Origin of the sequence: Filomicrobium insigne, assembly GCF_900104305.1 — a bacterium.
GTDB classification, from domain to species: domain Bacteria; phylum Pseudomonadota; class Alphaproteobacteria; order Rhizobiales; family Hyphomicrobiaceae; genus Filomicrobium; species Filomicrobium insigne.
In genome coordinates this window covers 837,473-952,815 of record NZ_FNJC01000001.1, presented here as the reverse complement: position 1 = coordinate 952,815, position 115,343 = coordinate 837,473, and the positions used below count along the sequence as shown (strand labels likewise).

The following is a 115,343-nucleotide window of genomic DNA, read 5'->3' as shown; positions in this document are numbered from 1 at the left end:
CATATACCGTCGCGCACGAGCATGCCTTCGAACTGCGGAGCTTCCCGTAAGAAATCGGCGAGTTCGTCTTCTGTGCAAAACCCCATGACGCGCTCAACGCCGGCGCGATTGTACCAGGAGCGGTCGAACAGTACGATGTCGCCACGCGTTGGCATGTGTTTGGCGTAGCGCTGAAAATACCATTGACCACGTTCTGTCTCATTCGGTTTTGACAAAGCGACGACCCGGGCGTGCCGAGGATTGAGGTGCCGCGTAAATCGCCGAATGCAGCCGCCCTTGCCCGCTGTGTCACGCCCTTCGAAGACAATGACGAGCCGCATCCCTGTTTTTCGGACGTGCGTTTGCAGTTTGACCAACTCATAATGCAACGCGTCGAGTTCAGCGTCGTAGACTTTGCGTTTAAGCGGCGTGTCGTAAGGATATCCGCCGGACTTGAGTGCGATCTCGTTAAAGCCGTCCGGAAGGTTGGGTTGTTCGATATCGATCGCCACCGCCGGTTTATTCATTTCATCTTTTCCAGTCTTGGCTCGCGCGACGATCTTTTTTCCTGTCATCTTAAGTTTACCACTTCTGTAATCCGACGTTCGCCTGTCATGTTGGTACTTCACAATGGTCGCTTCGGTCTGTGTTCGCGGCCAAGACCTTGATTGGAAACGAGGTTAGCTAGGACTTTAAGCCATCCAAAGTTGAACTATGTCTTGGAATGAGATGAAACGATATCGAAATACAAGCCAACCGCGAGAGCGGGTTAACGGTTTGCGACCCAACGAAAGTTTAAAAAATGCTGTCGCCACGTAATCTTGCACTATTGCTGGCTACCGTTGTGGCCACCCTATGGTGCATCTTGTCGACCGGCACCGGTTTGGAGGGCATAGCTTTCGCAGCAGCTATTTTCCCGCCCGCACCGAAAAGTCTCGAAAGCGGGGAAGAAGAAACCTCAAACGACTCAGGAAACTACCAGTCCTGGCGCGCAGTCATCGATGCGCTGCCCGTTGCCGCTCTCGCACTGGACGCGGACAACATCATCGTTCACCACAATGCACTAATGACGGACTTGTTTCCAAGGACGCGCGATGGTCTCGCCCTGTCGCAAGTCTGTCGCAATCCCGAATTGATGGACGCGGTCGGCGAATACGGCAATGCGCCGACGGCCAGTCCAGAGCCTGTCGTTGTGCATCTCGTAGATCGTGTTCCGGTAAATCGCCGCATCCAGGCAACCGTTTCGGTACTGTCGCGCGCCAGCCGCGACCCGACTTTGCCAGCATTGCTCGTAACGTTTCGGGATCTGACGCAACAGGACAAGATCGAGCAAATGCGCGTCGATTTTGTTGCCAACGCGAGCCATGAATTGCGCACACCTCTCGCGTCATTGCTCGGGTACGTCGAGACCCTTCAAGGAGCTGCACGCGACGATGCTAAGGCGCGGGAGCGCTTCCTCGGCATCATGTGGAAGCAAGCGCAGCGCATGACGCGCTTGATAGATGATCTGCTGTCATTGAGCCGCATTGAGATGCGCTTGCACTTGCCTCCCAAGGATGTTGTCGACCTCAACGAAGTCGCGACCTACATCGTGCAAACATTCGAACCTTTGGCGACGCCCCAAAAAATAGCCATTGAGCTGAACAAGCTCGAAGGTCCCGCCCGCATACAGGGCGAAAGAGACGAAATTGTTCAAGTTCTTCAAAATCTTGTCCAGAATGGTGTCAGATACGGCCGCGAAGGCGGGTATGTGCGGGTGTCCGTTACGCGTGAAAAAAGCCAAGGGAACCGTGCGGCACGCCTCAAAGTTGATGTCGCTGACAACGGCGTGGGAATCGCGCCCGAACACCTGCCGCGTCTAACCGAACGCTTCTACCGGGCTAACGTCACGTCGAGCCGGGAAAAAGGCGGGACCGGCTTAGGCCTTGCAATTGTTAAGAATATTGTGCTTCGCCACCGTGGCCAATTGCGCATCGCTTCCAACGTTGGTGAGGGTTCGACCTTCACGGTGATCTTTAATGAACTAGGTCCGCAAGAAACTTGAAAACATCGGGTTTTCAAGCGCCTGAAAAACGCAAAATAAAACAACTATTTATGCTGTCATAAAACCTAAGTACCCCTGGAGTACGACTCGCCCTGCCGGCGCAGAGGGCGCTGGGCGAGATCGGCGGTTCGCCGGTTCCGCAGTTACCCCGGATACTCAGGGAGATCAGCGTGAACAATAAGTTCTTCGCCATGACGGCAGCAGTTGCTGTCGCTGGCTCATTCGCGTTTGCCAATGCGGCTTCGGCACGCGACCAGGTTCAGATTGCGGGTTCGTCGACGGTTCTGCCTTATGCGAACATCGTTGCCGAGCAATTCGGCAAGACCTACGACAAATTCAAGACGCCGGTTGTCGAATCCGGTGGTTCCTCAGCTGGTCTCAAGCAGTTCTGCCAGGGCCTTGGCGAGAAGACGATCGACATCGCGAACGCTTCGCGCAAGATCAAAGACGCCGAAGTGAAGGCCTGCGCCGAAGCTGGCGTTAAGGACATCATGGAAATCCGCTTCGGTTATGACGGCATCGTTTTCGCGACGGACGCGAAGGGCGACGCCTGGGCGCTTGAGCCTAAGGACGTTTATCTGGCTCTTGCTGACAAGATTCCCGTTGACGGCAAGCTCGTAGACAACCCGAACAAGAAGTGGAAGCAGGTCAACGCAAAGCTCCCTGATTGGGACATCGTTGCTTATATTCCAGGCGAAAAGCACGGCACGCGCGAAGTCTTCGAAGTGAAAGTTATGGAAGAAGGCTGCAAGGCTTCTGGCGCTTACGACCTGCACAAGGCTGCCGCTGGCGACGACGAGAAGAAGGCCAAAAAGGCAGCTGAGAAAGCTTGCTTCAAGGTCCGTAAGGATGGCGGCACGGTCGACATCGACGGTGACTATACCGAAACGCTCGCACGTCTTCAGTCGAACCCGACCGGCGTTGGCGTGTTCGGTCTGTCGTTCTACGAGAACAACACCGACAAGCTGAAGGTCGCTACGATGAGCGGCATTGAGCCAAACGTTGAGACGATCTCGACCGGCAAGTATCCGGTTTCGCGCCCGCTCTTCTTCTACGTTAAGAAAGCGCACATCGGCACGATCCCTGGTCTCAAGGAATACGTCGAATTCTTCACGTCGACGAAGATGATCGGTCCTGACGGCCCGCTCGCTGAGTACGGTCTCGTTCCAATGCCGAAGAATGAACTTGATGAGCTGCAGAAGGCCGTCAAGTCAGAAGAGATCATGTAATTCGCCGGGAGGTGGGGCAGGGCTGCCCTGAGTAGCTTGGCCCCGCCTCTGGCGATGTCTGACATGGCATTTCGATCCGGGTCGCTGGCTGGTTAAGTCGCGGCCCGGGTTGACCCGGGTAAGAGACCCGAATGGGAAAAGTGAAAACGATGGCGAAGGCATATTTTGCACAGGGGGTCGTGTGTCTACCTCGATGATCCTACTCGGATTGCTGATAGCAGCAGCCCTTGCTTACATCGTCGGTATCGTCCGGTGCCGCGCTTCTACAGGCGGTGATGTCGCGAAATTGCATTCGCGGACCGGCTATTATGGTTCCTACCTTGCGATCTGGACCGTTCTTCCCGCACTTTTCTTAACGATCATATGGGCTGCCGCAGAGCAGCCAGTCATCCGCCACTTGGTCGAGACCTCATTGCCGGCGCACGCTGCCGGGGTAGAGAACGATGCACTGATGTCGCTGACATTGGGCCGCATTAATTCCGTCGCCGAAGGCCTGCCAAAACTGTCTCAGAGTGAATTCAAAACCATAGAAAATGCCCGCCTCGGGTTTACGCCCATGTTAGAGGCGCAACGCCTACTGCAGGAAAAAGGCGTGATTCTGGGGGCGGAGCCTGAACCCTACATAATCTCTGCGGCCTACGACGAGGTCATCTACAGACATACGAGCAGCTGGTTGATCACTGGCCTCGCCGCACTCGCCGCATTGGCTGGATTTGTCTACGGCTTCACGCAAATTAGGCCACGCCTGCGGGCCCGAAACACAGTTGAAAGGGTGGTTCTCGCGGCCCTTATCGGAGCCTCGACGGTCGCGATTCTGACGACTGTTGGGATCGTGTTCTCGGTGCTCTTTGAAACGATCCACTTCTTCCAATCTGTCCCCACTTTCGACTTCTTCTTCGGAACTGTCTGGGACCCACGCTTTACGTCCGCAGGTCGCGAAGGTGGTGCCAGCGGTCAATTCGGCCTTCTGCCCTTGCTGTGGGGCACGCTCTTCATCTCCTTTGTGGCTCTGGCCGTGGCGGTTCCCATTGGGCTGTATTCGGCGATCTACATGTCGGAATACGCCGGACCGAAGTTCCGTGGCTTTGCCAAACCGCTGCTTGAGATCCTCGCTGGCATCCCCACCATCGTCTATGGCCTGTTCGCATTGATCACGTTCGGACCGTTCCTACGCGACACAGGCGCCATGGTGGGTCTGGATATTGCCGCTTCGAGTGTGCTGACGGCGGGCATCGTGATGGGGATCATGATCATCCCCTTCGTCTCGTCGCTGTCCGACGATATTATTTCCGCAGTGCCACAGTCGCTGCGCGAAGGATCATACGGCCTTGGCGCGACGAAATCGGAAACGATCCGCAAGGTCGTCCTGCCTGCTGCTTTGCCAGGTATTGTGGGTGCGGTCCTCTTGGCGGCGTCCCGCGCCATCGGCGAGACGATGATCGTCGTGCTTGCCGCTGGTATCGCGGCGAACCTCACGCTCAACCCGTTCGAGTCGGTGACCACAATCACCGTCAAGATCGTCAGTCAGTTGACCGGTGACCTTGAGTTCAACAGCCCGCAAACGCTGGTTGCGTTCGCACTCGGCCTGACGTTGTTCGTGATCACGCTCGCCCTTAACGTCTACGCGCTCTATATCGTGCGCAAATATCGGGAGCAGTACGAATAATGGCGACGACACAGGATACCCTGCACGCGGCCGCCGACGGTCGTAAGCTCAATGATCCGGCTATGCTCAAGCGCCGCTACGCAGCGGAATGGCGGTTCAAGGCATACGGGCTCGGTGCTTTGGGCATAGCGCTCTTCTTTCTCGTGGTGCTCTTCTACTCGATTATCTCTCAAGGCTGGACGGCATTCCTGCAAACGAACATTAAGCTGGATGTCGCGCTCAACGAGGCGGACTTTCAGGACGCAGATGGCCAAATTACTGAACAGTCGATCCGTGTAGCCGACTACACGAAGATGGCGCGCGACGCCCTTCAGAGTACGCTCGGTCTGGAAAGTCCCACACGCCCAGAGAAGCGAGATTTGCGCGGTCTGCTGTCTCGCGGCGTTGATGTGCAGATCCGCAACAAGATCGAATCGGATCGCAGCGTGATCGGTCAGACCGTGCCCGTCTGGGTTCTCGCCAACGGTGAGGTGGATGCCCTTATCAAGGGCTCGATCGATCGCAACACCCCCGAGGAGCGTCGCCAGCTCAACAACAAGCAGTTGGCGTGGATCGACAAGCTTATAGCCGAAGGGCGCCTGGAGAAGCAGTTCAATACAGGCCTCTTCACTTATGGCGCATCTAGCCAGCCGGAAACCGCCGGCCTCGCCGTCGCGCTTATCGGCTCATTCTTCATGATGCTGATTGTGGCACTCGTTGCGGTTCCCATCGGTGTAGCGGCCGCAGCCTACCTGGAAGAATTCGCGCCAAAGAACACGTTTACCGACATCATCGAGGTTAATATCAACAACCTCGCTGCGGTCCCGTCCATCGTGTTTGGCCTGCTCGGATTGGCGGTTTTTATTAACTTTATGGGCCTGCCACGATCAGCTTCCCTGGTCGGAGGTCTCGTGCTATCGCTCATGACACTGCCGACCGTGATCATTGCGACGCGCGCCGCTATTCGCGCTGTGCCGCCATCAATCCGGGAGGCTGCGCTGGGTGTTGGCGCGTCGAAGATGCAGACCTTGTTCCACCACGTACTGCCGTTGGCGCTGCCCGGTATTCTAACGGGAACCATCATCGGTCTTGTTCAAGCGCTTGGTGAGACTGCACCGCTTCTGATGATCGGCCTCGTGGCGTTCGTTGTCGACTATCCGACAACGCCCTTGGACCCGGCGACGGCTTTGCCGGTGCAGATTTACATGTGGGCGAGTTCCGCCGAGCGCGGGTTCGTCGAGCGAACGATGGGCGCGACGATTGTCCTGCTGATGTTCCTCTTCGTGATGAACGCAGCGGCCGTCTACCTGCGGCGCAAATTCGAACGGAAATGGTAATTGAGATTGGCGGCTGATATGGAACAGATTGCAACCAGCGCAACGGCGGAAACCGCACCTATGAGCGGCGTCGCCAACGGCGAAGCTCCAAAGGTCACGGCGCGTGATGTTTGCGTTTTCTACGGTGCCAAGCAGGCTCTGTTTGATGTAAACCTCGACGTTCCGCGCAACTCCGTGACGGCGCTGATTGGCCCCTCGGGCTGCGGTAAGTCAACGTTCCTGCGCTGCTTAAACCGCATGAACGACACGATCCCGATCTGCCGGGTAACTGGTAAGATCGAACTCGATGAGCAGGACATCTACGATCGCGATCTCGACGTCGTGGAGTTGCGCGCCCGCGTTGGCATGGTCTTCCAGAAACCGAATCCATTCCCCAAGTCGATCTTCGACAACATTGCGTATGGGCCGCGCATTCACGGCCTCGTTCGCGACAAAACCCACCTCGAAGAGATCGTTGAAACGAGCCTTGAAAAGGCGGGTCTCTGGAAAGAAGTCAAAGATCGCGTCCATGAGCCCGGTACGGGTCTCTCGGGCGGCCAGCAGCAGCGTCTCTGCATTGCTCGCGCCATCGCCACGACCCCAGACGTTATCCTCATGGACGAACCCTGTTCGGCACTCGACCCGATCGCAACAGCGAAGGTTGAAGAACTGATCCATGAACTGCGCCAGAACTACACGATCGTAATCGTGACGCACTCCATGCAGCAGGCGCGTCGCGTCTCGCAGAAGACGGCGTTCTTCCACATCGGTTATCTCGTGGAAGTGGGCGATACAGAGCAGATCTTTGAAAACCCGCAGGACAAGCGGACTCAGGATTATATCATGGGACGCTTCGGCTAAGCCTAAACTGGCCGGGAACTGACCCGCGATATTGGCGGCGAGACCCCAGGGGGGTGGTTTGCCAAAAGGAGAAGAGCGATCATGGTCGGCGATTCATCGCAAACCGTGAAATCTTACGAAGAGGAGCTTGCCCTCCTCGACAAATCGATAGCCCAGATGGGTGGCTTGGCTGAGCACGTCCTCGGCCTTGCCTTCGATGCGTTGGAGCGGCGTGACCCGCATCTCGCCGAGAAGGTGGTCGAAACCGATCGGCAGATCGACGCCCTCGAGCGGGGCATCGAGGCGAAAGTCGTCGCGATGATCTCCCGGCGTCAACCGAGCGCTGGGGAACTCCGCCATATCCTCGGGGCCATGCGTATCGCGAGCGATCTCGAACGCATTGGCGATCTCGGGAAGAACATTGCAAAGCGCGCGCACGCCATCGCCAGTCAGCCCCATCCCAAGCCGTTGATCACGGGGCTGCGTCATATGGTGGAACTCGCGCTCAGCCAGCTTAACGACGTTCTCGATGCCTACGCGGAGCGCGATGCCGAGCGCGCGCTTGCGGTCTGGCGCGATGATGAGAAACTCGATGCTGTCTACAACTCTTTGTTCCGCGAACTCCTCACCTACATGATGGAGGATCCGCGCAACATCGGGATTTCCACGCATCTTCTGTTTGGCGCTAAGAACATTGAGCGCGTTGGAGATCACACAACCAATATCGCTGAGACCATCCAATTCTTGGTCAGCGGCGAGGCCATATCCGACGATAGGCCGAAGAGTGACGACACCAGTACGACGCTGATCACGAGTCAGGGTGCAGTAAACGGGTCGCATACCTAATCGCTCAATGACCGGAAAATTGGATCATGTCAGCTAAGGTCTTGATCATAGAAGACGAACTTCCGCTTGCTGAACTCCTCCGTTACAATTTGGAAGCCGAGGGCTATCGGGTCAGCCACGCCGAAACCGGTGAGGAAGCAGAGATTATGGTCTCTGAGGAACTGCCCGATCTCATGGTTCTGGATTGGATGCTACCGTCAGTGTCAGGCATTGAGCTGTGCCGTCGGATGCGGTCCAAAGCCGAGACGCGTAACGTCCCCATCGTCATGCTGACCGCGCGCGGCGAGGAAGCTGACCGCATTCGTGGTCTCTCTACCGGCGCCGACGACTACGTGGTCAAGCCCTTCTCGCTTCCTGAACTGATGGCACGCGTGAAGGCCATTCTGCGGCGAGCTGCACCGGAACGGACGGCCGAGGTTCTTCGCGTAGCCGAGGTCGAACTCGACCGTGCCGCCCACAAGGTGTCTCGCGGTCTTCGGGAAGTTCGCTTGGGGCCGACGGAATTTCGCCTCCTCGAATTTCTTATGGAAAGTCCCGGGCGCGTCCTCTCCCGTTCGCAATTGCTGGATGGCGTCTGGGGGCGCAACGCCTTCGTCGATGAGCGGACCGTTGACGTCCACATCGGAAGATTGCGCAAAGCGTTAATCCGCGGCAAAGAGCGCGACCCTATTCGCACGGTGCGCGGCGCTGGATACGTGTTCGGTGAGCGCACAACCAATCGCCAGTTTCACTTTTGACGAAAGATTGCAACGCGGGACCAACATCAGGATGATGCGGGCTCCCGTGTGGCACATTATTGATTGCTTTTTAATTTCAATGCCCAGGGCAGGTGCGCCCGGCGTCTAAAGCCGTTTATTAGCGGCAATCAGCAAGCTTCTTTTCCGCCTGAATGCCCAATGAACACCATATTGCACGCGGGTTCAGTCGATCTCTGCCATTTTTCTCCTCCATGATCGTCGCCGGTAACCATGAGGCGCACTTTTTGTTCGTTCGGGACGCTGGTCATCAGTCGGAAATTCTGCGCCAGCGACGGAAATCACCATACCTCTGACGTTAAGCAGAGCGAAAGTGATGGAGGGGAAGGAAATGCGGCTGATAACCCGCGCAATTTCGGGGCTTATGATCGTCGCCGTTACCTTGGGACTATTGGGGGTCGCGGGGTGGCGTGTGCATTCAGTGATGACGGCCGAGAAGTCAGGCCGCAAAATGCAAGCCCGAGAGCGCGAGTTTTCCGTGCAAGGCGGTCAATTCGAAGCGCAAGATTTAACGCCAGTCATTACTGCATACGGCCAGATTCACGCGTGGGAGACGCTGGAAATCCGGGCCGCTGCGTCCGGGCCAATCACTGAGATCGCTGACAATTTCCGCGACGGTCGCGCAGTCGAGGCTGGTGAATTGTTGTTCCACATTGACCCCGATACGGCGCAACGGCGCGTCACCGACGCCGAGGCTGCCCTTATGCAGGCGCGCTCCGAACTCGCCGAAGCCGAGGCCGCTTTAAGCTACCTGCGAGCCGACGAAAATCTCGCCCGCACTCAACTTGACGTTCGGAAAGCGGATTTAGAGCGCAAGCAGCAACTCCATAAGAAAGATATCGTAACAGCCGCCACGCTGGACGAGTCGACAATGGCGGTCTCATCCGCTGAACAGTCGCTCGCGGCGAAGACGCAGGCAATTGTAGCGGGTGAAGCTCTCAATGATCGCGCACAAAAGAACCTCGAGCGCGCTGGCATCGCATTGAAGGATGCCGAACGCGCGCTGCGTGACACAAGCTACCGCGCACCCTTTGCCGGCCGTTTGACATCGGTCGCAGCCACCCTCGGCCGCCGCGTCTCGCAAAACGAAAAGCTAGCCGACCTTATTGATCCCACCGCTCTGGAGGTTTCTTTCCGCGTGCGCAACAGCGAATTTGCGCGCTTAATTGATCCGAACGCGCCAGATAGGATCCTCCGCCAGCCCATCAAGGCACGTCTGGATCTGCAAGGCTATACGGTCGAAGTTGAGGGCGTTCTCGATCGGCCTGCTGCCGTCGTTGACATCAATCAGGGCGGGAGGACTGTGTTTGCGCGCTTGAAGGGCGTCGCATTGTCGGCGTTGCGTCCAGGTGACTTCGTCACCGTCGAGGTTTTTGAGCCAAGGCTACAGAACGTTGCTCTGGTTCCTCACTCCGCTGCCACTGAAGATGGGCGCATGCTTATTATCGAGGGTGATCGCCTCGCAGAGGTCAAGGTCGACATTAAACGCCGTCAATCGGACGGTCTCATCATCAGCGGCTTTCCAGCGGATAAGAGCTACGTGATCACACGCATGCCCTATCTTGGTCCCGGCATCAAAGTGAAGCCACCAAGACGGCAACCGAAGGACGGCAGCTCAGATCCGATCGCGGCCCTACCTCAGCCCGACAACCTGGTCGCACTGAGCGAAGAGCAACGCGTCGCCCTGATCAAGCATGTCCGCAGCTCCACGCGCATGTCGGAACAGCGTCGCAAGGAAACAATTGAGGCACTGTCCAACGCCACCGCGCCGAAGGACCTGGTTGATCGCCTGCAGCGGCAACTCCAGCGTCGGGAGAGCCGCTCATGAGCGCGCACAATGCACCTCACGATCGCGGCGGCATGAGCAACACCGGCTTTATTGGATACTTCGTACGGCACCGCACAGCGGCGAACCTTCTCCTGACGCTTATTGTTGTCTGTGGCGTCGTGGCTGGGCTCCGTATCCGTGCGCAGTTCTTCCCCGATATCGCCATTGAGACCGCGACCGTAAGCATCGTTTGGCGCGGCGTCGGTCCCAAGGAAATGGATGACGCGATTGTCGCGCGCGTCGAGCCGAAATTGCGGGCCATTGAAGGCGTCAAAACTGCAAAGGCCGTCGCGCGAGAAGGCGCAGCATCATTCACGCTCGAATTCCAGCCCGGTTGGGACATGGCAACCGCCATGGACGAGGTGAAAGCGGCTGTCGACGAAGTGCGCGACCTGCCTGAAGACGCCGAAGAACCGGTCATCAAGCGCAAGCGTTGGCATGACACGGTCACCGACGTCGTAATTTCTGGCGACGTTGGCATCGGATTGCTTGAGCGTTACGCCGAACAGCTCAAGACGCGATTGTTCCAACTGGGAATTACCAACACGGAGATCGACGGGATATCGGACCCTGAAATCCGTATCGACGTTCGCCCGGAAGCGCTCGAGCGTTATGGCATCACCCTTCAAACGGTTGCGAACGCCATCAAATCTGAGACCGGGACGCAGCCCGTTGGAGAAATCCACAAAGGTGCTGCACGGATACGCACAGCCGCACAGGAATTGACGGCCTCTGCGGTCGGCGCCGTCGCGGTGCGGTCGTTGCCCGATGGAACGAAACTCCGCGTTGCCGACATTGCGAACATTATCGAAGAAGGTCTTGATCGCGAAATCGCCATGTATCACCAGGGTGTCCCTGCCGTGGTGCTGGACATCAGTCGCGATGCCAACGGCGATGCCATCCGCATGCAGCGTCAAGTGGAAGCCGCGATCGCAGAATTTCAACCGACGCTTCCGGAGGGCGTAAAGGTCTTCCTCGCACATCCGCGGGCGCAACAAATCATCGACCGTCTTGACCTGCTGATTGACAACGGCATCACCGGCCTGGCCATCGTTGTCGTATTGCTATTCCTGTTCCTCAACGCCCGCACGGCGGTGTGGGTGGCCGCGGGCATCCCCGTCGCGATGGCGGCAACCGTGGGCCTGATGTACGCCTTCGGCTTCACCTTCAACATGATCTCGCTGTTTGCGTTGATCATCTGCCTCGGCATCGTTGTCGACGACGCCATCATTATCGGCGAGCACTCCGACCACCTCGCACGTAAGGGGCTCTCGCCTGCGGTGGCTGCCACAACGGCGGCAGAACGCATGCTCGCGCCGGTGTTCTCAGCTGCGATCACGACCGTCATCGCTTTCGGTGTGCTCTCCCTGATCGGGGGACGCTTTGGCCGCATGCTCTCGGATATGCCGTTCACCGTTGCGGTCGTTCTGCTGGCAAGCCTGATGGAGTCGTTCCTGATCCTGCCAGCCCACATGCGGCACGCCTTGATGCATACAGGTCAGCGCTCTTTCATCGACCTGCCGAGCGAATACGTAAACCGGGGCTTTGCATGGTTTCTCGAACGCGTATTCCGGCCATTGATGCGTATCGTGATGACGTTGCGTTATCCCGTCGTCGCCGCTGCCGTCCTTCTGCTGGCTTTCTCGGTGACGGCGCTGATGGATCGTACAGTGACCTGGCGCTTTTTCTCATCGCCGGAGCGCCCGACCGTGCGGGCCAACCTCGCGATGACGGAAGGGGCCACCCGCGCCGACACCCGGGCGATGATTGCCGAACTGGACCGAGCGTTGAAGGCGGTGAATGACCGCTATGAGAAGGAGTACGGCACGGCTCCCGTGAAAATGGCGCTCGCTAAACTCGGCGGGAATACCGGGCGCGGCTTGAAGGGGGCGGACACGAAGGAACCCGATCAGTTGGCCGGCTACGATATCGAGCTGATTGATCCGGATCTGCGTCCTTATTCCGCCGCTCAGTTTATTGCCGACTGGGAAGCGGAAGTCCGCCCGACACCATTCTTGGAGACACTCGCTTTACGCGGGGACCGATCCGGGCCGGGCGGCGATGACATCAGCGTCCTTCTCGCTGGATCTGATGAAAACGTCTTGAAATCAGCCGCAGAAGCGCTGAAGGCCAGCCTCGCGAGATTCCCTGCAGCCACCGGCGTCGAAGACGATCTGGCATATGATAAGCCAGAACTCGTCGTGACCTTGACGCCGAAAGGCGAAGCATTGGGCTTCACCACAGAGACGGTGGCCCGGGCATTGCGCGAACGCCTCGACGGTATCGAGGCCGTCACGCTGGCACGCGGATCGCGCGAGATTATAGCCAGGGTTCGGCTGTCCGACGCCGACACAGGCCGAGATTTCTTGCATCAAGCCTTTTTGCCCATCCCCGATGGCGGTTTTGCTCCGATCAATGAGATCGCCACGATCACGGAATTGCATGGCTTCTCATCAATCCGCCGCGAGAACGGTTTGCGTCGCGTAACCGTCTCCGGTGATCTCCCTGATGATGCCGTCGCCGCGGAAGAAGTCATGAGAGCTTTGCGGGATGAAATCCTTCCCGGGATCGCGGGCCAGTTCGGTGTGGAGTGGTCCATGGGAGGGCTAGCCGAGCAGGAGGGAGAGTTCTTCACCGAGGCTTTGACCGGTTTCCTCCTGGCGATGGTGGGAATTTACGCCGTGTTGGCCTGGGTGAACGGGTCCTGGACACGTCCCGCTACCATAATGCTCGTTATTCCGTTCGGCCTTATTGGCGCGATTTGGGGGCACTGGCTGCACGATGTCCCGATGAGCATGTTTTCGGTCGTTGGCTTGATCGGGATGGCGGGTATCATCATCAATGACTCCATCGTACTCGTAACGACTGTTGATGAGCGTGCCACGCGCCAGGACATGACGAGTGCAATCGTCGACGGCACGTGCGACCGCTTGCGGGCGATCTTCCTGACAACGGCAACAACTGTTGGCGGTTTGGCTCCGCTGGCGTTTGAAACAAGCCGGCAAGCCTTGTTCTTGAAGCCGACGGTGCTGTCACTCGGCTATGGGCTTGGCTTCGGCATGTTGCTCGTGCTGCTCGTCACGCCGTCCATGCTGGCGATACAGCATGATATCGGCATGAGCCTCAAGAGCTTCCGGCGCTATGCAAAGGTTCGCCGCCGGGCGCGCAGCGGAGCACGCTTGGCGCGGGTCGCCAGCTGAGCGATGCGGCCGATCCTTGAATAAAAAAGGTTGGTTGCCCGTAGGCAACCAACCTTCCCCCGCTGCCTAGCGCCCACTGAGAGGTGCTGGCAAAATTCCCTCTAAACAAAATCAGGCGTCAGTCGTTTCCGTTTCATTGCGGGCTTCATTGCGCGCCAAGGCAACACGAACTGTTTCGACCTGCTCGCGCTCGCGACGCCGCGGTTGCGGCGGCTGGAACGCACGCCGGGCGTGGTGTTCGCAGTACGGAAGACCAGGAACTTTATCCTTCCCGCAGAAATGGAACTCAGCCGTTTGCGGATCGCCGATTGGCCAACGGCAGCACGATCCAGTCAGTGTCTGGATGCTTTTGCGTTCAGCCATCGGAATTACAAGTTCTTCGACGGTTGGGGTGAATGGCTCGGCGTCCGGAGAATAAAGTGCACGGACAGCAGGATTGCCATTGGTCGGAAAACGGGCCGGACGGGTCTGCCGCTTGGCAGCGTTTGCCAGGCGGGGTCGCGGGCGGTGCGACTTTATCCGCGAAGTCGTTGCCCGACCGGACAATCCCAGCCGATGCACTTTGCCGATGACTGCGTTGCGCGTTACGCCGCCGAGACGTCCGGCGATCTGGCTCGCGCTCAACCCCTCCGACCAGAGCCTCTTAAGAAGCTCAACTCTTTCGTCGGTCCAGGCCATGCTTGTCGCTCCCTTGAGAATCACATCACAATCGCGCTCCACCCGAAGGGGGCGCGGAAAAAGACCGACCGGCCGAAATGGCGCTCGAAAACGCGCTATAAGGCGCGCAATGAGCGGAACTCATGCCGACGCAATCGGATTACGAACGCTACTTGGAAGTACGCTTGACAAACTCACGCGAAACAAAAGGGGCGCTACTCAGCCACCAAACGCGTGCGGGACGAAAACTCTGTGGCGTCGCCAACTCAGCGACATCTCGTGCCCGGACCCCTTCACAGTACAACATCCAGATTTCGCGCTACAAGCATTGAGGTTCGGGTAAGACACCCGTTGACAACGCCACGTGGCGTCTTCGCAACACAAATGATTCGTACGGCAGTGTTTTGGCGAGCACCGAACACTGCTATAGAGCTAACCCCGGAAAGTACGCGGAGCCATAACGGTCTGCGTTGACAGGTGCTAATATGCCGCTTATCTCATGGGCTTCCGTGGGCCGCCGGCAAAGGCGGCCATTTTTATTTGGTACAGGAGGGATCAGTTCGCATGACTGAGCCCCTGACAGCTGCGCCGGCAGCAGGAGCGAATAGCCAAAACTCCCCGGTATTAATGTCCACCTATGCGCGCCAGGATGTTGCCTTTGTGCGCGGCGAAGGGGCTTGGCTGTTTGCCGCTGACGGCGAGCGCTATCTCGACTTCGGTTCCGGCGTTGCTGTCAACGTGCTGGGGCATGCGCACCCTCATCTTGTCGAGGCCCTGACCGAGCAGGCAACGCAGCTCTGGCACACGTCTAATCTCTACCGGAGCCCCGGTCAGGAACGGTTGGCGCAGCGTTTGTGTGCGACGACCTTCGCCGACAGGGTCTTTTTCTGCAATTCCGGCACTGAAGCGTGCGAGGGCGCGATCAAGGCTGCCCGCCGCTACCACTATGTTAATGGGCATCCGGAACGCTGGCGGGTCATTACCTTTGAAGGCGCCTTCCACGGCCGCACGCTGACGGCGTTGGCCGCAGCAGCCAATCCGAAATATCTGGAAGGTTGCGGCATCGCAGCAGACGGCTTCGACAACATACCCGTATCGGAGCCCGAAGCGCTGCAAGCGGCTATCGGTCCCGAGACGGCCGCCATCATGGTCGAGCCGGTCATGGGAGAAGGCGGCGTCAGAGTGGTCCCGGCAGAAGACCTGCAGCTGATGCGGGCGCTCTGTGACGAGCACGGTCTGCTTTTGATTTTTGATGAGGTGCAAACGGGTGTTGGGCGTACCGGGCGGCTGTTTGCCCACGAGCACGCAGGCATAGAGCCCGATATTATGGCCATAGCCAAAGGGATCGGCGGCGGCTTTCCGCTTGGCGCGATCCTGGCCACCGAAAAGGCGGCATCAGGCATGACCGCAGGATCCCATGGGTCCACATTCGGGGGCAATCCTCTGGCAATGGCTGTCGGCAACGCCGTCTTGGACGTTGTCTTGGAACCTGGGTTCTTGGAAGAGGTGTCCCGCAAGGCCGCGCGCTTGCGTCAATCCCTCGCTGAAATCAAAGACCGCTTTTCTGACCTGGTTCTAGAGGTTCGGGGCGAAGGCTTGTTGATGGGCCTGAAGCTCAATCCCGATGTTCCCGTAGCCGATTGCGTCAAGGCGGCGCTCGCTGAGCACCTTCTTCTAATCACCGCGAGCGACAACGTCGTTCGGATTCTCCCACCGTTGAACATCAGCGAAGACGACATCGTAGAAGGCACAGCTCGCATAGCCCGTGCCCTTTCGAAGCTTACTGTACCTGCCCGCTAGCAACCCTAATCTTTTCCGCACTTGGAGATCGACTCCGAGCCATGGCCGTTCGCAATTTTATTGATCTAGATAACATCGACGCAGCTATTCTGCGCACGATCCTCGATTCCGCCCACGCTATGAAGCGCGCCGGTAAGCGTGTTCCAGACAAATTGCGTCCGGCCGGCATTGAAGACGACGTGCTCGTCATGATCTTCGAAAAGCCCTCGACGCGCACACGTGTCTCATTCGATGTCGCCATGCGTCAGCTCGGCGGGCAGACAATCGCGCTCAACCACACGGACCTGCAGTTGGGGCGCGGGGAAACGATCGCGGATACGGCGCGTGTTTTGTCGCGATACATCGACGCCATCATGATCCGCGCGAACAGTCATGACACCGTGATGGAGCTGACGCGTTACGCAACCGTTCCCGTGATCAATGGTCTGACCGACCGTAGCCATCCCTGTCAGGTCATGGCGGATCTGATGACATTCGAAGAGGCCAAGGGCCCGTTGAAGGGGCGGTCTGTAGCGTGGGTGGGTGACGGAAACAACGTCGCGGCCTCCTGGATGCATGCAGCTGTGAAGTTCGATTTCGAGCTGCGCATTGCGTGTCCCGAAGAGCTGCGGCCCGATCCTGATGTCACCGCCTGGGTCAAGCGCGAGAAGGGCCGTGTTCTGATCACAGATAGCGCAGAGGAGGCTGTCGACGGCGTCGATTGCGTCGTGACGGATACCTGGGTTTCAATGGGCCAGAGCGATGCGCCGCGTCGCAAAACGCTGTTGGCGCCATACGTGGTGGACGACGCATTGATGAGCAAATCAGCAAGCGACGCGATATTCATGCACTGCTTGCCGGCGTATCGCGGGCATGAAGTCACTGAAGAGGTCCTCGAAGGACCTCGTTCAGTGGTCTTTGACGAGGCCGAAAATCGATTGCACGCGCAAAAGGCCATTCTGGCCTGGTGTCTTGGAGGATAGAGGGATTGGCTGCTGGGCAGGATGCAGAGCGCATCGCCGGGATTAACGGATCGGCAATCCCAGATGATCTGGTCATCCCGTTTCGGACCGTCCGTTCCGGCGTAGCCGGGCGGCTTGTGCGCCTGGGCAAGAGCGTAGACCGTATTCTGCAACGTCACAGCTATCCCGCGGCTGTCGGACAGGCGCTTGGTGAGGCTTTGGCGCTGACGGCGCTTTTGGGAACGGGATTGAAGATCGAAGGACGACTGATCCTGCAAACGAAGAGCGATGGAGCTCTCGGATTGCTCGTCGTGAACTACGATACGCCCGGACATTTACGCGGTTACGCCAGTTTCGATGCAGAGCGCAGTGCGGAGATTTCAAACGGCAATGGTGTCGTTGATCCAGAGGCCCTCTATGGCACGGGCCATCTCGCTATGACGATTGACCCTGGCGGTGACATGGATAGATACCAGGGGATCGTTGCGCTGGAGGGCCAGCCGCTGACCGATGCCGCGCTCACCTACTTCCGTCAGTCTGAACAGCTGCCGACGTTCCTGCGGCTGGCCGTTGCTCGTGTTTATGTCCCGGGCGAGAACGAAGGTGCCGATGATTGGCATTGGCGGGCGGGCGGCCTACTTCTGCAAAATCTCGCGCGAGAGGGCGGCCAGGGCCTGGATCAGAACTTCAGCGAGAGCGAAGCCGAGCCCTATGGAGAGGCACTACCGCTCGAAGATGACGATGATGACGGCTGGCAGCGCACGCGCATTTTGGCAGCCACCGTCGAGGATCATGAGTTGATCGACCCGATGTTGGCGCCCGACCGGTTATTGTACCGGCTCTTCCACGAGGAGGGTGTGCGGGTTCACGACGCCCACGCGATCGAGGAACGGTGCCGCTGCTCGCGCGAACGCGTCGAGTCCTTCCTGCGTAGGTTTGAGGGCGCTCAACTTGATGAGATGCGCGAGCCTGACGGAGCAATTTCTGTAACCTGCGAATTCTGCAGCACAACCTATCGCTTCGAGCCGGGTGAAATCGGCTAAAGCGGGTTCGTCCTCAGTTGACCTTCGCGATTAAGGGACCCGGCTGTGCGTCTGCACTATTGTGCGGCAGGCGGGAATCTTAGGCCGATAGCCGATCAGCGAGCCGCCCCAAAAATTCCATACACCGGTCAAGCTCGCTGGCTTCGATCCATTCGTTCGCAGTGTGCGCCTGCGCGATATCGCCGGGACCGCAAACAACGGATGGCGTGCCTGCATCTTGGAACAGACCGGCTTCCGTCGCATAGGAAACCGCGTGGGTATGGTTGCTCTCGGCTAATTCCAGCGCCAATGACACCACCGGTGAATCGGCATCGACTGCAAACGGCGGAACACAGTTGGTTTGCTGGATACTGATTCCGGCTTCTTTGGCAACAGCGTGCATTGGCGCAAGCAGGCGGCTGGCGTAGTCCTTGACGCGTTGTTCGATGGCATTCGTGTGCAATCCGGGAAGCGCGCGCACTTCGAACCCAAAATTGCATGAGACGGGCACGATGTTCGTAGCAGTACCGCCCTTGATCAGCGTAACCTGCAATGTGGAATAAGGAGGATCGAAACGCGTGTCCCGACTGGTGTTTGCGAGATGCTCTTCAATCGCCGCGAGTTCTCCCAAAAGTCGGCCGGCATAGGAAATCGCGTTGACGCCCAATGGGGCCATGCTGGAATGGACAGCCCGGCCGTGCACGTCCACGTCCCATCTCACCGGACCTTTGTGCGCGGTTACAACACGCATTCCCGTTGGTTCGCCGACGATGACCATTTCAGGTTTGATGAGATCATTGCCCAAACGAGCAATCATTGGACGGACGCCTGTGCACCCGATTTCCTCATCGTAGGAAAACAGGATATGGACCGGTTTGCTGAGGCGCCGGCTTTGCAGCATCGGAACAGCCGCCAGCACACACGCAAGAAACCCCTTCATGTCCGTCGTGCCGCGTCCATAGATGCGGCCGTCACGCTCTGTCATCCGGAACGGATCGGTGTCCCAATTCTGGCCGGCTACCGGAACGACGTCGGTGTGCCCCGAAAGACCAATCCCGCCAATGTCCTGCGGCCCAATCGTCGCGTAGAGGTTTGCCTTGTCGCGCTCCTCATTAAAGGTGAGCGAGCTCGCCAGCCCATGCTGAGCCAGATAATCTTCGACAAAGCGTATCAGGGGCAGGTTCGTCTTATGGCTGGTGGTGTCGAAGCTGATGAGCCGGTCAAGCAGCTCCTTTGCCGAATATGTTGGGCCGGGCATGAGCGCGTTGTTTCTCGCGTATAGTTGATCAAGTAAGGACGAGCGTCGGCAGGGGCATTGCGCAGTTCAGCAAACCCCGGGCGCGCTCAGTTCACCGAGTGAGTCTCGTAGGGGCAGTCGAGCGAAAAGGCTGGGATAGCAACGTCGAACAAGATGCCATCCTGATCGGCCATTTGATAGCTGCCCACCATGATGCCCGAAGGCGTTCCGAGCGGACATCCAGATGTGTAGGTGAAGGTTTCGCCGGGCCCGATAACGGGCGTTTGGCCGACAACGCCCGGCCCGCGCACCTCTTCGGTGACGCCGCGCGCGTCCGTAATTTGCCAGAACCGCGAACGAAGCTGCACGCGGTGTTCACTCTCGTTGGTTATTTCAACGGTATAGGCCCAGAAGAAATAACCCTCATCAGGCGAAGACTGGTCTTGGACGAACGCTGGCTCGACGCGAATCCGAATGCCGCGAGTGACTTTCTCATACATGTTAGTGCTGTTTTCCATGTGACGCGATCGTGTGACCGGACGGCGCCCCGCTTGCCCGAGAGGGGATTGTCCGCCACCCTTGCCTTCCGGTCAACACCGGCATCGGAAACCCGATGCGCGTTTTAGCTTCGTGCCGCGCGCACAGCCCGTTCGAGGTCAGCAGCCAAGTCATCTGGATCTTCAAGCCCGATCGAGAGCCGCACCATACCATCTGTGATCCCCAACTCGGCCCGAGCGTCAGGCGTAAGCCGCTGGTGGGTTGTGGTCGCGGGGTGCGTAACGAGGCTCTTGGCATCCCCAAGATTATTGGAGATCTTTATGATTTTCAGGCCGTTGAGGAATTTGAAGGCAGCCTCCTTGCCGCCATCCAGATAGACCGGAACGACCTGCCCGCCGCCCTTCATTTGCTTTTTAGCAACCTCGGCCTGCGGGAAGTCGGCCCGCGTCGGGTAGAGCACCCGCTGAACGCCGGAGAGTCCGACCAGATGATCTGCGAGCCGCGCCGCGGTGTCGCACTGCGCCCGAACGCGAAGCGCGAGCGTTTCGAGGCTTTTCAGCATAACCCAGGCGTTGAACGGGCTGATCGATGGGCCCGTCTGGCGGATGAAGGTGTGCAGATGGTCGTTGATATACTCCTTTGAGCCGAGAACGACACCGCCGAGGCAGCGGCCCTGACCGTCGATGTGCTTTGTCGCCGAATAGACGACAACGTCGGCGCCATGTTCAATCGGCCGCTGCAGCATTGGAGTTGCGAAAACGTTGTCGACGACCGTGACGGCGCCAATCCGCTTCGCGATGGCCGAAACCGCAGCGATATCGACTAGGGCAAGAGTTGGGTTTGCCGGCGTTTCAAAGAAGAACAGCTTGGTATTCGGCCGAACGGCTTCTTCCCAGGCATCAACGTTCGATCCGTCGACCAGAGTGGCTGAGATCCCGAAGCGTGGACAAAGATCCTCCACGACGTAGCGGCAGGAGCCGAACATTGCTGCCGACGCCACCACGTGATCCCCGGCCTTAAGGTAGCAAAGAAGCGCGGACGTAACCGCGGCCATACCCGTGGCCGTAGCCCGGGATTCTTCAGCGCCTTCCAGAAGCCGCATCCGCTCTTCAAACATCGTCACGGTCGGATTAGAAAAGCGGCTGTACTGATAGCCCGGTTCTTCGTTCTTGAAGCGACGCTCTGCCTGCTCGGCACTGTCGTAAACGTACCCCTGCGTTAAAAACAGGGCTTCCGATGTCTCGTTGAATTGAGAACGGAGCGTTCCGCCATGCACCAGCCGCGTCGCCATGGCAAAGTCTTCGCAATCAGCTTCTGGATCGATCGATTTCGGATTGGTCACGCGCTTCTCCCTTCGCATCAGTCAAGCTCTGCACCGCAATCGCGCGCAGAAATCGCCATGGACCGCCCAACGAGCGGACGTAACGGGCCCGCTGAGCGTCGCAACTAAGTGGGCCGGGCGCTTGATAACGGGGGACTGCACCAGAAATGCGCGCGGCCTTTTAGCAAGTTGTTTTTACGTGGCTGCAAGCCGGCCGGCCAAATCACCACGGTAGTAGGAACGGGGATTAGCGCCGATTGCCGCTTGGCGTCAAGCATCACGTGTTCTATGGCACTGAGATCGAAGGAGGGCGCGACGTGAGCAATCCAGCCCGGATCGAGGATAAAGACGTGAACGCGCAGAGCGGCATAGAGCCTGCGGGCGTACTGCCCGTGCAGGCAATAGAAAAACTGCTGGCGGAAGGCGCTATCTCTGTGGCTGAGCCGCTGATTGATGGCCAAATCCAGCCGGCGAGCCTTGATCTGCGTTTGGGCCCGAAGGCCTATCGCGTCCGTGCAAGCTTCCTGCCGGGGCGAGCAGTATCCGTAGAAGCGCGTCTTGCGGACCTCAAACTTCACGAAGTAGACCTCAGCCAAGGCGCCGTGTTGGAAACCGGATGCGTCTACGTCGTCCCGCTGCTGGAAAGTTTAAACCTACCTGAGACTTTGTCGGCATCGGCCAATCCAAAAAGTTCGACCGGACGTCTTGATGTCTTCACACGCGTAATTGCCGATCGTGTGACGGCCTTCGATCAGATCCCTGCTGGATACCAAGGCCCGCTCTATGCGGAAATCTGCCCTCAGACGTTCCCGATCCTCGCGCGCACGGGCAGCCGCTTGACTCAGATTCGGTTCCGTCGCGGCAGGCCGCAGGATACCGATGCCGAGTTGGCCGCCCTCCATGAACGCGAACGACTCGTCAACACGGCGAATCCCGATATCTCCGGCGGTATTGCGCTTTCCGTTGATCTGACCGGATCTGAAACGGGCCTTATCGGCTATCGCGCGAAGCGCCATTCCGGTCTGGTTGACGTGGATGCGCCGGGCTCCTGCGCCATTGCGGAGTATTGGGAGCCGATCAACGTCGGCAAGCAACGACGGCTCATACTCGATCCCGATCAATTCTACATATTGGCCTCGAAAGAAGCAGTTCATGTCCCCCCGACACACGCGGCCGAAATGATGCCCTTCAACCCGCTCGTCGGCGAATTTCGCGTGCACTATGCAGGCTTCATGGACCCTGGCTTCGGTCATGCGCCAGCTGGCGGTGAGGGCTCGCGGGTTGTGCTCGAAGTCAGAAGCCACAAGGTCCCCTTCATCCTCGAAGACGGTCAGATCGTCGGGCGCCTTATATACGAACGCCTGACAGAGATTCCCCGCCTACTCTATGGTCGCGATTTGGGATCGAACTATCAGGCCCAAGGCTTGAAGCTTTCCAAGCACTTTCGCTGAACAGACAAAGAAAACGGCTGGCCCCAGAGGACCAGCCGCCAAAACTTTCGACACTCAAAGCCTGATCAATCGCACGCAAAGTCGAGCTTGACCCACGGCAGATCGAGTTTGCAGCGTCCGTCCGCGGTCTTGTTGAAATATTTGTCGATCGGCAGGTCACCCAAACTCGGGCCGTCTTCCACATCGGGAGGTGGGGCTGCGTTCGCCATTTCTTTTTTCTGGGGAGCAGCAGGTTTCTGTGCCGGGGGGGAGGCCGCGTCTCCGGTATCCTTTTGCGGCTCAGTCATTGGTGCTTCTGCAGTGTCCGCAGCGGACGGCGAGGCAGCGTCAGGTTTGGCTGCTGTCGTCGCAGGCGGAGCGTCTGATGTTACGTCGGGCGGTGTCGCAGGTTGCAGCGCCGGAGCCGATTCAGCGGCAGGCTCCGTCTTTTTGGCATACACGGCATCGTCGCAACGAGTGAGAGTGTCCGGAGCCTTCGTCCAAACCATGGTCTTGGAAAAGAACTTCGTACCCGCATACCCTTTCACGCGAAGCTGATTATCGCTGAGCAATTTCAGTTCGACGCTGTATTTCTTTTTACGCTCGGGACTGTAAATCCAGCCGTTGTCCCAAATGCCTGAACCCGTGGCGCTGACATTGCCAATGATCTGCTTGCCGCAACCGCGCGTGTCGTTCGTGTCTTTGACCCAAACCACGTAGCCGCAGTAGTCGTCGCCACACGGTTTAATTTCAATCGCACCGCGGCCCTTGTCGTCGAGCCAGACACCGGATGGGTCTGTCGCCGCCTGCGCGATGCTTGGCAGCGTCATTGCTGCAAGGATGAACGCGCCGGCAGTAGTTAGATAAGATCGCATGATCTACGCCCTTCTCTGTCCTGTTTCGCGGCATAAGCTGAAGCATTAGCCGTCGCAGTGCTGTTCTCTGGGGAACATGCAACCTAAGAATATGGCGAACGCCCGGCGCCCATATGGGTTTCATCACATGGTGTGGCAAGCCGAGCCCTTAAATGATCACACGATAACAGGAAAGGGCGGCACCGCCCGGGATGCCGCCCTTATTTGTAAAAACCTGCTGAAACCGGCTTGCAGCGCTATAAGCTATTGATTTGCCGGGCCATAATTATTGGCGTCGGCAGGCATACTAGGCGCTTCAGGCAGAGCGGAAGGCTCCTCGTAGTAGAGCTCGCCGTCCTCGATTGACACGATGTCGCCTGCGGCAATTTCGTAGGCATCCGGGTCATCATCAAAGAACAGGCTGCACGAAGACGAGCACAATTCATCCAGCTGCTGAGAAGGTTCAGCCGTGACGACACGCTCCTGATCCCCTTCGACGATGCGCAGGTTGTGCGCCGAAGGGTCGCGGTTGATGATCGTCGTGGCTTGCGCCGCGGAAAGCCAAAATGCGCTTGCGGCGACTGTACCCAGCACCAGTTTCAACGCGGTCATGCAGATCTCCGAGGTCGTCTTACTTAGCCCGCTTGGCTGCCGGCTTTTTCGCAGCCTTAGCGGCCTTTGCCGGCGGAGCTGCAGCGGCTGCTGCAGGGGCTGCTTTTTTTGCGGCGGGTTTGCTTGATTGAGTTTTTTTCATCTCAATAGGTTCCAAGGTTTTCTGTTTTGAGTGCGATTTCTACTCAACACATTCGAGATATGAGTGAGTTGGTAAATTCGTACAAACGAATTAATGTGAATGTTTGAATGAAGATCTTTGAACTAAGAACCTGCCTATTCACGCCATAACCCTTTTTTGGGCCGCATGGACATCACGCTCGCGAAAACATTTCTGGCTATCGTGGAGGCGGGAAGTTTCAAGGACGCAGCCGAAAAGCTGTGCGTAACTCAGTCTACGGTGTCTATGCGGGTCAAGGCGCTGGAGGAGGCACTCGCTCGAACTCTGTTTGAGCGCGCCAAGAGCGGCACGCGTCTGACCCCGGCCGGAGAGCAATTCCAGCGTCACGCCAGCGCGCTCTTGCGCGTATGGAACCACGCTCAGCTTGAGGTCGCGCTCGCCGACCATCATACGGATCATCTGGCTGTCGGTGGTCAGATCAGTCTGTGGGAAGGGTATCTGCTCAAATGGGTGGCGTGGCTGCGCGGTGCGCGCGGCGATATTGCGGTAACGGCAAGAATGGGAACGTCACGCGCGCTTATCGAGCAACTTCTCGAAGGCTCGTTGGATCTTGCCGTCGTTTACCGCGCAGAGTCGCGTCCGGGTTTGATCGTCGAGCACATTTTCGACGATGAACTTGTGCTCGTAACGAGCTCCACGTCGTCGGCACGGAGCCGCCGTAAAGGCTACGTGTTCGTCAATTGGGGCCCCGAATTTGCGGCAGATCATGCCGACACGTACCCTAATCAGACGCACACCAGTCTGCACTTTGATCTTGGCGCGGTTGCCTTAAGCTACCTCTTTGATACCGAAGCGTCGGGATATTTTCCGAGGCGTCTGGTCCAAAGTTATCTGGAAGACGAGCGCCTAAAGCTCGTCGAGCGCGCCCGCCGCTTCGTGTACCCCGTCTACGCAGTATACCCGGAAGATCACAACACAGATGCTTATCCAGAATTTCTGGCAGGGCTGCGGCGTATCTCCGATGAGCTGTCGGAATGAGGCGAGCGGGTGAATTAGGAGGATGAGCTCAGCACGGCCGTGAGAAGACCCGGAAACCTTTGGTCAATGTCGCTCCGTCGCAGAACATTGACGACTTCGGTCCCGCGCCGCTCCGACGTAATCAGACCCGCTTCCCGCAGCACTTGATAGTGATGCGACTGCGTCGACTTCGGAAGCTGTGCCGGTGCAGCAGTGGAACAGTTCATTGGACATCCACCATTCGCGAGCGTGCGCACGATCGCTAGACGCGCGGGATCAGCCAGCGCGTAAAGAACATTCTCTAATCTGACGTCCGCAATGGACGGATGTATGAACGGTCGTTGCATGACGACAATATGCGACCTAACGGGCGATTGTTCAATGATCCCAAAGAGCCGAACAAGACCGTCCAATAGGGAGTTGGGTGAAAGCGGTTAGGCGGCCGCGAAAAATCGCTCCAAGAAGCGCGTGTAGATGGCGGTAAGAGCCGAGAGGTCGCTGACCGGAACGTGCTCGTCGACTTTGTGGATCGTGGCGTTGACGAGGCCGAATTCGATCACTGGGCACGCGTTCTTGATGAAGCGCGCATCGGACGTACCGCCGCCGGTAGTAAGCGCAGGCGTTACCCCACTGACGTCGCGAACCGCGGCAACCAGCGTGTCGAGTAACGGTCCCGGCTCAGTGCAGAAGGCGTCGCCTGAAAAGGAGAACGTAAGCCGCATATCGGCCTCGACCTCTGCCGCGCTTGCTTCGCAACAGCTACGAATAGCGTCTTCCAGACGTTCGCGTGTCCAATTGTCGTTGAAACGCACATTGAAGGCCGCGCGCGCCTGCCCCGGTATGACGTTCGTCACGGTATTGGGGACCGAAATGATGGTGACCTCGAGATTGGAGCGCTCAAACCGCTCACTGCCTTCGTCGAGCGGAAGCACCGACAGCCGGTCGATGATGCGCGCGAGCTTGGGAACGGGATTGTCGGCCAACGCAGGATAAGCGCTGTGTCCTTGCCGGCCGTTGACAATGATTTCGCCATTGAGTGATCCACGCCGTCCGACTTTGATCTCATCGCCAATGCGGCGCGGATTGGACGGCTCCCCGACGATGCAGGCATCGATCTGCTCGCCCTGCTGCTTGAGCCAGTCGAGCACTTTGACCGTGCCGTTGATCGCCGGTCCTTCTTCGTCTCCCGTGATGAGGAGCGAAATGGCCCCCCGACGTTGGGTGTCCGATTGCGCAAGGTAGGCCGCCGCCGCAGAAACGAAGCAGGCGATTGCACCCTTCATGTCGACGGCGCCGCGACCGAAAAGAATGCCGTCACGAATTTCGCCTGCAAAGGGTGGAACGCTCCAGGCATCTTCTTCGCCGGGAGGTACGACATCCGTGTGCCCGGCAAAGCAGAGGTTCGGTCCGCTGGTTCCGATCCGTGCATAGAGGTTTTCAATATCCGGCGTGCCGGGCTCCGAAAACGTGAGACGGTGGCAGACGAATCCAAGTTCGGTGAGAACGTTCTCCAATAGCGTCAGCGCACCGCCCTCAGCCGGGGTTACGCTCGGGCAACGGATCAACGCCTGAGTAAGACGGGTAACGTCAGTCGGCAGATCGGCGGACATGCAAGCAAGCCTCTATGGCGACGGAGGGAGCCATTGGCCTCGAGAGGCAATGACACGGCTGAACGGGTACGACGATGCGTTTAGATCGATTCCCACCTGCGGTCTTAGCCGTCAAGTCGCCGGAGTTGAGACAGTCGTCGCGCCATCCAGTTGCGTCACGCCTTCGGAAAGAGCTGAGGGCCCCGCAGCTGGGCTGTCGATCTGCGCCTGCACAAGGGTAATCTTCTGCCAGATTTTGCTGGAGAGATAGGACGTTGTCTGGCCCAGATCGCTGGCGGTTTCGATAACGATGGGATCTCGCGTGCCCTGCGCATAAAGCGCGGCAATTTTGGCGGCGAGAGACAGCATCTCGGAGCAGTAGTCGAGGTAGCGAACGAGTTCGAATGGTGTCATCACCCGTTGCGGCGACGAGGGCGTTGCAGTGCCGACCGTCGAAACCCTGCCGGGATCTTTAGTCAATTGGTGCATGTCGATAACATGCACGATGGACCGCAATTCGTGGAGATCATCGAGCGCTTTTTGCCGGTGCCAGCGCCCTTCAAGCGTCGATAAGAAGAATACGCCCGCGCCCATAACAACCAGCGTATTGACCGCGGCATCGATGCCCTCCAACACGCCGAACAGGTTTTCGTCTCCGTGTTTGAGTTCGATGATCGAACCGACATAGATGAGCAAGGCCACACCGAGGCCCAGGACGAGGGCGATACCAAAGCGTAGCGGCAGATTGGGCTCGGAAACCGCTGCGGCCTTTTTCTGGCTGGTCTTGGCGATATCGAGAAGCTCTGAACAGACCTTACGCAGTCCGCAGCCAGGGAAACGCTCACTAATGCGACGATCAAGCGTCGCAACTGTCTCGATAATTTTGTCTGGGTCCAGCGTTCTGTATGGCATGGCGTCGTGGATGGCATGCGATCACGGCGCTTATTCGCCGTAAATGCGCTGGCGACGAGGTCGGATCATGTCCGGCGCGCATGTCGTAAAACACGCGCACCGGAATGCAGGTTAGTCGCGCAAAAGCTCGTTGATCGACGTCTTCGAGCGTGTTTTCTCGTCCACGCGTTTCACGATCACGGCGCAATAAAGCCCAGGTCCAGGCGAGCCATCCGGAAGAGGCTTGCCTGGCATAGTACCCGAGACGACGACGGAGTATGGGGGGACGCGGCCCATGAAAACTTCACCCGTTGCCCGGTCGACGATTTTTGTCGAAGCGCCGAGATAGACGCCCATGGACAACACCGATCCCTCACCGACGACAACACCTTCCGCGACTTCGGCACGTGCGCCGATAAAGCAATTGTCTTCGATAATCACGGGGCCGGCTTGCAACGGCTCGAGTACGCCACCGATTCCGGCGCCACCCGAGATATGGCAATTCCGGCCGATTTGCGCGCAACTGCCGACCGTTGCCCAGGTGTCTACCATCGTACCGCTGGCAACATAAGCGCCGAGATTTACGAACGAAGGCATCAGAACGACGCCCGGAGCGATATACGCGGACCGGCGCACGATACAGTTGGGCACGGCACGGAAGCCGGCCTTCTTGAAATCGGCTTCGGTCATCCCGGCGAATTTGGATGGAACCTTATCCCACCAGGCAGCGCCGCCAGGACCGCCAGAAATTGTCGTCATGTCATTGAGACGGAATGACAATAGGACAGCTTTCTTGAGCCACTGGTTGACCTGCCAATCTCCGCCCGGAGTCGGCTCGGCAACACGGGCTTTTCCGCTGTCGAGCAGATTGAGCGCTTCCTCGACGGCTTCCCGCACGGGGCCCACGGTTTGGGGTGTAACGTCGTCGCGGGCCTCGAATGCGGCCTCAATCGTCTTCTGCAAGTCGTCGTGCGACATTGCGCGCTCCCTCGTTATTCTTAAGAGTCACTTGAGTGAAACGCGTTGTGGCGGGAAGCCGCGAAGGTGTCAATCGCCGGTCCCGTTGTTCCTGCGGGCAGATGTGATCAGTCCTAACGGCTCAAGCGCTCGTTGCCGTCTTATTGTTGACGGTCCGCCGTGCTAGCGGGCGTCAAGCCGAAGAAATTAAGACCCAAGAGAGCATAAGGATCATTAGCCATGAGTCAGGATCGATCGCTGACCGCGAGTTTCTTTCTGGGAATCGTGACGACAATCATGGCGATTGCGGGCTTCGCTGTATTGCTCGTCATCGAACTTGTCGCAGCTATGTTGGCCTATATCTACTTGGCCATCTACAACACCGAACTGTTTGGATATCTCGTGCGAGAAGCGAGACAGGTTCTTGATGTCTTCAGCACCCAGTTCGAGACGTTTTTCCCAGATTCAGCGAATGCCGCTTATGCGACGCTACTCGGTGAGCTAGGGCCTAAATCCATCCTTCTGTTGCTCATTGGGCTCGCTGTTGGGGCGCTCATTCGGCTGGCTATCTGGATGATAACCCGCATTTTTCGGGCATTCGCTGCGTAACCTTAGCGCCGGCCGCTAGGGTAGGTGCGCCTTGATGAGGCGCACGGCGTCAGCACTGTCCCATTCCGCCGGGCCGACAAGCCGCCCAATCTCGCGGCCGTCCGCATCAATGAGCAAGGTCGTCGGCATGCCGATAACCTTCAGAACAGACGAAGATCCAGCCTTCTCGTCCACGTAGAGGGTCAAACTCTGAACGTTGATTTTGTCGAGAAACTGCTGGGATTTCTCCGCGCCTCCGCGATCAACGCTCAAAGCCACGACCTCGAATTTATCACTACCCAGTTGATTTTGCAGACGATCGAGCGCCGGCGTCTCTTCCCGGCACGGTGCACACCAAGTCGCCCACAGATTGAGAAGGATAGTTTTGCCCTTAAAATCAGCCAGGGTTAGCGACTGGCCAGTGCCGTCCTTGAACGAGACATCCCCTAGCGGTTCAGGCTCCGGCTTGAAAATAAAGGCCGCCATGTGCCCGGAATTGAGTTTTCCTCCCTCATTAGGCATGGCATTTGGGGTTGGAGCGGCCGTCTCGCCCGTATTTGTCGGAGCCGCCATAGGCTTTACTTCGGCGGCCGTCGGAGAATTGGCGATGCCCTCGCCGTTGTCAGACGGTGCCATCGTCCAGTATACCGCCGCAAACCCGATGACGGCTGCGATCGCCGCAATCCAAAGGTAGCTGGCTGGTGATGTTCGTTTCACCGCAGTCGAACTATCTTTGCTCATGGTCCTCAGTCTTCTTGTCTCATCCGCTTTTCTAGCCGGAGCTAAAACGTGACCGATACTAACGCCAACCGCATGTGGGGTGGCCGCTTCCAGATGTCACCCTCTGAGATCATGGAGGACATCAACGTCTCCATTGAGTTCGACAAGCGCATGGCCTTTGAGGATATTGCCGGATCCAAGGCACATGCCGCGATGTTGGCGGCGCAAGGCATCATCGGTGCTGAGGATGCGAAAGCCATCAGCGAGGGGCTAGATCGCATTCTCGGTGAGATCGAGCGTGGCGAGTTCGAATATTCTCGCGCGCTGGAAGATGTTCACATGAACATAGAGTCACGCCTGAAGGAGATGATTGGAGAGCCTGCGGGGCGCCTTCACACGGCGCGCTCGCGCAACGATCAGGTTGCGACGGATTTCCGCCTCTACATTCGGGCCTGCATTGATGCCTTCGACGTGGCTCTGCGTAACCTCCAGCATGCATTGGCGACGAAGGCCGCAGCACACGCAGGCACCATCATGCCCGGTTTTACGCATTTGCAGCCCGCCCAGCCCGTCACCTTTGGCCATCATTTGCTGGCGTATGTCGAGATGTTGGCGCGCGACCGGGGTCGCTTTGCTGACGCTCGCAAACGTTTGAATGAATGTCCGCTCGGCGCCGCTGCGCTTGCCGGCACCTCGTTCCCGATCGACCGTCACGCGACGGCAGAGACGCTAGGCTTCGATCGGCCGACGGCGAATTCGCTCGACAGTGTTTCCGACCGCGATTTCGCCCTTGAGACGCTCTCCGCGGCCACGATCTGCGCGTTGCACCTGTCGCGCTTCGCTGAGGAAATCGTGATCTGGTCAACGCCGCAGTTCGGCTTCATCAAACTGAGCGACCGTTTCACGACGGGCTCGTCAATCATGCCGCAGAAGCGGAATCCGGACGCCGCTGAGCTTTGCCGCGCGAAGGTCGGTCGTATCGCTGCCGCTCTGCAAAGCCTGGCAATGGTGATGAAGGGGCTGCCGCTCGCTTACTCAAAGGACATGCAGGAAGACAAGGAAGTCACCTTCGACGCGCTTGACAGCTTCCGCCTCGTCGTCGCGGCAATGGCTGGCATGGTCGAGGATATGGAGCCAGTCCCGGCGACAATGCATGCGGCTGCCGGGGCGGGTTATTCCACTGCGACCGATCTGGCCGATTGGCTTGTCCGCGAACTCAATCTGCCCTTCCGGCAAGCGCACCACGTCACAGGGGCGATTGTGGCCACTGCTGAACGCCGTGGCGTAGCGTTGGAAAACCTTACGCTCGACGAGATGCAGGCGGTGGAAAACCGCATCACGAAAGCTGTGTTTTCGGTGCTCAGCGTGGAAAATTCGGTGAAAAGCCGCTCCAGTTATGGTGGAACTGCGCCACAGAACGTAGCAAAAACAGCTGCGGATTGGGTCGCGAGGTTGGAAACGGAAGCCAACTCGGGCTAGAAAAGCCCAACATGGGCATGGCTTCCCAAGCTATGCTTTAGCATGCCTTGCCGTTTCGTGGGCATTGGGGAAGCGGCGGGCATCAAGGCTGAACGGCAAATGAGGGACAGCGTCAACATGTTGAGCGCGTTTCGAAAAGGCCTCCTGCTTGCAGCTGTTTCGTTAGCTGTTGCGGGATGCGGCATACGCGGCTCGCTAGAGGCGCCTGCGGAAGCTAAGGCGGCCGGCACCGCAACCTCACCCGAAGCCCAGGATCCGGGCAAGAACTCCGCTGCACCGGAAAAGGAGCATCGGCCCTTCATTCTCGACGGTCTGTTGCGCTAGGATCGCTCACCGGGGGCCGGGTCCGGTGTCAGATCGCACTGGCTCACATTCCAAAAAACGGCCTGATCTGCGATAAAATTCACCATGCATCATTTTGCCTATAGGGACGGCGTCCTCACCGCCGAAGGCGTCAGCCTCGTCGATATCGCGGAAGCCGTTGGCACGCCTTTCTATTGCTATTCGACCGCGACGTTGACGCGCCACTACGAGGTTCTGTCCCAGGCCTTTGATGGTCAGAACGCGTTGATTTGCTACGCGGTCAAGGCGAACTCCAACCAAGCTGTCCTGGCCACGATGGCGCGCCTCGGTGCGGGCATGGATGTCGTGTCTGAAGGCGAATTGCGGCGGGCGCGGGCAGCAGGTGTCCCCGCAAGTAAAATCATTTTCGCCGGAGTCGGAAAGACGCGGTCCGAAATGGCCTACGCGCTCTCGGAGGGCATTCTCGGGTTCAACGTCGAAAGTGAACCGGAGTTGTCGGCTCTAAGCGATGTCGCTGCGGAAATGGGGCTGCGAGCCCCCGTAGCGATCCGCGTAAACCCGGACGTAGACGCTGGAACTCACGCTAAGATTTCTACGGGCAAGGCCGAGAACAAATTCGGCGTGCCTTTTGCTGCGGCACCCGAACTTTACGCCAAGGCCGCAAAACTGCCGGGCATCGAGATCACCGGCGTACACATGCATATCGGCAGCCAGATCACCGATTTAGCGCCATTTCGAGCGGCGTTCGCCCGCATGCATGAACTCGTCGTCATGCTGCGCGCCGCGGGGCATAATCTGCGCCACCTGGATATTGGGGGCGGTCTCGGAATCCCCTACCGCGGGACGAACGATACACCACCCCATCCCGACGAATATGCGCGCGTCGTGCGGGAGGCTCTCGGAGATCTTGGTCTGAAGGTCGTTCTTGAGCCGGGACGAATGATTGTCGGCAACGCTGGTGTGCTCGTAACGCGCGTAATCTACGTCAAGGAAGGATCTGACAAGACCTTCACGATCGTAGATGGCGCGATGAACGATTTGATCCGGCCGACGCTTTACGAGGCGTATCACGATATCTGGCCGGTCCTTGAAGCGCGCGCCCAGAATCCCGCTGTCATGCAGGATGTCGTTGGCCCGGTATGCGAAACCGGCGACTTTCTGGCCGAAGATCGCAAATTACCGCTCTTGCAGCCGGACGATCTGATCGCCGTTATGAGCGCCGGTGCGTACGGTGCCGTGATGTCATCGACCTACAACTCTAGATTGCTGATCCCTGAGGTTATGGTCTCAGGAGATGCGTATGCTGTGATCCGGAGCCGGCCGACATATGATGACTTGATTGCGATGGACACGCTTCCGCCCTGGCTGTCGAAAGGCTGAAGAGCTACGGGAAATGCGTGAAAAGAAGCCTCTGGTGCCTGCGCCTCGCCTCTATTACATGCAATAGATTGTGACATCCGCAAGCGTATTTGCCGGATGCGCTGATCGTTTGCCATGATAGGCTGGCCGCATGACAGATGGAATTCGTTCTCAGCAAGGGGCTGGAACAGGACCCGCGACGACCCATCCGACGCAGAACAGCATCAACGTGATGCTGGAGCGCAAAATCCGTCGTAGCCGGTGGGCGTTGTTCTTTGAACGGCTTTGGCCGCGTCTTTGGATGATTGCGGCTGTCGTAGCCGTGTTCATCATCGCTTCCCTGTTAGGTCTTTGGCCGCTTTTGGGGAGCACTGCTCATCTCATCGTATTGGCGCTGAGCGCGGTTGCGCTTGTTGCTGCGATAGGCTGGGCCGTCCGTACGCCATGGCCGACGCGCGATGCCGCGATCCGGCGTTTGGATCTTGAATCCACGGTTCCCCACAGACCCGCCACGTCCTACGAAGATACGCTCACAGCGGGCGAAACAAATGCCACAACGCTCGCGATCTGGCAGGCGCACCGCAAGCGCTTGGCAAATGCGCTCGAAAAGTTGCGCGTTGCGCCGCCTCACCCCGATACCCCCCGGCAGGACCCTTGGGCGTTGCGCATTCTCTTGTTGTTTGGCGTCGTGGCTGCAACGGCGCTGGTGGGCAGCGAATTTTCAGACAGACTGCAAAGTGCGTTTCGCTTCCGCTCGGAAACATCCGTGCTTCCGGCACGCGTAGACGCGTGGATCACGCCACCGGCCTACACGTCGAAGCCGCCCATTATGCTTGCCGATGGCGGAAAATCTCCGCAACAGCAAGCCGACGCGAACCGCCCCGGGCTTTTGGAAATTCCAGACAATAGTCAATTGATCGTCCGCGCCAGCGGCGTTGATCTCGGGGCGATAAGCCTGGAGATCCAGTCGGAAGATGAGCAGCCGATCCTCGTCAAGGCCGACAACGTCGAAGCGCCCGGCCGGACCATTGCCAACGTTGTGGAGCTGCGCCATGAGCTGACGCAACCCGCCCGCGTGCGCTTATTGATCGATGGCAGTGAAACTGCGGCATGGACCTTTGCGGTCATTGCCGATCAACCTCCCGAGATCGCATTGACCGAAGAGCCGAAAGCGACGCCGCGCGGCTCTATGAAGTTGGCCTATAAAATTTCCGATGACTACGGCGTGGCGTCTGCCCGGGCCAAGGTCGTGCGCGCCCCGCAGTCTGAAGAAGATCCCGCAACGGCGTGGGCTCGCCCGGAAACTTTGACCGGCCCGCGTCTGCCTCTGCAGCGTCCGCCCGAACTTGATCTGCGTTTGCCGCGGGCGAATGCTAAGGAAGGCGAAGCGATCACGCATCTTGAGCTCGGATCACATCCTTGGGCCGGCCTGCGCGTGATCATGACGTTGCAGGCAACTGATGTTGCCGGGCAACTTGGCGAAGCCAAGCCCATCGAGATGGTGTTGCCGCAGCGCATTTTCCGCAACCCTTTGGCACGCGCTGTCATCGAGCAGCGTCGCAAATTGGTCGAAGATTCGCGGCATCGGGTGTCCGTAGAGCGTGCGCTCAGTGCGTTGACCTTGGAGCCCGAAGGCTTCATCGATGACGTTCAGGTCTATCTCGGATTGCGCACCGCGTATTATCGCCTGAAGCGCGACGACACACGCCCGGGACTGGACAGCGTGATTGATCAGCTCTGGGACGTCGCTCTGCGCATCGAAGATGGAGACTTGAGCGATGCGGAACGGCGCCTGCGCGAAGCGCAGGACAAGCTGTCTCAAGCGCTTCAGGATGGCAGTTCCGACGAGGAAATTCAGCAGGCAATGCAGGAGTTGCGTCAGGCACTCAACGAATATCTCCAGCAGCTTCAGAAAGATGCCCAAAACAATCCGACCCAACAGGGCACGGATCAGCAGAACCAGATGCTGACCCAGCAGGACCTCGAGCGCATGATGAAGCAGATCGAGGAAATGGCTAAGTCTGGTTCGCGCGATCAGGCTCAGCAGATGCTGAGTGAACTACGCGATTTGCTTGACCGCCTGCAGTCGGGTCAAAATTCGCAGGCTCAGGGCGAAGCCAACAAGCAAATGATGGAAATGATGAGCGAGCTGGGTGACATCGTCGGCCAGCAGCAACGGCTCATGGATGACACATTTGGCGAACAACGGCGCGAGGGCGAAAACGGGCAGCGCGGTCAACAGGGGCAAATGGGCCAAGGTGGCCGCCAACAAGGCCAGCAGCGGCGCGGCCCGCAAGGCGAACAGGGCCAGATGGGACAAGGCCAGCCCGGTCAGCAGGGTCAACCAGGGCAGCTCGGCGACCGGCAGACCGAGCTTCGCAACCGATTAAGCCAGCTTCAGCGCGACATGCAGGAGCGTGGTATGGGCGGAACACCCAATCAATTCGACAGTGCGCGCGAAGCCATGGAGGCCGCAGAAGAATCCCTGAAGAATGGGGACTATGCCGGAGCTACTCAGGAGCAGGCGCGTGCGCTAGATCAGATGCGGCAGGGCGCGCAGGAGATGGCGCGGCAGATGATGCAGAATATGCCGCAGCGCTACGGCCAGAATGGCGATGCACCGCGTGACCCTCTGGGACGGCCGCAACGTTCGCAGGGTCCCGATCAGGGGACGTCTGTAAAAGTACCTGACGAGATCGACATGCAGCGGGCACGGCAAATTCTTGAAGAATTACGCCGCCGTTTGGGTGAAGCCCAACGCCCACCTTCTGAGCTCGATTATATCGAGCGATTGCTCCAGCGCTTCTGATCAAAGCAAGCATATTGATTCTCAGATCGCAGGCTGGTTCTGAAGCTCCTGTCAAGAGCTTCAAAACCGCCTGTGGCGATCGCGACATGCTTCACAATTCTTGCGCAGCAGTGAACGGATCGACGTTTGCCCATCCCAGCCATCACCATTAGAACCAAAAAAGGGGAGACCAGGACAATTGAGGTGCGGCGGCGCAGGGAGCGTCCGCCGATGGTGGTGCACGGGAGTGATGATTCTCATGACGTCGGTTATTGGCACGCGGCACGTGGCCGTCAGCCAATCGATGCGCAGCGATACCGCTGCGTTACAACGGGACTCGTTTTCGGGCACCGCGCCTGACCTTGGGGCATAGGTCGGCGGGGAAGGCTGATGGACATTCAGGATCTGCGCATCTTTACGCGCGTTGCGGCGATGCAGAATCTTTCTGCGGTGGGCACAGAGATGTCGCTCACGCCGGGCACAATCTCAAAGCGGCTACAGGCTCTCGAAGATGAACTCAGCGTTCGTCTTTTCGATCGCACGACACGCTCAATCCGGATCACAGAAGAAGGTGCTCTCTTTTTAGAGCATGTCGATCGCATCCTGGCGGAGCTTGAGCTGGCCCGTGCGAGCGTCGACGGCAACGTCAAAAGTCCGCGAGGAAAGCTGAAGATCAGCGCGCCCGTGCACATAGGCGGCCGCGAAGTCGGCGAAGGTATTTCGTCCTTCATGCGCCAGCACCCAGAAATAGAAATTCACGCTGAATTAACGGACCGCAACGTCAGCCTCCAGGAAGAGGGCTTCGACGTTGCGATCAAGACGGGAGTCCTTGCGGACAGCGCTTTGATCGCGAAACGTTTGGCGACCAACCCGCATGTTATCGCAGCCTCACAAGTTTACCTCGATAAGCATGGCGTGCCAAAGACACCCAACGAGCTGGAGCGCCACTGTTGTCTGGTTCACGGTGAAGACTGGGCATGGCCGTTCGCCCGGCGCAATGCACAGCGTAGTGTGCGTGTCACAGGAAGGTTGCGCACGAACGACGATCGCCTCCTGATGCGAGCTGCCCTCGATGGACATGGGCTGATCCGCGTATCGAGCGGGCGCGTTCGCTCGGCTCTCGCGGACGGTCGCCTCAGGACGGTGCTTGAGGATTACGATACGACCGGAGACAGTGCCGTTTGGGCAGTCTATCCGCGGAACCGTCACATGCTGCCGCGTTTACGTTCGTTCGTCGATTTCTTCGCGGCCTGGACGCGTGCCGCCGTCGATGAGGATCATCAGTGCAAGGACGTCCCCGTATCTAGCGACGGCGGGCGCATTCGGTCGGCAAAGGAAAACCAGCAGGCCGCTGCCCCTCAGCCGACCCGTTCCAAAACGCCAGCGCCCGCACGCAAGCGCGCCCCGCGTCCCCGGAAAAAGACTGCGAAGCGCGCGTAATATGTCATGAGTGACACCATTTAAGGGGTAGCTGCTGCGGCAGGCCGCACCGCGAACCGTACGCCGAGGCCACCGATGACCTGATGGCTGGCAAGCTCAGTTGTTAAGCGGCCCTGCGCCGGCTCTTCGCCTGAGAACCACCGCATGGCTTGCCGGTATAGATCTGCAAACAACCCGATCTTAGTGCCATCAAGCCCCGTCAGAGGCACGTCATAGCTCGCGAATGAGAACTTATACTCTAGAAAATAGCTCATCCTCGGCAGCCGGAATTCGAGTCCGACGAGTGCCTGAACCACGGGACCTGTGAACTGATATTCGTAGGTGCGACGCTTGTCTGACTGCAACTGAATTTCAGTGTGCGGCAGATTGATACCGGCGCCGAGGCCGACGTAGGGCGACAGACGCGGGTGCAAGTTCGCCAGCCGAAGCAGGCCATTCAGCGTCAACATGTTGTGGCCGTGGCTGAACTCCAGCCGCTTGAAGACGTCGTTCAATTTCGCGACTTCTGGTGCTTGGCTACCGTTCAGAAGCCCTTTGAATTTTGCATCGTTCTGGAGTTCCGCGATTGTCTTCGAGTGCGTGAAGTCCAGCATGGTGCCCGTCCGCCCTTCGCCGAACCAACGCAGCACGCGAACACCGTAGTAGATCGGGTCGATGAACGGTTCGCCGCGCCATGCGACAGGCTCGGCGCTGAAGTCGTGCCGGCCAGCTTTCTTGAGATTTACCTGACTGTCGTAGGTGTATGGCATCCCGCCATAGGCGGCGACCATGTATTCCGCTGTCGGTGCGGAGCTTTTGGTCTTTGGCGTGGCAGCTTGCGGAGTATCGCTTGCGACGCGCTCAGGTTCGCCCGCATCTGATTGCCAGACACCCGCGCCGACCCATACCGCGAGAGCCAGGATCGCCAGAGCGCGTGACCCCGTCTCAAACCAGCCGCTTGCTGCGCTGGGGGCCGCAGGCCGAGGCCACACCAACTCGGAAAGGCGGTAGGTATTCGGCAAAGCGTGTATCCCCCAAATCGAGCCCATCCGTCACGCCACGACGATGCCAGAGAAATGGCCGGCAGATGACGGTTGTCTTCTTCTAGTGCCCGTGGGCACAAAACCGTAACCACGCCGTTCGTCGCATTGATCTGCGTCAACTACAAAGACGCACTTGCTGCAGGCCCGGCCAGCCGGTCTAGCATGGCTCGAACAGCACGGATCTGGGCGGCGTCCCGGGTCAGGTATTGACGACCGGTATAGCCCCACCAATCCCAACAGCCCTGGGGATTAAGCGCACCGGTACTGACTTCAGGAAACAGAACGATAAGCCGGTTGGACGCGGCCCAACGTGCAAGGCCGCTCTCCTTTATGAAGGCATCGCCGACAGCAGCTCTATTTTGCAGGCAGCCGTGAAAAGCGACATGCAACCGGCATCCGGCCTCGTCGCGGCACGAGTCCGGAATGAACACGACACCGGATGGCCCCATACCATGATCATAAATATTCTCGGTAAAGGGGTCCTGATCGAATTCGAGGAACCGACCTGCAAGCTGCTCCTGCGGCGGGGCCAGCTGACCGAGAAGCTGTTTGAGCATGACCCCGGCTTGGTCGTAGTCGCAATCCGTGATGTACGGAGAGCGCGACACCGAACATTCGCCGCCGGAATCGGTAGTGACGAACGCATGCCCCGCAGGCACATCACTGACATAAAGAATGTTCCCGTCAGGAACGCCAAGATTTCGATAGAAGGCCACCGCAGCCGCTACGATGGGCGGCTTCACCACTGTGTCCTCCTGGCCTGAAAAGAGGTAGAGGCGATCCGTTGTGACGTCTGCAATCGCGCCGATTTTGTTTTCGTTAGAGAAGGTGCGCGCCTTGCCGGCAAGAAGAGCCGGATCAGGGATGCCCCACATAGCGAGCGCATTGAGCATGCAGCCATTCACTGCGCGGGAAGCATTTAGAAAAACGGTTCCGCTATCGGGTACAACGCCTGCGAAGGCACTTTCAGCACAAGCATAGGGCCCGCCGGCTATAATGCCGGCCCCACTGACGATATCCGCGTGGGCGAGCTGAAACTGTCCCGCCATATAGGCGCCGGATGATATCCCGGACACGGTTGTACCATGAAGTTGCGCCGCTAAGGCAGGCAACGCTGCAGGTTTGCGACTTGGCGCATCCCAACCCATTGGCCCGGCCAGGAAGAGTAGGCCGAGAAGCATTATCCCGACCGCCATCATCCACCACCGAGCCCACAGATTTAAGAGTACGCTCATCGTTCCCCCGCCTGCTATTCCGCCTGCCCACGCATGAATTTTTTCTACGCGTCTATCGCGGGCGGGATTTATCGTGACAATAAGCCCGCTGACCAAGCAGTGCCACACCGAGCCGATCAGAGCGGCAGGCATGGCGTGGGGTAGGATTTAGGGTTTTATTGTAAGCGGACCGTGACACGATCGACACGACCCTCCGCGTCAATCACGGAAACCTTTGCGAAACCAGGACCATTAGGCTGCCACAGGACCTCGCGCCGGTGTGGCGAAGAATCCAGAGGGCGTCCATCCACAAGCCAGGTGAGCGGCAATTGGCCGCCCTCCGCTTTCAGAAGTAGAGGCTCAGCGGGCTGTTGACCTGCTCCGACTTCGAGTTCGGAGCGGTCGGGTGGAAACGCGATAACGACGGGCTGCTGCAGGAATCCCCCTGAGCTGGCTTCTGTCGCTTCGCGACCGAAACGCTTTAGGGGAGGCGGCAACTCGGCGCCCGAAACCCTGAGTACGCCGGCAGGTGCTGGAGCGAGCGGCACGCGCTGTTCTTCCAGACGTGAGAAGGCATCAAAAAGGATGGGTGCCGCGGCTGTGCGTCCGGTCAAGCCCGGCGTTGAGGTCGCATCAGGTCGTCCAACCCAGACCGCGATGACATAGCGGCCGTCATAGCCAATCGCCAACGCGTCACGGTAGCCATAAGACGTCCCCGTTTTATAGGCGATACGTCCGCCGCGCGTATTGGCCGGCGGCGGCGCATCTTTTAGGATGTCCCCCACATACCATGCCGCCACTGGCGACATGAGGCGGCGCTTTCCATCATCTGCGACGGCGCCGGTGAGGTGGCGCTGTTGTGCGTCTCCGCGCAAATGGGTGAGCGCGACGTAACGGCCACCGTTGGCCAACCCCGTATAAAGACCCGCCAGATCCTCAAGCGTCAGTCCGAGGCCGCCGAGGGCAATAGCGAGGCTTGGGTGCGCGTCATCAGGCAGAACCGGGGTGAGTCCGAACCTTTTAAGACGGCCGACGAGCCGATCAGGTCCCACAGCATCGAGCATCGCGACAGCCGGTACGTTGAGGGAGTGCCCTAGCGCTTCCCGAATCGTGACGGTGCCATGGTATGAATCGTCGAAGTTTTCTGGCCGGTAGGAACCGAACCGCGTGGGACGGTCCTCAATCAACGTCTCAGGATGCGCGAGTCCGGCCTCGAACCCGAGACCGTAAACGAGCGGCTTCAGTGTCGATCCTGGTGATCGGATAGCGCGCGTCATGTCGACCGCACCAAATCGCTCACCGTCGAAGTAACTCGCTGACCCGACCTGTGCGAGGATCTCACCCGTTGTGTGATCTACGGCAATCACGGCCGTTGAAAGTTTAGGGCCGAGCGCGCCTGCGTGCTGCGTGGCCAACGTCTGAAGAGCGGCCTGGACGTTTCGGTCAATGGTCAGATGATGAACGGTGCGATCCGGATGAGCGACCAGTTCGGCTTCAGCCAGATGCGGCGCCAGCATAGGAAACGAACGACGCAAGTGCGGCACCACATCGGCCATGGCGTATTCGGCTTCCGCACGCGAAATGACGCCAGCCGCGACGCCGCGTTGAAGCACCCGGTTTCGTGCAATGCGTGCCGCCTTCCAGTTCCGGTCAGGTCGTCGCGTCTCCGGCGATTGTGGAAGCGCCACGAGCAGCGCAGCTTGCGACAGCGACAGGCGATTTGGCTCACGTCCGAAATAGGCGAGGGAAGCCGCACGCACACCCTCGATGTTTCCGCCGAAGGGGGCCAACCTTAGATAGATGTCGAGGATTTGCCCTTTGCTGAGCTGACGCTCTAGCTGAACCGCGCGCAGGATTTGCGAGAACTTTCCCGCGGCGGTGCGTTCATGACGTCGGTCGAGAAGTCGCGCGACTTGCATGGTGAGCGTTGAAGCCCCGGACACAATCCGTTGATTGTGGACGAGCTGTAACGCAGCCCGCCCGGCGGCATACATATCGACACCGCCATGCGTCCAGAACCGACGGTCCTCGAAGGCGAACAGAAGTTTCAGATAACGCTGGTCCACCTGGGTATGTGTGATGGGGAGACGCCAGCGGTGATCTTCAGTGGTGAACGCGCGAAGCAGTCGATCTTCCCGGTCAAGCACCGTGACCGAGAGTTGATCGGCAACCTGAAGCGGCGGTGGATCGAGCCGAGCAATCGCGATCTCGAATGCCGCCACGGCGGAAAGTCCGGCAAGGATGATCGCGGCAGCTCCTGCTGCCGCGATCTTTAGGAAGGGTCGAGCCCGGCTCATAGACGTATCCTCAGGCTCTCACTTAGTTCTTTGAGGTCACGGTCAAGGTGCCTGCTTCCGTCCGCGCATGCCGTTCAGGGACGTACATGTCCTCGACGGTTGCGGCCGGGTGAACGAACTCTCCCGGCGTCACAGCGCGGACGATGTAGGCAACTGTAGCTGTCGTCCCAGCAGCTTTCAGATCGCTGCGGCTCTGTCCGAAGAGGTTAAAGGCGGCGACGACGCGGTCATCCCGGAACTCGGTGTGTTCTGGCGAGACGTCGCTTTTCAACCAGCTCAGGCTCGAAAGATTACCCGACGCGACAAGCCGGGGGTTCTCGACCTCGAAACCTGCTGGCAGGCGATCGACAACAAGAACTCGTCCGCCGGCATTGTCGGCCGTCATCTTCACCACCGCGACCAGACGCTCATTCTGAGCGATGGATGCTTTACCACCGTTGGCGCTGGCAAGATCGACTGCGGTTCCGTCAAGTTTGAAGTAGCTGCGTTCGATGGAGAACCCGTTGCTGACGGCCGGTTCCGCGTTGAGCGATGCGCCGACGACCGAGATCACGGCATCAAGATCAGCGTCGCTCTCGTTTGTGACCTTGAAAGATCCCGTGTTGAGTTCTTCCGCCGTCAGCTTGCGTGCAAGAGGACCGCTGTGAGCAGTGCCCCCGATCGTCAGCGAAGCCGAAGCGGACTCGTCGCCGAGGGCTTTCACCGCAAGAAGCAACCAAGCCTGTTCTTGTGTCGAGGTATACCGCCTGTTGGTGTAGCCCGACGCGACGACGTCGATCAGGTGTGGGATACGCTCATTCTCCATACCTGTTTCCGCAGACAGCGCGACGAGTGCTGCCCCATCCCGCAACCGCGAGCCATAGTCATCGCGCAGTGAAATCACCTGCGCCTCCGACCCGGTTAGGTCTGCATACGCCGCTTTAAAGGCAATGCCGCTGCGTTCCTTGTCCCCCATCATCGCGAGGGCTGCGCCGAGCTGCGCTTTGGCGAGCGGTGTTGAGAACCGGTCGAGGCGCGTATCGACGTAGTAGCGCAGTTCACCGATAGGTGCGCGGGCGTTCCGCGCCAGCACGTAGAGCGCATAGGCACGATCTTCACCGCCTGATTCAAAGTCTTGCGCATAGGCGATGAAGTTTTGGAGACGATCGAGGGCCTGTGTGAAGCCAGGTTCGCGGACTTTGTGTCCGGCCTCCTTGGCGCGCGTCAGGAAGTCTGTGACGAAGCTCGTCAGCCACATGTTCGTGTTGCCCGGTCCCCATGCGCCGAACGCGCCTGAAGCGTCCTGCATTTCAAACACGCGATCGATAGCCTTCTGCACTCGGTCGGAAAGATCTGCTTCGATCTTCACGCCGCTGCGCTGGGCCACTGCACTGGCATAGACCAGCGGCAATGCGCGGCTCACCGTTTGCTCGGCGCACCCATAGGGATACCGGTCAAGCTGTGCCAAAAGGCCGGGGACGTCGAACCGGGCCGCGGGGCCAACCGAGAGGTTGATCTCGCTACGATCGGGAATGAGATCGTGTAGCAAGTCGGCCGATAGAGAAAGGCTTCCGCCGTTGGCCTTGATGCTGGCGATCGTAGTCCGTTTGATATCACCTGCAGGGGCCTTAACGTCGAACGTCAGAGTTCTGGCCACGTCGATACCGTCGGGCCCTGTGATGTTCACATGGTAGGTCTGGAGTCCCACGGACTTTGGCTCAAGCGACAACCTTTCGCTTCGCCGTTCCTCGGTCTTCAACGCCACATCGCGTTGAATAAGAGAAACCTGGGCACCGGCCGTCACCTCATGCGCAACGTTTACGACATAGGTGGCCTCCGGTCCCTCGACGTTGTGGACGTCCAGAGCGAGCTGGGCCTTGTCGCCGAGTGTCAAGAAACGCGGGCCTGCCACGGTCAGGGCCACTGGATCACGTACAATTACATCCATCGTCGCCGAACCGACACTGCTGTCACTCCACGCGACGGCCATGAGACGAACGCTGCCGTTGAACTCAGGAAGGTCGAATTCTACTTCCGCTGAACCATCGCTGGAGACTTCCACAATGCCGGAGAACTTTGCGACAGTGGCTTCAACCGGGGGACTGCCCTGCATCTGCATGCCGGCATCCGCATCGCCGCCCGAACGCAGCGTGCCACGCTCTGCCCGCATGCCGTCGATCAACCGCCCATAGTAGTCCCGGATGTCGTGGCCAAGCTGCGTTTGTGCATAGAACCACGTTTGCGGCTTAGGCGCTTTGTAGTTCGTGAGATTGAGGATGCCGACGTCGACAGCCGCCAAAGTCAGGCGCGCGGTCTCTCCCGCGGAAAATCCTGACACCTTAATGGGGACACGCAGTGTCGCGCCGGATTCAATCTTGTCCGGAGCGTTGAGCGCGATATTGAGCGTGCGCTTGGTCTGATCCAGAGCAAGCCACTGCAACCCAAGAGACCGCTGTGGCATGCGCTTGAGAGCTTCGTCCATCGGCCGGTAAAGAATGGCCGTGACGTAGGCGCCGGGCCCCCAGTTGTCGCCAACCGGTATGCTGACATCGCCGCCGCCTGTGGGCACATCAACTTCCTGCATCGCATAAAGACGGTTGCCGAGGACTGCGACCAAGGCCTTGCCGCCCTGCTTTGCCGCGATCCTGAGCTTTGCTGTATCGCCGGGTTGATAGGTTTCCTTGTCCAGTGCGATGTCGAGCTGTTCAGGACTGTCAGGCCGGTCGCTTCCGGAATACCAGCCGGCCGTGAAGGCGACGGAACTTACGACCTCGGCCGAACCGGCGGATTGAACTTCGAGGACATAGCGGCCGTACTTGACCGGCATCTCAAGCCGGCTCGGCTTTTCGGCAGCCACTTCAAGTTTTCCGTCCGCGACTTTGCGCGTCAATGTCACGGGTTCGAACGTCCAATAACCGCCGCGGCTATACCATTGCCAGTTCGTTTCCAGCTTATTGAGTTGCCATACGAGCCCCGAAGCAGCTTCAGGCTTGCCGTCGGTTCCAAGCATGAGCACGTCAAATTGCGCCGTTTCGCTTTCTCCGAGCCGGTCTCCGTTAAACAACGGCTTGATGCCGATGCGCTCCAATCCGAGATCGACCGGCAACGTAACCTGCCGTTCGATCGTGCGTCCGCCGGGTTCGGCAAGCCGCACGAGGACCTTGGCTTCCAGAGGTTTTGCCGTCTTCACGACCTTCGGCAGGGAAATGCTGAGGTCGGCTTCGCCCTTCTGCGAGGTCGTGGCAATTTCGTTCAGGGACTCGCGTACCGGCGTAATCTCTTCATCAGACTGGCCAAAGCGATATCCGGAATAGCCCGGCACGCCTGAGCTGGAGGTTCTGACAATGACATCGCCTTCCATTTTGAGACCCGCAGCAGGCGGCCCATAGAGGTACCGTCCGGTGACTGCAATCGTTGCCGGATCGTTGACGCCGATCGAAGCGGACTTTGGACTGAGCGTCATGTCCAGTCGTTCAGGGACGAAATCTTCGACCAGGAACGCGGCCTGCGCGATCGGGGCGGCCTTCGGGTCGACATGGACTTGCGCACGCCAAGTACCCGTCATCGCGCCGTGCGACAACGGAAGCAATGCAGCGCGACCGCCGGAACCTTCATCGACGAGCGTGAGCCTCTGATGTTCGACACCGTCCGGCCGCGTCACGATCAGCGTGACAGGAAGGTTGGAAGATTTGCCCTCGTCGTCTCGCACAAGCGCAGCGACGTGTACGTCTTCACCGGGGCGGTAGACACCACGTTCCGTATAGACGAATGCGTCGATGGGGCCGGATGGCTCCCGACCCTTGACGCCGCGATCGGAAAGATCAAATGCCGCCGTCGTCATATCGAGGAAGGCATAGTCGGACAGTCCATTCTGCGCGACCAGGATAGCCGGCTGCAGGCCGCCTTCTCCGCGTGCAAGCGCGCCGTCGAACTTCACATAGCCATTCGCATCGGTCTTGGCGGTGGCGAGCACCTCGTTGTTGCGCGCGATCAACCGGACTTCGACTTCTCTGACCGCGTGTGCCTCGCTCAGTGAGCGAACAAAGGCATGCACTCCATCGCGGCCTGAAAACGCCGTCAGTCCGAGGTCGGACACGATGAACCACTGCGTGGCGATAGTATTCTGATAGTCCGAGGTTGGCGTTGCCGCCTGTGCCGTCATGACATAGGCACCGGGCTTAAGCGTGCCGATGGCTTCATTGACCGGGAAGGCCGTTGTAACTTCCTTGTTGAGGTCGCGCTTGACGGTCAGATTCCCGGTGTAAACGCTTTCGCCCGATTGCGACTTGATCGTTTCGAGATCCCAGCTCGAAAGCTGCCTTTGCAGGTCGCCGTTGATCACAGCGCCAGCCAGAGCACGGTCGCCGAATCGGAAAACCTCCACCTGAACGGTGTCGGTGTTGACGGAGACAACGGGGATACCCTGCTGACCGCGCGCCGGGAGAACATAGGCACGTCCCGTGAAGCGCACAGTCGGTTTGCGATCCGGCAGATACGCTGCGATTTCGATCGTCTTTTCGAGCGTCTCTCCAATCTCTGAGGGAAGCCCCGCACGCAGCTGCACTTCGTAGCGCTGACCGTGTGCAAGCCCCTCGATGCACAATTGGCTGCCTTCCGGCGTCACGGCCTGTGCGTCCTTGCCGTTGACAGAAATAAAGTCTGCGAACTCGACCGGACCACGCGCTAGGCTTTCGGAAAACTGCAGGCAGAGACGAGGCGAATTCGTTTCCGTCTGTGTCGAGTAGTCCGTCATGCGGAAGCCGTGCGCGCTGTGCAGCTTGTCATAGGTTGCGCGCACCTTTGGGTTGTCCGCAAGCGCGAGACTGACCTTCAAGGCCTCCAGTGCCGGCCGCCAGAATTCGCGGCGTTGCAAAGTGTCAGCAAGTACGCTCAGCGCTTCCGCCTTCTGCGCATTTCCGCTGGCATGTTGATAGGCGCGATATGCGGCGCCGGAGGCGTTGACCGGAATATCGTAGCGCTCCGAACCATTGAGCTGATTGGGATTGATGGCGATTAATGAACGCGCGAGTCCAAGCCAAGCTGCGCTGTTGCTTCGCGCGCTGCCGGCCGCTGCGGCAAACGAGCGAGATGCTGCGCGTGGATCCTTTCCGAGGTCCTGTCCGCCCTTCGCCAACAGTGTTTTGATATTCGCGTTTCTGTCCGCCCAGTTTTCTACGAGATAGGACTCGTAGCGCTTCGCATCCTCCTCCAACTGCTGATGAGCGAACTTCGCCTCCTGAGCGGCAGCTGGAAGAAAGGTGATTAGGAATGCGGCCGTAACCGTCGCTAGCAGCAACGCGGCCTCGACAAAACGCCTCGGCGAAAATGAGTGCATGGGGGGCAACCTCGAAATAAAGCCAGGGAGCACAATCACAATTTGCGATCCTGCACGACTAGATCACCAAGCCGTGCGAAGTTGAAGCCCATCAGACCCGCATGGCCGAAGCTTGACAGTAAACTGACTTATCCGGTGTTGCCGGGATTTGCGTGAATTTTCCAAGCGGTGCCATTGTGATGCGCGACGTGGATCGACCGCAAGAACACGCGAGGAATATTGGCAAGATACCGCGACTACGCTGGCGTAAAAATGCGGCGCTGCCCTTCCGTGAGAAGGGAGGGCTTGTTTCTGGAAAATAGAGAGGCCGCCGGGCGGACGTGGGCTGGACGCAGATGCGCCAAAGACCTTGATCCGGCCTATTTAAACGCCAGGGTCCAACGGGACGTGCGCATCTGCGCAAGAAAGATCACGCCATGAATCGGCGCTCGGCGCCACGTGCGTGGTTCCATCCCTTCTCCGGCGGCCTCGCCACCGCAGCGTTGCGCTGCAGCGGCAATCCACTGTCTCACTAAGGTTAGTGGCGCGTAGCGGAGTTCAGCAGAACTTCCTTGACGCTCTGGCCGGGTACAGCAATGGCCTTAAGTGCGTCTGTCATCGCGGCGATACCAACGTTCGGCGTCGCGTCAAACTTTGCGGGTTGGCCGGCACGCCATAGGCTATTGAAGGCCTGCTGGCTCCACTTCGTCGAAACGGCGCAGTTCTCCGCGAAGCGTTCGAAGGCATCGGTTTTTGAAGGCTCGCGCCGCATGCAATCGCCGACCCATGTCGTAGCATCGTCGAGGATGAGCTGTTCGTGGGCATCATACAGTCGGGCATCATGCACGACGCGGGTACTTTCAGCGGTAAACGGAGCGCAAAGTTTAACAGTGCTGTCGCCGCCGAATTCGTTGCTGTCGATGGCCGTGATGACAGCGCGAACGTTAATGCGAAGTGCTGCGATCTCGTCGGCCAATGAGGCCAATACGCGTGCAGCCGGGCTCTCGAGGGAACGCGCAACGAGGCAGATAGAGCTGCAGTCGGCGCCACTCAGTCGGCGCGACTCTAGGCTGCGCAATACAAAGGCTCTTAGGACTGCGCACTTCTGATCTTTCTTGACGACCTGGCAACCCGATGGAGACTTGGCGCGCATAGAAGCTTTTCCTTTATTCAGTGCGATGTCCGGTCTGCCGGTTGATAGGGTTCGGCAGGCCCCGAAGTTCTGAAGCCCATTAATCGCTGAAGACGGTTAAGCAACCGTTGCGGATTGCATCGAATGAGGCACGCTTCGCGCATATCAAGCGTATTCAAAGCACTTCTCCCCCCGGAGCGGGCCGAAGTCGGCTGACGAGCGTGACAAGTCGGGCTTCATCATCGTCTTGAGTCTCAGTGTTTGCGTCCTCCACGACCTCTACATCCGTTACAATTTGTTGCGCGGATGAAGACAGCGGAGGTGGGACGAGCGAAACAACCGTCTCTTCAGAGATTTCAGTTTCGACCGAATCGTGCGGAACGCGCTCGGCGGACATAATCGGCAAACGCGCTTCGGTTACGGGGATGCTGAACGTCGCCGTTTCACGCGTCATCGTAACGGTTGTCTCGCGCGCCTCCGACGGCATGACCTCACGGACTTTCTCCACGAGCGAAGTGGCGGCTTGTTTGATGGTGTCGTTGGACGCGGACGCCGGTGGTTTGAAAGGAAGAACATCGGCAGCGTTTCGCTTTTCCATGGCCTCGTCGTCAGCAGTGGTGCGGATGGTCTCGGTCTCTACCCTGACATCCTGTTTGTTCGAATGAGTTTCGGGTTGTTCGTCGAGGGTATTTTCCAGGTCCGCATAGAACGCGTCATTGTTGTTGAGTTCAAAGGCGGCGGTTGCGGCATAGCGGCCGAAGGCAGAACGCAAAGTGGCTTCGCGCTCTGCATCGGCGTTGATGCGCGCGCCGCTACGTGCGGCCCCGTTCGCAATCTTTGCCGCGTGGCCGTTCCCGTTTGCCGCCAGACCTGAACCGTTCGCGTATTCGGTGGCACTGCCATTCAGTTCGGCAGAGGCGACTGGAATACGGTGGCCGTTGAAATGGCCATTGGCCTTGCGCGTCTTACGTCGACCGGAAATAGCATACGCCTTCGCGCGTTCAGCGCCGCTATCGCGCAGATCCGGCGCCGGTATATCGAGATGCGGCCAGCGGTCCTTCCTGTCTTGCGGCTCACGTGTTCGGCCGTTTTCAGCTTTTTGCTCAGAGGTGCCCATCGCTAATTCCGGACCGCGCTGTACTGCGGCTTCGTCTTCCAATCTCTGTCTGCGACGCTTCTCCTCTTCCACGCGCCGCGCAGCGCCCATGACCGCCTGAAGGATCATGTCCGACCAGGCACCGTCCCGGAAACGATAGACGCGAAATGCATGACAACCGGCAAATTTGCTGCCTTGCCGCCAAAGCTTGCGCTGGATCACACGGGTCGACAAAAACGGATTGTAGACGCGCGAGAAAATGCGCTGCTGCTCGAAACCGGAAAACAGGTTTGCCAGCAAGTGAGCTTCATGCTGGAGGTCCTGCGCATCGCTCGCACCGAAGCCGAACCCATTTGCGCCGTTGCGCTCATGTGGTTTGTAAGGTGCGTCAAGCGGCACGGCGACATAGTACGCGCCATACATATCAAACACGACATGCCGGAAGACCTCGAAGTTCTGCCGGATTTCTGGGTCGCGATGGATCTCATTGAAGCGCGACAAGATCTTGATCATGGGACCGCGCTCGGCCTCACGCATGATCGGTACCAGATTATTGAGCCGGTTCATCGGACGCCCCATGGAGACGAGCAAGAGGCAGAGGTCGACGAACGCAGCGATTGCGAGCGGAATGTAATCACGCGGCGAAAGGCCTGCCGAAATGCGAGCGCCAGGTGGGGCTTGCCCGTTGGTGCTCGCTTCCGAAACGGATTGCACCGCTTTCTTCTGCAACTCCCGTAGCTCTTCAGCGGAGGGCGGCAGGTCAAGAACGAGTGCGCCTTGAAGCGTTGCGGTCAGACGGCGAAACGCTTCGATGGTGGCCTCCGAACCTTCAACGGCCGCAATGCGCGGCTTGGTAAGTTGCGGCAACTGATCGATGGCACGAACCACACCACGCAATGCTGTCTGTAGCTGTGGATCGGGGCAAGTGAAGGTGCCTCCACTCGACGTTGGAAATATCGTCTTTCCGGCTCGGTCATCGAGATCAGCACGGATTTGGCGCAGCTGAGGATCGCCCCGGAACGCGTTGAAACCCGTCACGGTCATATCGAGCCTCCGGTTGAGGCCGTTTAGAAAATCATTGCGCGTTCCTGTCTCGGCATCGATCGTTGAGGGATCGCCTTTCACCACCTTCGCGAGATCGCCATCCAATGACGATAGCTCCGCTTTGACCGTCGCAATGCGGCCTTTGACGAATTCAGATGCAAAGAGGAAACGCTGCGCATCATCATCGCGCAGCTTACGGCGGGGGCCGTCGCCGGGGCGGCTATTGGGACACGTCGTGCCCTTCTCCCTCTCCTCGATCGCCTTCGCAGAGGAAAGTTCGGTCAATTGCACGAGCGTCGCGTTGAGTTGTTCCAGGCGCGTTGAGCCAGCGTGCAACGAGTTTTGAACTTGCGCGACCGCAGCTTCTGCCGATCGCGTCGACTCCTGACGACTTTCCAAAACTTTCCAGTAGAAGCCAAAGCCGAAGCCGATCGAGATAAGGCTTAAGAACAGGTAGCCGGCAATGTAGACGATCTTGGTTGAGGTATTGATTGGGCTGAAAATCTGGTCAAGCAGCCAGATGATCATTGTCATCAGCATAGCGACTGAAAAGCCAATGATAATGCGGTGCCCGATTGGCAGCGAACCGAGGTTCGACTCAATGAGTTCGAGCATGCCGACATACGTCGCCACCCACGACAACGCGCCGAGCCCGATAACCAGAATTACTTTCTTCCAATCACGTGGCGTAGCGTCTGGGTCGACCCAGTCGCCGTCACTCGTACTGAAGCGGCCATGCTGCGGACGAGCCAAATCCTGCTGCCGCCGCGCGTCATCTGAAAACGCCATCGGATAGACCTGTCAAACTCTGTCGCGATAGGCACGTTCTCGTTTTTCGGAAACAGCGCCGGATTCCCGCCGCAGCCGTTCCGCGATGCCTTGTACGCGGCGTGTTGCCTCGAAATATCGTGTGCGCCCGGCCTTCCTGGCGTGCGTGATCGGTTACAAGGAGTACGGAGGGTTTTAGGCTTGAGCGCGGCGCGAATGTGACGTCAAAATGCAACTGTCAATAACGTGAACGCCAAGTGCCGAGTGCGGCTTGCACGTTAGTTCAGATTGAACACGCGCTGACGTTCGGCTTCGCTCATCGGTTGCGGAGCGTGGCTTGACAGTTTCGGCTCTGTGACCGGCCTTCTGTCGAGCGTCCGATTTGATGCCGGGAGCAAATGCGATTGTGGATGTTGGCGCGCGTGTGCTTCCAGGTCACCAAGTAATGTCGCGACCAATGGAGCAGCGATCTGGGAGGAATGAAGCGACCGTGCCCACGGCTCGGAGGCAGTCCCAGTTCCAACGAGTACGACGTAGGAGTACGCAGCGCCATTGTCGAACTGCAATCCGCCCGTTACCCAGCCATCAACCGTCGCGTTGGGGTCTTCCGAGACCTGCGTGCCGGTCTTCGCAAAATGCAAACGCAGGCCGTTGCGGCGGGAAGCGCACCATGCATTAAGGCTCTTGAGCGTTCCATGGGACGTCCTATTGGATTCATAGCAAAGCGGTGCTTCGAGGAGCGATTTGAGAAGGGGTCGGGCGTCACGCGCGATCACGTCGCGGGGGACGATAATGCCTTTAGGGCGGCTCGTTTCCGACTGGTCCTCTGCGATGTTGGTGTAGTCGTAATCTCTAATGAGAGACGGGGGCCGAACTCCAGCACGGTCTCGGCCTAAGAGCGAAGCCAGGACGACGCCGGACATCTGATGCACGCGCCGTGGCGACCCCGCAATCTGCCCTAGGACAACTGCGGTTGATGGAGGTGTCCCCGCCCCGCTCACATCAGTAGGCGGCATGTTGAAACCGAACGCGTCGATGAGTTTTTTAACCCGCGCCTGCCCAATCTGCGCCGTGCGGATCATAAGCGGCTCGTTGAGAGAACAGGCAAATACGACGCGCGCCTGCCGGCCACGTCTCAGGTTTCCATGATGACTGCAGGTTTCTAGGCCACGAGCCGGAGCGTTCGTATCGAGGTACAACGAATCCGCCCCATCCTTGCCTTCGTTTGCGATTGCAATTGCGGCCAGAACCTTGCCGGTGGAGGCCAGCATGCGGCCTTCGCGGCTGGCGACGTAAGACCCGTTTTCCGTATCGCGCGCAAACGGTGATCCGAAATAGGCTGCTGTTTCCCCACTCTCGTAGTACCGCACGATATTCCCGGCAGCATCCGCGGCGACAACGGTAACGTCAGGGATCTTGAGATCGGGTCCGGTCTTTTGCGGGTCCAACGTGTAACCGGGGTTGAGCCGGTTGCCCCACTTGTGGTTTAGCCGCATGAGCGTCTGTTCGATTTTACCGTGAAACGCCAGATTTTCAGCTGCATCAAACGTGGTCGTCACCCCTCGTACGTGGTTACGCCAGTCGAAGCCATAGATCTGTTTCATCTCTTCGCGAATACCGAACCGCGCTGATGGCATCAGCGTATTGGCGCGAATAACGGGGTTTGCCCGCGCCCGCGCGGCACGGTCGGGCGCGTTGAGTTCTAGTGCCGCCTCCAGCTTAGGTTTGACCTGCGGATCGGGCGGCCCACCCGCGAGGCCAACGAGATCGAAAACGACGCGCGCCTGCTCGGCCGGGTCGTCTATCAAGGCTTCTGCGCAGGTGCGGGCGCGGACTTCCGCGATATAGCGCCAGCGATCAAGCCGCACGGCGTTCAGTCGTTCGCTGCCTTCCAGCAGGATGATCGGCTTGTTGACTGCCGAAGCCAAAATGAACTGTTCAGCAACCGAAAGATCTTTCGCTTCCTTCCCGAAAACGATCTGGCTTGCAACCTCGACACCGTGGAGGGACTGGCCACCGGTGCGCTGGGCCAGCCAAAGATGATTGGCAGCCCATTGTTTCAGCGCGGTTTCATCGCCATCCCGCGTCAGTTCGAAGTAGATGACGGGCGCCAGCCACCATTCCGCGAGCTTTCGCCGGATCTTCTCACCGGTGCTTTCCTTCAGATGCGGTGGGGTTTTGTAGATCACGCGGGCCAGCTGCATCGGCAACGTCGAACCGCCTACGCCGAGGCTAAGGCGCTTGAGCGCGATGGAGCGTCGGATCGTCGAATAGGGGATCTTGAGCACACCCAGAAGGTCGATGCCGAAAGGATTGAGCGGCGTACCGATGTAGCGATCCTCGTGATAGGTGAGGCACTTCCAGTAGTTCTCTGGTACATCGCGGACCGGTATAGATTTGTGATCCGGATTGGCGACGTAGTGCCCGACCTCGATGGCTTGGCCCGTCCAGTTCACGTCTTGTCGGCTGTCGAGGCGGGGATCAAACGTGCCAACAAAATTGCCTTCCGCATCGTAGATCGCAGTCGCGAGCCAACGTTCGGCATCGTAGCGCAGCCTTTCGGACAGATACGCTTGGCCCGCATAGCCGCGGATCGGCGCGATGATGTAAACAAGGGTGAGCGCGAAAAAGAGATACGCAAACGCGGCCCATGCCACATAACGCAACGGACCAATCCGTGGATTGAAGAAGATCCAGTCCGTTGCGAAACGCACCATCCTCACCGGCAGCGCTACCGCCAGCTCGAGAAGCAGCATCAGCAATTTCGCGATAGTGATCATTGAAAAATGGCTCGCCAACGGGCGCGTGGCGAAATGAAAACGCCGCACGTCTCATTGCGCGTTTAGGCGCTCTTTGTGGCGACCGCACGACGTCTGAGCGTTTGAGAGAATGAGGTTGAGGCCTTACTCGGGCGCGCTGAAACGCGAAACGCAATCACCGGGAGGGAATGCCGTACTCGGAAAAAGGAATAAACTGAACCATGTCGCCGGGCTGAACGTGTGGCACGTCCTCTGCAACTTCGATGATGCCGTCGGCCGCCCGCAATCCCGAGATGAGCCCAGATCCGTCGCGCTTGAATTTACCTGCGCGAAGGCCAGTGTCGGATGGCACCATCATGCCCCGCCAGAATTCGCGGCGTCCGATTTTGCGTTTGGCAACCTCGAAGTCAGCGGGAAGACGTATACGGTGAGGCTCGAACCATTGAGCACCGCTCAGTTTCCGCAACAAAGGAAACACGTACATCAGGAAGCACACGAAAACGGCGACGGGATTGCCCGGGAGCCCGACGACAACCGTGTTTCCAATCTGGCCGAACATCATGGGACGGCCAGGCTTGACGTCGAGCTGCCAGAAATGTCGTGTGCCCAAACGCTCAAGTACGCGGGATATATGATCTTCCTCCCCGCGGCTGGCGCCACCGGTCGTGAGGATGACGTCGAAACGTTCGGCTGCTGCTTTCAGCCGCTGTTCGACCTCTTCGGGCTTGTCCGGCCAGATACCAAGGTATTCGGTCTCTGTACCCGCGAGACGCGTGAGTTCAGACAACATCGGCGAATTGGCATCATAAACTTCGCCATGGTCGAGCGCACGGCTCCCGACAGCAATAACCTCGTCACCCGTGGAAACAATCCCGAGGCGAAGGCGCTTAAAGCAGAGAGGCGCCGCAATGCCGGCTGAGGCGAGTGCGGCCAAATCTTGCGGTCTCAAAATGTGGCCGGCCTCGAACAGCGTCTCGCTGGTCTTTACATCTTCGCCAGCGCGGCGAACATTCGCTCCTGCTTTGAGACCGCCGGGGATTCGAACCCGTATGACATCAGCTTCGGTGCGTAAGACATCTTCCTGCATCGCAATTGTGTCGACGCCGCCGGGAAGCACAGCACCGGTCAAAATGCGCACCGCGGTACCGGATTTCACTGTGTCCTCAAACGGACGTCCTGCGGCGGCTCGACCTACCACGGGCAGATCGACGCCTTTCTCCGCGTCGTAATCGGAAAACGCGAAAGCATAGCCATCAACGGCTGCATTCGTGTGCGCGGGTATTTCGAAACTCGCGACGGCATTCCTCGCAAGAACGCGTCCGCCAGCAGTCGTGAGATTAACTTCCTCGGTGTCTACGACGGGCACAATGCGCTCTTTGAGAAGCGCAATGGCTTTGTCGTGCTTCATTCGAGGTTCAAGGGGGCGGAAGCAGTCGTCGATAGGCCGTTGTGACATGAGGGGTGTCACGCTCGCGTGTGTTTCAAGAGGGTTGAAGAAGGTTGGCGCAGCTACGTTCCAGATTGCCACGACTTGAATTCAAGCGCAGCGCCAACACGATGAACCAGATGGTCATACCATACAGTCATCGTACACGCCCCCACGTCGTGGGCAAGATCTAACGCACCGCTATGGCGTCAGATCAGACCTTCATTCGCATGACATATCGACAGGCGATAAGATTGCCACTTGCGTCCGAGGCTAACCCCGTTACAAAGTGTTTAACAGGACGAACAGTCCGATCCCGATCGCTGGTCCAGCTAAGGTGACAAGCACCACAACAAAAAAAGATTTGGCAGCCATCATAACAAACCCCGCTTACAAAACGCGCTAGCCAAAGCTTGCAGCGGACAGTCCGACCCCTCATCTGCCCTACGCATTACTTTGCACACCGCATAATCATGTTATCGCGGAAGCTTTATCTTGACACGAACTTTCTTGCCCATGCGACACATCGAGCTGTGCAACTGCACAACTTGGGGAAAAAAGCGTCACGGCTTAAAGTGTCACCGAAAACAGCAGATCCTAATCTACTTGCAAATCATGGGCTTGGTCTAGTGCTGCGGCGCAACAACTGACGCGCCATGGACTATCTTTGAGGCTGTGGGAAAACGAGGCAACTCAGCCGAAATTTTCACCAGTTTGGCAATTTTGTTGCAAATTTACATCGTTGCCTTCGCGCTTGCGAAAGCCCGAAACACAGATTTTTCTCCGTGATGAGCATTAGCAAGAACATGCGGGAGGCTGCATCGCCCCCCATCATGATGCGATCTGTGAAGGGTTTACTTCACGTCGAATAGACGCAGCTGCCCCTCGTCCAACCCCTTCGTTTCCCGCGACAGCTGTTCGATGCGGTCGAAGGGGACCTGTTCGGCGGTGATAAGCGATCGTTGAGCCTTCATCGGGCGTACAAGCCCTTCCTGAACGAGGTGGAATTCGCCCACCGTTTGACCAGGAAGAACGGCAGCGGGATCAAGCCCACTTTCGCTCTGGAAAGCGGCTTTGAGTTTGCGAAGGGCCGTATCTTCGCGAACGCGACCGATGAACCAACTCGTGATCTGATCGCGGCTCTTGTAGTCAAGGTCGCCCGGTGACTGAGTTGCGAGCATCAAGCCGAGACCGGCCGAACGGGCGCGTTTCAAAAGGCTCTGCAGTGGCTCGGCGGTCGCCGGCTTTGCGTTGGCAGGGATATACAGGTCGGCTTCGTCGAACATCACGACAGCCTGCAGTTCGTCGTTCGGGTTGCGCTGGCAAAAACGTAGCGCTTCCGACAAAAACTGCGAAACCCAGAACAGGATGTTCTCGTTGTCGCCCAGGAAGCCAGTATAGATGATCGACAGGCGCGTGCGGTTAGGCCGCGCGAACGCACCCAGACCAAGGAAGGACTCCATACTCATCGGCTCGCCGCCTCCGTCAAACAGCGAGGAGTTGCGATGGCGGAGGCTATCGAGCTGAGCTACGAGATCGCGGCGGATCTTGCCGGACGGATCCATACGCTGCGTCAGGTCCGTTAATTCTGGATCTTCTTCTTCGAGCAGCGAAATGAGATCGCTTAGCGTCACTTCTTTCGCGGACCGGCTGCCGAGAATTTTAAGTGCAACCGAAAGCGTCCCGGACTGCTTCTGGTGAGTTGCCGAGTTCTTCAGGTGCAGCATCTCGCCAAGTGCCGCGGACGATAGGTTCGCGAGCAACTGTTGCTCATGTTCGGGAAGTTCGCTGATCCCGTTGGGGAGAAGCGTGATCGAGATCGGCCGGCCAGACGCACGCCCCGGTGTGTAAACCGCGACGTCAATCGCATCCGCAAGCTTTTCACGGTCCGATTGTCGTTCTGTGCATTCATCAACCAAAGAGCGCCAGACATCTGGGTTCGCATAAGAACAGAGGTCACCCTTCCGGTCGATCAATACAGCGGGGATGCCGCGTAGCAGAAGCTGCTCGATCAGCGTGAGCGCGAGAGTCGTTTTACCGGAGCCCGAACCGCCGAGCACCGCCGAGTGGCGCTTCATCACATTGAGATTAAGTGTAATCGGCCTGCCTTGTGCCGTAAGTTCGCGGCCTGAATAGATACTTCCTGTCTCAAAGCCGTTTTCGTCGAGAATCTGCGACATCGGCAGATCGTCATCATTGGCCGGGACTGGCGGCGCGTCGAGGCTCTCGGCCGGCCCCCAAGGTGCTTCGCTGCCACCGGCGAGCGCAAGAGCCTCAGGCTCGGTAACACTCTCATAGCCATCGATGAGTGCGGGCTCATTTGACGTCACCGCGCGCAGGTTAGGCTTGGTGCGCGCCTTCACGCCGCCAGTCGTAGCTGGCAACGGGCGACCGAGAAGGTCGAGACGCAAAAGCTGAATGATTGCGATCAGATTTGACAGGAGCTTCGCGTTTTCAAACCATTTCGTGAAGCCAGGATCTGCGCGATGGTGCGCATAAAACTCGCGGACCATGATCATGCGCTCCCATTCGGGGATGGGAACCAGAATCGACCGGCCGCCCGCATCCCGGAATTTGCGGAACGCCTGGGCAGTTTGGTTCTTCTTGTTCGGAGGGAAGTCCGAGGCGCGCAGCATGAAGCATGTCTTCGCGTGCATCGCGCCAAGCACCTTGTCGAGCTGTCGCTTCAGGCCGCCACCTTGCGTCGGCCGGTTGCACAAGAAGACCCGAGTTTCAGATTCCAATCCTGACGCATGCCGCAGCGAAAGATCAATGGCCGGGAGATCGTCAGCCACTTCGACACGCTCGACATTAAGCGTGATTGCGCCACCCCACTCTTCGCGTGCCAATTGAAGCGCCGCGACCATCGCATCCATCATCTCGCCATCGTCGGACGGGATCTCGGCTTCGGATTGGCTTTGGAAGCGCTCCCAGATCTCGCGATAGTCGATCTTCGAAAATGGGTGAGGTGCGCGCTCGGCCGGTCCGGAGCCAAAGCCGAGAGCTTCCGCAAGGGTGGAGATGAAGCTTGTGGTTTCACGCTCCTCCACTTCTTCCGCGGAGTCCCCGTCATTTGTCTGAGCGCTCAACCGATTCTGTGCATGCTCTAACAAACGCCGCGTCGAAAGCCCGGCGAACTCCTCGAAGAAAGAGGGGCCAAAAAATGCGCTCGCATCTGGAAACGAAAGGCCACCCCCCTGGGTTTCGGCTTGATGCTCGAGCCGCTTGGCGATGATGAGTCGCGCTTCTTCCGCCGAGCGGCTTTCATAAAGCGCGACAGGGCCAGACTTCTCGATACGATCCCTAAAGGATTGCGCCAACGGCTCACGCACGCGGTCATAGAAATCATCGAGACATGAAATGATGATGATGGCGCTGCCGACCCGGTTCGTGATCTGCATGAGATCGCCGATCGCCTTTTGGAAGCGCACTTCCGGATCCGGGAAGTTGATCAAATCTTCGACCTGATCGATGCAGAAGACGAGCGCCGCATCGTCGACGATCTTCATAAGCTGACCGAGCGCCGCGATAATCTCGAAGGCGCGCCCCTCTCCCTCGTTCGGGTCAAGGGCCGCGACCGCTTCGTGAGCGAGGGGCGTCAATTGTCGGCCGTAGAGATATTGGCGAACGCGCTGATCGATGCGCGGGTCACGTCGCTGCAAATAAAGCAATGCGCGAACGATATTGACGTCCGGCTCTTCCGCACTGAACTCCGGTGAAGCAACGATTTCGTCAGAAAGTTTCAGGACGAGCCGTGCAAGGTCCGCGCTGTCCAGATCTTTTTCGCGCAGCGCTGTGAGGTCGGTTTGGGCCAACGACGTACATGTCGCCAGCAAGCGATCCGTCAGGCGTGTCAGTCCGCTATCGCTACTTTCATCCGGGTTATAGGACTTTTCCAGTGAATGAATCAGCCGGCGCAGAAAGTAGTCGGCGTAGTTGCTCACGTCCGGCGTCATCTGGGCGTAGCCGAAGTACGCCTTCTGTTGCCGGTGTGCGCTCGTACGTAGCGCGCGGATCAAGTGCGTTTTACCGGCGCCAGATTGTCCGTGAAACAAAAGGATACGCGCCTGCGTGGTGCCGTCCTTCGTGACAGCCTCGATGACGTCGGCGAACTTTTTGCGCGCTTTCGCGTGCACCTGTTCGACATCGACTGGGTCAGCCCGCCAGATATCGTCTTCCCAGGTGATCGAATGCTCGAAAGCCTCGGCCATCCGGTCCGGTGCGATAGCTTCTTGCGCCCGCTGCTGCATCAAACAATGATTCCTTGAATGGCCAATTTGCGTCGCTGTCACGAGTCCACGTCTTCGACGCGGACAAGATGCCAGACCGTATTTTTGTAGGTTACGGCAGAGGCATTGAGCTCGTCGGCATTGCGCTTGTCTTTAAGGTCCGCGCTGGCGAGAGCAAGGTGCCCCGCCCGATGGGCTTCCCCAAGCATGCATTTAAACTCGATTTCAGATAGCCCCCACTCGGGATGTTGTGCGGCTATTGCGTTCCAAACCCGCATGATGAGGGCCTTACGGTTCCCCGACCAGCCTTCTGCACATCCCTGCGCTGCGATCTGAACGTGGCGCGCAAAGCTTGCCGGATCAGGGCGCCTGTTTGCGGGCATCGCCGCGCCAGGCAATCCGGCATCATTTGCCGCCTGTCGCAATACCGGCGCGGGCACGTCGGTGTCTACGCGTTCGCTCAGGGCAGACTGCGCGAGACGGCGTAAAATCGCGCCGCGCAGTGATTCTAAGTCGGTTTGGCGCGCGTCAACGGCCTCTGCCGCCAGCGCCGCGACGAGCTTGGCATCAGAGCCGAAGTCGCGGGGACGTATCGAAAGTTGACCGGCGAGCATGCGCCCCGCTTGCGCCGAAAAACCAGAGCCTGCGCCGAGCCCTGTCTTGATCTTGTTTCCGAAAGCGCGTTCCAGCGCCACGACCGCCAACTGAGCACGCAGTTTGCTTACGGTTTGAGAGCCATTGAGCGGCAAACCGAAAGCCTTCTGGATAATCAAGGCACGAAGGCCATCTGGTCGCTGCAACTCCTTGATGCGCTTGGGACCGAGGTCATTGAGCCCAAGCGCTTTGGCGACCAGCCGCCCGTCGCGAACGTCCTGCCACGAGCCCGATGTCGATCCTTTGCGCCCGAGGAAGGTGTCTGCGGCTTCGCGACCGATCGAGCTTACCGTCATTCGCCCGCGCGACTGCACGGCAAGACCTTGCGCGAGGAGTTCAGCATTGGCGTCTGTAACGAGTTGCCGCCATTCGCCAGGAGAAAGCTTGTGTGTGAAGATTGGCCCGAGGTCGCGCATAATTTCCGCGCGGGTTGCGCCACCGCTGCAGGCAATCCGCACGAGCATGAGTGCGCGCTTGAACGGCACCGCCGGTGCGTTCTTGTCGCTATTGCGAAATGTGCTGCTGGCAGCTGTCATTCGCGTGGATCCCCGTCGACTCCTCAAGCTTTTTTCGCGACTGCTTCGAGGGCAGTTCAGGCGCAATCGGATCGGGCCGGACGCGCGAATCACCGGACGATTCGCCTGCATTGTCGTCGATTGACGCGGCTGTTCCAACCCCCCTGGGTTGCATGCCCTGTTTATTGTTGAGCTGTGCATCTTTCCTGTAGGGCCAGATGGCTGGGGTACGGCACCGAAATAGGTTGATCCTATTTTATGCTCGGTACCCAGGAAGTTAACGCGAGTTATCACGGGTTCAGTGCTTAGCTTCGTCGGCCTTTTGCCCGCTCTTCGCCCAATTCGCGACAACTTGTTACGGGTAAATACGCTGCCGAGAGGGGATTTGATCGCACGTGTATTGAGCTGCTCGCCAAGGTGGAGCCGGTAACGGTGCGGGTAACGACAGTAAACGTTGCATAGAACCTGAATTAGATTCCCTTCTATTTGAAATTATTAGCGTTAACGCGGCGTTAACAGCTAGCTGCAATGGTTGGCGGGTGTCACCGCGCGTACCAATGCGGGAGTTAGATAGATGGTTCGAGTAGCAGTACTGGTTCTTGTGAGCGTGCTGACCGCTAGCTGCGGCATCGGCCCTAGCGCCGTGTCTACGAGTTTCGCCGATACCGGCGACACTTCCTCCCTCACACCCATGTCGCCGTCCTTAGGCCTTGGCGGCAAATCAGCGACGGGCCGTCCCGCGCCGGGCACGCAGGTCGCCGCACACGATGACCGCATGCCGCCTGGTTCCTATGAAACGGCACCGAAAGGCGCTCTTGCTGACCGGGATTATTCCCACACGAGCCTGGATCCAGCAAAAGCGCTGGCGCTTATCAATCAGTATCGCGCTGACAAAGGCCTAAAGCCGCTGAAGCTCAACGCACAATTAACAGCAGCTGCTAAGGCTCATGCGCGCGATCTCGCGAAGTGGGACCGCATTTCGCACTTTGGTTCCGACGGTTCGAACCCCTGGGATCGCGTTAAGCGGGCAGGGTACAAGGCGAGCTTGGCGGCCGAGAATGTCGGCACGGGCCAGTCGACGTTTGACGAAGTTCTACGCGGCTGGAAGGAAAGCGCAGGCCACAATAAGAATCTTCTGCTGGCCGATGCGCGCCACGCAGGCGTGGCCCTCGTTCAAGATCCGCGCACGGAATTCAAGTCCTTCTGGACGTTGGTCATCGGCGCGTCCATGTGATTTCGGTCGGATAGGGCGCGCATCTGGCGCCCTGTGGGTCGGTCTGCCCAACACAAAAGCCAAACTCCACCTTTGAGAAAACGGCAACTTTCCCAAGTTGCGGATTGGGGATTGGCTTTGTTTCCCAAGTCGTAGCCGCGTCGTGTGCGCTCGGCGTCCGGCCAATTCCGCTAACGCGTCCCCAGACGCCAGATGGCAATATCCAATCCAAGCCGTTTGCGGACGATCATGTATTGCAACACAGACAGAAGGACGAGCGAGGTAGACGTTCCGATGGCCGCGCCTATCAATCCATAGCGTGGCACCAGGATCAGATTGAGCCCGACACTGAACGCTGCGGTCACCACCATCGCAGCCGCACAACGCGTCTGCTCCCCCAGCATATTGAGAAGAAACTCCGCTGGTCCCAGGGCCGAGCGGAAGAGAAAGCCGACGACGAGGATAAGCATCACAGGAAAACCGCTCGTGAACTGCGGCCCGAACAGCCACAAGAGCGGGTGTCCAAGCGCCAGGATGACGCCAGCAGCGGCAAGTGAAGGCCAGAAGGTCCAATGCACGGCATCGCGGGCGCAAGCAACAAGCGCGGATCGATCACCGCGTGCATTAAGGGCTGAAAACTGGTTCGCGACCGCGCTGCCCACCGCGTAGTGAACGAACATGATCAAGCTCATGGTCTTGGCGGCGGCAAAATAAATTCCAACCTCCGTCGGGCTCAGATACGTCGAGACGATAAGTACGTCAGCGTTCTGAAGCATCAACTCGCAGGCTGCGATCACAAAAAGAGGCGCGGAGGTCTTTAGCCAGCGCCGGAAGTCATACGCTCTGGGAGCAGAATGGTCGGCCGGGATCTCAGCGGCAACGCGCCGCCCGATCAGCACGGTTTGAAGGATTGCGGAAAACCAGGTCGCGAGAATGGCAGCACCTGCCGCGGTCGCGGCAGACATCTCAAGCCCGATATCATGCGCTACGACCATTGCGATGAGCAGCATCAGCGGGCGGATGATGTAGGGCGGGACCAACGCTGAACTCATCCAGCCGCGGCCACGGCCAAGCCCATCCTGAAGATCGCCGAGCGCGTAAAGAGGCACGCAGATCAGGGCCAGATAGCCAGGAAGCAAATAGTAGCTGGCGACGAAATCCTGTAAGAGCCAGAGCCCGGCGATACCCACGAGGGCCACGGTACTTCCGACCGTGAGTACGAAAAGACTGCAGCCGTGCGTGAGGCCGCGTAGTCGCGCCAAATCACCGGTCTCGCGATATTCAGGCACCATTCGTATGACGACCATATTGAGTCCGAGCGGCGATAGTCCGCCAAGCACGAGAACCCACGTCCACACGAACACGTAGATGCCGTACTCGTACCCGCCCATCCAGCGGGCGAGCAGGATCTGTGTGATATAAAGCAGGCCCGCGCTGATGACACGGATCGCAAAAGCGGTCACAGCGTTGCGTTGAGAACGCGCACGCTCATCCGTACCAGAGGCAACGCTCGCAACGAATGATTTACCACGCGCCACGATAGCGGCGACCGGATGCCTGTGCGAGATCGTATTGGCCGTGCCAACAAGCTTGCCGTCAGAGGCGAGTGCCGCTGACTGTGTGTCACGTGAAGTCATACAAGGTGTCTCGAATTAGGACGCGAGCAGGGCCGTTGTTTGGATATCCTGCCCCGTACGTTCCCTCGCCCGACGCCGGACAAGGTTGGCGACTCCAGCCCATGCCCAAGCCCGAACGGCATTTCCTTGCCGATGGTGGAGGCTGGAGAAAAAGTCTGCGACTTCAGCGGCATAGATGCCGTGCTGGGCTTCAAGAGTGGCCGCCATGCATTCATGTTCGCATGCGGACTCGTCGGCAGCTTCGCCTGATTTCCAGTTGGTCTCCATCCTGTGCTTCTTTCTGTTTGCTGTTCTGAGCAACGAAAAAGCAAGTTCGGAGCCAAAGGATCGCGGCGTACCGTGAATTGAGCGTAGTACGCGCGATGACATATTTTGATGTGATGATTCAAAGAAGTGCCCGCCGCCTAACGAATGCGCGTTCACCTGTTTAGCGTGCTAAGATTACGATTGGATTGCTTTGCTGCGCAGACAGCGTTGGACGGCGCATGCAGTGAGCTTTACAACTTGACATGTAGAGCCGGGCGTACCCTCGTGAGGAGGCGCCGTATGGAGGGCGAAAGCGTGGCCAGTGTCTTGAACAGAGTAAGAGCAGGGCACGTCATTTGTGCGGTGGTTGCAGCCGTGCAGATCAGTATTGCGGCAAGTCCCGCTCTAGCGGCGGATGCAAAGGCGATAACACAGATCGTTACGGTTCAATCGGTCGACGTGCCGCCGTCCGCAAAGAAAGATGACCCTGCTCCATCCACAAAAGTCAGCCCCGATGCTGACAGCGGCTTAGCCGGCCCCAACGGTGGCAGTGAGGCAGGCCGCTCCGACCAGCCATGGGAGTTCCCGGCGCCCGGTTGTCCCTATGAGGAAGGCCCGTTGGATCTTATTGTCTGAAGAGCAAATCCCGTCTCTGTCTCGGCAACCAGTAAGTTCTTCTCAATTGGCGACGGATGCAGCTTTTGCGGGAGGAGGAACGGAGGCCTGCACGGGTTTAGCCCTCTGTGCCGCCCTGGCCTGCTTGACTTTGACCTTCGCAGCCCGAAGCTTCTTCGCCTGCGCACGGTTGCCACACGTCCAGGCCGTCACGGTGTGACGCACGCTGTGCACCCCCTCCGCGTCTGCGGCGATAGGCATATTGTCGATGCTTGTGGTGTTGAAAAGTTCTTTCCAGCCGTAGTGGCGAAAGCCGTGCTCCAGGAGACTGGCCGCGCGGATCGTGCGGTCCTTTCCAGAAGGCTCACCTAGAACAACGGCCATTAATTTGCGCCCGTCACGCGTCGCACTCGCCACGACATTGAAGCCGGAGTCGCAGATGAAGCCGGTCTTCAAGCCATCCGCGCCTTCAAAGGTGTTGAGCAGCCCGTTGTGCGACCCGAGCCGTTGCTTGCCGAGCTGAAAGGCCGACATCGACCAATAAGCCGAATATTCCGGGAACTCTGTGACAATGGCGCGCGAGAGCTTAGCTAAGTCCCGCGCCGTGGTGACCTGCGCATCATCAGGCAGTCCATTCGGATTGTTGAAATGCGTCCGCGTCATGCCGAGCCGCTTGGCCGTGGTGTTCATGCGATTGATGAATTGATCGTACGTAGGCCCGAGCTCTTCAGCGAGCATCACCGCAACGTCATTGGCGGATTTGACGATGAGAGATTTAAGCGCAGTGTCGATCGTTAGTTCAGCGCCAACGGGAAGACCAACCTTGCTGGGAGGCTCCTGATAAGCGCGCTCGGTACAGGTGATCTTAGTGTCGAGCTTGATTTTACCAGCCTTGAGATCCTCGAAGACGAGATAGGCCGTCATAATCTTCGTCAGTGATGCCGGATGCCACTGGTTATCCATGCTCTCGGAATAGAGAATTTTGCCGGTGCTGGCTTCAAACAGCAGAGCAGGGCCGGCCGTCGCCGTCTCGTTCATCAGCGCTGCACTGACGAACGGCACCAATGCCGCGATGAGATAGCGCATAATCGAAATCCCAGAGCTTGCCAGACGTCGCAAGAGTGTTCCCATAAAATCGGAAGTAACACAGGTTCCAAAGGCCGGGCAATGCGTGCGCGGCGAACACTTTTACCCTTGTGGACATGAAGCCGCACTTCAAAACGGACGCAAACCTTCCGTGCGGCCCCAAAACTCAGGCTTTTTCTGACGCTGTTGGCCGAGCTGAGGCGATTAACGACAAGAGATTATCGCTCAACAGCCGCGCCGTCCGGTGAAAGCCCCGAAGTTGCGCTTCAACGTCAGTCGAGAGGCGGGCGGCCTTCTCAGGTCCGAGAGCCTCATTAAGACTAGCTTTATATTCCGGAATTTGTTCCCAGTCGCTGACGGTGCTGCCGGTTATTTCCATGTGGTACTGAAAGCCGTAAGCCCATTTGCCGCATCGGATCGCTTGCGTCGGGCATGCTGCATTGGCGGCAAGGACTTCGCACCCCGCCGGCAACTTCGAGACCTCTGCGCTGTGCCATTGGAAGGTTTCAAGCTCAGGCGGAACGCCAGCCAGAGCAGGATCGGCACGCCCCGCCTCGGTAAGGGCGACTGGGGCAAGACCGACTTCGGATGCTTTCATCAACGAGACCTCACCGCCAAGTGCATCGGCGAGAAGCTGATGACCAAGACAGATGCCGAGGTAAGGGCGCCCCATATCACGGACCCAACGGCGGATTGCAGCCTTCTCAGGAACGAGCCAGGGATGGGCGTCTTCCTGCCAGACATCCATCGGGCCGCCCATGACGGTCAAGAGATCGAAGTCTTCAAGCGCCGGGATCGTTTCTCCTTCGCCGAGTTCAACGACATGCTCCTCGTGTCCGGCTTGACGCCAGAAGTCACCGAGGACTCCCGTGTGCTCCACAGCGAGATGTTGAAACACCAAGATACGCATTTTCCCTCACTTACTCGTCTCCATCGCCGCAACATTGGCTCCAACCAAATGGCGGAAACTACCAAACGATCGCGGGTCTCGAGATCATCAGCCACAGGATTGTCAGCACCGCACCGAAGGCTGGAAACCCGAAAATGAACCATAGCCGAAACAGCGCGTGATAACGCGATGGCAATTCTTCACTACGCAAGGCCGCAGCACAGGCGAGGTCGCGCATCTCGATCTGCATCCAGACGACAGGCAGCCAGAAAGCACCCGTCACCACATACAGGAGCAAGGATACGACAATCCATCCTTCCAAGAGTGAGTACCCCGCCTGCCACGCGAGCGCAGCGCCGCTGATAGGCTGTGCAACGACAGCCGTTGCTGTGAACACAAAATCCGCAATGACGACGATACGCGCGACCGCAGCAATGGTCGCGGCGTTGCCGGTGCGATGTGCGGCGAGCATGAAGAACGCGATCCCCGCGCCCGTTCCGAGAAGTACGGCAGCACCGATGATGTGCAGGAACTTCAGGAGAAAGTAATCCATCAACGCTCCTCTAGGATCGCGAGCGCGACCCAGTGCAGCACGAAGATCGGCACGACTTTCACGAACGGCCCGAGCGGATCGCTCCATAAGTCCGGCAGTAGGACCGTTCCTGCTACGAGATAGACCGCAGCCAGTCCCATTGCCGCATAGAGCCCGCGTCGCGCCGTTGGACGATAGACAATGGCAAGTCCTACGCAGATATCGGCGAGAGCTCCCGCAATTGCACCGACCTCGGCGAGCGCTCCTGCACCGGCTCGGTACATCGTTTCCACGGAAGCAGCGAAACCCGTAGTCAGCGTTATGAGGCCTGTTGCAACCCAAAACATTGCCAACGCAACGAGTACAGCAACGCGTGGAAGATAGAGCCGTGCGAACCAGCGTTCCTGCACCGTCGACGGATACTTCGCGAGAGCGGCGGGGAGGGACGCTGGCTTGATGCCCGTCAGGTCACTCCACGCTTGCGCTTCACCCGCGACGCCGCGCGCCAACTCGCGCCGAGCGGTTGTGCGCAGGGGAGGCCGCCACCCAAGCCAACCGGCAAGATCGCCCAGCCAATAAAGCGGTGTCATCGTCCAGTCGGGTAACGCGATGGTTCGCGCCGGTGGCCATCCGAGCCATTTCCGATATAAGCCCACGACGTCTTCAAGCGATTGCCGCTCCGGACCAACAAGATCCAGTTCCACGCGAGACGGCGCAGAGGGATCGAGAAAGAATGATACGGTAGCGGCCACGTCTTCCAGTTGAACGGATTGTAGCGCGCCGGTTTGCGGCATCAGAGGTAGCAACGGCAAAGATGCGAGACCGCGCATCAGCGCGCTGGCGCCATACACTTGCCGCCCCAATACGACGGAGGGCCGCAAGACCACCCAGTCAAGGTCGCGATCCATCAACGCTCGGTCGCCGGTCATTTTACTTTCCGAGAAGGCCGACACTTGCTGGCGGTCGGCGCCGATCGCTGAAATCTGGATGACCTTGCGGAGTCCAAGTCTTTCGCACGCAGCGAACATCGCAATCGCACCGGTGACGTGAACATCGTGCGTGCTGTCGCGGATACTGTCTTGTAGGACGCCCGCGCAGTTGACGATGGCATCGATACCAGCCAGCGGCTCCAGCCAATCCTCCGGCGTGATCGCTTTTGCGACGTTCAACTCGCGATGCTGTTGGGCACTGGCCGGAACAATCTTGGTTCCCGGCCGGACAAGCGCGGTGACCTCGTGTCCGTCCGCTGCCAAGCGGGCACAAATTCCAGAACCGATCAGGCCCGCTGCACCGGTAACGAGAACCCTCATATGCCCCCCTGAGATATCGCGGCCCGTCGATAGAAGTCTAAGCGGCGATCTAAAACGTCAAACCTAATCGCTCGCTGTTCTATCCGGAAGAAATGCAACGCGATCACGAACAGGATTGCGGAGACGCATCGGTTGGCGGCCAACGCTCGGCGCAACGTGCCAATAAGCTGCATGAATTCCGTTATGATGAAAATGTGTGGGAGCAAAGCAACACTATACAGCATTCCGCCAATGCACGATTGCGGCGTCATAGGGGCACTGCATATCATGTCGAAAATTACATAAAAAATAAGGGTAGTGCGTACCATGCGTAAGTACGGCGTAACTGTCGCAACGCTCGCGGCTAATGTTTGTGTCCTGTCCCCGGCAGTTGCCCAAGAGCAATACGAACTCCCCGCGATCATAATCAGCAAGCCGACGGCCCCAGCGGCGGCGAGTTCTTCTGGCTCTTCTACCGCCGCTTCCGCCCAGCCCGACCAAGGTTCGTTCCCAGCCGCTCCCGCCACGGCAAGCAGCACAGAGCAAATTGGCCAAACGGGCTTTCGCCGCACGCAATCTGATCGAGTCGTCGAGCAGGTGACTACGGTCCAGGAAGTCACGGCTGAGGAAATCAAACGCTCCAATGCGCAGACTCTGGATCAGGCCATCGGCTTGGTCCCGGGCCTCTACGTCCGCAACGGTGGCGATGGTGTCCCCCGCATCGATGTGCGCGGTCTCCGCACGCGAAATGTTTTGTTGCTGATTGACGGCGTGCCGCTGAACTCAACCTTCGACGGTCAGTTCGACCCAAGGTCCATTCCCGTAGAAAACATCGCGCGCATCAAGATAACGCGCGGCGGCAGTTCAGTCTTATACGGTCCCGGCGGCAACGCGGCCGTTATCGACATCATCACAAAGAGCGCCGCGCCAGGCCTGCATGCCACGACCGACATCGGAGCGGGCTTCGGTCACGAGAAACATGCCCGCGCGACGTCGAGCTATGGGTCAGACTCCTTCCAGGCATTTATCTCAGCATCGGCCTATGACCAGAAGGCTTTTCATCTTTCTGACGACTTCGATTTCACGAGCCTGCAAACAACCGATCGCCGGGTGAACAGCGACCGCGAAGATCGCGCCCTTTACGGTAACTTTGTCTGGAAGCCATCGGATAACGTCCAATGGGGTGTCAGCCTCAACTACCGCGGCGGCGAATATGGCAAACCGCCAAACACGCAACTGCAGGGCAGTACGGGGCTGGGCCGTTTTGCGAATAGGACACGGTTCGAACGCGTCGACGACTACGATAATTTCAGCGCACAAACGTCTGGGCTCGTCAACCTCGGCAACGGGCTGACCATTCGCCCGACGGCCTACATCAACCAGCTCCGCGAACTCACCAACAACTACGACGATGCCGGGTTTAATACCCAGGCAAAGGCCAGAGCCTTCAGCGAAGATGCGACGACCACCATTGCAGGTGGCGGGGTTCAGACAGCGTATCGTTTTGGGGAAAACCTCCTCACTCTCGCGTTGGAGGCGCGCAATGAGTCTTGGCGTTCGACGGGCTTCTCCGTTGAATCTTCCGGCGGCGGCGGCGGCGGCGGCGGCGGCGGCGGCGGCGGCGGCGGCGGCGGCGGCGGAGGAGGAGGAGGTGGAGGTGGTGGCGGCGGAGCCGGCGTCACCGTTAATCCCCTCGACGAAGATCACGACCTGCAGGTCTATTCAGCAGCCCTCGAGCAAGAGCTTGCGGTAACCGACAGGCTGTCCTTTGTCGTTGGCGGTGGTTACGCAGCGCAACAGCGCTCGGGTGAAACCGACGGCGACTACACGTATCTGCTTGGTACGCGCTACGCGTTGACCGAAACAACGGCTCTGCGTGGATCGATCGCCCGCAAGATCAGGTTTCCAACGCTGCGCGACCTCTATGACGTGGATCGCGGCAATGAGGATCTGCAAACCGAAATCACACAGAACTACGAAGCTGCGATTGAACAGCAAATTCCGTTCGCGAATGCGTTCCTGAGCTTCGGTGTGTTCCAGACAGATGCCGAGAACTTCATTGAGAACAACAACAATCGCTTTGAGAACATTGCCGAGCTTCGTTTCAGAGGCATTGAAGCGACTGCTCACTATGCAGGTATTCCGGGGCTCGAACTCGTCTCAGGCTACACGTACCTTGACTCAGAAAATCTTTCGCCCGGCGCCACGACAAAGGAACTTCAGAATCGACCTGAGCACAAATTGACGTTCTCGGCTCTCTATCGTTTCGATACGGGGCTCAGCCTTTCGGCGGACTACCTCTATATTGCCGGCAGCAAGGCTCTCACGCGCGATAGCATCGTTCCCGCGGACGTTCTCGAACTTGACAACTATCACGTCATCAATCTCGGCGTGGCTCAGGAAATCGCGGATGGCCGGTTCGAAATCTACGGCAAGGTGGAAAACCTTCTCGATGAGAACTACGAGCACTCCTTCGGCTACCCGGAACTGGGCCGTACATTCTATGTCGGCTTGAGAACGAAGCTCTAAGCAGCCCCTTAAAATGAAAAAGCCCTCTGCAGGAAGTTCAGCAGAGGGCTTTTTCTTTTGACCACAACGAGTGGGATCTAGCTGTCCCGTTGGTTATGACTGACGCGCGCCCATGCGAGCCACATCAAGACGGCGACCAAAGCTCCGGCAAATCCGAACATCAAGTGGGTCGAAATCGGATAGAGCACGCCGTGCCGCAAAGACCCGAAGTGCATGCCGAGCCATTCCGCCCCCGCAAAGCGCATGAGCGGCTTTGTAGCAAACGCAAGGGCCACGAAAACTGGAAGAGCTAAGACCAGCCGATCCCGCAAAGCCGGAATTGCCATCACGACGAGGTCGACGAAAACACCCGGAGCAAGGTCTAAAATCGGCCCTGACCATCCGTCGTGACCGGATGATCCAAAGGCGAAAGCGGTGGTGGCAGCCGAGAAGGCGACAATCGTTGCAGACCATCTGTATGTGCAGATCAGCCGGCCAAACACCAACAGCCCCATCGCTTCGATGCCGTGCCGTCCAGGCAGGTTCAGAGGAAACCGAAAGGTTTCATGCAACACGACAATGAGCGCGCCGAGCAGCAGCAAGAACATCAGACGCGGCAACGTCAGCGGCCCGGAGGCCTCAATACTGTTTGATAATCTCTTTGGGGACGATTTTCCAATCGTGGTCGCCATGAGCTCCCTCCATTATTTTCTCGATTAGCAATACGGCCTTATCGTCCAGCAGGACCGGGCGCGGCCAAGGATCAACGAGCACGCGCGCATCGGCCGCTAAGATTTCGTCGTCAGGCGTTCGGATGATGTCGATGCCGGTTGAACCGAGCAGATAGGCGACGGTAGCCACGCCCGTCAGTTCGCGAACTCCGGCGACCCAGACGAAGCGTCCATCATGCCCGCCTTTGCGCAGCCCAACGCAAGCGAGCGCCCCGATCACGCCGCCTTCATCACCCGTAACGCCTTCAAGGTGGATGTCTGTTCGCCGCGCGAGCTCACGGGCCATGTCTTGATTTAAGACGGTGTTTTTTGCTCTCTTTCCGTATGTCACCACATCGTCGGGAATTTCGTCGAAGGGCGCGATGCAGAATGCAGCGTCTGAACCTGGCGCCGATTCAGCGCGCAAAAACGAACGGCAAAGCTCTGCAAGCTCAGATAGGGGACGACCGCCCCACGTAAGGTCGAGACATAGCGCGCTGTTGTGTGAGGTGTAGCGAATATCAGGATGCACGAAGAGCTGATGGCGTGAGATGCCGCGGACTTGTGCAAGCCCTTCACCCGCGAGCCGTAGCCCGAGTTGGCGCGCTCGATAACCGGTCCCCCGGCTCTCGAGATTATCCGTGTCATCGATCCCCAACAAGACGCGCATGAGCCACCCCGATCCGATACGCATTCAGGGTAATTCTTATGCATGAGTTTCAGAAAGTCGATATTTTTCGTCTAGCAGGGAAGTATACGAAGAGTTTGCCGCTCCCGTTTGTGTCAAATTTCGAGTTTCCACCACACGATAGGCGATGACCTCAGTCCAGGTTGAGCGAGGCTGATTTTTTCGCGCAAAGCCAACCCCGTCCACGAGTGGGGAGAACCGAGAAGGAAACGTGGTAGGGAAGCAATTTGCGTGGCGCTAGGTTATAGCGTCGCATGTTTTACGAAGGCGAGGCTCGCCCGATGGGTCGGAGCGCAGAGGCAATTTCTGTCGCCAAAAAAGGCGAGCAGATCATCGCTAAAAGATACGAAATTGCGGGCGCATTCGAACGCTACCCGCCGCGTGAGCGGCTCAATGAGCTGGACCGCCCTTAGCCCTGCATTGAAATAACCGAGCTACAAACGACAGACGCCCCCTCCACGCTTCGGAAGGGGGCATCCGCAAGTTCTATATATTAGGCTGCCTTGGATTGAGCTGCCTTGAGCGCCTCAAGAATATTTTCCGGAGATGATGCGCCGTAGGGATCAGTCTCACAGTTGTCCGAGAAGCCCTCTTCTTCGAACCACTGCTCGATGACGCCATTGTTCACGACGGCTGCATAGCGCCAAGAGCGCATCCCGAAGCCGAGGTTATTCTTGGCAACGAGCATGCCCATCTTGCGCGTAAACTCACCCGAGCCGTCTGGGATGAGCTTAACGTTGTTGACGCCTTGCGCCTTGCCCCAAGCATTCATAACGAACGCATCGTTGACGGAGATGCAATAGATCTCATCGATGCCCAGCGACTTGAACTCCTCATACATCTTTTCAAAGTTCGGAAGCTGGTACGTGGAGCATGTCGGAGTGAAAGCACCCGGCAGAGAAAACAGAATCACGCGCTTGCCACCGAAATAGTCGGCCGTCGTCTTCTGTTCCCAGCGGAACGGGTTGGGTCCACCAACGGATTCGTCGCGGACGCGGGTTTGGAACGTAACGTCTGGAACTTTTTTCACGATCATCGGATGGTCCTTTTTTAATCTTGGCTACAGTCGTCCTTGGGCCAATCGACCATGGCTACTGCAGTAATTTTGCGAGCACACTTCACCCGTAAGTAGCTTTCGACGCGCACCATTTTGGACGTGGTGGGTCGCAGTGCAGTCAATGTAACGAGGGTTTACGAAGGTCGACGACCCGATGTCGTCCTTTGCGTATCGACAGTCAAAGCCGTCGGCGCCGAACGGTGATACGTCGGATCGTATTGCTAGGGCTCCCCGCCACAATAGTATGACGCAAGCCATTGTAATGAATGGCGAAAGAAACGCCAATGATCGCGATTGCGGCGTTATGATGCACGTGCGGGACTCTGCGCCGAAGTTCTGCTGCCGGATTGCGCGAGATTTGCCCTAGAAAGCGATGTGACATTAGAAGGGGGCGTCTTGCTAAACATTCAGCAAGACTATGAGAGACCGTCGCGAGGGAAAGTCATGGTGCCCCTGGCCCGACTCGAACGGGCACGTCCTTGCGGACAACAGATTTTGAGTCTGTCGCGTCTACCAATTCCGCCACAGAGGCACACCGGCTAGCGGGCCGGGAAGGCGCGCATAATACTCAGCGCGACCGGTCCGTCAACGAAACGATCGCGCTATGTGCAACTTCTTATCATGCCGCTTTCGCGACGCCCATCACAAGCTTGACGATATCGGCCATGATGTCGTTGAGCTGAAAGTCCTTCGGGGTATAGACAGCCGCAACGCCCATAGCCTTCAGTGCCTTTGCGTCTTCCGGAGGGATGATGCCGCCTACGACAACGGGAATGTCGTCCAGACCTTCTGCGCGCATACGATCCATGACTTCTTTGACAAGCGGCACATGCGATCCGGACAGGATCGACAAACCCACGACGTGAACACTCTCGTCGAGCGCCGCCCGAACGATCTGCGCCGGGGTAAGCCGGATGCCTTCGTAGACAACTTCCATGCCGCAGTCGCGCGCGCGAACCGCAATCTGTTCAGCGCCGTTAGAGTGGCCATCGAGACCGGGCTTCCCGACAAGGAACTTGAGCCGGCGGTCGAGCTTTTCCGATGCCATTTCAACTTGCGAGCGCACGTCTTCCAGACCCGAGCGTTCTCCCTGAGGCCCGGCTTGGGCAACGCCCGTTGGAGCACGGTATTCGCCGAAGATGGTGCGCAATAAACCACCCCACTCGCCCGTCGTGACACCCGCTTTAGCACAGGCGATGGAAGGTTCCATGACGTTGCGGCCTTCGCGTGCGGCAGCTTCAAGTTCAGCAAGTGCGGCTTTGACCGCTTTGCCGTCCCGGTTAGCACGCCAAGCCTTAAGACGCTCGACCTGCTGTGCTTCCACGGCAGGATCAATAACCTGAATGGCGCCTTCTCCGGCCGACAGTGGCGACGGTTCGGTTTCCGTCCAGCGATTGACGCCGACGACGATCTGTTCGCCCGTTTCGATGCCGCGCAGACGCTCAGTATTACTCTCAACCAGACGGCGCTTCATGTAGTCAATTGCGTCGACCGCGCCGCCCATCTTTTCGATCGTTTCCAGTTCGGCGCGGGCTTCGTCTTTCAGCTCGGCAACCTTGCGCGCGATCTCAGTCGATCCATCGAAGATGTCGCCGTATTCCAGCAGATCGGTCTCGTAAGCCAGGATCTGCTGCATTCTCAGCGACCACTGTTGATCCCAAGGGCGTGGCAGACCAAGCGCCTCGTTCCAGGCAGGGAGCTGAACGGCGCGTGCCCGTGCGTTTTTGGAGAGCGTCACGGCGAGCATTTCAATCAGTATGCGATAAACATTGTTTTCCGGCTGGGGCTCGGTAAGTCCGAGCGAATTGACCTGCACGCCGTAGCGGAAGCGCCGGAACTTCTCATCTTTGACGCCATAACGCTTCTCTGTGATTTCGTACCACAGTTCCGTGAACGCCCGCATCTTGCTGATCTCGGTGACGAAGCGCAGCCCAGCGTTCACAAAGAACGACACACGGCCAACAACGGTAGCGAAATCGTCTGCCGGAACCTCACCGGACGCTTTCACAGTATCGAGCACGGCGATGGCGGTGGCCAGTGCATACGCGAGTTCCTGGACCGGCGTCGCTCCCGCTTCTTGCAGATGGTAGGAACAGACGTTCGTGGGGTTCCACTTCGGAACCTGCGCGTAAGAGAAGACGATGGTGTCCTTGATCAGGCGCAGGGAAGGCTCCGGCGGGAATACATACGTGCCACGCGAGAGATATTCCTTGATGATGTCGTTCTGGATCGTGCCTGTCAGCGATGTGCGGGGCGCACCCTGCTCATCGGCGACCGCGACATAAAGTGACAGGAGCCAAGCGGCCGTCGCGTTGATCGTCATCGACGTATTCATCTGATCGAGCGGAATACCGTCGAGCAGAGATCGCATGTCACCGATGTGGCTGACGGGAACACCAACCTTGCCGACTTCACCGCGGGCGAGTTCGTGGTCGCTGTCGTAGCCAGTCTGTGTCGGCAGGTCGAACGCGATCGAGAGGCCGGTCTGCCCCTTCGAAAGATTTTTACGATACAGCTCGTTAGACTTCGCGGCCGTCGAATGGCCGGCATACGTTCTGAAAATCCACGGCCGGTCGCGCGGAACCTTGCCCGTCGCAGCGTCACCGGACTGCTTGCCTGTGGTGTCCTTAAGCTTCTCGCCCATCCCATCGACTCTTCTAAGTTGATTGCATTTTCTATTGCCCGCTACACGATAATCGCTTTGTGCTGCAATGCGGAAGATGTCATTTCGCACATCGAGCATTGCGGGTTAATGGTGTTCAATATGCCAGATTTCAGCGACTAAAAAAACTGTGGGCTGAAGCTCTTTGCTCAATTAGGAAGGCTAAATCGTTGCTGAAAACGGAGGCACCCGGCTCTTGCCAGCCACGCTGAATTATGCGCCCATATGTTGCAACGCACATTAACAACAAGTGCAGCGGATGACAGCACAAGGAGAAAAGATCGACATGTCAGCTCAAGGCGCCGCAGAAAACAATAACAAGGGAACCAATACTGGGGCACCTGCGATCTTAGCGGCCAAGAAAGACCTTTATGAAGTTGGCGAGATCCCGCCGCTCGGTCATGTGCCGAAGGAGATGTATGCCTGGTGCATCCGCCGCGACCGCGAGGGTACGCCGGACGTTGCGATGCAGGTCGAAGTAGTTCCGACATGGGAACTTGATAGCCATGATGTGCTCATTCTCGTCATGGCCGCCGGCGTGAATTACAATGGTGTCTGGGCTTCGCTCGGCACGCCGGTCTCGATGTTCGATGTCCACAAGAACCCTTACCACATCGCCGGTTCCGATGCCTCGGGCATCGTGTGGGCCGTCGGCTCGAAGGTTACCCGCTGGAAAGTCGGCGACGAAGTCGTCATTCATTGCAACCAGGATGACGGTGACGACGAGGAGTGCAATGGCGGCGATCCGATGTTTTCGCCTTCCCAGCGCATTTGGGGTTACGAAACGCCAGATGGCTCGTTTGCTCAGTTCGCCCGCGTCCAGGATCGGCAGCTTTTGCCGCGTCCCAAGCATCTGACTTGGGAAGAAAGTGCCTGCTACACGCTGGTTCTCGCCACTGCCTATCGCATGCTCTTCGGCCACCGTCCGCATATCACGCGGCCAGGCGATAACGTTCTGATCTGGGGGGCCTCTGGCGGCCTGGGTTCGATGGCGGTTCAGCTCTGCGCGACCGCGGGGGCTAATGCCATTGGCATCGTCTCTGAGGACGACAAGCGTGATTTCGTTATGCAACACGGCGCCAAAGGTGTCATCAACCGCAAGAACTTCAACTGTTGGGGCCAGCTGCCAAAGGTCAACAGCCCCGAATATGCTGAATGGTTCAAGGAAGTTCGCAACTTCGGTAAGGCCATCTGGGATATCACCGGCAAGGGCAATAACGTCGACACCGTCTTCGAGCACCCCGGCGAAGCGACCTTCCCGGTCTCCGTCTTCGTCGTAAAGCGCGGCGGCATGGTCGTCATCTGTGCCGGTACGACGGGCTATAACCTGACTATGGATGCCCGCTATTTGTGGATGCATCAAAAGCGCGTCCAGGGTTCGCACTTCGCAAACCTGAAACAGGCGTCTCAGGCGAACCGATTGGTGATTGAGCGTCGCGTCGACCCCAGCATGTCTGAGGTCTTCCCGTGGCTTCAGATTCCGAAGGCGCACATGCGCATGTACCGGAATGAGCATAAGCCAGGCAACATGGCGGTTCTCGTGTCGGCGCCGACAACGGGGCTGCGCACGCTCGAAGACGTCATCGAAGCCGGAAAATCGCGTTTCGGTTGACGAGTTGAAAGTAGCGGCCGGCTCTGGCCGCTACGCCACCGTGAAGGGCTGAGGGTTTTAGCCCTTTGCGGTATTATTCATTAAACTATTTTAAGACGTGATCGTTTCGCCGTTCGCCGAGAGCTTCCGTAGCTCGATCAGCCCGCGGTTTAGCTCTGCGCCGAGAATAATGATGACTGCGGTGACCTGGAAAAAGATCATCGCCACCATCAATTGCGAGAGCCCGGCATAAAACCGGCTGTAGTCGCTGAACTCCAAATAATACGAGTACATCGCGCCGGCGCCGATCCAAAGCAGCGTCGATAACAAGATGCCGGGTAGGACATCGGCAAGACTGCGCTCTCCGGCAACAAGCCACAAATGCAGCGCCAACAATTGCGTCGCGATGACGATAGCCGCAAGCCCATAGCGAAAACCCACCGCCAACCAGGTCGAGTCGAGCAGCGATTTCACCCAAGACGGCTCGAACCGCGCAGCAACGGCAGGGCCTACGATAACGGCCCAGGTCAGAACAAGCATCGAAAGCGCCAGGATCAGCACGAAAAGCATGCTGCGCAGCAAGCACAGTGGATAGGTGAGAGTCTCGCGTACACGGTAGGCGCCGTTCAGAGCTGCACGTAGCGTTTCAATTGCGCTGGTGGCGAAGAACAGCGCGATACCGCCACCGACGGTGAGCAAGTCGATCCGGGTTGAGCTCATGATTGAAACCACCTGCGGAGCTAGGGCCTGGGCAACGTCTCGTGGCAGAACCTGAAAGAGTTGCGTGACGGCCTTGCCCGCGAGTTCCGGGCTGCCGATCAAACCGGCAAGCCCGGTTAAGAAGATGCAAAATGGAAACAGAGATACGACGAACGAAAACGCCACCGCGCCAGCCATCGAGAAGCCGGAGTGCTCGTAGAGCTCGTAGATTGCTTTGAGGAATGGCTGGTGCTGCTGCATCTCGTTTCTAACGTCTATCTCGTCATCAATTCGAACCGTCGAAGCTACCGAATTTCTCGCGGCAAACCATTCGGTGATGGTCGAAAAATGACCATCACGCAGCCGCCGGGCCTATACTGACGCAAATAAAGTAATGCAAAGGCCTGCGCCGTAGCATTGCCGTAATAGACGCTTAACTCTGTCAGTGTTTAAACTCAATGACGGAAGGCATTGGTGCCAAAGACTGATTATAGGTTGTGGTACATCTGCCGGACGAGTTTGACGCGTTTGTTCATCGTTCATGGAATGCCCGGTCGAAACGCCGCGTCGCCAGATCGTTCGATTGGGTAGGCCTTGGAGTTGAGTAACGATGTCTTCAGATCTTGCCCAAGCGCGCGGAGCGTTGGTGCGTGACCTTGCAAACCTTGAAGAGTTGTTGTCGGCCGATTCCGACTGGCAGGCTCTAAGGGATTTTGAAAAGCGTACCGGCCGCAACATGACGGCGAAACTGGATGGCGCCGCGGAAGCGGGTTTGCCGGAAGGTGTATGCAACGCACTCAAGGGCAACTCCTTATTCCTGGCACGTGCGCGCATTCTCGAAGCCTTAGATCTATTGCAGGCGGACACCGCCCGGGCTGATCGTTCTGCCGCCGACGAGCCTTTCCAGCCCAGCTTTGATCTTCCTGTGATCGAACCGGATGACCTCACGCGGATCCGCGGCATCACACCGAGCATTGCCACGCACCTGAGGGCTTTAGGGGCCACGGCCTATGAGAAGATCGCGGCCTGGAGCGCGGACGATGTCGCCACCGTCGCGGAGGCCCTCAATCTGGGCAACACGATCTCCCGCCAGAATTGGATCGAGCAGGCGGCGCTTCTGGCGATAAGGAATGGCCGTGCAATCGCCAAACCGCTTTCAAAAGCGCACCTCCAGACAACCGCAGCCCTTCAGCCGGTTGATAGAATTGACGACGCTTTAGCGCGCTTGGTTTGCCAAGCGAAAGCGCTGCCGCTGCCCAATATTCCCTCTCCGATCGAACTAACCAGCGCGGAGGAGACAGAGACATTTCAACCAGACGCGCCCGTGCCGAGCGCACCTCCAGCGTTTCTGCCCATCGTTGACGAAACGGGCGATGACCTGCGCCACATTGCGTTCATTGACGATAAAGTGGCGGCCAACCTGAATTCATTGGGAATACTCAAATTCTCGGACATTGCCCACTTCACGGTGGATCAGGTTGCGATGGTCAGCGTGCGCTTTGGCCTCGGCAATCGCATCTCGCGTGAACAGTGGATCGAACAGGCGGCCGTTTTGGCGACAGGCTGTGCCACAGCCTATGCCCGACGGGTGAAAGCGGGAGAAACCGCGTCCCTGCACCCTGCTCCGCCGCCTGTTCAGTTCCCGGCCGATGGCTCCGCTCAATCAACACCAGCGAATCCGGTGGTTTCCGAGGTAACGCCCCCACCCCTCCCTCAGCCACCGCCGCTCGCGTCTGCATCCACGGCGCATCTTCAACCGGCCGAAATCGAGCACATCCAGCCGCCGCCATTGCCTGAGTATTTCGCGGAATTGGCAGATCAATATCCGCGTCAAGACTATGAGGCATACGAGGAGGACACTGACGAGGGTGTCAGCATCATTTCGCGTGCGCAACCGGCCCCGCGTGTACGCAGAATGCCAACAGAACGACCCGCCAAACGATGGGCGCACGCCGATGGTCCGCTCCTGCGCAATCCATCAGATTGGGAACCGATAGAAGAGGCCGCGGTTGAGATCGTGCCGCGTTCGCCGCCGTTTCCAGGTGTAGGGCCCGTCCAGCATGCCGCTAGCCGATTGCAGTCAGCGGTAGACACGCCAGCGCCGGCACTATCCCGGCTTCTGCGGGTTTTGCAACGCCGCTGATCTGGCATGCCTTAAGACCACGGCACTCCTTGATCGTCTCCAGCTGCCACATGGGACAGTTCGACGCCCCCTGTATGCCAACCCGTATGGCAAAAGACGTTTGCCACGGAACGTGGGCTGCTTATGCTGCTATGCAGCGAAGCACGGCTTTATGCGTGTTCTCGCGCGGGCTCGCCACTCCTGAATGAGGAGCGGCGCGGAGCCAATTGCCAAATTTTAAAAATTCAAGAAGGGGATGATCGCCTATGACCACTGCAGAGCTCTCGCCTGTGTCCGACCTTTTGGCGGCCGACCCGGACACCCTGTTTGGGCGCGCGCGTGATGCAGTCGGCAAGGCCGAACACATCCTGACCCTCGCCAAAACAGGCGTCCGGGCTCGCGTTGAAGAGGTTGGCGGCGTCGACGCCGCCCAGCACGTCGCTCATGGCCTGGCTTGGCTCGCAACCACCGTCGAAGGGCTGCGCCAGATGACAGCCTGGGCGGAGCGGCTGAACGGCGAAGGCCGCTACGGCGAGATGGAGAAGCTACTGCTGGTCGCGGCGCTGAGCGAATACTGCGCGCAAATCGCTGGCGGTATTCCCATGAGCCAGGTGGAGATCATCCGGCCGGAAGCCTTGGGCGTCGCGCGCGACGAAATCCGTGCCTTTGAAGATGCGGTTGCGGACCTCGTTGCTGTCGGCTCCAGCGAGCAGGTGAAATCCCGCCTCGCCACTTTGATCGCGGATCAGCAGGGCGCGACGACGTTCGGCGATTCCGGGCTCGATGAACTTCTTGTTGAGATGCACGAGCAGATGCGCCGCTTCTCGGAAGCCGAAGTCGTCCCACATGCGCACGAATGGCACCTCAACAACGAGTACATTCCGCTGGATCTCATCACGAAGCTGTCAGAATTGGGTGTCTTCGGCCTGACCATCCCTGAAGAGCTGGGCGGCTTGGGTCTCGGCAAGGAGGCCATGTGCGTGGTCTCTGAAGAACTGTCTCGTGGCTACATCGGCGTCGGCTCGCTCGGCACGCGCTCTGAGATTGCTGGTGAACTTATCCTACACAATGGGACGGACGCTCAGAAGCAGGAATATCTGCCCAAGATCGCTTCCGGCGAAATCCTTCCGACCGCCGTGTTCACCGAGCCCAACACCGGCTCTGATCTCGCGTCCTTGAGAACGCGTGCAGTGAAAAACGGCGACACATACAAGGTCACCGGACAGAAGACGTGGATCACGCATCCGGTACGCGCAGACCTTATGACCCTTCTCGTCCGCACAAATCGCGATGAGAAAGGCTACAGGGGCCTCTCGATGCTTCTTGTGGAGAAGCCACGCGGATCGGACGACAATCCATTCCCTGCGGACGGCATGACCGGCGGTGAGATTGAGGTTCTCGGCTATCGCGGCATGAAGGAGTACGACATCTCCTTCGACGATTTCGCGGTACCGGAGAGCCAACTCCTGGGCGGCGTCGAAGGCCAGGGCTTCAAACAGCTCATGAACACTTTCGAAGGCGCACGCATTCAGACCGCAGCACGCGCAGTCGGCGTCGCTCAGTCGGCGATGGATCTCGGCCTTCGCTATGCGCTGGAACGCAATCAGTTCGGCAAGCCGATCTACTCATTCCCGCGCGTGGCCAATAAGATCGTCATGATGGCCGTTGAGGTCATGGTCGCGCGTCAGCTCACCTACTTCGCCGCGCGTGAGAAGGACCAGGGACACCGCTGCGATCTCGAGGCCGGCATGGCCAAGCTGCTCGGTGCACGTGTTGCGTGGGCTGCAGCCGATAACGCGCTGCAAATCCACGGGGGCAACGGTTTCGCGCTCGAGTATCCGATTTCTCGCGTCCTGTGTGATGCCCGCATCCTGAACATTTTCGAAGGCGCTGCCGAAATTCAGGCACAGGTCATTGCGCGCCGCCTCCTGGAAGGGGCAAACTAACAAAACTTCAAACGCACAGATCCGGTGCTGCAGTCTTGTGCGGCACCGATCGTCCGTTGAGACATGCGCACCGATCATCGGAGTGAGCGATGCACGATCATGAGCGGCCTCGCGTTGTTTCCCTGATCGCAAGCACGACCGAAATCGTACACGCGCTGGGCATGGGGCATTTGCATGTCGCGCGATCGCACGAGTGCGATTGGCCGCCCACCGTTCAAAACCTTCCCGCGGTGACACGGCCAAAATTTAAGGTCGAGGGCTCAAGCCGCCAAATCGATAACGCCGTTCGCAACCTCGTCGAGCAGGGTCTTGCCGTCTACGAGGTGGATGCCGACGCACTGCAAGCTTTGGACCCCGATGTGATCCTCACCCAGGATCAGTGCGAAGTGTGCGCGGTGTCGTTGGCCGATGTTGAGCGCGCTGTATGTACCTGGATTGGCAGTAAACCCCAGATCTTGTCGCTCCGCCCGCATACGATGGCGGACATCTACGCGGACATTCGCAACGTCGCGGCAGCACTCGGATGCGCAGACGCTGGCGCGACGTTGGTGGCCAGCATGATGCAACGCATCGCCGAGGTCTCATCCGTCGTCGCGAGACGCCAGCGTCCAACGCTCGCGTATATCGAATGGATTGATCCGCCGATGTCGGGTGGCCACTGGATGCCCGAACTGATCGAAGCAGCCGGAGGGATCAATCTCTTTGGCGAGCACGGTGCGAACTCGCCATGGATCGCGTGGTCCGATGCGGCCGATGCCGATCCCGACATAATTCTCGTTTCGCCCTGCGGTTACGACGTTCCAACGACCCTGCGTGAAATGGCTGTCCTTGAAGACAACGAGGTTTGGAAAGGATTGCGTGCCGTTCGCGAGGGGCGTGTTTTCGTGGCCGATGGCAATGCGTACTTCAACCGTCCCGGCCCCCGTCTTGTCGAAAGCACGGAGATAGTGGCCGAGATCCTTCATTCCGACATTTGCGCCTACGGACATCGGGATCGGTCGTTCGTGCGTCACAACGCAGAAGTCGCCTCAGCTCATGGCGTAAAGCAATAATGACGCAACGATCGATACTGATAACCGGCTGCTCTTCCGGCATTGGCTTGGCGAGCGCGCTGGTGCTCAAAGCGCGCGGTTGGCGCGTGCTCGCCACCGCGCGACAACGAGCCGATCTCGACCGCCTGAAACAGGACCACGGCTTGGAACCCATTCCCTTGGAACTTGGGTACGAGGGATCTGTTCAGACCTGCGCTACACAGGCCATGGATATGACCGGGGGCGATCTGTATGCGCTTTTCAATAACGCCGCTTTTGGACAAGTAGGCGCCGTTGAAGATTTACCCGCCGCGCTGCTGCGTGAGCAGTTCGAGGTGAACCTGTTTGGAACTCACGAACTGACGCGCACCATCCTTCCTCACATGCGTGCACGTGGCCGTGGACGCATTGTGCAGTGTTCGTCGGTGCTAGGACTCGTCGCAGCGCCGTATCGCGGCGCCTACTGCGCATCAAAATTCGCATTGGAAGGGCTCACCGACGCGTTGCGTCTTGAGCTCAAAGATTCAGGTATTCATGTCTCGCTTATAGAGCCGGGCCCGATACGGACGCGCTTCGTCGAAACCGCACTGCGCCGTTTTAAGGCCTCGATCGATATCGATCGGTCTCCCTACGCGGAGGATTACAGGCGTCGCCTAGAAGAAATGGAGGCTGGCGGGAAGCAGACCTTCAAGCTTGAGCCCGAGGCCGTTGCGGCGAAGCTCGTGCATGCGGTCGAGGCGTCACGTCCCAAGGCGAGATACTTTGTGACCACGCCGACATACATCGCAAACGTCTTGCGTCGCGCCTTGCCGACCATTTTGCTGGATCGCGTCCTGCGCAACAACTGACGAAACAATGTTATTCGCGGTGATAGGGGTGTCCGGCGACAATGCTCGCGGCGCGATAAAGCTGTTCTGTAAGTACGATGCGTGCCAGTCCGTGCGGAAGCGTCAACGTCGACAGAGATAAGCGTCGATGTGCGGCAGCTTTGGCTTCGTCACCGTGGCCATCAGCCCCGCCAATCAGGAATGCAATCGATTTAACGCCCCCGTCGCGATCTTCCCGAATCGATTGTGCAATCTGCAGGCTCGATATCGCTTTCCCGCGTTCATCGAGCAGTACGATCACATCGGCCGCTCCCGCGGCTTTCAGAAGGCGTTGCGCTTCGTCAGAAGTTCGCTTGGCAACATCGCCGCCCCGCGCCTCGGGAAGCTCTGTAACTGTCAACGGACCTATGCCGCAACCGCGGCCAAGACCGTCGAGGAGCGTGGCATAGCGCGCCATGAGTTGACGTTCGGGCCCGTCCTTGAGGCGGCCGATGGCAACAATCGACAGGCGCATGAGAAGCCTTGGGTCGGAGAATGCGATGACGCGCAGCCAACATGTCGGCAGCTTTTAAATCAGTCTAGCAAAAGTGGTTCGGCGGATAACAGAACCCACACCGCCATCCCGCGGATGGCGGCTAGCAATGCGTGAGAACGCGCCAGGGACCTGAAGCGATCAGTGGGAGATCGCTTCGCCCGGACGTTCGACAGACCACATTTTCTCGAGGTTGTAGAAATCACGAACCTCAGGACGGAAAACGTGGACGATGATATCACCCGTGTCGATCAGGACCCAGTCACAGGTCTCTAACCCCTCGACACGCACACGGCCTTCGCCGGCTGATTTCATCTTTTCCTGGAGCATGTCGGCGATGGCACCAACGTGTCGGTCGGTACCGCCGGACGCGATCACCATGTAGTCCCCGATGGACGTCTTGCCAGCGAGATCGATGGTGACGATTTCCTCTGCCTTTGCTTCGTCCAGCCAGTGGACGATCTGCTTCAGCAGTGAAGCCGAGGTGTGCCGTTCGGGCGGAACCTCGGAAGGAAGCTTGCCATTGTTGGCCGCTTCATGCGCAGTTCGCATCTTGTAGTGGTCGTCCTCTCGTCATCGAACCAATTGGGTTCGTTCCAAGCAATGGATCCGGCATCGCCGGCATTTGTCCATCGCTCAATTGCGTCGAAGTAGAACAAGTGCCGTTGCACTCATCAAGAATAGACTTGACCTGCGATACGGATCAACACCTATGCGCGATTTATATTGCTGCTATTTTTACAGTTTCAATGTCTGGTCGAGGCTTTTCTGCAACAATTGCGAGTCTACGAGACCGTAATTCGGTCGAAGACAGGGGGCTGAGCCGCGTGGTTAAGAAAGTCCAGGCCGGAGGCTGGCACAGCGGCAGTTCCGAAGCATGGGCCTCATCGATACGGTATTTTTCGAGAATGCGTGCCGCTGGGGAGGCTAATGCGCGAAGGCGCCATCCCGGTCGATCGACCACTGCAAAAGGCATGGCCGTCGCAACGTCGCGCCATCTCTGCCAACGGTGAAACGTGGCGAGATTATCCGCCCCCATGATCCAAACGAAGCGCGCGCTCGCGTAGCGTAGTTTGAGAAACGCCAGCGTCGCTGCTGTGTAGGGCGTAGCTAATTGATCCTCGAAGCTCGTGAGCACCATCCGCGGATCGGATGTCATGGCACGGATTGCTGACATTCGTGCGTTAAGCGGCGCAAGATCATCGTGCGTCTTGAGCGGATTGCCCGGCGTCACAAGCCACCAGAGCCAATCGAGCTGGAGCCGCTTCAATGCTGTTCGCGCAACAATGAGATGACCTTCATGCGGAGGATTGAACGATCCCCCCATGACGCCGATGCGCTGGCCCGGTACGACCAGAGGTGTTCGGACCCCGATCGATCCAAAGCTGTGCGGCTGAGATTTATGCGCCACGTTACTTCGGTCTCGTTTGGCCGCTGCCGCGCACAACGTACTTGAACGTCGTGAGCTGCTCGACGCCGACCGGCCCGCGCGCATGCATGCGCCCGGTGGCGATGCCGATCTCCGCGCCCATGCCGAACTCGCCGCCATCCGCGAACTGCGTCGAGGCGTTGTGCATAACGATCGCGGAATCAACGCGTTTCAAGAAACGTTCCGCCGTTCCGTGACACTCTGTGATGATGCTATCTGTGTGTTGCGAGCTATAGCGAGCAATGTGTGCAATCGCGTCATCCACCCCATCAACGGTTTTGACTGCGATGATGGAATCGAGAAACTCCTGCCCCCAATCCTCGTCCGTCGCCGCCACGACGCGTTCGTCCGCCGCTTGCGCGGCAGCATCACCGCGAACCTCGCACCCGGCGTCCAACAGTGCTTTCACGAGAGGCGATAAGTAATCGTCGTCGGCGTTCCGATCGACAAGAAGTGTTTCGGTGGCGCCGCACACGCCCGTACGCCGCAGCTTGGCATTGAGGATGATCTCAACGGCCATGTCGATGTCTGCTCCGCGATCGACGTAGGTGTGGCAGATCCCTTCCAAATGCGCGAAAACCGGAACACGTGCCTCTTCTTGGACGCGCGCGACGAGGCTCTTACCGCCGCGCGGAACGATCAGGTCAAGCGTTCCGCCAAGCCCTTTCAACATATGTCCAACGGCTTCACGATCCGTGGTCGGCACGAGCTGGATAGCATCGGCCGGCAAGCCTGCACTACGCAGACCATGCGTAAGACAGGTGAGGATCGCTACGCTTGAATGATGGCTATCTGACCCGCCGCGTAAAATGGCGGCATTGCCGGATTTCAGACTCAGCGCACCGGCGTCGGCGGTAACGTTTGGGCGGCTTTCGTAGATAATGCCGATAACGCCGATTGGCGTGCGCACGCGCGAGATATCCAGCCCATTCGGGCGCTGCCATTCTGCGATTGTTTTTCCGACAGGATCTTCAAGCGCGGCAATGGTCTCAAGACCAGATGCGATGGCTTCTATACGGTCAGGATCGAGCATAAGCCGATCAAGATAGGCACCGTTTTTGCCGGCTTCTTCAGCGGCTTCAAGGTCGCGGCGGTTGGCTTCGATGATCCCGCTTGTATGGTGACGCAGCTCCTGAGCGGCAACGCGCAACGCTTGGTCCTTCTGCCCCGGCTCGGCAATGGCAAGCTCGGCCGCCGCGCGCCGCGCAGCTTGACCGATCTCCAACATCGCGGCTTCGATCTTGTTGTCGTTGATTAGGGCATGAACGGCTGCCGTCATCGCATTGTTTCCGTTGTTGTCGCATCCAGCGAGATGAGGCTGAGCGGGAAGCTTATTAAGTTCTCTTGGCCGTATAAAGTTTCTGAGCCGACATTCCCAATATTTTGGTCAAGACTTTTTGAAGCCGTGGACGGGGCTGTCGGGTGAGTGCGGTAGCAAAAGCCTAACATGGGCAGGCCCGCTGCGCTCACAATGGGTTGGAGCCGGATGGTTTTGTTGCGGAGCGATGTAACGACATGTCGTCGCGATGCAAAAGTTCGTCACGACCGAGATAGCCTAAGATCGCCGTGATTTCACTCGTCTTCTTGCCAATGATGCGCTCGGCATCCCCGCGGGCGTAAGCGATGAGGCCCCGGCCCAGTTCGTGGCCATCCTCAGAGCGGATAATGACGCAGTCGCCGCGGTCAAAATCTCCGACGACCCTTACAACACCAGCTGGCAGTAGGCTCTTGCCCTTCATCAACGCGCGTTCCGCACCCGCGTCGATCACGACTTCGCCTCTGGCTTCGAGTTGCCCGGATATCCAACGCTTCTTTGCCGTCACCGGGTCGGAAGGAGCCAGGAACCACGTGCACGGACCTCCCTCGCTCAGTTGCCGCAATGGATGATCCTCTTTGCCAGAGGCGATGACCAGGTGACAGCCGGCTGCGCGGGCGATCTTCGCGGCCTCAATTTTGGTCTTCATCCCACCCTTGGAAAGTTCGGTCCCGGCGTCGCCTGCCATGGCTTCAATCTCGCGTGTGATCTCCGTGACGATGTCGAGCCGACGCGCTTCGGAACTCGAGCCGGGTGGCGCAGTGTACAATCCGTCGACATCCGACAACAGAACCAAGCAATCTGCCGAGACCATCGAGGCGACACGCGCGGAAAGACGATCGTTGTCACCGTATCGAATCTCGTTGGTGGCGACAGTGTCATTCTCGTTGACGACCGGCACAGCGCCGAGCTGCAATAACGTCTGCAGCGTATTGCGCGCATTGAGATAGCGTCGTCGTTCTTCCGTATCTCCGAGCGTCAATAAGATCTGCGCCGCGGTCAGACCGTGACTGTTGGCGAGCTCCTGGTAGGCATGCGCGAGTGAGATCTGCCCAACGGCCGCCGCCGCTTGGCTCTCTTCAAGCTCCAGAGAGCCTTTAGGCAGTTTCAATGCGTGCCGTCCCAACGCAATGGCGCCGGAGGAGACAAGGACAACATCGCGCCCTTCGCCTCTGAGCGCGGCAATGTCCTCGATCAGAGAAGCGAGCCACTCGGCCTTGAGCCGGCCGGTCTGCTGATTGGTCAACAACGCCGAGCCGATCTTGACCACGATGCGTCGGGCGTCACGCCATTCTTGGCGTGCTTTTACGGCAGGGAGTTCAGCTTCGCTGGGCAGGGACATCGTCTATTTCTTATCGTTGGTGCAGGCACCGCCCATAGCAGAGTTTCATCATTTTGGGCAGAGCGCTGAAGGAAACACGTGAGCAGAGGGGCGCAACCCGCCTGCGATCTATGGAACATAATGCCATGTCTAGTGGTTATGGAGCAAAGGTTAGATGTGCGTCTGAGGAGAAAAATTATGCCAACACCTTCTGGGCATACCATTGCAATAAAGTCTTCGCGTGTTGTTGGGACTAATGTCTACAATACAGGTGGAGAAAAGATTGGGACTATTGAGGATATTGTCCTGGATAAACTATCCCCACGCATCATGTTCGCCGTGATTAGCTTCGGCGGATTTCTTGGTATCGGTGAGAAATATCACGCTGTTCCGTGGGCGCTGCTGGATTTCCAGGAAGACAAGGGGGGCTATGTCGTGCCGCTAACGCGCGAGGTTTTGGAAAAAGCGCCGGTCTACGACATGGAAGACTTGATCGCGGATGACGGTATGCAAGCCCGTAAAGAGGCTTACGATTATTACCGCGTGAAAACCGATTGGCACTAACGCCGTTCGTTGAGAGCATGAGCCAAAAATAAGAAAGAGAAAGCAAATGCGCAGCGTTATCCTTTATCTGCTCGGGGTCCCGATCTCGATAATCATTCTGCTGAACCTCTTCGGCTGGCTCGGATAGAGCCAGCCGCTCTCTATCGGATTGCTAAATCTAAGGGCGCCACGGCTCTGCCGGCACGTTGGAATTTTCATCTCGAGATCGTTCGATCACGCGAGCCAGCGCGAACAGTGCTTCTTTAACACCGCTCCCAGACACGGCAGAGAGCAAGAGTGGCGGCTTTCCGCAAGCCGCCTCCAAGGCGTGCGATCGTTCCTTCAGCTCATCGTCCCCAATCGCATCGATTTTCGTCAGTGCGATGATTTCTTCTTTTTCATCTAGGTCCGCACCGTACGCTTCGAGTTCGCCGCGCACCGTTTCGTATGCGGTCGAGACATCTTCCTGCGTCGCATCGATAAGATGCAATATGACGCTCGTGCGTTCGACATGGCCGAGAAAACGCGTTCCCAATCCGGCACCTTCACTTGCGCCTTCAATCAGCCCTGGAATATCGGCAAGCACAAAATCGAAGTCACCTGCGCGCACGACGCCGAGGTTAGGATGAAGCGTTGTAAACGGGTAGGCACCGATCTTGGGCTTGGCTGCGGAGACAGCTGCTAGAAACGTTGACTTTCCTGCATTGGGAAGGCCCACGAGCCCCGCATCCGCAATAAGCTTCATGCGCAGCCAGATTGTCATTTCCTGTCCCGGCTGGCCTGGATTGGCGTGGCGGGGAGCTTGGTTGGTCGGGCTCTTGAAGTGTGCATTACCGAAACCGCCATTGCCGCCTCGCGCGATCAGCGCGCGCTGGCCTGGCGTTTGAAGGTCAGCGATAAGCGTCTCTTGGTCCTCGCTGAGAACCTCGGTACCGGGCGGAACCTTGATGACGCAGTCATCTCCCGCAGGACCGGAACGGTTCCGGCCCATACCGGGTGTACCGTTGCGAGCCTTGAAGTGCTGCTGATACCGATAGTCGATAAGCGTGTTGAGGTTTTCGACGCACTCAACCCACACATCGCCTCCGCGTCCGCCGTCGCCGCCATCCGGGCCGCCGTATTCGATAAATTTTTCACGGCGAAACGAGATGCTCCCGTCGCCGCCCTTACCGGATTGAATATAGATTTTTGCCTGATCGAGGAATTTCATGGTCGAGTCTTTGAAAATTAGAGCTTCGGGGAATCGCGAAGAAGGGGAGGCGTCCAGCGCCGCCGTCAGCTAATGCGATCCATCCTGACGAGTTAGGCACCGTGTAGTACGGCCGTGTCATCATTGGCCAATTCTGGCAACGACCGACGTTCACGCGGCGCGCGATGGTCCTTGGAAACGCAGCCACGCAGTCTGTGGCCGCTTGAGTTCATAGCGCAAAGCGTCGACTTCTGCATTCCGCGCCTCGCACCAGCACCTGTTGCGGCCGATCGGCGTGAAGCCCAGTTTGGCGATCACCCGTTCAGATGCTGGATTGTCTATATAGTGTCCACACGTAACATGCGAAAAGCGTTCGCGGCGAAAGCAATAAGCAATCAAAGCCGCAGCTGCTTCCGTCGCATAGCCCTGGCCCCAGTAGGATTTGCCGAGCCAGTACCCAATTTCAGCGCTCTGTCCGTCTTCGTCCGGTAGGTATCCGGTTACTCCGATGAGCTGACCATCGAGCGCGATGCCGCGTACGACTTCCTTGTCGTGAATGCCGTTGATCCATTGATCGGCTGCGGCCTCGCTGTAGGGATAAGGCATGCGCGAGGTCATGCTGGCGATATCCCAATCCGCGCCAATCTCGGCGATGCGCCGTGCGTCAGCTTGCGTCAGTTCCCGAAGTCGTAAGCGCCGGGTCCTGATCTCACTGCCCTGCATCCTCTTCATCACCAAATGCCACAAGCGACCGACCATGATCTTCTCGTATTCATTGATCCGCGCGCCTGTTCGTGCCGCCGATCGTTCAACAAGATCCTTGAAAATATAAAAACAGGAGGCACGCGGTGCGCCTCCTGTTGGGTTATTCGAATTTTACCGTATGTGATCGGACCGCTTTCGCACGCCGCATCATTCCGCCGCGGCCACACCCTCGCTGGGCTTGACCGAAACATAGGTTCGGCCATTGCCGCGCGTGCGGAATTCAACGGCACCTTCGACAACGGCAAAGATCGTATGATCCGTGCCCATGCCGACGCCGGTGCCTGGATGCCACTTGGTGCCGCGCTGGCGGATAATGATGTTGCCAGGGATAACCTGCTCGCCGCCATAGCGCTTCACGCCAAGGCGTTTCGATTCCGAGTCACGACCGTTCTTCGTCGAGCCGCCGGCTTTCTTTTGTGCCATTGCTCAAGTCCTTCCTTAGTCTGTCGCCCTGCATCGGGCGCGGGCGTAGTTCAATCAGGCGGCGGTGATGCCGGTGATACGGATAAGCGACAGGTCCTGCCGATGACCGCGCTTCCGCCGGGAATTCTTCCGCCGACGCTTCTTGAAGGCGATGACCTTAGGGCCGCGCGTTTGCTCGACCAGTTCTGCGGTAACCTTTGCGCCTGCAACCAGCGGCGCGCCGACCTTGACGCTTTCGCCTTCGCCGACCATCAGAACCTCGTCAAATTCGATCGTGGCTCCGGCTTCGCCAGAAAGTTTTTCGACAGTCAGGATATCGTTTTGAGCGACACGGTATTGCTTGCCGCCCGTCTTAATGACTGCGTACATTGAATTAAGCCTTTATCTCTTCGCCGGCAGCTTCCGCGTCCGGCTGGGTTTCCGCGCCCTGTGGCGCCACCGTATTGCCTTGAATTATCAGGCAAATTTGGCGGACTTAATTCGCATAAGCGGGCCAGAGAAAAAAATCGCTGGCGAGGGCCTCGGGCAGCGCCTCTTGCGCGGATAGGCTAATGCCCTCCGCGAACCGACGTCTTATGAGAGAAGAGTGCTCATTTGTCAACGATAACGACCGGCAATTTCGAGGCTCATAGGCCGTTAGCGGACATAACAGCGGCCAAGTGATGGGAACATGCTCGAGGGGTGGCCAACTGGGTCGGAGTGAAGGCGGAAACATGCGCGTAACTGAGGCTGACTTGCCTGAAATACCGGTTATCGAGGTTGGGGCCGACTTCCCCTGGGAGACCCTTATCCGTCAGGAAGAAAGGGCGCACGCGTTACTTGATGTGGCAACGCGCCGGGCTCCCGATCGCGTCCTGCAGGTTCTGGACTCGATATCGCGTCGTTGGATTGCGCGCCGAGAGGCCGATGACTTGGCCGAGGTTGACCGCATCGCCGTGCGTCTCGGAAGGCCTGGGGCCTACTTTTTGTCGGTCAACTATGAATGGGGCTGCACGGTCCGCGTGTGTCCCTCACCGGACAATGCCAGCGCCCGCCTCATCCGTGTGCTCGATTGGCGCACGCCGGGGCTTGGCGCTCACATCATCGCGGCAAAGGTCGAGGCTGCTGCTGGGCCGTTCCTCACGCTGACATGGCCCGGCTATACCGGCGTGTTGCAGGCTGTCGCCAAGGGACGCTTTGCTGCAGCGCTCAACCAGGCCCCCATGCGGCGGCCCGTGGGACTTTACCCGGTCGATTGGGCGGCCAATCGCGCACGCGTCTGGCTTATGCCCCATCCAACGCCTGCACACGTGTTGCGCGACGTGTTCGAAACGGCGGAAGACTTTACCGAAGCAAAGCGGATGTTAGTGGAGCGCCCCATCGCATCTCCCGGCATTTTTGCGCTTTCCGGTCTGGGGCCGCGTGAGGTCGCAATCATTGAGCGCACTGAAACAGAGGCCCGTGTGCACACGGGAGACCAGATCGCGGCGAACCATTGGCAAGCGGCTGGCTGGCACGGTACCGCGCGCGGCACGGACAGCGCCGGCCGAGCCTGCCAGATGGCGCGAATTCCAGCAGATCTGAAGCCGGATTTTGGCTGGCTCGCTGCTCCGATGCTCAATGATCGGACGCGTCTGGTGATGCAAGCTGATGCAACTGAGGGGCGTCTCATCGCCCAAGGCTATGAAGCGCAAGCCGCGGCGACCATGCCTCTGCAACTATCCCTGTGATGAGACCAATATCCTGGATGCGCAACACGAAGCGCATGGCAAACTCCAGAAACGCGAAAGGGGCCGCGTGTCCGCGACCCCTCCGTGAGACTGGCTGAAAACGCCGGTCCGGATAGAAATCCTGGTCAGCTAGCTTAGAACCGGAGGCTGCTCCGACACTGTGCCCGCAAACCCAGACCACCGCGTCAGTCCGAAGATCTCACTTAACATCGGATCACCTCCTTCCCGTTGTTGAATCTCAAATCAAAGATAGCAGTGTTCGTTTTGTTTTCAAGGGGCTGGCCAGGGTCCCTTGAAACGATGTACGCACTGCGAATCGCGCAATTTTCAAAGACTTGTGCAAGGGCAGGTGCGCATCAGACGCTTTCGGAATTCTTAGTGCTTATGTCCAAAGCCGAGCGGTTTGAGGCGCGTCATCAATCGGATACGCCCCCTTGCATCGCTGCGATCAAGACGCTACAAGCTCGCGTCCTGCCGGATCATTTTTTGGCGTCGGCGGGACTGCGGTCGCGGGTGTTTTGGGCCTGCGGCCTTGGGGGTAGGCGGAGCCAATTTTTCCCGTCATACATATTCGGTACGGAGAGGTGGCTGAGTGGTTGAAAGCACCGGTCTCGAAAACCGGCATACCCGCAAGGGTATCGAGGGTTCGAATCCCTCCCTCTCCGCCAGAACCTAGTTCACGGACGTTCATCAGGGTTCATTTCAGAGGCGATAACGCCTGAAAATACCGGCATTATCCGTTCACAGGAATTCACGAGCGGTCGCTGGCATTCAGAAAAATAGGTGGTATCTTTGTTGGTAGGTGCTTCGAAAGTACCAACACCAAGGGGGCAGATGCCGCTTACCGATACTGCTATTCGCGCGGCCAAGCCACGCGAATAGGCCTATAAGCTCTCGGACGGCGGCGGGCTTCATTTGTTGGTGCAAACCAACGGCTCTCGGCTGTGGCGCTTAGCCTATCGCTTCGCCGGCAAGCAAAAGACCTTTGCACTTGGCAGTTATCCGACAGTTTCCCTACAGAAAGCCCGAGAGGGCCGCGACGCGGCCAAACGACTCGTGGCTGAGGGGGGGCTTGTACCCAAGCGTTCAGAGGAGGCGTCAAAGGCTTGCTGAGAAGGTTTCCGCAGATTCTACCTTCAAGACCATTGCCCTTGAGTATCTCGGAAACCGGCGCCACGCTCGCTCGAATGTCAGCTTTGCGGCGCATCATCGTCGTTACTTGCGAAAGTTTCTCCCTCACCCAAAGCAGAGATATCATTCGTGCATCGCAGAGGGTGTCACTATCTGGGCCGGAGCAGCGCCCATCGTGACAGCCGAGCCGCTAGTGTCGTTCAGAATCCTGTCCACATGGCGTATTGGCCGATGGCGCCTCGTGTGTTGATGGCGAGTGCCCGGGCTGGGGCAAACTCGGTCAACTGTACCTGGATGATCTTAACCCCGTAGCCATCGAGTGCCTCGCAGCAGCGTTCGGTAAGTTTATCCTTGAAGGCTTGCCGATCCGCCTGGATCTCTTCCAAAGTGTGCTTGCTGATGACCTCGTAGATGGCGCCCTGTGATCGCTCCATGACGTCGGAGGCGAGGTCGGCGATCTGGGCCAGCGCGGCGATCACGTCGTCGATGTAATACGTCACCAGCGCGCCTGCGATGACCGTCTGCATATCCTTTGTCATGACGACTTTGGACTGGATCAGCTGCGTCTGGCGCACGACGGCGATCGTCTTGTACTGAGTTGCAACCGGCCAGTACCAGTGCAGCCCCGGCTTCCATCTCCGAATATGCCTGCCCCAAACGAAAGCGACTCCCTCATGTGTCGCCGGCACAATCACGAGCCAAGGAAACAACTTCATGAGGGTTTGGAAAATCTCGCCAATCCAACCGAATGCCCGCTCCACGCGTCTACTCCGTAGGTTTCCAATTCGCCCTGCCCGGCATGGAACCGGTCAGCAGCCTGTCAATAACTGCAGTCTCATTCATTCGATCAGTCGATGATCGTACGGCTTGCATCCTCACTCAGAATGGCGAGACCATAGCCCTCAATCGTGATCGTGTCCGCTGCTTGCACGCGGGTCACTCGTCCGCCTGTCGCAGCATCCAATCGTAATCCATCGTGGCAACGTTCAGCGCCCCCGCCTATTCGGGTCAACTCAATCCGCCGGGTCGTGGGATGTGTATTGACGAGGACCACGCTCGTCCGGCCATTTTCGCCTTGGGCGACAACGGCATCGATACCGCAAAGCTCCGGGTCCTGACTCGGAAAGTGGATCAGGTCGCCCCGTCTGACATGCTGGGCGATGATCTGCTTGGCAAGAGCTGGTGGAGTCGGCACGCCATCGTTGGTCAGGAGCCCGTAGGCGTCGTCACGTCCGAACCAATGCTTTGACGTCGCCGTCCAACGCATCTCGAGATCGGCGCTGCCGCGCATCAGGTTCAAAATCGCGGAAGCGTAATAGGCCGCTCCCAAAATATTGCGGTTGAGCCCACCGGTAAACTCATGCTCGTGATGCGCGATCGTGTTGAGTTCGCCGCAGAAATTGAGGATGTCACGCTCACCAATCAACCGCGCGACGGATCGGGCGCGGGCCTCATACTGGGGCGTACGCGCCATGACCAGGGATTCGAAGACAGGCCCGTTGGGTGAGGCTGGATCATCAACAAGCTTGACCTTGACGGTTTCGACTGGCGCGGCAGGACGCCAGTCGCTGTACATGTGCCAATTCACAAACGCGAGGTGGTCATCGTCGATGTCGTCGAGCAATTGTGCGATCCAGTCGAGCCAATACGCACGCTGCGTACCGTCGATAGAGGGGCCGCCGATGTTTACCCGTGCGGTCTTGGTGTGGGGTGCCAAAAGCTGGACGACCGGCTCGGAAATGGCGCGGTAGATCGTCAGATAATCGCGGTAGGAGAGATTGCCTCCGACGTCGGGGTTGTTGGGTTCATTCCAGACGCACCAATACCAGTCTTTGACCTCTTCTCCGCCCCACTGCTCAAGACAGTTCCAGACAATTTCGGTGGCGCGCTTGACGAACCGTTCGATGCGCACCGGATCGTGGTGGGGAGGTTCGAATTTTGCGAACGTGATCATCGGTTTTGCACCGCAGGCGAGCACGGCATCGACGACAGCTGCAAAAAAGTCCCATCGCTTGAAGGGATCGGGCACCGGCTTGTCAAACACGAACAGGCGGATGATCTCGGTATTCATCAACGAGAGACGGCGCTGAATTTCGGAGCGATTGTCGCTGAATGCGAACCCGGGCCAACCGTCGATCTCATTGAACCCATAACGCAGACGGCTAACCTGCCAGCCCGGTGGAACCGCACGCGCATCGGCCTCCACCGCCGCGTTGCTCCCGGATGCTGTGGCCTTCCCTGCCATCGACGCGCTAATCCTCGATGTAACCAATGAGTTCACGAAGACGGGCCTCCGGACTGTGGCGCTCGCGAAATTCCTTGCGAATGTCCATGACGATTTCTGCGTAGTGCTGTGGTCGCTCCAGAACGTCGAGGATCTTCTCACTGTCCTCTTCACCCCGGATCATCAGCTCCGTTGCACGTTCGCCGAAGACCTCGACCACGTACTCGTGGTTCAACAGAAACAACGGGATCGTGCCCGAAGCCGGCGTTTCAAACGTGCGGCACGTTACGAAGCCGAGTTGCTCGAATAACGGCCGGTAAACAACGGGATTGAATACGCCCTTCTCAATGGTCGTGGCGACCTCGTTGAACGGCACAGCGGGCAGTCCCTCGAAGCGATGAGTCTTCATGTACTCGCGATCGACGTAGTGCTTGAGCTTGGCTTCGCCGTGCTCCATCCAATCAATGATGTCACCCCAGCCTTCGCCGACAAGCCCGACGCGACCGACTTTGTCCCGCACCTTCGCGATCGCCTTGAATACCTGCAACATGCCGCGCCAGCGATGCTTTGTGTGGCCGACGTAGATCATATCGAACGGCTTCTTATCCGTTCGAATTGGCGACTCCCAGGCGGGGTCATAAATGTGAAACAGGAACGAGCGTACGTTCTTGCGGCGCGGGCGGTAGGTCGGCTGGAAGATTTTGTCGGTCAAGCTGTCGCAAAACTCGATCCATTCCGCGCTTGCCTCCATCGAGCGATGGTTGTAGTCGCCCATAAACCATATCGGCTCGTTGTAGTGGCCGTCGCAATCGATGATGATACGCCGCTCCCGCGGTACCGCGGTGAGGAGTCTGACCCAGTCGACATTGTCGCCAAATTGCAGGTCCGTCGTCCATTCGACGACAAAGACAACGGCATCAGCGTTGGAGAGGTCCTTCGAATAGTCGAGGGCAAACGCCCATTCCGGTGGACCGTAGACAATCACTTCGTGCCCGGCTGCCTTTGCCGCCCTCGCATATCCTCGAAGGTCGAGCATCGACCCGGCATTTTCATAGCCCCAGTAGACGAAGACGATTTTCATGGGCGGTGGTCCAGGTTCGCGCGCGTCAGCTGCAGCAGGTGAATCATGCGGGGAGAGACTCGAGAGTTTCAAATAGCTCGCGCGCACGCGCCTCGTAGGCGTGGTGGATTTTCAGATGGGTGCGCACGTCCGCGACGATGTCCCGATATTTGTCTTCATTCTCGAGCACATCGACAATTTTTTCCGCGGCCCGCCCCGGCAATGTCAACTCGCGTGCAGCCGGTCCATAGACCTCCTCGGCATGGTCTTCGTCGAGCATCAAAAGTGGAATCGTATCGGCACAGAAGATTTCGAAGTACTTGAGCGTGAGATGCTTGAGATGACGCAACAGGGGACGTTGCGTCATGATGTTGATACGCGCGGAACTCATCGTCTTGATGACGTCGTTATAATTGACCGCCGGTGGGCTCTCGATCCTCAGTCGCTTGAAAGCATAAGGATCGGCAAGGAACGCATCGGAGGGGCCGGCATCAGGTCCCTCATCCGGGGGCTCGTCCCACCACAGCCCCAGAAAACCGATCCGCCCTACGCGATCGCGGATCTTGTGGAACGCCGGCAATAGCTCGCGCTCCACCTCACGCCAGCGCCACCAATTGTGCCCGACATGAAGAATATCCCATACTTTGCCCGGAGTGGATGCAGCGTCGACCTCAAGTGCCGGATCGTAGCCGAAGAACGGTAGCGCCTTCGCCTTTGGAAATCGCGACTCGTCCATCAGTGTGTGCACGACTGTGTCGCCGAGTGAGTCCATGTAGGCGATCCATGCCTTCCGGTCGGCCTCATTCGCATGGTTGAAGTCGTAGCCATCGAGCTGGATGAGCTCGTGATACATACCATCGGTGTCAATGATCAGCCGTCGATCGCGCGGGAAGGTATTCAGCATGATCGCCTGATGCACCGGCAGGATACGGTAAAGATCCGTCTCGAACAGGTAAACGACCCGGTCGAAGTCTTCGATGTCCATCGAGAACTTTAGCTCCGGGATGTACCAAATCGGCGTTCCGAAGATCGCAACTTCGTGCCCGAAATGCGGAGCAAGCCGCATGTAGTTTGAAACAGCGTGCGTGCTGCCGGCCTTGCCGCGATGCTTCATCACGAAAAGTATTTTCATGAGGCCGCCTTAGCCGGTACGTCAGCCGACGCGAGTTCCTCCAACTGCCTTAGGCGTCCGTCGATTGAATGATGCTGCGCGAGATACGCACGCGTTTCGAGTACCGCCTCCCAGGCCCCTTCTGGATCGTCAAGAAGACTTTCGAGATGTGCCCCCACGTCCTCGCCCGGCACCAGACGCAACGCCGCCGGTCCGTAGATCACCTCGACGAAGTTTCGATCCAACATCAGTACCGGCACGCAATCGGCCTCGAACGTTTCAAACGTTCGGTTCGTGACAAGGGCTAGCTCTTTAAACAAAGGCCGGTGGATCACCGGGGCAAACAGCCCTTGACCCAAGAGGGGCACGACGCGGTCGAAACGAATGCCCATTCGCACTTCGACCCTAAGATCGGCGAGAAGATCTGGATCGGTGTCAACGCCAGCAATGCCCATATCGCGTGCCCAGCCGGGGCGTTCTGCCCAATCCCAACCCGCAAGACACATCTGTCCGACGCGTTCAGCCGATCGCCTGTATCCCTCAAGGAAAGGTTTCACCTGGCTCCAGCGTTGCCAATTGCTGCCGACATAGACGACACCGTAAGGTCTCGCGCCACGGTCTCCTGCCAGCCACGCTTCCGCTGCTTCTTTGGCACTATCGAAAGGCTTGTCGACCGCCTTGGGATCGAAACCATGGAATAGGAATGACCCCACGTCGGCGCGCCGGGGTTTGAGAGTCGGCTGGAGGATGGTGCCGCCCAACGCCGTCATCGCCTGCTTCCACTCCCAATCGGGATGACCGTCGAACTTCTCAAGGTGATTGAAATCGTGATCAATACGGACTGTCTCGTTGAAGCGCCCCCACAGGTCGAGCACAATCCGCTTCTCACGTGGAATCCGGTCCATCATCCGGGCGATCCCGGGCATTCCCGGAATGTCATGGGGCACCTGAACAAGGAACACGACGAGATCGGCGTCAGAGGTATCGAGCGTTGCCGGAAGTTGCGGCAACTCTGGGTTTGGTCGTCCGTAGACCGCAATCTGGTGGCCGAGTTTTCGGCCCCAGGCAACATAACGGTGAACCGTCGCGGTGCTGCGCGTCCAGGCGTCGTGCGCTCCGACGAGTACAATTTTCATGTTCGCTCCCCGATCGTGGTTTCCGCCTGAGCTGTTAGACCATTCGCGTCCTCGCCCGGACCTGTCCCGCCGGCCCACTGCATTGTTTCAAGCAGCCCCTCCTCGAAACTCGTTTTCGGCTGCCAGCCGAACAACTCGCGTGCGAGGCTGATATCAGCTTGGACGCGGCGCTGCTCTCCGGGGCGCGTCGGTGCATAGCGCACATCGTATTCGCCCTCGGGAATGCCGTGTGCGGCCAGGACCTTCGCGGCGAGTTCGTTGATCGAATGCGGCCGGCCGCTCCCCAGATTGATGATCCGTCCCGCCGTCGAGTCCGTATTCTCAAGCGCCCCCAACCAGCCGTCGATGACGTCGTCGATGAACACGAAGTCACGGGTCTGCTCTCCGTCGCCGAAGATGGTGATCGGCTCGCCACGCTGAATCCGTCCAAGGAAGATACCCAACACCCCCTGATAGGGATTGTCCCAGGCCTGTCCGGGGCCGAACACCGAAAACATCCTCAGCGAGGTGACAGCAAGCGGGCACTCAAGGTCAGGCCGTTCGGCGGTTGCGTGCACGTAGCGCTCCGCAGCGAACTTCGTAATCCCATAATAGGAGTCGGGGCGGCAGGGCTCGCTCTCCGGCGTCGGGACCACATCGGTGTCGCCGTAAGCTGTCATTGAACTGGCGTAAATCAGCCGCGGTACCCTATGTGCGAGACAGACGCGAACCACGTTGATCGTACCCTCTGTATTGGTACGCAGATCGCCAATCGGATTGTCGAATGCGCGTATGATCGACACCTGTCCTGCAAGATGACAGACGGCATCGGCGCCTTGCGAGAAGACCGGCTCCAGCTCTTCAGGTTTGGTGACGTCTCCGAAGACGAACCGTGCCCCGGCAGGAACGCTGGCGCGGCTCGAATTGGACTCGTTGTCAATAATGATAACGTCGTGGCCATGACCGACGAGCCGACGCGTGAGGTGGGTGCCGATGAAGCCAGCCCCTCCGGTGACGATGATCTTCAAATCAGAACCTTCCGAACGCGATGATCTTCGACTCCTGCCGCCGTCGACGGGCCTGGCAAGCTCCCCCGCCTGCGGACTATCCCGCGTGTTAGGAGAGAGCCGCAAGGCAAAATTTTGATCCGACGGCAACTTTTTTTACTTGGCGATGCCGAAAATTTGTTGTCCGTTATAGAGATAAGGGGATCTAGCTGGTTCTCCTGCCGGCACGAAAACGTGCCCGATCGACCGTTCAGTCGGCTGTGACCGTTGCGACAGGAACTGGGTATGGGCACAAAGAGTGTGTTGATCACGGGGGGAGCCGGTTTCGTCGGCTGCAATGCCGCCCGTTATTTCAGTGGCCGTAACTGGAGTGTCACGGTCCTCGATAACCTGTCACGCACAGGCACCGAACAAAACCTTGAATGGCTACGCGACGGCACGTCGTTTGATTTCGAACACGCCGATGTTTGCGACCGCGCTGCAATCGACCGTGTTGTCTCCGAGAAGCGCTACGATGCCGTCATTCACCTCGCTGCTCAGGTGGCGGTCACAACGTCCGTTGTCGATCCGAGAGCCGACTTCATGGCGAATGCGCTTGGCACCTTCAATGTGCTTGACGCCATTCGCCGGTTTAACCCTGAAGCGGTCGTCATCTTCGCCTCGACCAACAAGGTCTATGGCAAGATCACATCAGCGGTAACCGAACTGAAAGGTGAACGCTACGGCTACACCGACAGACCGCACGGCATTTCCGAAAGCGAACCTCTCGACTTTCTCTCACCCTACGGTTGCTCGAAAGGAGCAGCTGATCAGTACACTCTCGATTTCGCGCGCATTTATAACATCCCCGCAACTTCATTCAGACAGTCCTGCATCTACGGAACACGGCAGTTCGGCGTCGAGGATCAGGGCTGGATTGCATGGTTCACCATCGCGGCGCGGCTGGGGCGCAACATCACCATTTACGGCGATGGCCGCCAGGTTCGCGACGTACTTCATGTCGAAGACCTATTACGCGCCTACGAGGCCGCCATACAGGCGCCGGACCGCATCGCGGGACAGGCCTTCAACGTTGGCGGCGGGCCGGATCACGTCCTCTCTTTGCTCGATCTGATCGCAATGCTGGAGCGGCGGCTCGGCAAGACGATCCCGCTAAAGTGGCAGGACTGGCGGCCAGGCGATCAGCGCGCGTATGTGAGCGATATCCGAAAGCTGGAGGCGGAGTTGGGCTGGAAACCGGAAATCGGCGTCGAGAAAGGTGTTACAGGGCTGATCGACTGGGTCGACGAGGTGCGAGATCTGTTTGTTGAGGCGGTCTGAGGGCACTCGATATTGTCCGTACATCTGCAATTCAGGAAAGCTCCGGCAATATTGACCGACGTTGGAGCTGCTGGAAGAAAGGCTAGGTGACAGTATGGGTGGTCGCAAGCGTGTGGTCGTGACGGGCGGTGCAGGTTTTCTCGGATCCCACCTGTGCGACCGGTTGCTTGCAGCGGGTCACGTCGCGATCTGCGTTGACAACTTTCATACTGGCCGGCGCGCCAATGTAGATCATTTGAACGATCACTCCAGCTTCGAGCTTGTTGAGCACGACATCGCTGCTCCACTCAACCTCGATGCCGATGAGATCTTCAACCTCGCCTGTCCCGCTTCCCCTCAGCACTATCAAGATGATCCCGTCCGAACGACGAAAACAAGCGTGTTCGGCGCATTCAACGTTCTGGAGTTAGCAAACCGCACACGCAGTCGCGTTCTCCAAGCCTCGACATCCGAAGTCTACGGCGATCCGCTTGAGCACCCACAGCACGAGACCTACCACGGGAATGTCAATCCGATCGGACCACGCGCCTGCTACGACGAGGGCAAGCGCTGTGCCGAGACACTGTTCTTTGACTTCCAGCGCCAGTACGGGACTGAAATCAAGGTTGCGCGCATCTTCAATACATACGGTCCCAGGATGCAGCCGAACGACGGCCGCGTTGTATCGAACTTCATCGTGCAGGCGTTACGCGGCGCGCCAATCACGGTCTACGGTGAAGGCGCTCAAACGCGCTCATTCTGCTATGTGGACGACTTGGTGACGGGGCTGGTTGCCCTCATGGGAAGCCCGCCCGATTTAATGGGACCCGTCAATCTCGGGAACCCGGGCGAATTCACCGTCCGCGAACTCGCCAAACTCGTGATCGACTTGACAGGGTCGTCATCCAAGATGGTTTTCCGCCCTCTGCCGGCAGACGATCCGCGCCAACGTCGGCCGGACATTTCGCTGGCATCTTCGGCCCTCGGCTGGCGACCGGAAGTCGGTTTGCGCGACGGCCTCGTACGCACGATCACCTATTTTGAGTCCCTGCTCAAGTACGGCGCACCCCTTGAACCAGCACGCACGGCCGCCACACTGGTCAATCGTGATTGCTATGCAGGTGGCATCATCGAGGATCCGGGCACCGTGGAGGAAACCGCGCCATTAGGGGAGTAGCGAGCCTATCGTCGACGCTGCCGGATCTTTTCTGTCCCTCACACAACACGATACCGCCCGCGCGACCATCAACAGGCTGTACTGCGCCTCTCCTTTACCCAGTAGCCACCGTAGTCATCGATCCCCACGATCGGATCAACGATTTCTCGCTCGGCCCGAAAAATATCAACCGCACGCCGGTTGTCTTCGAACAGGTAGTAATCATCGAGGATGACGCTCCCTCCGGGGGAAAGCTTATCGTAGAGAGCTGCCAGCGTATCGCGGGCGCTTGAGAAGGTGTCACCATCAAGCCGCAGGATCGCAAGCCTCTCGACCGGCGCGTTCGCAAGCGTCTCGGCGAACGGCCCTTCCAGAAAAACCACTTGCCGGTCGAGAAGCCCATAGCGCTCGAAGGTGGCCCTCACCTCGTAAAGCGGCACGGCGAAGACGGGTTCTTCACGTAGGAAAGCGGCGGAATCCTCAGGGTCCGTATCGAGAGGCTGACCGTCAAACGTGTCGGCTGCAATAACGCGCCGGTCGGTGACGCCGTAGGCCTTTAGCGCCGCTCTCATCATCATGGCCGCGCCGCCGCGCCATACGCCTGCCTCGAGGAAATCTCCCGCGACGCCACCGGAGATGACGCGTTCGCACTCGGCCCTCAGATGGCGCATGCGCCGCGCACCGATCATTGAGGGGGCTACCGATGGCCAATCCCATCCGTTGAGGCGGTGGTTCTCATCGTAGCCTCCGATGTGCGGCTGTATCGCGGGATCGCGATTGAGGCGCCCGACGAGGCTGTCGCACATTAGGTCGAGGTAGGCCGCGCGAAGCCTGGAAATCTCGCTGGCTAAATATTCACCATCAATGTTCTCTAGCTGATCCGACCTATCCATCTCACACGCACCTGTCCGCAGATCACCCTTCATTACTACTATGGCGCTAGATCAGGACCTATAGAAATCGATAGACGCCGTTTGCACGTGCAGTCTTGCAACTCTGCTCCCTTCTATGAACTCGGTGTTCGGCAGAGGTTCGCTTGCGTCTTATCGGTGACGTGCAACGCTCAAGATATTTAGTTTGACGTCAGCAGAGAGTCGATAAGGTGATGCATTCTTTCGGCGACCCATTGAGAAGCTTGTTCCTGGTTGCAATGTCCGCTTTCTCGGCACAGCAGAAGTTACCAGTCGGGTGGTCGCGCGGATCATGATGTCGGCTGTGGGTCATTCGCGTCGCGTGGGATTCACTCGATGTCGGCTGTTGCCGGATGGCATCCAATGGTGAGAGGCCTGAATTATCGACCGCAATTCAAACTAAAAGCCACCAAGGATTGCCCCGGCAAGGATCCAGATAGGCTAAGATAGACTATATGTGTTCGTCGACACGATTGGTCAGGACGTGCACCGATGGCGTTACCAAAGCGACCTAAATTTGAGACCGAAGACAGTTTGAAGCACTACATAGCGGAGCTAGAAGTGCTCCCGGCTTCTCCAGAATTCCACGCGGCATTGCTCACCTCAAAGCTAGATTTGCAGCTTCTCGTCGACCTTCGAGAAGACAACTCGCTGTTGGGCGATCGTATGCGGGGTGATGAACCGGACAGCATCATGTTTCGACGACCAAAAGCAAATCCGAGGTGATCGCTAATGTCGTCACTTAACCCGCCGCGAAAATTTAGCTTCATCGATCCACCATCGCACTTTGCATCGATCAGCGAATGGCGCGAGTTCCTCGAGAGCCTTGAGGCCGAGCCCGATAAGACACATCAACTCAAGGAAGAGATCCTCAAGGCCAAGGAACACATTGCCGAAGCCGAAGCGTCGGGCGACCGAACCTGACCCTAAAGCTTGTGAGAGCTGCGTAAGGCGCCTGTGGGCCAAGCTGGGAAGTCAAGGTGACAGGTTGATATGTCCGGTTCGGTTCAGGCAGCTGCCGTGCAACTTGCGAGCTGCATCAAAGGATGGAGATTGTCAGCCGGCGCTTCAGCCGCGTTCAACCAAGTTCGCGATTGCCCGCGAAAGATCATTAGCCCCCCGACAATATGGCGCCTTCATCCAGGTGCCCCCAACGTATGGCTGACGGCGTACACACCCTCGTCTTTCCAGTCGATGAATACATCGACGGCCATAAACTGCTGCTCTGACATCTTGATCTCCATCTGACAGGCGAAGCCTCTGACGAAATGCGTGCACTCGGTACCAATCTGGTTCAGACTAGTCCGTATAGGAATAGTCCGAGGAGGGAAGGTGTGTCACGTCGCACGGTCCGAAGGGGTTTCGCAGTACTCCTCATTGCGGGATTGACGCTGCTGCCACAGCCCGCAGCCGCCCGTTGGGAGGCAAATATTGAACGCGACGACTTCGGCACCAACCATGTGGGGCTGGCCGCTACCATGTCAGGCGGACGCGGGCTGGTCCTACGCTGTGGGAATGATGCGTTCGCGTCGTGGCCGGCGGTGATCATGTGTTTCCTGTGCTCGAAGCTATTGCCAAGGCGAGGTCCCGCATAGCGGTTGCCGTCATGATCGCGGGCAAGCGTTTCGAAAACAGCAGGCTCGGCGCGCGGGGGAGTCAAGCGGCCTTTAAGCACATTTGGCAATTCTGCGGCTCGAAGCTCGGCGACTACACGAAACCCGACCTTTGAGGTTGTCAGCGGTCGCGCGCTCGCGGCCGCCAATGCCGGGCATCTTATCTCGACGGTCTCTAATAAAAGGTCTGTCCGGAACGGGCGAGACGTACACGACGGTCCAAATCATCTGGCGTTTGAGGAAGCTGGCATCCGCGAAACGGACGATTTTCCTCCCTGACAGGAACACCCTCGTCGACCAAACGCGGGCAATGATCTCAAGCGCCTTGAGCGCGGTGGTGACGAATACCCGCCGACCTTAAATCGATCGTCCAAAGGTTTGTAAATGCCTTGCCAGCCGGGTATCCGAGAGCGTATTCGGCGCGGTACCGCCAACGCGCGAGTAATACGACTGCCTCTATCCAGCAGGACAAGTGAATCCGACATGACCGACACCATCCATTGCGTGAAATGCCAATCACCGTACGCATACGAAGACCGAGGACTGTTCATTTGTCCCGAGTGCGCGCACGAGTGGTCGGGCGCGGAAGCGCATGAAGAGGAGGCGACGGAAGAAGCGGTTGTCCGTGACGCTAATGGCGCCGTGCTAACGGATGGCGATACCGTGATGGTCGTCAAGGATCTGAAGATCAAGGGCTCGTCGAATGTGGTCAAGGTTGGCACCAAGGTGAAAAACATTCGCCTTGTTGGCGGTGACCACGACATCGACTGCAAAATACCAGGGATCGGCCAGATGGGGTTGAAATCCGCGTTCGTGAAAAAGGTCGCGGACTAGCGAGCCCGTCCGGCGTCAGAACCTAACAGATAGTTTGAGCCGATTGCTGACGAAGCTGCGTTCGCCGCGTTCGATGATGTTGATGTCGACATCCTCCGCCACATCGCCTGCTTCCCGCATCCGCTCGCGCATGATACGGAACTGAGGCCCGCTCGGGATAAGTTGCCTCTATAGAATTCGCCTGTGCGTTTTCAGGCCGAGTTAATGGACAAAGGTCTGTGTCTCCTTGCCCTAGGCGGCCCTCACCTTATACTTCCCGCATGGATGATTTGACGCGGCGACAGCAATTCTATCAGTTTTCGAAAGGGCGACCGCGCGCGCATGTCTTCCAGACAGTCTCCTCGATCGATGCGCCTGAGCGCGAGCGCTACAATTACTGGCTCAAATCTGTCATCTATAATCTCGAAGTCCCCCGGCCGAACGCTGCGCAACAGCGCGATTTCGTGGCCTCGGTCACTTCGCTCGCAACGCTGTCGGGCGAAATGCACCATGTCGAGGCCGATGGCTACGAGGGGATCAGAACGCGCGGCCAGATCAGGGCGGATGGCGGCGAAGAACTCGCCCTGCTCTATGTCATGGATGGCCGTATCGAAGGCTCACACGAGCATGGAGCAGATGCCGTAGCAGGCCCGGGCGAGTTTTATCTGTTCGATGCCGCCCGTCCAGGAAAAGTCCGGTTCTGTGGTCGACATAGCATGATACAGATCGATCTTTCCCGGCCATTGCTTGCGTCGATCTTCACCGGATCGATCCCCGATCCGGCCTTGATCGGCAAGGCCCTCAATAGCTCACGGCTCTCCGGTCTACTTGGCGCGCATTTGGCACGGTTTCCCAAAAAGGCCAGCGCGCTCAATCCGATGGAACAACTCGGGCTGCTCGATGCCTCGGAAGCTTTCGCCATCACCACCATCGAAACCGCCTTCACCTCGGCCTATGGCGATCGAGGCAGCCGCAATGAGGGTTTGTTCGCAGCCGCGCAACGCTATATCCGGCTCAACCTGGGGAAGAAGACACTGGGCGCGGAGGAAATCGCCCGTGCCATCGGCTGTTCGCGGGCCAGTCTTTATCGCCTGTTTGCCACCTACCATCTGACCGTCAATGGTCAGATACGTGAACTGCGGCTTCAGAAACTCAAAGCCTTCCTCGAAGGCCCCGACCAGTTGGTGCCGATCTCGGTACTGGCAGAGCGCTGCGGGTTGTTCGACACGCCGAATGTCAATCGTGCCTTCCGGCATCGATTCGGCCTCTCCCCGAGTGAGCTGCGTGAGAGCCAGAGTAGCTCCGCCGACGGTGATACCGGTCAGAAATCGAGAGAATAGACTGCTCGATTATGCATTTGAGACACGCTGATTACCGCTTATTTTTCAATGAATTTATAGTGCAAACTCCGAAACTTTGCCCGGTCCCTCTCCCGGGCTGAAGGGTGTCGGCTGTTCAACGGCCGCGCCGCGAGGAGCTTGGACATTGAAGACCAGAATACGATCGAATTGTTCTGCGATTGCACGCGGGAGATTGCCTTGGGCATTTCTGGCCGGCGGTTCGGCGCTGGCACTAAGCGCCGCTAGCCCGGTTCAGGCGCAGATCGTCATTATCAACGGGCATGAAATTATCGATGGCGACGACCCCACCGGAACGACGAGCGGCACTCGGCCCAGTCCTTGGGACACCGGCCATCTCCTCTATGTCGGCGACCTTGGCGCCGGCGAGCTCACCATCAAGAATGGCGGCCAAGTGTCCAGCGCATTTAGCGCGGTCGGTTACCGCTCTAGCTCGAACGGCATCGTCACCGTGTCGGGAACGGGCGCCGATGGAAACGCCTCCACATGGGCAGGGGCCGGATTTTTCCGCGTCGGCAATGAGGGCGCGGGCACGCTCACCATCGAGAAGGGCGGTGTAGTAAACGTTGGAGAGTGGGCCGCGATCGCAAACGGTGGAGGAGCAGGCAGCGTAACGGTCGAAGACAACGGTTCGCAATGGAATATTGCCGGCGATCTTTTTGTGGGGCGGCGCGCTCAGGGCGCGCTGACAATTTGGGATGGTGGGGCGGTGACCGCTGGGGCAACCTATCTTGGTTCCGATGCACCCGGCGCATCGGGTATGATTGCGCTCGATAGCAATGGTGTTCTGGCTACCCGCGTTGTCGAGAAGGGACTGGGCCCCGGGGTGCTTTCGTTCGATGGCGGCATATTGCGCGCGACGTCCGATGAGGCCGACTTTCTGCGCAATTTCGGCGCCGGTGACGTGACGTTTGGAGCGGGGGGAGCGATCTTCGATACAGATGGGTTCGACATTGGTATCGGCACGGATTTACAGGGAGCTGGTGGCCTTACCAAGCTGGGCGGCGGCACACTGACGCTAGCCGGGGAGAGTACCTATACTGGCGAAACCACTGTTTCCGAAGGTACCTTGATCGTTGTTGGATCAATTGCCACTTCCTCCCAGCTCACGATCGATTCCGGAGCAATGCTTGGCGGCTCAGGCATTGTCGGCAGTACGATCGTGGAAGATGGCGGCACGCTAGCGCCGGGTAATTCCATTGGTACACTGACTGTGGATGGCGATCTCACCTTTATGGCAGGCTCTCGCTTTGCCGTGGAAGTGAACCCCCAAGGCACGGAAAGCGATCTTGTCAAAGTGACCGGCAAGGCGACGCTCAACGGCGGCAGCGTTGCCCATATCGGTGCTAACGGCAATTACGATCTGGACTCGACCTACACGATCCTGTCAGCCGTAGAGCTGGTCGGCGTGTTTGAGAGCGTCACCTCAGACTTCGCCTTTCTCAATCCCGATCTGATCTATGATTATATCGCCGACACGGTCGATCTTGTGCTTGTCCGCAATAGTCAAGATTTTGCTGCGTTCGCGCTCACCCACAACCAGATCGCCACGGCCAAAGGAATTGAGAGCATCGGTTTCGGCGCCGGTCATCGCGTCTATGACGCGATTGCCCAACTGGCCAACGACACAGATCTCATTCGCGCCAGCTTCGACGCGCTGTCGGGCGAGATCTTCGCCTCAGCGCAAACGGCCCTGATCGAGGATAGCCGGTTCCTGCGTAACGCTGCCAACGATCGAATCCGTGCGGCGTTCGCAACGGCAGGAGCGTCCTACGCCCCGGTGCTGGCCTATGGCTCGGGGCATGCGCCAGTTCTCGTCGCCGCCGACTATGCCGGGCCGGTGTTCTGGTCGCACGGCTTCGGGTCCTGGGGCTCAACCGACAGCGACGGCAATGCCGCGAGCCTCGACCGCTCGTTGGGCGGCCTGCTGATCGGCGCCGACGGTCTTGTTGGCGATTGGCGTATCGGCGTTCTGGCCGGCTACAGCCAGTCGAGCTTTGACGTGCAGGACCGCACTTCGTCGGGATCGAGCCCCAACTACCATGTCGGCCTTTATGGCGGCACCGAATGGAGCAATGTGGCTTTCAGGGCAGGCGGGGCCTACACTTGGCACGATATCGAGACCAATCGCACTGTCTCCATTGCGGGCCTCACCGATAGCCTTTCGGCCGATTACAATGGCGGCACCTTTCAGGCGTTCGGAGAACTCGGCTATGGCATGAACCTGGTAATCGGAATGCGCCTGGAGCCCTTCGTCAATCTCGCTCATGTGAGCCTGCGTACCGAGGACTTCACCGAAGATGGCGGCGCGGCGGGGCTGTCCGTCGAGAGCGGCACGACTGACGTGACGTTCATGACGCTCGGCTTGCGGGGAGAAAACAATTTCGCGCTCGGCACGGTCGACGCCACCGTGCGCGGCATGATCGGATGGCAGCATGCATTCGGTGATACGGCCCCCGAGAGCACGCATGCCTTCTCGGCAGGGGACGCCTTCACCATCACTGGCGTTCCGATCGCCAGAAACAGTGCCGTTGTTGAGGCAGGGCTTGACCTCAACCTGACATCCGAGGCGACCTTCGGCGTATCCTATACTGGCCAGATTGCTTCGGACGCCCAGGACCATGGCATCAAGGCAAGCCTCGCGGTGAAATTCTGAGAATGGCAAAGCCGCGCGCCTGACAATCTGCTCGGGCGTTCCGTCTCACCAAGCGCTATGCGGATTTAAGTTCGGACTTGTTCCTCCACTCTTCACCATCTGATGTGACCGCTTGGCACACGCGTGAACAAGGTTGCCAATGACAGCGCCGATTTTCTTGATTTTCTTGGACCGGAGCTGGCTGTGCTGAAACGCCTTAAGTGGACTAAGGCGCTGACGAGTTTGCCCCCCGGCAACTATTGAGCCTTCTTTGGCAGGTTCATTGCTGTGAGAGCTTTCGAGGTGGTGCGGTGGTTGAGGCTGACGAAGTCTTGGTTTGAGACGGGTGCACAAGGCGGGCAATATGTTCGGATTGGACGTTCGCTTTACGTGAAGCCCAGACCGCAATGGCGAAGCCGCCAGCGGCTACGGCAAGCGTAAAGAGGAAGGACAGCACGGACCCAACAGTGAACCAATCCATCATCTGGCAGACTCTTCAGAACAGAGTTGTGTCGTGGGATCCAGCGCCTGCGTGTCGACAGTCCTTGGGGCCAGCGTTCCAAAACCCAGAACCGGTTCGATCCAGTACGTCACATGACGCACTGGGATGCGCTGTCTGATTTCTTCGAGCAAGTCCTTCGCGCGAGGTAACGTCATCACAGCGGCGAGCAGTTGACGCCTGACGCGACCGCGTACGCGTTCCCTCATTTCAGAAGAGTCGAAATCGTGTCCGTGCCCATCTGCGGCCCACGTGGTAAACCCGGTAATGGGCGGGTCGGAGGCTTGCAGAAGTTCGACGACGCGATCCCCAATATTCTCGGGAAAAACCAGCATTAGCTTGCAAGCGGGTTGGTCCATACGAACTCCTCTTCCGCAGCCTGGACATCGCCTTTGCCGGCGACGCCGAAGCGACGGAATAAAATGGGAAGCAGGAAAAGGGTGAGCGCTGTCGATGTGACGAGCCCGCCGATAACGACGATCGCCAAGGGCTTCTGAATCTCGGAACCTGGACCGCTGGCGAACAGCAAGGGGACAAGGCCGAATGCCGCAATGCTGGCGGTCATCAATACCGGTCGAAGTCGCCGGACCGCCCCCTCGAACACAACACGATCAAGCGGTAGACCTTCAGCGATGAGTTGGTTGAAATGACTGACCAGGACCAGCCCATTCAGAACAGCGATGCCAAGCAGCGCGATGAAGCCGACAGAGGCCGGTACCGACAGGTAGCCGCCAAATGCCCACAAGGCGAGCATGCCGCCGACGAGAGCGAAAGGAATGTTGGCAAGGATCAGCAGTGCTTGACGTAAGGAACGCAATGTCGCGAAAAGCACGCCAAAGATGAGAAGCAGCGCAAGTGGAACGACGATAGCGAGCCGCGTCGCAGCGCGCTGCTGGTTCTCGAATTGCCCGCCCCATACCAGACGGTAGCCCGATGGTAGAGTAACTTTTTGGGCGACTGCTTGCTGAGCATCTTCGACAAATCCGACGAGATCGCGCCCCGTGACATAGGCCTGCACGAGTGCAAAGCGCGAAGCATTTTCCCGGTCGATTTTGACAGGCCCGGCAGTTCTCTCTATGCGGGCAACGTCACCGACTCGGACAAGGCCGCCATCGCCTGCCGCGAGCTGGCTATTTGCAAAAAGCTGTGGCGTTTCGCGAACAGCGGGCCCGCCCCGGATCAAGATATCCGTACGCCGACCCGGCTCAGCGACGATCCCAGCCTTGGCACCTTCGAGCAGGGCGCGAAGTTCGTCCTGGATCTCGGTAACCGACAAACCAGTGCGCCCGGAGTTCAATCGGTCGACGTTGATCTGCAGATAGTCGACGGTGTCGTTAGCGACCGTTGAGACTTCTGCAGCGCCGCTGACCGTCTCGATCGCGGCCTGGATCTTGCCCGCCAGTTCCGAGAGCACTTTGAGGTCGGGACCAAAAATTTTGACGGCCAAATCTCCCCGCGCCCCAGTCAGCATTTCCGCCGTGCGCATCTCGATCGGCTGGGTGAATGCGAACTCGACGCCTGGAATATCAACCATCGCCTGGCGCATCTGATTGAGCAGCCAGTCCTTGTCTGGAACGCGCCACTCCGTCTTTGGCCTCAGAACGAGGAACGTATCGGTTTCATTCGGCCCCATCGGGTCGAGGCCAAGTTCGTCTGAGCCAACACGGGCAATCACCTGTTCAACTTCCGGAATGGCGGCCATCAATCGGCGCTGAATGATGAGATCGGTTTCGATGCTGCTCTGGAGATTGACCGATGGCAGCTTTGTGAGCTGCATGATGATCGAACCTTCATCCATGGTTGGCATGAAGGTTTTGCCAATCGCGCCATAGGCAATAACCAAGGCTGCCATGCCGCCAGCTGCGAACAAATAAAGCGGCAATGGAAATCGCAGGCCGCCTCTCAGGAGAACCCGATAACCTCTGGTCAGCAATCGCATCAGCAACGGCTCGCTATGCTGGCCCGGTTTTAAAAAGAACGAGGACAGGACGGGAATGAGGGTCAGCGACAAGACGAGAGAAGCGCTCAATGCAAAGATGATTGTTAGTGCAACCGGAGCAAATAGCTTGCCTTCCAGTCCCTGCAACGACAACAGCGGCAGAAATACCAAGCAGATGATCACGATGCCGGAAGCCACCGGCACAGCAACTTCACTCGCTGCGCGGTAGACTTGATGCAGGTGCGGAATTCGTACCTGGTCGCCTTCATGATGCAGCCTCTCGACGGTGTTCTCGACGACCACAACGGCAGCATCGACAATAAGCCCGATTGCGATCGCAAGTCCGCCAAGGCTCATTAGGTTTGCCGACATCCCCAAGCCGTACATGATGACGAAGGTGGAAAGCGCTGCGAAGGGAAGCGTGATGGCCACGACCAGTGCCGCCCGAAGATTGCCGAGGAAGGCAAGGAGCAAAACCACCACCAGAACGGTTGCTTCGAGCAGTGCTCTGCTGACAGTTCCGACAGCCCGCTGGATCAGGTCGGAACGGTCGTAAAACACCGCAACCTTGACACCCTTCGGGAGCCCCGGTTCGAGTTCTGCCAGCCGTTTGCGCACAGCTTCAACGATCGAGCTTGCGTCGGCACCACGCAGCGACAAGACGAGGCCCTCAACAGCTTCGCCCTTACCGTCCTTGGTTACAGCGCCATAGCGGGTAAGGCTGCCGATGCGAACGGACGCAACGTCGCGCAGCCGCAGGACGCGACCGTCGTAGTTTTTAATAACGATCTGCTCGAGATCTTCAGGCTTCTTGATCGCGCCTTCAGCACGGACGACAAGCGCCTTTTCGCCCTCGCTTAATCGCCCGGATCCGTCGTTACGGTTGGCTTCCGCAATTGCGGTAATGAGGTCCGAGACGCCTAGACCCGAAGCCGCGAGAGCCGCACTGTCGGGTACCACTTCGAAGGTGCGCACCATTCCACCGAGCGCGTTGACGTCAGCGACACCCGGAATGGTTCGAAGTGCGGGACGAATTGTCCAGTCAAGAAGGCTGCGCCGTTCTTCGAGCGATAAACCTCCACCTTCGATCGTGAACATGAACACGTCAGACAGCGGCGTCGAGACAGGTGCCAGCCCGCCGGTAACACTGGCCGGAAGATCGCCGCGTATGCCGGCAAGCCGCTCTGCAACCTGCTGGCGCGCCCAGTAGATGTCGGTGCCGTCTTCGAAGTCGAGGGTGATGTCGGCAACCGCGTATTTCGCCAGGGAGCGCAGAATGGTCTGACGAGGAATGCCAAGCAGGTCCATTTCAATGGGCGCGATTACCCGCGTCTCGACTTCTTCCGGCGTCATCCCCGGCGCCTTCATGATCATCTTGACCTGAACCGGGGCGATGTTCGGGAACGCATCGATTGAGATGTTTAGGAAGGCGTAGGTTCCCGCCCCCGCAAGCAGCAGGGCGGCAAGCAGCATGAAGACGCGTTGCGTCAGGGAGAATTCGATTAATCTCCGCAGCATGGTCAGTTGCCCTCAAGAATGAATTGAAGCTGCGGAAGACCGCTTGCGGCAACCATCTCACCTGCAGTCAAATCACCGGTCACAGTTGCGGAGGATTGTGAGCGGCCGTTTACAGAGACGGGTGCCAGCCTGAACCCACTGTTTTGACGTACGAAGACGGCATGGTGGTCATTGATCCAACTGACCGCCGAAGCTGGGACCTCGAGGCTACCCATCGTGGCCTCCCGCATGACACTGATCGTCACCATCTCACCCCGTAGAAGGCGGGCGTCCGTCGGCAGTCGCGCCAATAGCTTTGCAGACCGCGTGAGCTTATCGAGACTACCGCCAATGGAGACGACGACGCCGATGGGGCCGTCGACCACCTGAACTTTGTCGCCAGGGCGGATCTTGGTCACGAGATCCGCTGAGACCTGAGCCTCGATCCAAATTTCGTCGCCGAGAACAAGTGTGGCAACCGGTGCGTTCGCTTCGACCGCGGCGCCGGGCAGTGCGGAAACCTCGTCGACGCGGCCATCGTTCGCCGCCACGATCGTATATTGACCTGGGGCGCCAAGCTTGATGCCACCCATCGAGACAGCTTTACGGTTTTGCTCAAGAACGGCGGCGATTTTGGCGACATGGG

Annotated in this window: 92 protein-coding genes, 2 tRNA genes and 1 riboswitch (2 of these 95 running past the window's edge); of the genes, 40 read left to right on the top strand and 54 right to left on the bottom strand. The window is 58.4% G+C overall.

The genetic code is table 11. The features are described from left to right. Positions 1-506, bottom strand: the 5' portion of a protein-coding gene (gene ppk2, locus BLS30_RS04305; protein ID WP_090227408.1) for a polyphosphate kinase 2. The gene continues 373 nt to the left of window position 1, outside the view; only the first 506 of its 879 coding nucleotides appear in the window; it begins with the start codon at positions 504-506; its stop codon lies off the left edge, out of view. Positions 507-781: 275 nt separating this feature from the next. Between ppk2 and BLS30_RS04300 the strand changes: the two genes are divergently transcribed. The 9 genes from BLS30_RS04300 to BLS30_RS04260 all read left to right on the top strand — a co-directional run bounded on the left by BLS30_RS04300 (position 782) and on the right by BLS30_RS04260 (position 13,682). Further along, positions 782-2,023: an ATP-binding protein gene (locus tag BLS30_RS04300; RefSeq protein WP_090226814.1), complete on the top strand. Its 1,242-nt coding sequence runs from the start codon at positions 782-784 to the stop codon at positions 2,021-2,023. 191 nt (positions 2,024-2,214) lie between these two features. Next, positions 2,215-3,252 (top strand): PstS family phosphate ABC transporter substrate-binding protein, encoded by a 1,038-nt coding sequence (locus tag BLS30_RS04295; RefSeq protein WP_046480045.1) that lies wholly within the window; start codon positions 2,215-2,217, stop codon positions 3,250-3,252. Positions 3,253-3,433: 181 nt separating this feature from the next. Further along, a complete protein-coding gene (pstC, locus tag BLS30_RS04290; protein ID WP_090226811.1) occupies positions 3,434-4,918 on the top strand; it encodes a phosphate ABC transporter permease subunit PstC in 1,485 nt (494 codons plus the stop codon). Between the two features lie 62 nt (positions 4,919-4,980). After that, positions 4,981-6,234: a phosphate ABC transporter permease PstA gene (gene pstA, locus BLS30_RS04285; protein WP_244512375.1), complete on the top strand. Its 1,254-nt coding sequence runs from the start codon at positions 4,981-4,983 to the stop codon at positions 6,232-6,234. Between the two features lie 60 nt (positions 6,235-6,294). Further along, positions 6,295-7,074, top strand: a complete 780-nt coding sequence (gene pstB / locus BLS30_RS04280; protein ID WP_046480047.1) for a phosphate ABC transporter ATP-binding protein PstB — start codon at positions 6,295-6,297, stop codon at positions 7,072-7,074. A gap of 81 nt (positions 7,075-7,155) precedes the next feature. Next, positions 7,156-7,899, top strand: coding sequence for a phosphate signaling complex protein PhoU (phoU, locus tag BLS30_RS04275; protein WP_046477375.1), 744 nt, complete (start codon positions 7,156-7,158; stop codon positions 7,897-7,899). A gap of 26 nt (positions 7,900-7,925) precedes the next feature. Beyond that, on the top strand, positions 7,926-8,636 hold the full coding sequence (phoB, locus tag BLS30_RS04270) for a phosphate regulon transcriptional regulator PhoB (protein ID WP_046477376.1): 711 nt from the start codon (positions 7,926-7,928) through the stop codon (positions 8,634-8,636). 349 nt (positions 8,637-8,985) lie between these two features. Next, positions 8,986-10,482, top strand: a complete 1,497-nt coding sequence (locus BLS30_RS04265) for an efflux RND transporter periplasmic adaptor subunit (RefSeq protein WP_046480048.1) — start codon at positions 8,986-8,988, stop codon at positions 10,480-10,482. Further along, positions 10,479-13,682: an efflux RND transporter permease subunit gene (locus BLS30_RS04260; protein WP_210183999.1), complete on the top strand. Its 3,204-nt coding sequence runs from the start codon at positions 10,479-10,481 to the stop codon at positions 13,680-13,682. Before BLS30_RS04265 ends, BLS30_RS04260 begins: the two co-directional genes overlap by 4 nt. 111 nt (positions 13,683-13,793) lie before the next feature. On the opposite strand, the gene BLS30_RS04255 is transcribed toward BLS30_RS04260, so the two are convergent. Continuing rightward, positions 13,794-14,360, bottom strand: a complete 567-nt coding sequence (locus tag BLS30_RS04255) for a GcrA family cell cycle regulator (RefSeq protein WP_046480050.1) — start codon at positions 14,358-14,360, stop codon at positions 13,794-13,796. A 543-nt stretch (positions 14,361-14,903) separates the two neighbouring features. On the opposite strand from BLS30_RS04255, the gene BLS30_RS04250 reads away from it, so the two are divergent. Genes BLS30_RS04250 through BLS30_RS04240 form a run of 3 tightly spaced genes read left to right on the top strand, consistent with a single transcriptional unit; the run spans position 14,904 to position 18,123 of the window. After that, positions 14,904-16,139: an aspartate aminotransferase family protein gene (locus tag BLS30_RS04250; RefSeq protein WP_425284137.1), complete on the top strand. Its 1,236-nt coding sequence runs from the start codon at positions 14,904-14,906 to the stop codon at positions 16,137-16,139. A 41-nt stretch (positions 16,140-16,180) separates the two neighbouring features. Then, complete coding sequence (gene argF / locus BLS30_RS04245) at positions 16,181-17,101, top strand: ornithine carbamoyltransferase (RefSeq protein ID WP_046477378.1); 921 nt, start codon at positions 16,181-16,183, stop codon at positions 17,099-17,101. Between the two features lie 5 nt (positions 17,102-17,106). After that, a complete protein-coding gene (locus BLS30_RS04240; RefSeq protein ID WP_244512359.1) occupies positions 17,107-18,123 on the top strand; it encodes an Hsp33 family molecular chaperone in 1,017 nt (338 codons plus the stop codon). 79 nt (positions 18,124-18,202) lie between these two features. On the opposite strand, the gene argE is transcribed toward BLS30_RS04240, so the two are convergent. The 3 genes from argE to metZ form a co-directional block, all read right to left on the bottom strand. Beyond that, entirely contained in the window at positions 18,203-19,360 is a 1,158-nt protein-coding gene (gene argE / locus BLS30_RS04235) for an acetylornithine deacetylase (RefSeq protein ID WP_090226803.1), read from the bottom strand. A gap of 86 nt (positions 19,361-19,446) precedes the next feature. Continuing rightward, positions 19,447-19,839: a Co2+/Mg2+ efflux protein ApaG gene (gene apaG / locus BLS30_RS04230; RefSeq protein WP_046477380.1), complete on the bottom strand. Its 393-nt coding sequence runs from the start codon at positions 19,837-19,839 to the stop codon at positions 19,447-19,449. Positions 19,840-19,961: 122 nt separating this feature from the next. Continuing rightward, positions 19,962-21,128 carry an O-succinylhomoserine sulfhydrylase gene (metZ, locus tag BLS30_RS04225; protein WP_082101238.1) on the bottom strand — a complete coding sequence of 389 codons (1,167 nt, stop codon included), beginning with the start codon at positions 21,126-21,128 and terminating at the stop codon, positions 19,962-19,964. Between the two features lie 191 nt (positions 21,129-21,319). Further along, positions 21,320-21,398, bottom strand: a riboswitch (SAM riboswitch). Between the two features lie 110 nt (positions 21,399-21,508). Here metZ and BLS30_RS04220 point away from each other — a divergent pair. Continuing rightward, positions 21,509-22,609, top strand: a complete 1,101-nt coding sequence (locus BLS30_RS04220; protein WP_425284147.1) for a 2'-deoxycytidine 5'-triphosphate deaminase — start codon at positions 21,509-21,511, stop codon at positions 22,607-22,609. Positions 22,610-22,674: 65 nt separating this feature from the next. Here BLS30_RS04220 and BLS30_RS04215 read toward each other — a convergent pair whose 3' ends face one another. Continuing rightward, the gene (locus BLS30_RS04215; protein ID WP_090226797.1) at positions 22,675-23,463 is read right to left on the bottom strand and encodes a DUF2147 domain-containing protein; all 789 of its coding nucleotides are present in this window, start codon (positions 23,461-23,463) and stop codon (positions 22,675-22,677) included. A gap of 243 nt (positions 23,464-23,706) precedes the next feature. After that, positions 23,707-24,054, bottom strand: a complete 348-nt coding sequence (locus tag BLS30_RS04210) for a hypothetical protein (protein WP_046477383.1) — start codon at positions 24,052-24,054, stop codon at positions 23,707-23,709. 307 nt (positions 24,055-24,361) lie between these two features. Between BLS30_RS04210 and BLS30_RS04205 the strand changes: the two genes are divergently transcribed. After that, positions 24,362-25,213, top strand: a complete 852-nt coding sequence (locus BLS30_RS04205) for a LysR family transcriptional regulator (RefSeq protein ID WP_046477384.1) — start codon at positions 24,362-24,364, stop codon at positions 25,211-25,213. Positions 25,214-25,227: 14 nt separating this feature from the next. Here the strand turns inward: BLS30_RS04205 and BLS30_RS04200 are convergent, their stop codons facing one another. The 4 genes from BLS30_RS04200 to dapD all read right to left on the bottom strand — a co-directional run bounded on the left by BLS30_RS04200 (position 25,228) and on the right by dapD (position 28,650). Beyond that, positions 25,228-25,539, bottom strand: a complete 312-nt coding sequence (locus BLS30_RS04200) for an ArsR/SmtB family transcription factor (protein WP_046477385.1) — start codon at positions 25,537-25,539, stop codon at positions 25,228-25,230. 87 nt (positions 25,540-25,626) lie between these two features. Continuing rightward, the gene (dapE, locus tag BLS30_RS04195) at positions 25,627-26,802 is read right to left on the bottom strand and encodes a succinyl-diaminopimelate desuccinylase (protein WP_090226793.1); all 1,176 of its coding nucleotides are present in this window, start codon (positions 26,800-26,802) and stop codon (positions 25,627-25,629) included. A gap of 111 nt (positions 26,803-26,913) precedes the next feature. Continuing rightward, a complete protein-coding gene (locus tag BLS30_RS04190; protein ID WP_046477387.1) occupies positions 26,914-27,693 on the bottom strand; it encodes a hypothetical protein in 780 nt (259 codons plus the stop codon). 111 nt (positions 27,694-27,804) lie between these two features. Further along, positions 27,805-28,650, bottom strand: a complete 846-nt coding sequence (dapD, locus tag BLS30_RS04185; protein ID WP_046477388.1) for a 2,3,4,5-tetrahydropyridine-2,6-dicarboxylate N-succinyltransferase — start codon at positions 28,648-28,650, stop codon at positions 27,805-27,807. Between the two features lie 219 nt (positions 28,651-28,869). On the opposite strand from dapD, the gene BLS30_RS04180 reads away from it, so the two are divergent. Beyond that, positions 28,870-29,238 carry a hypothetical protein gene (locus BLS30_RS04180; RefSeq protein ID WP_090226791.1) on the top strand — a complete coding sequence of 123 codons (369 nt, stop codon included), beginning with the start codon at positions 28,870-28,872 and terminating at the stop codon, positions 29,236-29,238. Positions 29,239-29,253: 15 nt separating this feature from the next. Here the strand turns inward: BLS30_RS04180 and BLS30_RS04175 are convergent, their stop codons facing one another. Next, positions 29,254-29,958, bottom strand: coding sequence for a TlpA family protein disulfide reductase (locus BLS30_RS04175; RefSeq protein WP_170832403.1), 705 nt, complete (start codon positions 29,956-29,958; stop codon positions 29,254-29,256). A gap of 72 nt (positions 29,959-30,030) precedes the next feature. Here BLS30_RS04175 and argH point away from each other — a divergent pair, with 72 nt between their 5' ends. From argH to BLS30_RS04150, 5 genes are all read left to right on the top strand, one after another. Next, positions 30,031-31,416, top strand: a complete 1,386-nt coding sequence (argH, locus tag BLS30_RS04170; protein ID WP_090226789.1) for an argininosuccinate lyase — start codon at positions 30,031-30,033, stop codon at positions 31,414-31,416. 117 nt (positions 31,417-31,533) lie between these two features. Beyond that, on the top strand, positions 31,534-31,740 hold the full coding sequence (lptM, locus tag BLS30_RS04165; RefSeq protein WP_082101239.1) for an LPS translocon maturation chaperone LptM: 207 nt from the start codon (positions 31,534-31,536) through the stop codon (positions 31,738-31,740). Between the two features lie 84 nt (positions 31,741-31,824). Further along, positions 31,825-33,099, top strand: coding sequence for a diaminopimelate decarboxylase (lysA, locus tag BLS30_RS04160; protein WP_046477392.1), 1,275 nt, complete (start codon positions 31,825-31,827; stop codon positions 33,097-33,099). Positions 33,100-33,229: 130 nt separating this feature from the next. Then, on the top strand, positions 33,230-35,887 hold the full coding sequence (locus BLS30_RS04155; protein ID WP_244512358.1) for a TIGR02302 family protein: 2,658 nt from the start codon (positions 33,230-33,232) through the stop codon (positions 35,885-35,887). Between the two features lie 369 nt (positions 35,888-36,256). After that, the gene (locus BLS30_RS04150; RefSeq protein ID WP_090226786.1) at positions 36,257-37,306 is read left to right on the top strand and encodes a LysR family transcriptional regulator; all 1,050 of its coding nucleotides are present in this window, start codon (positions 36,257-36,259) and stop codon (positions 37,304-37,306) included. Positions 37,307-37,326: 20 nt separating this feature from the next. Here the strand turns inward: BLS30_RS04150 and BLS30_RS04145 are convergent, their stop codons facing one another. The 10 genes from BLS30_RS04145 to BLS30_RS04100 form a co-directional block, all read right to left on the bottom strand. After that, positions 37,327-38,334 (bottom strand): hypothetical protein, encoded by a 1,008-nt coding sequence (locus BLS30_RS04145; RefSeq protein WP_090226784.1) that lies wholly within the window; start codon positions 38,332-38,334, stop codon positions 37,327-37,329. 113 nt (positions 38,335-38,447) lie between these two features. After that, entirely contained in the window at positions 38,448-39,563 is a 1,116-nt protein-coding gene (locus tag BLS30_RS04140) for an extracellular catalytic domain type 2 short-chain-length polyhydroxyalkanoate depolymerase (protein ID WP_244465023.1), read from the bottom strand. Between the two features lie 155 nt (positions 39,564-39,718). After that, positions 39,719-41,839: a penicillin-binding protein 1C gene (gene pbpC, locus BLS30_RS04135; protein WP_090226780.1), complete on the bottom strand. Its 2,121-nt coding sequence runs from the start codon at positions 41,837-41,839 to the stop codon at positions 39,719-39,721. 22 nt (positions 41,840-41,861) lie between these two features. Then, positions 41,862-47,153 carry an alpha-2-macroglobulin family protein gene (locus BLS30_RS04130; RefSeq protein ID WP_090226778.1) on the bottom strand — a complete coding sequence of 1,764 codons (5,292 nt, stop codon included), beginning with the start codon at positions 47,151-47,153 and terminating at the stop codon, positions 41,862-41,864. A gap of 517 nt (positions 47,154-47,670) precedes the next feature. Next, the gene (locus BLS30_RS04125) at positions 47,671-48,285 is read right to left on the bottom strand and encodes a hypothetical protein (RefSeq protein WP_046477395.1); all 615 of its coding nucleotides are present in this window, start codon (positions 48,283-48,285) and stop codon (positions 47,671-47,673) included. Between the two features lie 154 nt (positions 48,286-48,439). Beyond that, positions 48,440-51,193 (bottom strand): DMT family transporter, encoded by a 2,754-nt coding sequence (locus BLS30_RS04120; protein ID WP_090226775.1) that lies wholly within the window; start codon positions 51,191-51,193, stop codon positions 48,440-48,442. Between the two features lie 257 nt (positions 51,194-51,450). Beyond that, the gene (locus BLS30_RS04115) at positions 51,451-53,952 is read right to left on the bottom strand and encodes a transglycosylase domain-containing protein (RefSeq protein ID WP_090226772.1); all 2,502 of its coding nucleotides are present in this window, start codon (positions 53,950-53,952) and stop codon (positions 51,451-51,453) included. Between the two features lie 154 nt (positions 53,953-54,106). Then, a complete protein-coding gene (locus BLS30_RS04110; RefSeq protein ID WP_197540925.1) occupies positions 54,107-55,339 on the bottom strand; it encodes a molybdopterin molybdotransferase MoeA in 1,233 nt (410 codons plus the stop codon). Between the two features lie 872 nt (positions 55,340-56,211). Continuing rightward, positions 56,212-59,607, bottom strand: coding sequence for a helicase HerA-like domain-containing protein (locus BLS30_RS04105; RefSeq protein ID WP_090226770.1), 3,396 nt, complete (start codon positions 59,605-59,607; stop codon positions 56,212-56,214). Between the two features lie 38 nt (positions 59,608-59,645). Then, positions 59,646-60,776, bottom strand: coding sequence for a hypothetical protein (locus tag BLS30_RS04100; protein WP_090226767.1), 1,131 nt, complete (start codon positions 60,774-60,776; stop codon positions 59,646-59,648). 553 nt (positions 60,777-61,329) lie between these two features. On the opposite strand from BLS30_RS04100, the gene BLS30_RS04095 reads away from it, so the two are divergent. Further along, positions 61,330-61,989 (top strand): CAP domain-containing protein, encoded by a 660-nt coding sequence (locus BLS30_RS04095; protein ID WP_046477401.1) that lies wholly within the window; start codon positions 61,330-61,332, stop codon positions 61,987-61,989. Between the two features lie 170 nt (positions 61,990-62,159). Here BLS30_RS04095 and BLS30_RS04090 read toward each other — a convergent pair whose 3' ends face one another. Together BLS30_RS04090 and BLS30_RS04085 are read right to left on the bottom strand one after the other, a co-directional pair. Continuing rightward, positions 62,160-63,605 (bottom strand): lipopolysaccharide biosynthesis protein, encoded by a 1,446-nt coding sequence (locus BLS30_RS04090; protein ID WP_090226766.1) that lies wholly within the window; start codon positions 63,603-63,605, stop codon positions 62,160-62,162. 15 nt (positions 63,606-63,620) lie between these two features. Continuing rightward, positions 63,621-63,872: a hypothetical protein gene (locus BLS30_RS04085; RefSeq protein ID WP_046477402.1), complete on the bottom strand. Its 252-nt coding sequence runs from the start codon at positions 63,870-63,872 to the stop codon at positions 63,621-63,623. 279 nt (positions 63,873-64,151) lie between these two features. Between BLS30_RS04085 and BLS30_RS04080 the strand changes: the two genes are divergently transcribed. Then, positions 64,152-64,487 carry a hypothetical protein gene (locus BLS30_RS04080; protein ID WP_090226763.1) on the top strand — a complete coding sequence of 112 codons (336 nt, stop codon included), beginning with the start codon at positions 64,152-64,154 and terminating at the stop codon, positions 64,485-64,487. A gap of 42 nt (positions 64,488-64,529) precedes the next feature. On the opposite strand, the gene BLS30_RS04075 is transcribed toward BLS30_RS04080, so the two are convergent. The 4 genes from BLS30_RS04075 to BLS30_RS04060 all read right to left on the bottom strand — a co-directional run bounded on the left by BLS30_RS04075 (position 64,530) and on the right by BLS30_RS04060 (position 68,283). Then, positions 64,530-65,552, bottom strand: coding sequence for a D-alanyl-D-alanine carboxypeptidase family protein (locus BLS30_RS04075; protein WP_090227391.1), 1,023 nt, complete (start codon positions 65,550-65,552; stop codon positions 64,530-64,532). A gap of 166 nt (positions 65,553-65,718) precedes the next feature. Further along, on the bottom strand, positions 65,719-66,462 hold the full coding sequence (locus tag BLS30_RS04070) for a type 1 glutamine amidotransferase (RefSeq protein WP_090226760.1): 744 nt from the start codon (positions 66,460-66,462) through the stop codon (positions 65,719-65,721). Between the two features lie 58 nt (positions 66,463-66,520). Then, positions 66,521-66,994, bottom strand: a complete 474-nt coding sequence (locus tag BLS30_RS04065; RefSeq protein WP_046477405.1) for a DUF2269 family protein — start codon at positions 66,992-66,994, stop codon at positions 66,521-66,523. Further along, positions 66,994-68,283, bottom strand: coding sequence for an SDR family oxidoreductase (locus BLS30_RS04060; RefSeq protein ID WP_090226758.1), 1,290 nt, complete (start codon positions 68,281-68,283; stop codon positions 66,994-66,996). Before BLS30_RS04060 ends, BLS30_RS04065 begins: the two co-directional genes overlap by 1 nt. 306 nt (positions 68,284-68,589) lie before the next feature. Between BLS30_RS04060 and BLS30_RS04050 the strand changes: the two genes are divergently transcribed. Beyond that, positions 68,590-70,791 (top strand): TonB-dependent receptor plug domain-containing protein, encoded by a 2,202-nt coding sequence (locus BLS30_RS04050; protein WP_090226756.1) that lies wholly within the window; start codon positions 68,590-68,592, stop codon positions 70,789-70,791. Between the two features lie 77 nt (positions 70,792-70,868). On the opposite strand, the gene BLS30_RS04045 is transcribed toward BLS30_RS04050, so the two are convergent. The 5 genes from BLS30_RS04045 to BLS30_RS04025 form a co-directional block, all read right to left on the bottom strand. Next, complete coding sequence (locus BLS30_RS04045) at positions 70,869-71,462, bottom strand: hypothetical protein (RefSeq protein WP_139165286.1); 594 nt, start codon at positions 71,460-71,462, stop codon at positions 70,869-70,871. Next, positions 71,410-72,174 (bottom strand): hypothetical protein, encoded by a 765-nt coding sequence (locus tag BLS30_RS04040; RefSeq protein WP_052743748.1) that lies wholly within the window; start codon positions 72,172-72,174, stop codon positions 71,410-71,412. The genes BLS30_RS04045 and BLS30_RS04040 overlap by 53 nt, the downstream gene beginning before the upstream one ends. Positions 72,175-72,661: 487 nt before the next feature. Next, the gene (locus BLS30_RS04035; RefSeq protein ID WP_046477410.1) at positions 72,662-73,204 is read right to left on the bottom strand and encodes a peroxiredoxin; all 543 of its coding nucleotides are present in this window, start codon (positions 73,202-73,204) and stop codon (positions 72,662-72,664) included. 466 nt (positions 73,205-73,670) lie between these two features. Next, a tRNA-Leu gene (locus tag BLS30_RS04030) sits at positions 73,671-73,757 on the bottom strand. An 87-nt stretch (positions 73,758-73,844) separates the two neighbouring features. Next, positions 73,845-75,869, bottom strand: coding sequence for a protein meaA (locus BLS30_RS04025; protein WP_046477411.1), 2,025 nt, complete (start codon positions 75,867-75,869; stop codon positions 73,845-73,847). Positions 75,870-76,173: 304 nt separating this feature from the next. On the opposite strand from BLS30_RS04025, the gene ccrA reads away from it, so the two are divergent. Continuing rightward, positions 76,174-77,499, top strand: a complete 1,326-nt coding sequence (gene ccrA, locus BLS30_RS04020) for a crotonyl-CoA carboxylase/reductase (RefSeq protein ID WP_082101240.1) — start codon at positions 76,174-76,176, stop codon at positions 77,497-77,499. Between the two features lie 90 nt (positions 77,500-77,589). Here the strand turns inward: ccrA and BLS30_RS04015 are convergent, their stop codons facing one another. After that, the gene (locus tag BLS30_RS04015; protein WP_046477412.1) at positions 77,590-78,438 is read right to left on the bottom strand and encodes a YihY/virulence factor BrkB family protein; all 849 of its coding nucleotides are present in this window, start codon (positions 78,436-78,438) and stop codon (positions 77,590-77,592) included. 349 nt (positions 78,439-78,787) lie between these two features. Here BLS30_RS04015 and BLS30_RS04010 point away from each other — a divergent pair, with 349 nt between their 5' ends. From BLS30_RS04010 to BLS30_RS03995, 4 genes are all read left to right on the top strand, one after another. After that, positions 78,788-80,320, top strand: a complete 1,533-nt coding sequence (locus BLS30_RS04010; RefSeq protein ID WP_090226753.1) for a hypothetical protein — start codon at positions 78,788-78,790, stop codon at positions 80,318-80,320. Positions 80,321-80,565: 245 nt separating this feature from the next. Then, a complete protein-coding gene (locus tag BLS30_RS04005) occupies positions 80,566-82,245 on the top strand; it encodes an acyl-CoA dehydrogenase family protein (RefSeq protein WP_090226751.1) in 1,680 nt (559 codons plus the stop codon). An 89-nt stretch (positions 82,246-82,334) separates the two neighbouring features. Beyond that, positions 82,335-83,297 carry a cobalamin-binding protein gene (locus BLS30_RS04000; protein ID WP_090226749.1) on the top strand — a complete coding sequence of 321 codons (963 nt, stop codon included), beginning with the start codon at positions 82,335-82,337 and terminating at the stop codon, positions 83,295-83,297. Then, positions 83,294-84,124: an SDR family NAD(P)-dependent oxidoreductase gene (locus tag BLS30_RS03995; protein ID WP_210184015.1), complete on the top strand. Its 831-nt coding sequence runs from the start codon at positions 83,294-83,296 to the stop codon at positions 84,122-84,124. The genes BLS30_RS04000 and BLS30_RS03995 overlap by 4 nt, the downstream gene beginning before the upstream one ends. Positions 84,125-84,134: 10 nt before the next feature. On the opposite strand, the gene rlmH is transcribed toward BLS30_RS03995, so the two are convergent. The 5 genes from rlmH to proB form a co-directional block, all read right to left on the bottom strand. Then, positions 84,135-84,617, bottom strand: coding sequence for a 23S rRNA (pseudouridine(1915)-N(3))-methyltransferase RlmH (gene rlmH, locus BLS30_RS03990; protein ID WP_090226744.1), 483 nt, complete (start codon positions 84,615-84,617; stop codon positions 84,135-84,137). A gap of 159 nt (positions 84,618-84,776) precedes the next feature. Then, a complete protein-coding gene (rsfS, locus tag BLS30_RS03985; RefSeq protein WP_090226743.1) occupies positions 84,777-85,187 on the bottom strand; it encodes a ribosome silencing factor in 411 nt (136 codons plus the stop codon). A 169-nt stretch (positions 85,188-85,356) separates the two neighbouring features. After that, positions 85,357-86,046, bottom strand: a complete 690-nt coding sequence (locus tag BLS30_RS03980; RefSeq protein ID WP_244465025.1) for a nicotinate-nucleotide adenylyltransferase — start codon at positions 86,044-86,046, stop codon at positions 85,357-85,359. A 1-nt stretch (position 86,047) separates the two neighbouring features. Beyond that, positions 86,048-87,343, bottom strand: coding sequence for a glutamate-5-semialdehyde dehydrogenase (locus tag BLS30_RS03975; RefSeq protein ID WP_090226739.1), 1,296 nt, complete (start codon positions 87,341-87,343; stop codon positions 86,048-86,050). A gap of 187 nt (positions 87,344-87,530) precedes the next feature. Then, positions 87,531-88,721 (bottom strand): glutamate 5-kinase, encoded by a 1,191-nt coding sequence (gene proB, locus BLS30_RS03970; RefSeq protein ID WP_046477422.1) that lies wholly within the window; start codon positions 88,719-88,721, stop codon positions 87,531-87,533. A gap of 177 nt (positions 88,722-88,898) precedes the next feature. Here proB and BLS30_RS03965 point away from each other — a divergent pair, with 177 nt between their 5' ends. Then, complete coding sequence (locus tag BLS30_RS03965) at positions 88,899-89,264, top strand: PRC-barrel domain-containing protein (protein WP_046477424.1); 366 nt, start codon at positions 88,899-88,901, stop codon at positions 89,262-89,264. Positions 89,265-89,421: 157 nt separating this feature from the next. Here BLS30_RS03965 and obgE read toward each other — a convergent pair whose 3' ends face one another. The 4 genes from obgE to rplU all read right to left on the bottom strand — a co-directional run bounded on the left by obgE (position 89,422) and on the right by rplU (position 91,989). Then, complete coding sequence (obgE, locus tag BLS30_RS03960; RefSeq protein ID WP_090226736.1) at positions 89,422-90,453, bottom strand: GTPase ObgE; 1,032 nt, start codon at positions 90,451-90,453, stop codon at positions 89,422-89,424. A gap of 150 nt (positions 90,454-90,603) precedes the next feature. Further along, complete coding sequence (locus tag BLS30_RS03955) at positions 90,604-91,191, bottom strand: GNAT family N-acetyltransferase (RefSeq protein WP_244465026.1); 588 nt, start codon at positions 91,189-91,191, stop codon at positions 90,604-90,606. A 153-nt stretch (positions 91,192-91,344) separates the two neighbouring features. Beyond that, a complete protein-coding gene (gene rpmA, locus BLS30_RS03950; RefSeq protein WP_046477427.1) occupies positions 91,345-91,620 on the bottom strand; it encodes a 50S ribosomal protein L27 in 276 nt (91 codons plus the stop codon). A gap of 54 nt (positions 91,621-91,674) precedes the next feature. Further along, positions 91,675-91,989 carry a 50S ribosomal protein L21 gene (gene rplU / locus BLS30_RS03945; RefSeq protein WP_046477429.1) on the bottom strand — a complete coding sequence of 105 codons (315 nt, stop codon included), beginning with the start codon at positions 91,987-91,989 and terminating at the stop codon, positions 91,675-91,677. Between the two features lie 344 nt (positions 91,990-92,333). Between rplU and BLS30_RS03940 the strand changes: the two genes are divergently transcribed. From BLS30_RS03940 to BLS30_RS18275, 3 genes are all read left to right on the top strand, one after another. Beyond that, entirely contained in the window at positions 92,334-93,329 is a 996-nt protein-coding gene (locus tag BLS30_RS03940; RefSeq protein ID WP_090226732.1) for a C45 family peptidase, read from the top strand. Positions 93,330-93,907: 578 nt separating this feature from the next. Then, positions 93,908-93,997, top strand: a tRNA-Ser gene (locus BLS30_RS03930). Between the two features lie 253 nt (positions 93,998-94,250). Then, positions 94,251-94,442, top strand: coding sequence for an Arm DNA-binding domain-containing protein (locus BLS30_RS18275; RefSeq protein WP_244512373.1), 192 nt, complete (start codon positions 94,251-94,253; stop codon positions 94,440-94,442). A gap of 218 nt (positions 94,443-94,660) precedes the next feature. Here BLS30_RS18275 and BLS30_RS03920 read toward each other — a convergent pair whose 3' ends face one another. The 6 genes from BLS30_RS03920 to BLS30_RS03895 form a co-directional block, all read right to left on the bottom strand. Then, positions 94,661-95,221, bottom strand: coding sequence for an SPFH domain-containing protein (locus tag BLS30_RS03920; RefSeq protein ID WP_046477435.1), 561 nt, complete (start codon positions 95,219-95,221; stop codon positions 94,661-94,663). A gap of 86 nt (positions 95,222-95,307) precedes the next feature. Beyond that, a complete protein-coding gene (locus BLS30_RS03915) occupies positions 95,308-96,705 on the bottom strand; it encodes a GH39 family glycosyl hydrolase (protein WP_090226726.1) in 1,398 nt (465 codons plus the stop codon). A gap of 7 nt (positions 96,706-96,712) precedes the next feature. After that, positions 96,713-97,765: a glycosyltransferase family protein gene (locus BLS30_RS03910; protein WP_046477437.1), complete on the bottom strand. Its 1,053-nt coding sequence runs from the start codon at positions 97,763-97,765 to the stop codon at positions 96,713-96,715. Positions 97,766-97,808: 43 nt separating this feature from the next. Further along, the gene (locus BLS30_RS03905) at positions 97,809-98,876 is read right to left on the bottom strand and encodes a glycosyltransferase family protein (RefSeq protein ID WP_090226722.1); all 1,068 of its coding nucleotides are present in this window, start codon (positions 98,874-98,876) and stop codon (positions 97,809-97,811) included. Beyond that, complete coding sequence (locus tag BLS30_RS03900; RefSeq protein ID WP_090226720.1) at positions 98,873-99,991, bottom strand: hypothetical protein; 1,119 nt, start codon at positions 99,989-99,991, stop codon at positions 98,873-98,875. Before BLS30_RS03900 ends, BLS30_RS03905 begins: the two co-directional genes overlap by 4 nt. Then, positions 99,988-100,998 carry an NAD-dependent epimerase/dehydratase family protein gene (locus tag BLS30_RS03895; protein WP_052743750.1) on the bottom strand — a complete coding sequence of 337 codons (1,011 nt, stop codon included), beginning with the start codon at positions 100,996-100,998 and terminating at the stop codon, positions 99,988-99,990. Before BLS30_RS03895 ends, BLS30_RS03900 begins: the two co-directional genes overlap by 4 nt. 264 nt (positions 100,999-101,262) lie before the next feature. Between BLS30_RS03895 and BLS30_RS03890 the strand changes: the two genes are divergently transcribed. Further along, a complete protein-coding gene (locus BLS30_RS03890) occupies positions 101,263-102,297 on the top strand; it encodes a GDP-mannose 4,6-dehydratase (protein WP_046477440.1) in 1,035 nt (344 codons plus the stop codon). A 94-nt stretch (positions 102,298-102,391) separates the two neighbouring features. Further along, positions 102,392-103,453, top strand: coding sequence for a UDP-glucuronic acid decarboxylase family protein (locus tag BLS30_RS03885; RefSeq protein WP_082101042.1), 1,062 nt, complete (start codon positions 102,392-102,394; stop codon positions 103,451-103,453). A 68-nt stretch (positions 103,454-103,521) separates the two neighbouring features. On the opposite strand, the gene BLS30_RS03880 is transcribed toward BLS30_RS03885, so the two are convergent. After that, positions 103,522-104,325 carry a TylF/MycF/NovP-related O-methyltransferase gene (locus BLS30_RS03880; protein WP_046477441.1) on the bottom strand — a complete coding sequence of 268 codons (804 nt, stop codon included), beginning with the start codon at positions 104,323-104,325 and terminating at the stop codon, positions 103,522-103,524. Positions 104,326-104,835: 510 nt separating this feature from the next. Between BLS30_RS03880 and BLS30_RS03875 the strand changes: the two genes are divergently transcribed. The 6 genes from BLS30_RS03875 to BLS30_RS03845 all read left to right on the top strand — a co-directional run bounded on the left by BLS30_RS03875 (position 104,836) and on the right by BLS30_RS03845 (position 110,783). Then, positions 104,836-105,069: a hypothetical protein gene (locus tag BLS30_RS03875; RefSeq protein ID WP_139165285.1), complete on the top strand. Its 234-nt coding sequence runs from the start codon at positions 104,836-104,838 to the stop codon at positions 105,067-105,069. Positions 105,070-105,075: 6 nt separating this feature from the next. Beyond that, complete coding sequence (locus tag BLS30_RS03870; RefSeq protein WP_046477444.1) at positions 105,076-105,267, top strand: hypothetical protein; 192 nt, start codon at positions 105,076-105,078, stop codon at positions 105,265-105,267. An 837-nt stretch (positions 105,268-106,104) separates the two neighbouring features. Beyond that, positions 106,105-106,317 (top strand): DEAD/DEAH box helicase family protein, encoded by a 213-nt coding sequence (locus tag BLS30_RS03860; RefSeq protein ID WP_046477450.1) that lies wholly within the window; start codon positions 106,105-106,107, stop codon positions 106,315-106,317. A gap of 122 nt (positions 106,318-106,439) precedes the next feature. Continuing rightward, positions 106,440-106,790, top strand: coding sequence for a zinc ribbon domain-containing protein YjdM (locus BLS30_RS03855; protein ID WP_090226710.1), 351 nt, complete (start codon positions 106,440-106,442; stop codon positions 106,788-106,790). Positions 106,791-107,050: 260 nt separating this feature from the next. Beyond that, positions 107,051-108,109: a helix-turn-helix domain-containing protein gene (locus BLS30_RS03850; RefSeq protein ID WP_090226707.1), complete on the top strand. Its 1,059-nt coding sequence runs from the start codon at positions 107,051-107,053 to the stop codon at positions 108,107-108,109. Positions 108,110-108,254: 145 nt separating this feature from the next. Further along, positions 108,255-110,783: an autotransporter family protein gene (locus BLS30_RS03845; protein WP_244512356.1), complete on the top strand. Its 2,529-nt coding sequence runs from the start codon at positions 108,255-108,257 to the stop codon at positions 110,781-110,783. A 259-nt stretch (positions 110,784-111,042) separates the two neighbouring features. On the opposite strand, the gene BLS30_RS03840 is transcribed toward BLS30_RS03845, so the two are convergent. The 4 genes in view from BLS30_RS03840 to BLS30_RS03825 are tightly spaced (at most 2 nt apart) and all read right to left on the bottom strand, a layout consistent with a single transcriptional unit that may run on beyond the window. Further along, complete coding sequence (locus BLS30_RS03840; protein ID WP_046477457.1) at positions 111,043-111,246, bottom strand: hypothetical protein; 204 nt, start codon at positions 111,244-111,246, stop codon at positions 111,043-111,045. Next, positions 111,243-111,620 (bottom strand): DUF3240 family protein, encoded by a 378-nt coding sequence (locus BLS30_RS03835; protein WP_244512355.1) that lies wholly within the window; start codon positions 111,618-111,620, stop codon positions 111,243-111,245. The genes BLS30_RS03840 and BLS30_RS03835 overlap by 4 nt, the downstream gene beginning before the upstream one ends. Then, complete coding sequence (locus BLS30_RS03830; protein WP_090226697.1) at positions 111,596-114,718, bottom strand: efflux RND transporter permease subunit; 3,123 nt, start codon at positions 114,716-114,718, stop codon at positions 111,596-111,598. The genes BLS30_RS03835 and BLS30_RS03830 overlap by 25 nt, the downstream gene beginning before the upstream one ends. Before the next feature lie 2 nt (positions 114,719-114,720). Next, a protein-coding gene (locus BLS30_RS03825) for an efflux RND transporter periplasmic adaptor subunit (RefSeq protein WP_090227389.1) crosses the window boundary here: on the bottom strand, positions 114,721-115,343 show its 3' portion. 433 nt of this gene lie beyond the right edge of the window; only the last 623 of its 1,056 coding nucleotides appear in the window; its start codon lies off the right edge, out of view — the gene reads right to left on this strand; it ends in the stop codon at positions 114,721-114,723.

Bases quoted from the DNA above. Each gene is read 5' to 3' on its own strand.
- BLS30_RS04300 (WP_090226814.1), top strand. From the start codon at position 782: ATGCTGTCGCCACGTAATCTTGCACTATTGCTGGCTACCGTTGTGGCC.
- BLS30_RS04295 (WP_046480045.1), top strand. From the start codon at position 2,215: ATGACGGCAGCAGTTGCTGTCGCTGGCTCATTCGCGTTTGCCAATGCG.
- pstA (WP_244512375.1), top strand. From the start codon at position 4,981: ATGCTCAAGCGCCGCTACGCAGCGGAATGGCGGTTCAAGGCATACGGG.
- pstB (WP_046480047.1), top strand. From the start codon at position 6,295: ATGAGCGGCGTCGCCAACGGCGAAGCTCCAAAGGTCACGGCGCGTGAT.
- phoU (WP_046477375.1), top strand. From the start codon at position 7,156: ATGGTCGGCGATTCATCGCAAACCGTGAAATCTTACGAAGAGGAGCTT.
- phoB (WP_046477376.1), top strand. From the start codon at position 7,926: ATGTCAGCTAAGGTCTTGATCATAGAAGACGAACTTCCGCTTGCTGAA.
- BLS30_RS04265 (WP_046480048.1), top strand. From the start codon at position 8,986: ATGCGGCTGATAACCCGCGCAATTTCGGGGCTTATGATCGTCGCCGTT.
- BLS30_RS04260 (WP_210183999.1), top strand. From the start codon at position 10,479: ATGAGCGCGCACAATGCACCTCACGATCGCGGCGGCATGAGCAACACC.
- BLS30_RS04255 (WP_046480050.1), bottom strand. From the start codon at position 14,360: ATGGCCTGGACCGACGAAAGAGTTGAGCTTCTTAAGAGGCTCTGGTCG.
- BLS30_RS04250 (WP_425284137.1), top strand. From the start codon at position 14,904: ATGACTGAGCCCCTGACAGCTGCGCCGGCAGCAGGAGCGAATAGCCAA.
- argF (WP_046477378.1), top strand. From the start codon at position 16,181: ATGGCCGTTCGCAATTTTATTGATCTAGATAACATCGACGCAGCTATT.
- argE (WP_090226803.1), bottom strand. From the start codon at position 19,360: ATGCCCGGCCCAACATATTCGGCAAAGGAGCTGCTTGACCGGCTCATC.
- apaG (WP_046477380.1), bottom strand. From the start codon at position 19,839: ATGTATGAGAAAGTCACTCGCGGCATTCGGATTCGCGTCGAGCCAGCG.
- metZ (WP_082101238.1), bottom strand. From the start codon at position 21,128: ATGGCGACGCGGCTGGTGCATGGCGGAACGCTCCGTTCTCAATTCAAC.
- BLS30_RS04215 (WP_090226797.1), bottom strand. From the start codon at position 23,463: ATGCGATCTTATCTAACTACTGCCGGCGCGTTCATCCTTGCAGCAATG.
- BLS30_RS04210 (WP_046477383.1), bottom strand. From the start codon at position 24,054: ATGACCGCGTTGAAACTGGTGCTGGGTACAGTCGCCGCAAGCGCATTT.
- BLS30_RS04205 (WP_046477384.1), top strand. From the start codon at position 24,362: ATGGACATCACGCTCGCGAAAACATTTCTGGCTATCGTGGAGGCGGGA.
- BLS30_RS04200 (WP_046477385.1), bottom strand. From the start codon at position 25,539: ATGCAACGACCGTTCATACATCCGTCCATTGCGGACGTCAGATTAGAG.
- dapE (WP_090226793.1), bottom strand. From the start codon at position 26,802: ATGTCCGCCGATCTGCCGACTGACGTTACCCGTCTTACTCAGGCGTTG.
- BLS30_RS04190 (WP_046477387.1), bottom strand. From the start codon at position 27,693: ATGCCATACAGAACGCTGGACCCAGACAAAATTATCGAGACAGTTGCG.
- dapD (WP_046477388.1), bottom strand. From the start codon at position 28,650: ATGTCGCACGACGACTTGCAGAAGACGATTGAGGCCGCATTCGAGGCC.
- BLS30_RS04180 (WP_090226791.1), top strand. From the start codon at position 28,870: ATGAGTCAGGATCGATCGCTGACCGCGAGTTTCTTTCTGGGAATCGTG.
- BLS30_RS04175 (WP_170832403.1), bottom strand. From the start codon at position 29,958: ATGAGCAAAGATAGTTCGACTGCGGTGAAACGAACATCACCAGCCAGC.
- argH (WP_090226789.1), top strand. From the start codon at position 30,031: ATGTGGGGTGGCCGCTTCCAGATGTCACCCTCTGAGATCATGGAGGAC.
- lptM (WP_082101239.1), top strand. From the start codon at position 31,534: ATGTTGAGCGCGTTTCGAAAAGGCCTCCTGCTTGCAGCTGTTTCGTTA.
- lysA (WP_046477392.1), top strand. From the start codon at position 31,825: ATGCATCATTTTGCCTATAGGGACGGCGTCCTCACCGCCGAAGGCGTC.
- BLS30_RS04155 (WP_244512358.1), top strand. From the start codon at position 33,230: ATGACAGATGGAATTCGTTCTCAGCAAGGGGCTGGAACAGGACCCGCG.
- BLS30_RS04150 (WP_090226786.1), top strand. From the start codon at position 36,257: ATGGACATTCAGGATCTGCGCATCTTTACGCGCGTTGCGGCGATGCAG.
- BLS30_RS04145 (WP_090226784.1), bottom strand. From the start codon at position 38,334: ATGGGCTCGATTTGGGGGATACACGCTTTGCCGAATACCTACCGCCTT.
- BLS30_RS04140 (WP_244465023.1), bottom strand. From the start codon at position 39,563: ATGAGCGTACTCTTAAATCTGTGGGCTCGGTGGTGGATGATGGCGGTC.
- pbpC (WP_090226780.1), bottom strand. From the start codon at position 41,839: ATGAGCCGGGCTCGACCCTTCCTAAAGATCGCGGCAGCAGGAGCTGCC.
- BLS30_RS04130 (WP_090226778.1), bottom strand. From the start codon at position 47,153: ATGCACTCATTTTCGCCGAGGCGTTTTGTCGAGGCCGCGTTGCTGCTA.
- BLS30_RS04125 (WP_046477395.1), bottom strand. From the start codon at position 48,285: ATGCGCGCCAAGTCTCCATCGGGTTGCCAGGTCGTCAAGAAAGATCAG.
- BLS30_RS04120 (WP_090226775.1), bottom strand. From the start codon at position 51,193: ATGGCGTTTTCAGATGACGCGCGGCGGCAGCAGGATTTGGCTCGTCCG.
- BLS30_RS04115 (WP_090226772.1), bottom strand. From the start codon at position 53,952: ATGATCACTATCGCGAAATTGCTGATGCTGCTTCTCGAGCTGGCGGTA.
- BLS30_RS04110 (WP_197540925.1), bottom strand. From the start codon at position 55,339: ATGAAGCACGACAAAGCCATTGCGCTTCTCAAAGAGCGCATTGTGCCC.
- BLS30_RS04105 (WP_090226770.1), bottom strand. From the start codon at position 59,607: ATGCAGCAGCGGGCGCAAGAAGCTATCGCACCGGACCGGATGGCCGAG.
- BLS30_RS04100 (WP_090226767.1), bottom strand. From the start codon at position 60,776: ATGACAGCTGCCAGCAGCACATTTCGCAATAGCGACAAGAACGCACCG.
- BLS30_RS04095 (WP_046477401.1), top strand. From the start codon at position 61,330: ATGGTTCGAGTAGCAGTACTGGTTCTTGTGAGCGTGCTGACCGCTAGC.
- BLS30_RS04090 (WP_090226766.1), bottom strand. From the start codon at position 63,605: ATGACTTCACGTGACACACAGTCAGCGGCACTCGCCTCTGACGGCAAG.
- BLS30_RS04085 (WP_046477402.1), bottom strand. From the start codon at position 63,872: ATGGAGACCAACTGGAAATCAGGCGAAGCTGCCGACGAGTCCGCATGC.
- BLS30_RS04080 (WP_090226763.1), top strand. From the start codon at position 64,152: ATGGAGGGCGAAAGCGTGGCCAGTGTCTTGAACAGAGTAAGAGCAGGG.
- BLS30_RS04075 (WP_090227391.1), bottom strand. From the start codon at position 65,552: ATGCGCTATCTCATCGCGGCATTGGTGCCGTTCGTCAGTGCAGCGCTG.
- BLS30_RS04070 (WP_090226760.1), bottom strand. From the start codon at position 66,462: ATGCGTATCTTGGTGTTTCAACATCTCGCTGTGGAGCACACGGGAGTC.
- BLS30_RS04065 (WP_046477405.1), bottom strand. From the start codon at position 66,994: ATGGATTACTTTCTCCTGAAGTTCCTGCACATCATCGGTGCTGCCGTA.
- BLS30_RS04060 (WP_090226758.1), bottom strand. From the start codon at position 68,283: ATGAGGGTTCTCGTTACCGGTGCAGCGGGCCTGATCGGTTCTGGAATT.
- BLS30_RS04050 (WP_090226756.1), top strand. From the start codon at position 68,590: ATGCGTAAGTACGGCGTAACTGTCGCAACGCTCGCGGCTAATGTTTGT.
- BLS30_RS04045 (WP_139165286.1), bottom strand. From the start codon at position 71,462: ATGGCGACCACGATTGGAAAATCGTCCCCAAAGAGATTATCAAACAGT.
- BLS30_RS04040 (WP_052743748.1), bottom strand. From the start codon at position 72,174: ATGCGTATCGGATCGGGGTGGCTCATGCGCGTCTTGTTGGGGATCGAT.
- BLS30_RS04035 (WP_046477410.1), bottom strand. From the start codon at position 73,204: ATGATCGTGAAAAAAGTTCCAGACGTTACGTTCCAAACCCGCGTCCGC.
- BLS30_RS04025 (WP_046477411.1), bottom strand. From the start codon at position 75,869: ATGGGCGAGAAGCTTAAGGACACCACAGGCAAGCAGTCCGGTGACGCT.
- ccrA (WP_082101240.1), top strand. From the start codon at position 76,174: ATGTCAGCTCAAGGCGCCGCAGAAAACAATAACAAGGGAACCAATACT.
- BLS30_RS04015 (WP_046477412.1), bottom strand. From the start codon at position 78,438: ATGCAGCAGCACCAGCCATTCCTCAAAGCAATCTACGAGCTCTACGAG.
- BLS30_RS04010 (WP_090226753.1), top strand. From the start codon at position 78,788: ATGTCTTCAGATCTTGCCCAAGCGCGCGGAGCGTTGGTGCGTGACCTT.
- BLS30_RS04005 (WP_090226751.1), top strand. From the start codon at position 80,566: ATGACCACTGCAGAGCTCTCGCCTGTGTCCGACCTTTTGGCGGCCGAC.
- BLS30_RS04000 (WP_090226749.1), top strand. From the start codon at position 82,335: ATGCACGATCATGAGCGGCCTCGCGTTGTTTCCCTGATCGCAAGCACG.
- rlmH (WP_090226744.1), bottom strand. From the start codon at position 84,617: ATGCGCCTGTCGATTGTTGCCATCGGCCGCCTCAAGGACGGGCCCGAA.
- rsfS (WP_090226743.1), bottom strand. From the start codon at position 85,187: ATGCGAACTGCGCATGAAGCGGCCAACAATGGCAAGCTTCCTTCCGAG.
- BLS30_RS03975 (WP_090226739.1), bottom strand. From the start codon at position 87,343: ATGACGGCAGCCGTTCATGCCCTAATCAACGACAACAAGATCGAAGCC.
- proB (WP_046477422.1), bottom strand. From the start codon at position 88,721: ATGTCCCTGCCCAGCGAAGCTGAACTCCCTGCCGTAAAAGCACGCCAA.
- BLS30_RS03965 (WP_046477424.1), top strand. From the start codon at position 88,899: ATGCCAACACCTTCTGGGCATACCATTGCAATAAAGTCTTCGCGTGTT.
- obgE (WP_090226736.1), bottom strand. From the start codon at position 90,453: ATGAAATTCCTCGATCAGGCAAAAATCTATATTCAATCCGGTAAGGGC.
- BLS30_RS03955 (WP_244465026.1), bottom strand. From the start codon at position 91,191: ATGGTCGGTCGCTTGTGGCATTTGGTGATGAAGAGGATGCAGGGCAGT.
- rpmA (WP_046477427.1), bottom strand. From the start codon at position 91,620: ATGGCACAAAAGAAAGCCGGCGGCTCGACGAAGAACGGTCGTGACTCG.
- rplU (WP_046477429.1), bottom strand. From the start codon at position 91,989: ATGTACGCAGTCATTAAGACGGGCGGCAAGCAATACCGTGTCGCTCAA.
- BLS30_RS03940 (WP_090226732.1), top strand. From the start codon at position 92,334: ATGCGCGTAACTGAGGCTGACTTGCCTGAAATACCGGTTATCGAGGTT.
- BLS30_RS03915 (WP_090226726.1), bottom strand. From the start codon at position 96,705: ATGGCAGGGAAGGCCACAGCATCCGGGAGCAACGCGGCGGTGGAGGCC.
- BLS30_RS03910 (WP_046477437.1), bottom strand. From the start codon at position 97,765: ATGAAAATCGTCTTCGTCTACTGGGGCTATGAAAATGCCGGGTCGATG.
- BLS30_RS03905 (WP_090226722.1), bottom strand. From the start codon at position 98,876: ATGAAAATACTTTTCGTGATGAAGCATCGCGGCAAGGCCGGCAGCACG.
- BLS30_RS03900 (WP_090226720.1), bottom strand. From the start codon at position 99,991: ATGAAAATTGTACTCGTCGGAGCGCACGACGCCTGGACGCGCAGCACC.
- BLS30_RS03890 (WP_046477440.1), top strand. From the start codon at position 101,263: ATGGGCACAAAGAGTGTGTTGATCACGGGGGGAGCCGGTTTCGTCGGC.
- BLS30_RS03885 (WP_082101042.1), top strand. From the start codon at position 102,392: ATGGGTGGTCGCAAGCGTGTGGTCGTGACGGGCGGTGCAGGTTTTCTC.
- BLS30_RS03880 (WP_046477441.1), bottom strand. From the start codon at position 104,325: ATGGATAGGTCGGATCAGCTAGAGAACATTGATGGTGAATATTTAGCC.
- BLS30_RS03875 (WP_139165285.1), top strand. From the start codon at position 104,836: ATGGCGTTACCAAAGCGACCTAAATTTGAGACCGAAGACAGTTTGAAG.
- BLS30_RS03870 (WP_046477444.1), top strand. From the start codon at position 105,076: ATGTCGTCACTTAACCCGCCGCGAAAATTTAGCTTCATCGATCCACCA.
- BLS30_RS03860 (WP_046477450.1), top strand. From the start codon at position 106,105: ATGCCGGGCATCTTATCTCGACGGTCTCTAATAAAAGGTCTGTCCGGA.
- BLS30_RS03855 (WP_090226710.1), top strand. From the start codon at position 106,440: ATGACCGACACCATCCATTGCGTGAAATGCCAATCACCGTACGCATAC.
- BLS30_RS03850 (WP_090226707.1), top strand. From the start codon at position 107,051: ATGGATGATTTGACGCGGCGACAGCAATTCTATCAGTTTTCGAAAGGG.
- BLS30_RS03840 (WP_046477457.1), bottom strand. From the start codon at position 111,246: ATGATGGATTGGTTCACTGTTGGGTCCGTGCTGTCCTTCCTCTTTACG.
- BLS30_RS03835 (WP_244512355.1), bottom strand. From the start codon at position 111,620: ATGGACCAACCCGCTTGCAAGCTAATGCTGGTTTTTCCCGAGAATATT.
- BLS30_RS03830 (WP_090226697.1), bottom strand. From the start codon at position 114,718: ATGCTGCGGAGATTAATCGAATTCTCCCTGACGCAACGCGTCTTCATG.